This window comes from Enterococcus sp. DIV0421, assembly GCF_051713745.1.
Taxonomy (GTDB): Bacteria; Bacillota; Bacilli; order Lactobacillales; family Enterococcaceae; genus Enterococcus_D; species Enterococcus_D casseliflavus.
The window spans coordinates 1-115,343 of the sequence record NZ_JBIOQM010000003.1 but is presented as its reverse complement, the minus strand read 5'-3'; the positions used below and the strand labels follow the sequence as shown (position 1 = coordinate 115,343).

Sequence of the window (115,343 nt, the reverse complement as noted above, 5' to 3'; positions counted from 1 at the left end):
AAATTCTGGCAAGTTGATCGTTATCGCGGATTATCGCAAAATCGGTAAGCAATCCAATTTTACGATTGGCGCAATTGCGGATATCGATCTGCTGATCACCGATCATTACTCTGATCCTAAAGTCATCGATTTGATTGAGCAACAAGGTGTTCAAGTTATTCAGCTCCCTTTTTAATACAAAACTTAAAAACTAAGAAGATATAACTAACTTAAACAATCGTTTTTTTGACCCAATAATCATTTATTTAGATACTATATATAAAAGCAATATACAGATATAAATTGTAAAATAGGTATCTAAGCTCCTATTTACCAAGATTTCTCTTTAGATCTTACGCATAGGAATTACATGATCGGTAATTTTTACCAACAAAAATTATTTTACGTCAATATTTCCGGTTTTAAATCCAGAAGTAGGAAATATAAATTCAGTTAAAACTTTCATTCTTCAAATTAATTACTTTTTCTTTTACTAACTGTCACAATTGTAATATCAATTAATGATCTATTTTTAAGCCCTATAAATCTAAAAGTTGAAATTTTCTTGTTTATGGAGGAGGCTATTCATTTAGTAAAAGGGGCGTGAAATAAGTTATCTGATTAAGCTCTTCCAAAAGATGAGCACTCGAAAATCATGTGATTGTTCGAGGTTCTATAATACTAAATGTCAAATAGCCAAATAAACTCGTCAGACTTGCCAACTGTCTATGATAGGTTTATTTTATGTTGTTTTTACTAATAGCCACTATATTTTTCTCGAGATTCAATAATGATCCTTAGCAGAATAAAAATATTAGGATTAATCAAGTGAATGGTGTTTCTGATCTTTGGGAAATAGCATAAAAAATAGCCTTCTACGAAGAGAGTTTCAAAGTGTTCATAGAAGGCTAGATAAAAGGCTAACATTTATTAGCTAATGACGGGTGTTACAAGTGTAGCCACAAAGGTTATTCGTGGAGTGGACGATTGTTAGCCTTTGCTTTAGATAATAGCTAATATATTTAGATTGTCAATTTTGTTTTGTCATTAAGGCAGTAATTTACCCCCAAAAGCCGGATTGCTCCGGCTGTGAATGATAACATGACCAAAATTATTATATCACAACTGGAGGAATATCGGGAGGGTGACGGTTCGACACCGTCCTCATCAATTGGACTTGCTAGGCACACAGTAAGTTGTCTTACGCAGGCTTTGTGATAGCGAAGTATTCAATAGTCGGGATATATATCGGCAAGTTCGAAAATTTATATAGAATCTTGAAACCCAATTTTTTCTAGTGATGGAATCTATACACAATAATATCTTCTATAGCGTTTAGAAATATTAACTCACGAAAAGAGTTTTTTGCTGGCGTCATTAATAGCATTGATCATAAAATTGATATCGTATGTCATTCGGAAATCTTCCAAAAAAGCCTGTTTAGCTGCCAATTAGAATAACGGATGTAGAGATATGCTCTTTCGCTAATTGCGCATTAAATCTTTTCATTTTGCGTATGAAAAGACTCATATTATCGTTCATCCAGTAACTCTATTTAAAAGTATTTGATAGTCTTCATGGTTTTGTGAGTATCCAAGTAAGACATTAGACTGCAGCAACTTTATCTAATTCGGAAATATTAACATTTACAAAATCGACAAATTCAAGAGCATAGTCATGGACGGCGTTAGTTGTATTATCACTGAATAATGTTTCTTTAATCAAGGCAGAGCGCTATTACGATTCAGAGGCTTACGTCTTTGAATCGTAATTTTTCCTAGAAACATAATGTTATTGTAGTTCTTTCAATTTATTTAAGTATTGATCGGGAGCATAAAATCTTATAGATGGCGTATTATATTTAGTTTTTAAATTCGATTCTAACAAAATCCATATGCAAAGGACCTTCAAAAGTACCAGCATGGTCTTTTCAATTTTGAATATACTCATTAAGTACTTCGTCAGTAGTTTCTTTACTGAGTGGTTCCTCAGACTATTCTATTTCAGCTATAGTTATTGTGATTTGCTTATCATCGCTGCTTTCTTCAGTAAATGAACCATTTACAGCATTATAATAGCGAATTTCTTTCCTGTCACTTTTATCTGTAACTATTGATATTGCAAAGAGTAATACGATTACAATAATCGTTGCAAAACCAAATAACTTAAACAACTCTCTAAACTGGCATATTGTTTTACTCCTGATCTTTTATTTTCCCAATCTAATCATAATAATATAATAATAGATCGTCAAAACTATCGATAAAATAAATAAGTGTATAGGTAGGGGGCTAGTCTCTCGTTCAATACAGTTTTCATCTTAGTCTCAAGTAAATTACATACTACCCTTATATAAAGGTAGTATGTAATTTAAGGTATAGCTAAATTCTATTTAACTTTGATATTAAAGGTTTTCAGATCTTTAATTTATGGTGGGAAATGTATATTATCATATTTTTTATTAAGTACTACTTTAATATATCGTATTAGATAATAAAAAGGTACTACCATAATACGCATTATGGTAGTACCTTTTTAATGTTTATAATTCATTCCCCAATTAGTTCGTAAAATCATTTGAGTTTCCTCTTCTATTTCACTGACTGTACGAATTACAGTTCCATCTACATCTGTTTCTGGAATAGTGGGTTTCTTTTTCCTGAATATATCTATTTCTCTCATAACATTATTAAATAGATCTTGCTTATCTTCTTGGGTTAAATGCTGTTTGATGTATTCATCGAGAGCCTTTCTTAATAATTCGTCTCGAGTTAAATTAGTTTCATATTTTTCAACCATTACTCTTGAAGTGGCATTTAAGATAGGTGATAGTTTTAATGGCATTTGTGCAGAAAAAGATCGATCGAATTTTCTTATCGGAGCCCCTACCCCTTTTGTCTTCTGTGAGATATTTGATTTTTTCTTAGCTTGTTGAACAATTGTTTTAGGCATACTTTCAGAAGAAGCTATTGAAGGTGCTGTTTTGTCTGTGCCGTTAGATTGAGTTATAGTTTGAGGTTTCTTAACATTTTTTCTAGCTGTGGTACCTGCCCTTATTTTGTCTAAACCTTTATTGCTTCTAAAAATACCTAAATCTTTTATGTCAGCCATTTAAGAACCTCCTACTCGTACCAAGATTCATGTTCAAGCAACTCTTCATAAATATTAATAAACAGATGATGACAACGTCTATCCCACTGCTTTAACTTGCCAGCTTTAGTTAGCTCCATCGTTATTCCAGACCCGTCATATCGCTTTAGACGTGCATTTTTAAGTACAACGTTTTTTAATAAATGATCACCATAGATTTGTTGTGCTTGTGCGTACATTTCCTGATCTACTGCGTCGCCACTTTCTAACATAAAAGGAATCACACCAGCGACCTTTAATGAAGTATCAAAGCCTTCAACAAAGAAATCCATATATTCTAAATATTGCATGGCATTTCGCATGGATTTAACCTGTGTTTGAAGAACAACAATCGCATAATCTGCTAAATACATTGCAGATTTACTATAAATCGAAATAGATGGAGGAACGTCTAGATATACAATATCAAATTCTTCAAGTAACGGGCCTAATCTTTTTTGCATATAAATGAGTTTATCTGCAGAATCGGAGAATTGATCTTTGATCCAATCATCATAAAGTTCAAAACTCATATCTGCGGGTAAGATGTACAAATTATTTACTACCTTATATATAGCATCTTTAGGATTGACTCGAGTATCATTATCTACTACCTTATTCCAGTCAACTTCCTCTTCTGTTTCAAGATTTAAATCAATAGGTTCTCTTCCAATGAGTACATCGGTTATTGTATTTTCATAATCAATAGGTTCTCCGTCTCCCCCACCCTGTTCCTTAGGAAAGTTCATATGAGTTAAGCTCATTACGTCAGAGGTATTCCCTTGCATATCTAGGTCGACAATCAGAGTTCTTTGATTTTTTGCAACAGCAGCTTCGAAACCTAACATTTGCGCGCATGTACTCTTCCCTACCCCTCCTTTAAAATTTCCAATAACAAATTTCTTTGACAAGTTATATCACTCCTTGAATTTACTACTACTTTTTTAACAATAGTAACATACTACCATAAGTATTACTATCAAAATTTAATTATATACTACTTAAAAAATCCTAGAAATTTACGCTTGTGACCGTATAAAATAGTTACTACTATATAAAAACTTATTTAAGTACTACTTTAAAAATGATAGTACTTAAATGTATAAAAAGCAAACTTTATTAGTTACTACTATTTGTTAAGATGCTAGTTGTAATTAGATAGAACTTACGTAGAAACACTAAAAACGTATTTTAGGCTTTCCTGTTTATTTAAGTAAACAGAGGATTGAGTCAAAATCAGTTTTTTGAAGTAGTATTAAAAAAAACTGATTTGCTTTGATCGAAATTACAATTAGTTAGGTAGTAATTAAAAGTTTAATAAGGTAGTAGATAAAGTTAGATTATGGTAGTATGTGTTTTTTTTTTTGATAAATAATAGGTAGTATATAATTGAAGTATTAGGTAGTATCCATTCGGGATAAAGGTAGTATATAACAATACATTTAGGTAGTAAACAATACATATTAATAGAGGTAGTAATCAATTAGGGATAGCAACAAATAAAGGGTAGTAATTAATATGATAAAGGTAGTATGTAAATTTAGTATTAGGATTATTGAGCAGCAAACTGTTTTTTTATCTAAATATATACTACCTAAATTATAATATATTATTTACTACTTTTAAACACTTTGATTATAAGGTAGTATTTATTTGTATTTTAAGGTAGTACATAATATAGGAATTAAGACAAAAGAGTAGTATTTAAACAATAATTTTGGTAGTACATATTATAAGAAATATTTTAATAAATGTAGTAGTTATTATTTAATTAGGGTAGTAAAAAATATAAAAAAAATATATTTAAGGTAGTACGTAATGGCTTTTGAGGAAAATAGTGCTTGAATTAAGAGGTGTTTTCGGATATTCTTAGTATGAAAATTAAAACAAAAAAAGAGAGACGGAAAAATAAGTGAATTGGACCTCACCTATTCTTCTGAATCACATACAACACTATGTGTTCTCGCTCGTCTCAGGATTATGTAAGTGGCTGGTTACCACTTATGTGATTTAAATAAATCTATTCGGACTGGTAATCCGAACTTATAGACTTATTTTACCATTTTTTGACGGGCAACTCAACATAAATAAGCTTATTTTGTCATGCAATTTAAAAGAATTTTTGACTTTCTAGGCATTGAGAGAACACAAATCGAACAATTATTTGTGTTCTCTTTTTGTTTGGGGAGGATAAGCAGGCATGACAGTAAGGCTAGATACAGTTTATTCAACAATCTTACAGAACGGTATTCGTAAATTTAAATATAAAAATAGCCGCCTTAAGCCGGTCTCTTTTAGCGAGCAGGCAGGGAAAGGGGCTATTTTTGCTTACCGTTCGAAAGAACACATGATTGAAGGGATCGGACTAGTAATTACTTCTGAAGAGGGCATTATTGAAAATAATAATCGCTTTAGCCACTGGACACCTAACGTTTTTCGCTATGGGACATATGTCGATGAAGGAAGAATGTTCACGAAAGGCCATTCTGAGGACAATTTACGTCAGATCAATACGTTTTTTGTTGATTTTGACACATTAGATCCAAATTTTGATTACGGAGAAATCATTTTGGCCAGTAATGAGCTTGGTTTTATGCCAACTATGGTATTGCGGACGAATCATGGATACCAAGCATTTTATGTATTAGATAAACCTGCCTATGTGACAAAGAAATCCAACTTCAAAGTGATCAACGTGGCTAAAATGATTTCCAATAATCTGCGAAATAAATTAGCGAATGACTATGAATTTCCAGTTGATGTTAATGCAAACCATTTTGGAATTACTCGTATACCTACAGAAGAGAGTGTTTTATTCTTTGAGCCAGAGTACCGTTATAGTTTCAAAGAGTGGATCAATTGGTCGATGCGTGTAGATGCTGACAAGAGTTCTGAGAGTAAGAATATCTTTGTCTTACCGTCAAATCAGGAATTCCGTCAAGTCGATGAGCCGTGGTTCCAGCTGTTATTTAAGAGTCAAAAAATTCAAGGAGAGAAGGGGATTTATGGCCGAAATAATGTCATATTTACCCTATCTTTGGCCTACTTTTCTTCAGGATATGAGATCGAAGAGTGTGAATTAGCTATCCTTGAGTTCAATGATCGATTAACAAGTCCATTAACTGATCGAGAGCTGACCAGAATTATTCGATCGGCTTATTCAGGAAAGTACCAAGCTGCTCATAGAGAAAAAATTGTTGTATTGTGCCAAGAGTGGGTGGATGCCAACCTTTCTGAAGAGCAGTTATTCAACAAAAAACGTGGCTGGTGGAAATTCAAGAAAGAAAGAGCTGTCCGCAAGTATTCACATAGTCATGAATGGGCAGAAGATCTATTGTCTTTTTTGAATGAACAATCCTATGAAGAAAAACCATACGTTCTTTCTACAAAAAAAGAATTAACTGAAATCTTAAAGATCCCAAAACGTTCCCTGGACAAAGTACTGAAGCGGTTAAAAGACGAGAACAAAATTCATTTTCGTATCCGTGCTGGTCGTAATGGAGGTATTATGTTAGCTTCGATGCATGGATTAATGCGCTCCGTTATCCGGCTAAAAAAAGAGAGCCAGGAGGCTTATTTCTTTGCGATTTCAGAAGCTTTTGGAAGAGAATCCACGTTTATCCAGACAGCACTGAAACGCTTGCTAGAACCTAATAAAATTGGAGTTCAAACAGATTTATTCATGATCGATACAGGTTGAAATTAAAAGGTGCAAATTGCCTTTTACATTATATCTATGATACTTCTTCTGTTTTTCAGTGTTTTTTTTAACTACATGACTTCTTCCCTTGGTTGCCAGCTTTTAAGAAGAGCGGTATTATTATTGCATATGTGATAATAATTTGAAATGAGGTCTACCATCTATGTCAGTAAATACTTTTGTTTATCCCTATCCTGTCAGTGTTTTTGTGATTCGGCAGTTAGGAATAACTGTAGAGGAATTTTGTGAGTTACATAATTACAAGCAAAGTACTGTTGCTACTTGGTCTTATCGGAATCGTCCTGTCGGGTTATTGCCTTGTGATTTTCTGTATTGTTTAAGTTTGTCTTCTGGATGGTCAATGGATAAGGTGTATGAACAGTTATTATTTCTGGAAGAAGAGTTTCAAAAGAGTATGATGCCTAAAAAGAAAAAGGAACAGATCGATTAGTAAATTAAGAGATAGCTTATTAGTAAGTGGTTTTGGATGGCTATTGTTTGGTGTTGTTGCATGAAAAATTTCTTTACATGTGGAATCATTTTTGGAATAATTTGTTGTGTAGTTTTCAAAATGCAATTAATTAAAAATTTAAGTAGAAAGAGAAAGGATGAGAATTATGGTAAATAAAAAAGTTTGTTTAGTTTTTGCAATATTAATATTTTTATTTACTGGATGTACTGTAAATAATGGTAACGATGTAGGAAGTAATAATGCGAAAATGATTGCATTTTCAGATGCAGGAGTTACAGAAAATGATGTTACAAGGTTGTATGTGAATAGGAGTGAAGATGATGGAAGAGTTGTCTATGAAGTAGATTTTACTGTTTTTTCTACAGGGGTTGAGTACGATTATGAAATCTCAGCAGTAGATGGTAGTATTCTTGAAGTAAATAAGGAAGTCTCTGAAGGAGTTATGGATACAAAGTTGTATCAAAATCAGAGTGCGGTAGAGGTATCACAGAATCAAGATAAGAGTAAGATAGAAGTATCGCAGGATAAAAAACAAAATCAGAGTAAAATGAATGAACCAAAGATTTCAGAAGATAAAGCAGTTCAATTTGTATTAGGAAAAGTTCCGGGTTCAACGGTACAAAATATAAGAATAAAGTTAGATTTAGATGATGGAATTCAGAAATATGAAGGAAATCTTATTTTTGATGGAAGAGAATATGATTTTGAAATTGATGCTAATACTGGGACGTTTATAGAATGGCAAAAAGAGTGGATTGATTAGAAATAACAGTTTTGTTTACAATTATTATTTGAATGATTGTTGGTTATTAACATGTTGGTTTTATTAATGAGTAATTATTGGGTGGTTGATCTTTTGGTCAACTACTTTTTTGATGGGCTGTTTTTTCTTTTATATCTTGTTTATTTATTATTTGGGCAGCTAAACCAGAAGATATTTTTATCGTTGCTTTTTGTATTTTATCTATTTTGATATTTCGATGATATTGTCTAGAATGTGTGTACTTTCACAAAAATCATTTTTAGTGACATATGTGTCTCTTATTTTTCTATCATTTCTTCCATATCATTTTGTTTATATAAATAAAATGATATGGAAGGATGGATTCTTAATGGAAATAGGGACAGCCATAAAATTATTGAGGAAAACAAATAATATTCCACAACGAAATTTGTATCATAATTTTTGTAGCAGAAAACAAATTTCTCGTATAGAAAACAATAAATCAACACCTTCTCTTGAAATGTTAATACATATTTGTTGTGTTTTGAACACAAGTGTAGATAGTATTATAGATTTAGCAAAAATGATTGAAAATAATGAATTTAATACTTGCAATGAAAAACAAATAATAATTAATGTTTAAATCGTATAATCTATGTATAAATGGATAAAAAGGGGGCAGACATAAGGGATTAACTAAAAAATGAACTTAGAAGGCATGTTCGAAGGTTCCGATAGGAACTCAGCACTTTTTATCTAATGTTACGTCTTGATCGGAATTGCGAAAGGAATGATTATATTTATGAAAAATATAGAGAACTATATTTTAAATTTGGGTTATCGATGTGTATTATTTCGCAGAATGGATGCTTTTGGGAAGATAGTAGGGGATAATTATTTGATTACGGAATCTGGTTTGTTAGGGGTGAAGTTATGTCATGAAGGTACTCGAGCTATCTATGTACAGACAGGAAGAAAAACTAGTTTGAAAAAAATCGAGAAAAAAATTCGGCTTGTTTTTGATCATAACGGAGTACTTATTGCAAGAAGAGCAAGTCCTGTTTCACCGTTACGATTGACTGGTAAAGGAATGGGAAAATTAGTTGAAAAAAATCCTTGTTGATTTAAAAGAGGATGAATCGGATACAATCAACATTTTGTATTTGCCTGAAAATCCTCTGAGGATTGTTAAAGTAATAAAGGATCTGCTGGAAAATTTGATGATTTGAAGTGGAACTCGATGTGGTCCAACATTGATTGAGTCGATCTTCAGGAAGAGGTATCTTTCAATTGGTCTCTTTCAAAGGATTTAGTGGGGGAATGTAGCGACTGAATAAAACAGTCGTGTAACAACATTTATTCTTAACGATGCCGAAGAGCAAATATGTTCCGGGAGTTATCAGCGTAGCTTATAGGGCTTCTGGGCTATACAGTCGTTCTTGTGTAAGGAACAAAAAACTGTCTGCTACATACATGTAGATACTTGCCATGACCTTGATATCAAGCGAGCATTTACCGTTTTCTACTAGGGTTAGAGCTTCCGGACGCCATAAAGCTTGCGAAACATTTTTTGGTAAATACAAAATGTTGATTTGTCGGTAAAGTTCAAACAAAATAGAGGGGAGAAAGGAAAAATTCAAATGAAAATTTTTGAAATGGATGATCTGTAATTTGCGCTTGTAGGAGCAGAAAACAAAGAGAGTCACTTAAAGTAACAGGAGTGATTCAAACACAAAAAGACTGTCGTGGAAGAACAAACGACAGTCACTGAGCTAGAGGTTTAGGGTTACTGGAGATTTATCCAACTGAGGTATCCACACTTGATGGCGAAATGAACTAACTAGCTCGTGTGTATTATACAACAGAATTTCACTAAATAAAATTAGGTCTTGCTTATTTTCGATATTTCTAATTAAAATAAAAACAAAAAAGCAAGGAAAGTGTATGAAGAATGAGGAAAAAAAGCCGTCGATTTAAGCGAATGATACGATTGAGAATTTCTATTATTTTAGAAAGTTTGAAAGAAAATGATGAACTGACGGTTGAACAAGAAAAAGAGCTAACTTATTTAGGAAAGTTACTAGAAGGTAAGCTAGAGACTGCGAAACAGGAGAGACCGAGTAAATCACCCTTTGTATTTGATTTAGCTACTCTGACTGTGAATGAATATTATTGTTTGCGAGAATCAGGATATACAGAGGATCAGATAAAAGAAATGTGTATTGAAACCAATGAATGTAGTTTTTTTGAATGGAAACAAAAGAATGGATTGGTAGAAGATAACGATCAAAAAGTAAAAGAGAACTATTGAATATATGATAGCGCTTTAATAAAATGGGAGTAACAAGAGATTGAGTGATTTCCTTGTTACTAAAAAGTTATTCGATAGTATAGGCAAAATAGTTATTGTTTTTTTGAGCTAAGCCAAAAGTATCGCCTATTTCCAACGATTTAGAGGTATAGCTTATCTCTGGAATCTCAAATAAGTTTTTCTTTTTGTCGGTTACTTTAATCGGTAATTTGATTTCTTCGCCGGATTCGAGAGAAAGAACCGCTGTATTATTATTTTGAAATAGCACGGTTGTAATTTGAGCTTTACCTAAAATTTGTATGTCAGCACCTTGGAGGTCTTTTAACGTATTTAGTAATGGATAATTAGAGATTGTACCTACACTACTAGAAGTTGTCATGGTTATGGATTTACTTGTTTCTGTTTTTCTAGACAAGGAAAAAGCAATGATAAGTACAGATATCAGTACGACACTGAGTGATAAGATTATGAGGGATTTTTTCTTCATAATAGTCATTCTCCATAATAAAATTGTTTTTTCGATAAAGAAGCAGAAACGACTTATTGTTGTTTCTGCTTTTTCGCTTGTAGCTGTTTGGCATATGCATCTATATCACTTTTAAGATATAAGCGAACCATTCCAGGACCAGAACCTTCTCCAATTTCAACGAAGGGCTTAATTCGACCTTGTTTAATTGTTTGAGAAAATGCTGCAAAACTTTGACCGGTAATTTCGGCGGCTTGTTTTCTAGTAATTAAATTGGATGTAACCCAGCTTTGATAGTGATTTAAATTGCTATTTTCCATAACGCGACCTCCTATTTATTGGATTCTAAGATAAGTATACCAAAAATAATATTTTTTTCAAAACATCTATTGACATAGGATCCTATAACTGGCACCCTATGTTTGTAAATAAAATAATAATAAAAAGAAGGAAAGAATTGAAAATGAAATTAAATGTATTGAGAGTGTTAGCAGTAGCAATTGTTGGGGTTGGCGTCGTCAACCCGTTAACTGCAAGTGCGGCAGAATGGACACCACGTACAGTGGAACAAATCAAAGCTGACATTGCGAAAGCCAAAGACAATAAATATACGATTGTTTGGGGTGATACATTAAGCGGTATTAGCCAAACGACGAACTTGACAGTGCGAAAACTAGCAGATCTGAACAAGATTGCGAATGTGGATCTGATCTATGCAGGTAACACATTGGTATTCGAAGGCAAAGTAGCGACAGTTCAAAACAAACAAGGTGAGACAATTGCTCAAACAGTAATTCAGCCGGAGGATAAGAATGATGCTAGTAAACCAGTAGGTAAGCAAGAACCTGCCAAATCAACAACAGATAAAACCAAAACGGCTACGCCTGGACAAAATGAGCAAGGAACAACTGCGACTAGCGAAAAAACGGATAAAAGCAGTCAAGAGACAAATACTACTGTTAGTGGAACAAACGGTAGTCAAAGCGGGACAACAGCTTCTTAAGGAGTAGAAACACCAGCTCAACCAAGTAAGCCAGCTACGCCAAGTCAACCAACGCAACCAAGTAAACCAACAGAAAAACCAAGTACACCAGTTCAACCGACGACACCGACACAACCAACTACGGGTGGGGAACAAGGTGGATCGACAACAGTTCCTGTCACTGATCCTTCACCAGTAACGGATCAAGAACCAATGCCAGGAACTCTTGGTAATAGCGGGAAAATATTTAACTCTGAGGCTGAAGCAGAAGCATACGGTGAAGCAGAAGCAACAAATCCAGATAGCAAATGGTATGGATACGAATGGCAATGGTTTGATTTAGTAAATAAAAATTACGAACCTATTGGTAAATGGACGGTGAACTTTAATCAATAATAAATATATGGAAAAGATATCAGTAAATGTGCTGATATCTTTTTTGTTTGGAGGAACACATGATGAAACAATTCCCACGGGCAAGATCTCCAGATCAACCAAAATAAAACCAACCATTCACGTCGTTATCGCTTTTCGGTAACGGCGTTTTATTATAGAAAAATTGTAAGAAAGGATGAATTCTTGTGTCACAAAGAACGAGAAAGAAATGGTTAAAAGCAGCTGCGCTTCTGGCATTTTCGCACTTCTGCTTTTTGATCGGGACATTTCAAGTACAAGCAGAAGAAACGATATCCAGTCAACCAGCAGTAGAAACAACGGTACCAGCTCCCATTGAAGCAGTTGAAGTTCAACCGGTAGAAACAGCAGTTCCAGCTGTAGAAAGTCCAGCTGAGCCTGTGTCAGAGACCAATGCACCGACAACCAACTCAAAAGCAGCCCTTGATCGAATGATTGGGGAAGCGCAAAATCCAGGAGACAGTCCAGCTGTCACGCAACCGGTAGAACCAGAAACAGACATTTCACCGGAACTTTCAGAAGAAAGTACGTCAAGTAGTACACCTTCTTCTGAACCAGCAGAAACAACAGATACTCCAGAGACAAAACCGGTAGAAGGTAACCCAACACCTGAGGTACCTGCCTCACCAGAATCTTCTGTAGAAAAAGCAACGGATACACCCGCTACTGATACGGAAAAGCCAGCGGAAAAACCGGTAGACACTAAGGATACGGAAGAGACGACAGAAGAAACTGTAGTTGCTACTGACACGAAAGAAACGACGTTATCTGAGAAAAAAGTAGAAGAAACGCTTGTGGTTACTCAACCTCGTTCTGCTCGTGTTCGCCGTGCTGCAATTTCTACACGTGCCGCAAATACGGCAAATGTAAAAATGACAGAAGTTGCTCCACAACCGACAGAAGGTATCTATTGGGCAGAGATGCATTTGCCAAATGGAACGCCATTTGCTTATGATAAAATTGATCTTTTTGAAGTTGATGGGAAAATTGCCTTTTGTATTGAACCTGGGGTAGAAGGTTCTTCAGGTTCATTTACAGAATCTGCATTAGATACGTATTTAAAAAATGCAGATGTTCGAAAAAAAATTGAGTTAATTGCATATTTTGGCTGGGAAGATAGTAAAGATAAGTCACTTTATCGTCGAATTGCAACACAACTATTTATTCATGAACAGTTGAACTCAACTCCGTTGATGGTTAATAAGGTGTTGAATTATGAGGCATTTAAAAACGAGATAAATCAGAAAATAGCGACATTTAATAAAAAAGTATCTTTTGCTGGAAAAACCGAAACTGTTAAAGTTGGTGAAACAATCATTGTTCCAGATACGAATAATTCTTTAGGAAATATCAAAGATATAACTTTTCCTAAAGGTATTAACGCAAAAATTCAAGGAAGCAATTTAGTCATTACTGTAACGAATGATGCGCCTGAAAAAGCAACTATTACGCTTCATAAAACAAAATTGAATAGAACTTCACTAGTTTATAAACAGCCAGGAAAACAAACTATTTCAGTTTTAGGGGATCCTACTGGGGGACAAGTGATCCTCAATCTAAGTGTCATAAAACAAGGCAACCTTGAAATATTGAAAATTGATGCAGACACAAAAGAACCTTTAGCCAATGCAGAAATCAAAGTCACAATTGCTGGTAAAGATCAAACCGTGAAAACGAATGATCAAGGGATTGCGACGATCAAGAATATCACGCATGGCACAAAAGGGACCGTTGTTGAGATCAAAGCGCCAACCGGCTATATTTTGAACAAAACAAGCAAAGATTTTACGATCGAAGCGAATAAAACAGTGAGAGTCAATCTTGAAAACAAAGCGCAAAAAGGGACCATTACGATCGATAAATCAGGGGTAGGATTCAATAAAACTATGCCAAATGATCAATATACATTGGCTGGAAATGTTTTTGAAGTGTACGCTGGACCAACGATTACAGGTGATCTTGTAGACACAATTACGACGAATGATGCAGGAAAAGCCCAAACAAAGGCATTACCTTTAGGCACGTATACAATTAAAGAAACAGCTGCCTCAAATGGATATGTGCTAAACACTGCTACATGGACAGTAGACATTGTTTATGCAGGCCAAGATGTTGAAGTTACAAATGTAGATCAAAAAATTCAAAACCAAGAACAAAAAGGGATTGCGCGCATTTTCAAACAAGATGAAGAAACTGGAAACAACGCACAAGGTGCTGCGACCTTAGAAGGCGCAGTTTATGGATTGTACCAAGCAGATGGCACAAAAATCAAATCTGTTACATTAAAAAATATCAATGGCAAAGTTCAAGCAGAAGTCGGCGACTTAAACCTAAGTTCTTATTTCTGGATCGAGGAAAAAGCGCCAGCTGGCTACAACTTGAACACAAACAAACTTATTTTCGATCTTGTTTACGCCGGTCAAGGAGTAGAAACAGTCACTGTGGAAACAACGGCAAAAGATCAAGTGATCAAAGGAACGATTGAAGGAGTTAAAGTTGGCAATAAAGACTTTGTGGACACGAAAGATCCTGACAATAAGCCAAAACTTTCAGGCATTGAAATTTCATTGACCTCGAAAACAACCGGTAAAGTCGTTAAAGCAGTCTTGACTGACAAAGACGGTTACTTTACCTTCGGTAAAAACGCCGTTGTCTTTGATACCTATATTGTTTCTGAAACAATAGGTAAGGAAGGATACAAATTGTTTGAACCGTTCGAAGTAACGATTTCTGAACAAGGTCAAACCTTCCGTTATGTGTTAGAAGACCAAATCATTGAGCAACAAGTCAAAATTGTTAAAGTCGATCAAGAAACAGGCAAAGTGATTCCACTTGCTAATACGGAGTTCAAGATCTTTGACACTTTAGCGAATGAGTATGTCACCTTTGCCATTCCAAATGATACCGAAGTAACGGATATTTTCCGTACTAATGATAAAGGTTATCTCGTTACGAATGGTACGTTTACGTATGGAATTAGTCGGTACCGTATCGAAGAAATCAACGCACCGAAAAATTATGTCTTAAACAAAACACCGTTGGTGTTCTCGATTACAGACGATACCGAACCGATCAAAGTGATCAATTTTGCGAACCGTCAAGCACGTAAGAATGTGAAATTGTTCAAGTATGAAGAATGGAATAACAAACAAACGCCACTTACAGGTGTGACGTTTACGTTGTATAACGACGAAGGAAAAGCAGTCGGTGAATATACGACGGATACAAACGGTGAAATTCTTGTAAAAGGTTTGTTAGCTGGGGAGTATTATTTCTTAGAAAAAGCGCCATTAGAAAGCTTCCAACCAAATACAGACAAACAAGCATTTACCGTCACATTCAAACAAAATGCGCCAGATGATGGCGAAACCTTATTCGTTTCTGTACGCAACTATTTGATTCCACCAACACTTGAAACACAAGCGTCGAATAAAGAAGACGGAGAAAAAGTGGTGGATCCGTTAGAAACGATCGTCATTAAAGACAGTGTTTCTTATACGAACTTGTTTGTCGGCAAAGAATACACCATTTCAGGTGTCTTGATGAACAAGGCAACGAATGAACCGATCCTGCAAGATGGTAAAGAAATCAGAAAAACGTTGACCTTTATTGCAGACAAAGCAAGTGGCACAAAAGACCTGGAATTTACAGTTAATGCCAGCGTCTTAAAAGGTCAAACGATCGTTGTCTTTGAAAAACTTTTCCGTGACGGTATTGAAGTTGCAGCACACGAAGATATTACCGATGAAAATCAAAGTGTTCGGGTAAACAATCCAACGGTTCATACCACAGCTGTATTTGAAGATGGCTTGACGGTCGCAGACCCAACAGGGCTGTTCACCTTAAACGATACCGTTGAAGTTAAAGAGATCCTTCCAGGAAAAGCTTACTTGGTCAAAGGAATCTTAATGGACAAAGCAACCGGTGAAGCCTTACTAGTTCATGGAAATCCAGTAGAAATCAGTGTGGACTTTATTGCCAAAGCAGAAAATGAAACGGTGATCGTGCCATTTACCTTTGATTTAACGGACTTAAATGGTCGTGAAATCGTTGTGTTTGAAAGTCTTTTCAGAAATGACGAAGAGCTGGCAAACCACAAAGACATCGATGACCAAGGGCAAACCGTACGTATCACAAATCCAGCAATCGGCACCAAAGCAACAGACAAAGAAACAGGATTACAAGTGATTGATCCATTGGCAGTTGTCACGATTACGGATGCAGTTGCCTATCATGATTTGATTGTAGGAAAGACGTATACAGTCAATGGAATCTTGATGGACAAAGCAATCGAACAACCAGTCTTAGTGGACGACAAAGAAATCACAAGTACGTTAACCTTTGTGGCAGAAACAACGGACGGTACAGTAAATCTAGACTTTGTGTTGGACGCTCGTGCATTACGTGGAAAAGAAGTCGTGGTCTTTGAAGACCTCTTCAGAGAAGGCGTATTATTAGCCTCTCATGCGGATATTACGGATGAAGGGCAAACGGTACGGGTAACGAATCCAGCAATCAGCACCCAAGCAACAGATAAAGAAACGGGACTTCAAGTGATTGATCCATTGGCAGTTGTCACGATTACGGATGCAGTTGCCTATCATGATCTGATTGTCGGTAGAACGTATACAGTCAATGGGGTATTAATGGATAAAGCAACCGAACAACCAGTCTTAGTGGACGACGAAGAAGTCACAAGTACGTTAACCTTTGTGGCAGAAAGTACCGACGGTACAGTCAACTTAGACTTTATCTTTGACGCACGTGCATTACGTGGAAAAGAAGTCGTGGTCTTTGAAGACCTCTTCAGAGAAGGCGTATTATTAGCCTCTCATGCGGATATTACGGATGAAGGGCAAACGGTACGGGTAACGAATCCAGGTGTTCGTACCACCGCTACACACAAAACAACTGGCTTAAAAGAAGTTAATCCGTTAACGAAAGTCACCATTACAGACGCCGTGAAATACAACGATTTGATCATTGGTCGCACGTATACAGTTAATGGAATCTTGATGGATAAAGCAACCGAACAACCAGTGTTAGTAGACGACAAAGAAGTCACAGGTACGTTAACGTTTGTAGCAGAAAGTACCGACGGTACAGTTAATTTAGACTTTGTGTTGGACGCTCGTGCGTTGCGAGGCAAAGAAGTGGTTGTCTTTGAAAATCTCTTCAGAGACGAAGTATTATTAGCCTCTCACGCAGACATTACCGACAAAGACCAAACCATCAAAATCGTTAATCCAACCATTACGACCAAAGCCACGAATGAAAATGGTGGAAAAGAGATCTTCGCTTTGCCAAATCAAAAAGTGCTTGAATGGGTCAAAGTAGATGGTCTAGCAATTGGTCAACTTTACAAGTTGATTGTTCAAGGCTATTTAACACCAGACGGCACGCCATTTGAAGGTACCCATGCCGAAAAAATCTTTACGGCAGACAAAGAAACCATGGAATTCTTGTTTGAATTCTTAGTTGATGGTCGGAACCTTGCCGGAAAAGGCTTGAGTTTTGCGGAATGGCTTCAAGCCAAAACAGAAGATGAGGAAGAAACATTTGAAGAAGTGGCGAAACACAATGTGGATCTAACAAATGAAGATCAAACGGTTCAAATTGTGGAAGCACCAAAACCACCACAACCAGTGAAAGCAGCTTCTGTAGTACCAACGTTGCCAAAAACAGGGTCTGAAGATAGCAATGTATTGATGATTATTGGCATGATCTTTGTCCTTGCGGCAGGATTGATAGGTTATGACTTATACAAGGTCAAAGACTAAAAAAAGACGAACAAGCGGTTAGACAACTAGCCGCTTGTTTTTAGACAATTTCGAATGATCAAGCAAGAGTAAGAGAGTTGGTTATTAGACTACTCACAACATTTTAAAAACCGGAAGGGGGAAAGCTCCTTATCGCTTACTCTTCAGTAACAGGCAGCACAACAATGGTTTGTGCTGCCTGTTTTCCAATAAAAATAAGCAAGGAAAAGAATTTCCTTACTTATTGTGCGGCTAATGCTTTTTGACCTAGTACATCCAATAATTCAACTGAAGCTCTTGCAGCAGAAGTGACGGAAAATTGAATGAGTAAATCAACGATTTTTTCAACGGTAGCTGCTTCGTCTAGCGTAAACTCTTTGTCTGGAAACAATGAAATCAAGCATTCCACTAAAGCATCACGCATAGCATCATGTTCAGCACCATTGTTTCGCTCAATCGCTTTTTTTACAATCTGATTCAGTTCATCTTGTGTCAATGAAATCTGCATGTTACCCCTCCTTTTTTATGCAAATTATAACAAAGAAAAAAAGTTTGTGGAGGTGAATCGGAATATTTTCTTGTTGTATCTGTCATATGGCAGAGGAATCATTTTATAACAATAAAAATGGGGTGAAAAAATGAAGCCTGTTAGTCGAGAAAAACAAAAGGATCGGTCGAAGATCAAAATTCTTCGACAGCTTTGTCAAAAACAGCCAGAATTAATGATTTATGAACTTGCGGAATTAATTGAAGCACCAATTGAAAAAACGTTTATATGGATCAAGCTATATGATTTACCCTATCACTGGAAATGTCAGAGATGGATTAACTATTCGAAAATAATATAACCTCTCGAATGAAAGTGAGGGGATTATTTTAGGGAGGATTAAGTGAGAGAAATGTTTCAAAGTGATCGTATTCTACACCTATCACTGGGATTAGATGTTTTACTAAATTATAACAAAGAAGGAACCAAAATTAAGACGATTCAATTATCAAAAAGTCGTCTTGGCGAGCTGATTCGTAATCAGACTGTAACTCGTACCAGTATTATGAAAATTCAAAAAATAGGACTGATTATCGGATGCAATACGAATATTGTGATTAATGTGGAAGACTTGATTGGGTTTCAAGATAAAACACCAGTTATTCTCAATATTGATAGTGATCAAACAGAACAAACGTATGAAGGAAAAGATATTTTTCAAATGTCACACTTTGAGTTCATTGTGTCAAATGAACAAGATCTGCGACCTTCACAACTTAAGCAACTTTATTATATAAACAAAAAATTTCAGGACTATCTTCAAGAACAAGAGGATGCTAAAAAAGCAAAAAAACGAAAAGCAGCGATTCGAAGAAGTGTGATCGCAAATCAAAAATAATATGATTGGGAGGATTATATGAGTGAGGGAAAAGAGACGGAGTCTCGCATAACAACAAATACAAAGAAGAAAATAGCCATTGCAGTTGCTTTAGGGGTCGTTTTATTTAGCGGGGGCTTAGGCATTCACCTCTTACATTCGCCTGAAAAGAACGAGCCTAAAGAAATAGAATATACTACTATAAGTTCAGAAAAAAGTTTAGAAAATCCATCGATAAGGAATGCTGACAAGGCTACGAAGCGATCGAAAACAAAAGTAGTTGAAAAAAATCAAGTAGATAGGAAAAAAGAAAGTAAGAGTAAGGAAAACAATTCGCAATCGATACTGTTTGACTCGATTTTTTCACGTATAGATGAATCAAATGAGGAACCTAATCAAACGAAAGAAGCATTGACTCAAAAACAGCCATTACTTACTTTACCCGAATTAAAAGAAATCGCTAAAGTAACAGAAGAAAAAGAGAAACAAAAAGAGTTACTAAAAAGCAAACAGAAGGAGAATGCTGAATTGGTTTTGGTAGGAAAAGAGGGGGAAGAAACAGAGAAAGATGAGGGAGTAGAGCCTACACCTTTATCTACACCAACACCTATTCTTGATCCTAGTCTGGAACCAGAGCCAACGCCTATCTTGCCAGTTGAATCAAAACCAAAAATTGTTGTGAGCCAATCCTATTTCGAATTGAACGAAGGCGATTCTTTTGATGTAAGTAACTACTATTCTGTCTTTGATTCTATGGATCAATCACCAAGTGTGTGGATTGAGAATAATACGTTAAGTGTTGGAACCAACACCATGACTATTCATGTGGTAAATAAATTTGGTTATTCAGATACAGAAACAATTACCGTACAAGTAAATGGTAGACCAAAAATTCAATCTGTTTCTAACACCATAGAAGTCTCGATTCACGAATCTATTGACATGGGAAAATACTTTTCAGCCACAGATCCAGAAGATGGGAATCTACAAGAGAAGATTGAATTTTTATCAACCGTCAATACTGGAATCGAAGGAGAATACTTGGTAACGGCAACGGTCAAAGATAGTAGAGGAGTCGAAGCAGAACCTACAACCATTCGATTTTTTGTCAAAAATGAAGCGCCTGTCATTCAAGGTGAGTCTTCCTATACGGTATCAATCGACGAATCATTCTCAATTCTAAACCTGTTATCTGTTACAGATAAAGAAGATGACAGAGATGGTTATCCGATTAACCTGACAGAAGAAAATATTTTAGAGAACGATTTAGATTTAACGAAAGAAGGTATTTACACTATCAAAATCGGAAATGTAGCTGATCGTGATGGCAAAAAGGCAGAAGATAAGGGGATCACGGTGAATGTTGTTAATGAGGCCCCTGTCGTTATGGCAAGCAATCAAACACTTAAAATTGGTGATTCATTTGACCCACAAGCCTTTTTAAATAGTATTTCAGCTTCTGATAAGGAAGACACGAAAAATCAGCTGACACCAACTATATCGGTCGATGAGGAAACCCTGTATTCAATTCGTACAGATATACCAGGTGTATATAAAATCGCAGTAACTGCTATAGACAGTCAAGGAAAAGCAACAACCGTTTTTGCGACTATTACTGTTGTAGAAGATGATTCTGCCACAATCGAATCCCCAGAAACCAAAGAGAATGAGCTGGATATCCCTAGTGTAGAAGCTCAAAGTGATCAAATAGCTCCTGAAGAACCCCTTGCTGAGAAAAAAGAGCATTCTCCGTTATTGCCTACTGAAAATCACATAGATTCTGTGGAAGAAGTGCCTGAAGAATCAGAGGAAACGTCACTAGAAGAAAAGCAAGGGGATAGTGCTGGAGGTTCTGAACTTGAGAGTGGTGATCAAGTAAATGTACAGAATCCAAGTTTGTGAATTTCTCATAGGTAAATGGTGAGAAGGTTCGCTATCATTCTTGTAGTTATTCTCTATCGATGGGAAAGGAGAGATAGTCTTGAATGAAAAAGAACTTGCGATAAAAAGGCTTCTCATTTCAATTTTAGAAGCAATTTTTGAACCTTCAGATGTGTATCAAGGCTTTATTGTTAGAGTGGTTCCAAAAGAGCTAAAAAGAGAAGGACAGTACAAGCATTTTGAACGAACGATTCAATTGAATAATCTGACACGCTCACCGCTTGAACTTTGCTTGACTTGTTTACGGTGTCTTGCCATGCATGTCGATACAGTGAATAGCGAATTCTTTTATGAATCAGAAGGTGTGTACCCGATTTTACAGAAGCTGCTAGAAGCCTCATTAGAATTGGGGATTTTTTCTATTCGAGAAATCGACGAACTAGAACAAAGAGGAAAAATCGATGATATAGTAGCAAATTGCGGAAATTCCGCAGTATGGACATTGAAGTATCCTCTCCTGCCAGTTGCGTATGACGTCTATGTCTCAAATGGCTATGCCATTAAGGGCGATCTTAGAAGATGGTCATATGATTACCAAAAGGAAGGCAAAGTATGGCATAAATCTTTTTCAAGCCAAGAGGAAGCTATACAGGAAAAGGAGAGACTTTGGGAAACAGCTGCTGAAATCAAGGTAGAAGTGGCAACGAAGTTAGAGCGAACTTTTGATTTTGCGTACTATGTAGCTGTAAAACCGGCTCTCGAATTAAATGATCTTTTTCAAGAACATGGCTATGCGTATGAGGCATATGGCGTAAAGAAACACTATGTAAAAAAAGTACCGACAAAGAAATTCTTTCAAGAAAGAGAGTTTTTAATGCTCTATGAAGTGCCGTTTACGATCAAATTACCAAAATAAGGAAGGAGAAGTGGCATGGCTACGAAAAAAGAACGATCGGAAATCAAGAAAAAAACAATAAAACTCATGTCTTTAGAAGGCATTGATTATGAGGAGTGGCTGCATGAACAACATGTAAAGTTCGTGGACGAGCAAGGAGAAAAAATTCTTGATCGATTAATGGACGAAAAACTGCAACAAACGAAAAAAAGTGACGTAGGTCAACCAACACAAACTATCCATGGAGGAGAAGAAAAATGACAAAAAAGAGAACAGGTTATCAATGGTTAGGATTAGCTTTTGTCCTTTGGGCAATGGCCTTTTTATTTTTCACAGTTGATTTGACTGCCTTTGCGGATGTTCAAACGACATTGAAAGATATTGAAACTGGCGCAGGTTCACAATTCAAAGCAATCGCAAATATCGCAATCGGGATCGTTGTCATTCTTTTTGGTGGGGCTCAATTTTTAGGAGCAGAAATCAAGTCATGGGCGAAAAAATTATTGATTGGTGCGATTGTAGGTGCTATCGTAATTGTCAATTTTGACTGGATCAGAGACACTTTCTGGGGCTGGATCGGAGGATAACCAATGGTAGAAGTGGAGATTCTTGACGCACAAATCAAGGGCTTTACACTTCCTCTTGTTCCTGTAGAATGGGAAGTATTTTTGGAGGTAACAGAAGCAATGAATCCTTCAGAAATGCTTTCTTTTCAGCTTCTGGAAGTGGGTGGAGCGCCTTTTTATCAAGGAAAATTTGAAAAACAGTCAAGCCTTGAGTCTTTCGAAGCGGATCTAAAGAAAAAACTAAAACTTTTGGTGAAAAAGAAGGGAATCACAAAAGAGGAAGCGCAACAGATTCTTGAACTGACTGGATTTATTGACAAGAAGCCTTCATTATCCACAAAGCAAAAGGACGAAGTTGCTTTCGCTAAAATCTCTAAATCAAGTAGAAAAGGGAATATTTCATTAAATCAACGGTCAAAGTTTTTGGATAAGACGTTTCTAACGTACATACTTGTTGGAATTGCCCTGTTCTTTTTAATAGGAGCTGGTATTTATTTTTTTAAAGACCGACTTTTTTCAGGAGAAGAGGGGTCAACACCTTCCATTGCTTCGAGTGTTGAAATAATAGAAATTACCTTAGATAACTATATGGAAATCGCAGAAAACGATTCGACTAGACAAGAGGAAGTTGTGAATTTTTTAGTTGAACAAGAAGCATTTGACCAGTTGGAAGCATTTCAAGAAGCTTATCCGACTGAGATTGGTAGGTTTGAAGTAGCATTTGATCAAAAAGATTGGCAGACGGTGATAGAGGCGGATATTTCTACACTAAACAATGCGCGGAAAATGATGATGGCAATCGCATTGATTCAATTAGGTCAATTGGATGAGGCAAGGCTAATTAGTGAAAGCCTGGAAGATCCACGTTTGTTTATGCAGCTAGCTGTTGGATATTTACGGCAGAAAAACGTGGAGGAAGCAAAGAAGATCCAGGACCAATTAAACGATGATCAGTTGGCAGAAATGATTGATACAACGGAGATCTATCTTCAAATGATCACTCACTATGCCAAAGAAAAAGACTCAAAAAACCAAGAATTGTGGGAAAGAAAACTCGGGCAAATTGGTAAGGAATATTTTCCAAAGCAGTAGTGATTTGTTTAAGATATTCTATGATAAAATTGAGGTGATAAGATATCCTACTATTAGGAGGATTTTTATTATTGATAAGTATACTCGTAAAAATAGTTGAATTACTTAAGACTAGTAAAGTCGGTATAGTATTTCTATTTGTTTCAGGTTCTACCATAGCAATAACAGTTACGATTTTTGGTATAGGTAAAATTCTATATCATATCGCTGATAGACCAGTATTATTATTGACAGAAGTAATCTATCTTGTTTATGAATTGTTGGGAGCGTCTTATCCACTTGAATATGATCCATATATTTCATTAATTGTTTCTCTTTTTATTATGTTGATAGGGTATGTGTTTTTAGTCTTAATGACTGAAAAAAAGGAGAAAAACGCTATTTCCTTTTTAAAGAAAGTCATATATATGTTAATTTATCAGAAATGAAACAGTTCTATATTTTTATTTCTTTAACAATAGTGGATTTGAGTCAATATCTTGGACACATTTTAGTAGAGACGGTTACGCCATTTTTTCTTTTGCTAACTCTTCAAACTCCTGAGGGGTTAGATAGTGAATCGAGCTGTGAATTCGATTCCGGTTATAAAATCCTTCAATGTAACTAAATAGTGCTCGATTCGCTTCTTCGAAGTCTGAGTAAGTCGTCGTGTATACTTCTTCTTTTTTCAATGATGCATGGAAGGACTCAATTCCTGCATTATCATAGGGTGTTCCTTTGCGACTATAGGAATGTCTTATTTTATTGTTTTCAAGCCAACTTTCCACTTCGATTGCTGTATATTGACTACCTAAATCGGTGTGTAGAATCATTCCTTCTGGAATGTGGTACCGTTGTTTCGCTTGATTGAGTGTTTGTAACACACAATCGACAGTCATTCGCTTAAAAAATGTATAGCTAATAATCTTTTTCGTGTGTAAATCCATAATTGAAGATAAGTAACACCAACCATTTTTCTTAGTTGGAATGTAGGTGATATCAGCTACCCATTTTTCACAGATAGTTTTAGTAGAAAAGTCCTGATTTAAGATGTTCTCTTTTAAAACAACCGGCTGAACAGACCGTTGAGGTCTGTATTTCTTAACCACAATTGACCTTAGATTTAATTGTTTCATCAATTTTTGAACATGCTTAAGAGATACTGAAATTCCTTCTTTTAGCAACACTTGATGGATTTTTGTTGCACCATATCTCTGTTTATGATCAAAAAAGATCGTTGAAATCTTCTTTTTCAATTGGTTATTTCTGACTTCTGTAGCTGTTAACGATTTATTTTTATAAAAATAGTAGACGCTTCTAGGAATTTCTAATAACCGACACAACAAAGAAACAGTGTAATCCTTACACCATTTTTCAATGAATCGGACAAGTGACTTCAGGTCTTTCGAGAGAATATGGCTGCGGCTTTTTTTAATATTTCAAGTTCCTCTTTCAAACGAGCATTTTCTTTTCTCAAATCAGCCGCTTCTTTTCCGGTTAGTCCTGTGGACGGATCAGGTAAGTATAAATTCTTCCACTTATAAATCGTCGCTTCAGCTAAGCCATATTCTTTCGCCAACCCTCGAACAGAACGTCCAGTTTGATTTAGTTCAACAATCATCTGTTTAAAATTTTCTTCATATCGGGTCATAAAATCCATCCTCTCGTAGATAAGTTTAATTTATTTCTGTCTCTACGAAAAGATGTCTAAGATTTGATACTAACACTATAGGCTTGACGTACTTCTCTTTGTACTACTATTCATTTCCTCTATCTTTTGACCCAGAGAGGATACAAATCTTTTTATGGTTAGGAATAGTTTTGGGAATATTATGGATACTATTGGCTGTGCAACAATATATATTTATCTCTGAATTTTTATTTTGTTATAACAGTTTAGCTGCTATAAGAAACAAACATTTTTGTAATCGACTGTGTAACTCACTAGAGAATGATGGAGAATTCAAATTGTCTGAAGCGGGTGTAAATACTGATTTTAGAGATTGTGTTGAGAAAAATCTTATAAAAATAGTCAATGATGACTCACTATCGAATCTGAAGTCTAATAGTAAAATCTATATTCATTTTATAAAACCATTTGATCAAATTTGTAAAGATAGAGAAAACATCTTATCTGATGGTCTCTTTTTAGATTATTACTTTGAGTAGGGATCAGATAGTAATAAGTTTATATGTAAAAATCTAATATTGATGATTAAAGACAGATGAACAATTTCATTTGTCTTTTTTTGTTTGAAGAATGAACGAGAGAGGAGGTTAATATGGGAAAGAAAAATAAACAGAAAGAAATAAGCAAAGACCACAAAAAGAATTACGAAAAAGAAAAGAAGAATAGCTTGCGCTTTTTAGCCAATCGTAAATTTCTTACTTATTTTTCTGTGATCGCATTTTTGGTGCTAATGACATTAGGAAATTGGCTTTTCCATCAGTGTGTGGCTTTTTTTAGTCAGTCACTCTTTGAGTTCACAGTGAAGCGATCGCATGTTTCGTATGGTCAAACGATATTCTATTACCCAATATTGCGCTATCCCTTTTTCTATTTCTTATTATTTATAGGAATAGTTACTTTCATTGGTTACTTTGATTATAAGCTGTACACATCTTTTCGACCATTGGAAGACGATTTAACACAAGGAACCATGCATTTTACCCCAGAAGAAGATATGGAAAAAGAATATGAGAAAGTTCCTGTTCATATTTTTTCTGAAGATGAAGATTTTTATGATGGAAAGCCAGGGTATCCGGTAGGTCGTAAACCGCAAACGACAGAAGAGAAAGAAAAAGGCATATTTTACTATTATGTAGATACGTCCGATTCGAACTCGGCGACCCTTGCCGGTACAAGGCAAGGGAAAGGCATTTTCTTTGTTGATCCTTTCATAGATATATTAACTAGAGCCCGCTTAATTGCCAATCGGGCTTCTTTTGTCATGACTGCGACCAAAGGAGACGAGCCGAGAAAGTGGTACAAAACACTGAAACGACGAGGATACAACGTTCGAATCTGTAATACTGTAAATCAATATTTCTCAGACCCAATCCCAACTTTAGCCGTCTTCAATAATTATTATCGGCACTACAAACGATTGAAGAAGAAGGCAGACAAAGCGAAACAAGAAGAGGATAAAGCGAGTCGCATGAAGTACAACGTATTGGCAGAACAACAATTAGCCAATGCAGAAAAAGCAATCAACCAAGCTGCATTCCTTTATTTCAAAGAAGTAAATGAAGGAAAAGACGGTGGTTTTTGGACGAAAGCTTGTCGCAACTTGTTTATTTCTACTGGTCTTGCTTTAGCGGATCAAGAGTTTGAACAAAATGAAAAAATGAAGGTGAATCCATACACCATTTATACGGTAGTCAATGACATGATGTCTAAACATATCAAAGAAGGCAGCCATGATTTTTTGAATCAGTTCGCAAAGGATAAAAAAGACCTACAGCGCTTGTTAGCTGAATATGAAGAGAAATCATACTTGGATGTCTTTTTTAGCGAAATGCCAAGAAGTCACCCCGCAAAGCGCTATTTTGATGCAATCAAAGCCTCTGCTCCCGCACAAGTTACCCTGGGAAATATCGTGACTCATTTTGATGGAGATCTCCAACAATTTCTCATGAGTGCTAATGCAAAAATGACTGCTTATGATGATGGATTTGATCTGGAATCAATTGGTTTTGATCGTGAACGTCCGACTGCAGTTTTTGTCGTTTTATCCGACGCAGATTCTTCTAATAATGCGGTAGGGGTCAATTATATTGATCAAATTTATCAAGTGTTACTCAATCGTTGCAATTTAGAAGACGATTCGGCTTGTTACCGAGCAGTTCACTTTATTTACGAAGAAGGCGGAAATCTAGGTGTGGCAATTTCTGATTTAGCTCGCAAGTGGACTTCAGGGGCGAGTCGGAAATTATTTCAGCATTTGGTCTTACAAGATACGGAACAATTAACGTCGTTATACGATGAGCAGACCAAAGAAATCATTTTAGGGAATACAGCGAATCTCGTGTATATCCGGACTGGTTCCAAGACAACCAATGAATATATCTCTGGACGTTTAGGAACCCGCTCAAATTATTCGAAAACACGGCACAAAGATCCAACATCGATCAGCTCTACTGAAACAGAAAGTTCGGAACGAATCGATCTATTAGCTAGTTTTGAATTGGAGAGAATGAGAGCCGGTGAATCTGTCGTTCTTCGAATCAATAAGCATAAAGATTTAAACGGAAATCCAATCTATCAGTATCCCATTCTAAATTCTCAGGAAAATGATTCAAATATGATTCCTTTTTATGAATACCGGAAGTTGGATAAAGTCTCTTGGGAGGAAATACCTGTAAATAACCAATTTGTAGAAATGGAACTAGAAGAGCTGGATTGGTCACTCATGCCACAACAGGAAAAAGCAACTCAACCAGCTGTGATACAAAAAGAGGTGCCACCTATTGAAACGTACAGGAAACCTATTCCTAAAAAGGAGGGGACGCAATTGTCTTTATTGTCACTGGAAGAATTGATCCAGTTAGAAAAAAACAGTGGGAAGGAAGAACGGCGGAAAAAAGAAGAAAAAGCAAAAGTTTTAGAACAGCTATATTCAGTCGAAGAAAGGAAGCAATCGGTTCAAACGTATTACTCAAAGGAACAAGTGGAAGAAATACAGAAAATAATGGCTCGCTTCTTTGTTGGCCAAAAAGAAGTGTTACAAGAACTAAAACAAATACTTGAAAATGGCCAGGTACAGTCTTTATGTACGTTCTTGTTATCGACTAGTGAAGAACGCATGATCAACCGGTATATCCAACAATTTCGAGAATGGAAGGAGGCAGTCTATGAGTGACAAAGAAATTTTAGAAAAGCTACTCGAATTTGCGCCATTCTTGAGTATTCAAAGTATGATCAAAGATATTGGTCGTTCGATACTTTATTGGATCACTAGTGTGTTGATGTGGATTGTTGAAAAAGTAGGTGGGGTACTGACGGAAATGGTTAGTGTCTTAGGCTTTTACAACGCTACGGATATGACTGGAAAAGGGGGAATCCTGGATACTTTTAGTGCGTTTCAAAAATTTGGAATTGGGATCACACTTTTAATTATCGGCGCTGTGCTGTTTCTTGGGAAAACAGAAGAAACAAGAGCGGTTCCGATAAATGCTTTATTGATGGTAGTTATCGTTATGTTACTTCCTTCAATCATGTCAGATGGAATGAAGATCGTCAATTCTACTGTCGATGCAGTTAGCAGCGAACAAGCCGAGTTCGGTTTTGACAGCTTTAAAAAGAATGTGACTGATGTTTATGTTTTAGCAGACAATGGTTGGACTACAACGGAACCAAAAAATAAAAATTACTTAGAAGACCGCGATTTTTTTGATATTAATGAGAAAATCACCGATGCTGAAGAGATTGATAATGGCGAACCATTATTGTATGAAGTGGTAAATAGCAAATCCGGTAGTGGGAAAGAGCTTCAAAAGTTTGATTCTGATGGAGGAGGAATCACTGATTGGCTTATGAAGAAATTATTTGTGAAGGGATACTATCGGTGGTCTGTAAACTGGTTACCATTGATCGCCACTCTGGCATGTCTTGCATTTTCTTTAGTCATTTCTTTGGTTCGGTGTGGAAGGTTAGGAATTGAACTTGGCTTTAATTATATTTGGGCGAATATTGTTGCTTACTTCAGTATTCGAAACATTAAATTCCTCAAAACTGCTGTTTTGGAGCTTTTTTCAGGATTTGTCCTGATCCTTTCTATTTTCGGCATGTATGCAGTGTTTATTGCTTATAATTCCTGGTTGGGGATACAACAGTTATCCGTATTAGCGCAGATATTTGGGATTATCGGTGGTGCATGGTTTATCTATGATGGTCCTTCGATTATCCAAAAAACACTCGGTATTGATGCTGGACTATCTACAGCTGGAAGTTTCATTATGGGGATTGGTGCATTGAAAGCCGTGAAGAAAGCAGGTGAAATGACTGGTAAAACAGTTAATGGTGCCGCAAACACGGCCGGTTTTGTGAAAGGATTATCTGAAGGAATGCCTTCAAAAGAGGAACCAAAAAATGATGAAAAAGCTGGTCTAAATTCCAAAATGGCGAAGAATACCAACGAGGATCTTCCGGAAGAAGAAAACAAGAATGGCAGTAACAACCAACAACCGGATGTGCAAAATCAAGAAGATTCGAATGAAAATTCCGAAGAACTCGATCAACCTCAAGAGAATGAGCCAGGTACAAGTGAAGCAGAAACAGAGCAAGAAACAAACGAAGATCAATTATCACAAACGCCGGAAAATCAATCAGTTGAACTTCAAGAAGAGCCAGAAGCTCGTATTGAAGAAAATCTTGAACTGTCTGAAAATGATACGAACTTGGAACAAACTGAGCCGTATGCGAATGATTACGAAAATAATATGGAGGATGATCACAATAACAATAGTATAGATGACTTTGAAGGGGAATCCAGCGGTTCACCACATGTTGAAGAACAAACACCACTAACAGATCAACCAGAAAGCAACAATGATCAATCAAATCTATCGACAACTGATAATGAAGTGCCAATTAATGAGTCAACTGCGACCAGTTTAAATTCAGGTGATGTTGAATCTAAAAAGATAGGGAATGAGAAGGATTCAGCTGTGAAAAATAATTCTATGACTAAGAATATCCACGGAAACCATGTGGAAAATAAAAAGCCGGAAAATGATAAAGATGAAGAATTACCGAATCCATTTGTTAAAAAAGTGAATCAAATGATCCATACGCCAAATTACCAAAAGAATACGAAAAATAAGGTCGGGAACATGGTTGATGGGTACAATCGCAACAAAGAATTTGGCCAGGAAGTCAATGAATGGTTAAATCAACGCAGAAATAAACGAGAAGAGGAACATCCTGAATCAGTTGCCCCTTATCTAGAAAGAAAAAGAGCTAAAAATAAGAATAAATCGGGGTAGGTGAAAACAGTATGCACGATATTCAAAACGAGATATTTACGGAAACGAAATTTTGGGGCGCTATTTTATTAAAAGATAGCGTAGCAGGTTTTTTAATCTTTAATCTTGCGAGAAATGTCCAGGATGCGACTTATGGCCCATTACAAGGCGTTTCTTTTTGGTTTGTCATTTTGATGGGCTTTTTTTGGTTATGTCCGAGTGTGAGTAATGCGAAACTGAGGAATTACCAACGACTATTTATTACTTTAACAAATAATCGATCGACCTACCATGCGATCGATCGAATGGATTTTGAGGTACAAGAACGAATCGACATGGTTATGGGAACTGTAGAAGAAATGGAAAAAGAAGACGAAATGCTTTCCTTAGAAGAACTTGAAACTGAGCGGTTGGATAACGTGTAATTTAGGGAAGTGTTTGTGGTATAATAACAGAACAGTAAAGTTTGTGACGGTGGCTATCTTTTGGAAGGTGGTGGTGCTTATGGAAGTAAGTGTTCACTCTTTAGAAAGGAGAAGCCTTTTGTCTGTAGCTGAAGCATTAGGATTAATGATTAGTTTCGGTTCTTTAATCGCAACAATCATTTTCGGTATCCTAACTGCAGTGAAAAATGACAAGAAAAAATAACCGTCTACTTTAGCGAGTCAGCGGTTATTTTTTAGATATAACTAATGTCGCCACCGTCTTAAGCGGTGCTGTAGGGGAGTTGTTCACGCAACTCCTTTTTACATAGTTATCATACCATAATCTAGCTTTTCATTCAAATCATGGTGATTTATAGACGTTTCATTGACTACTTGTTGATGAAGCGTCTTTTTTTACAAAATAGAGGCACAAATGAAGGAAAGGATTCATTCAAAAACGTTACGAAAGGAATTTGATGAACATGAAACGACCATCTTATTTTTGATTTGTATCGAAGAATCAAAAATAAGATGGTCGTACGGATAAATGAATGGGGTGTATTAATTGAGTGAAAGTATAAAAAGTTTGGTTCAGTCAAAAGGTTTCTGGAAAATTCAATTTTTAAATGCTTTATGGTTGGAAAGATATTATTTCCGTGCTTGTTATAAAGTAATCGCTAGTATGGTTTTGATTAGTTTTTTCTTTGAAGGAGTGGCGTTGACGTCGAATCAGAAACATTTGTTTCTTGAACTAGTTTTCAATTTGTTTTTTATGATGATGGGTCTGATGCTTATTTTTAAAAGTATTGAATTTATCACAAAACGTACGACTGACATTAAAAGTTTTATAGTAGTGGTACTAAGATTTTCTATTTTCATGATGATTTTTGTACAAATCAGTGGATTGGAGGTTGAAACTTATGATTCTATGTTACAAGCATTTCAACAAAATAATTTTGATTACTTGATCGATCACTATGGTCGATATATTTGCTTTGCGTGTTTGTATTTAGTTTCATATAAGTTTTATTATGAACGCCTCTTTGTGAGTGCTATAGATGTCAATTCGTTTAAGGGGAATCACTTATCTTGGAATGCTCGTGACTGGCTAGTTTGTTTTGTTTCTCCTAACTATATAAGATTAGAAAAAGAGGGAAGGATGGAAGTACAGTTTTGTTTGGATTATTCTTGGATTCGAGTGAATCATTCTCACTCTTTAGAAACTATTGAACAGTGTGGACCAGAAAAATGAGGAGATGAAGAACCCATTTATGGTATAATAACAGAGCAGTAAAGTTTAATGACGGTGGCTATCTTTTGGAAGGTGGTGGTGCTTATGGAAGTAAGTGCTCACTCTTTAGAAAGGAGAAGCCTTTTGTCTGTAGCTGAAGCATTAGGATTAATGATTAGTTTCGGTTCTTTAATCGCAACAATCATTTTTGGTATCCTAACTGCAGTGAAAAATGACAAAAAGAAATAGCCGTCACTTTAGCGAGCCGACTAGCTATTTCTTTTTGATATAGTTATACTCGCCACCGTTCTTTAAGCGGTGCTGTAGGGGAGTTGTTAGCGCAACTCCTCTTTACATAGTCATAGTAACACAATTGTCCCTATGATTCAAATAGATAAGATAGTAGGCGTTTCATTGACTGATAGTTGATGGAACGCCTTTTTTTGTAACTAATGGAGGTGCTAAGGAAGAAAATGATTGATTCAGAAGCGTTATTAAAAGAATTAGGCAAACAAGAAACAACCTCTAAAGTAGTGAAAGATCCCTTACTTGAGGAAAAACCGAAGAAAGTCCGTCGATTAAAACAAGAAAAAACTGTTTTATCCCTGATTCCCTACCGGAGAATCATATCAGAGGATTGTTTTGCGATGGAAAAAGAAGTCACAAATTTTTACCGAATCGAAGATGCTTCCGCACGTGATGGAAGTGAACAACAGCGTCAAGAGGCGTTGCACGATTACCTGGTATTCTTGCGTACCATTCACAAGAATCTTAAATTGATCTTCACCAGCTTTCCGGTCGATATGTCGGAAAACATTGATTATGCACGTAGGCGCTTTAAGATGCGAAAAGGAAATAAAAATGTACAAGCAGAACAGGCAATCACCCTTAGTCAGTTGGAATATTTAGATAATAATAAGCCAATCAACACGGTTTACTTACAAATATTCGCTACAGATAAAGACGAATTAAAAGATGTTGAACGAGAAATCATGAGTGTTTCTACGGCGAATTTCCGACCTGTCAAAATGTCATTAACTCAAAAAATCAAGTTGCTTGTACGCTTGTATAATCCTTTATCAACGATTCCAATTGGCATTCCTTACCAGGATACAGATGAAACGGGAAGAAGACCGGATGTTCAAAAAATCGTTGATAAAAAAGGATACGATCCACTATTTATCGGTCAAATTCAACCACTTGGGGGATTAAGACCATACTCTCCAACGGAATTACAAATCGGTAATGGGTTCATTCGTGTATTGAATCTACTCGTTTATCGGCCGAAAAATAATCCGAACTTTTGGGGGCAACACATTTTTAATATGAAAAACGCAGTTACGACATTAGATATGCGATCGATCGACGTGACGAATCCTTTGGTAGAGAAAAATCTGAATAATTCCTTAGAAGAATACGAAGATCAAGTCGTCACGTCAAAATCCAGAATATCGAAGAAAAAGGCGAAGAACGAATACTACAAATTAGATCAAACGGTTGAACAGATTCTTGAAGGACAAGAGGTGCTAAAAGAAATTCATGTCCGATATATCCTCAGTGCAGAATCAATAGAGAAACTGAATGAAAAGGAAAAAGAAGTGCATAGGCAATTAGGGAAACGCCAATTTCAGGCGTCTTGCTTCTTAGACGAACAAGAACGCCAATTTAAAGCTTCCTTTGTTTCATTTGCGCAAGGTAGAAAACTCATTCGAAGAAAAGGCAAAGAGATCAAAGGGTCTGCGCTTGCCGGCAGTTATCCGTTCCATTTCACGAATCATATCGATCCAGACGCTCCTTATTCTGGTTATCCGCTTTATGGATCCGGAATTATTTGTCTTTCACCTACCCATAAGGATCATCAGAGAAAATCCTATAGCATGATGATCATTGGGAGTCAGGGGTTTGGGAAAACGACGGTTTCCAAGAAACTAGCGAAACAATTTGTGGAATATGGCAATAATCATTTTGGTTTTTATATGTCTGATGAAACCAAGCGTTTGACGGAATACCTGGGGGGAATCCATTTAGATGGCGCAGAAGCGCGGTTAAATCCTTGTCAGATTTACGCTTCAGATGTGGACGCAAAAACAAAGAAAACGAAAGAACAACAGTCCTATTTGACCAATCTAACGAAAATGCGCTTGATTTTTGCCTTGAACAACGAAATAAAGAGTGATGATCCAGTGATGGTGGAGGCGAAAAAGTTATTTCCCAAAGCCTATGCCAAGTATATGGAAGATCACAACCTTGATTTATCAAAAATTACTCAATATGATCCCGAACAGTATCCAATCTATTCGGATATTTTAGCTTTTGCGAAGAAAGAACAAGCAAGTGAAGTGGAAGAATTCCGAAAAAAAAGCTTGTATCAATTGGTATCGCAACTGGAATCTTTTATTGATAACGCAGGAAATATCTTTAATCAACGATCAGAATTTGATTTTAGTTACCGGCAGTTAGTGACGTTTGATATGCAAAACTTGATCAAATCGGATCGAGCCACTTACAATGCGCAGTATTACAACCTCTATACTGCCGCTTTCAGTGAAGCGGTACGTGTAGGACAGCGAGAAAAGTATCTCTTTGACCGGAAACAAAAACGAGTAGATGAGTTGATCTACACGAATATTACTTCTGATGAGTTCCATAATCCAATTCGAACGGAAAATTTGACGCTATTAAATGAATTAGACCGCTATAACCGTGAAGCGCGTAAATTATTGATTGGGCAAACATTTATCTTGCATGATATTGCGGATGCTTTTCCGGATTATACGGACGGAAAGATGGGGGAAATCTCTAAAGCGGTGATGAATCTGTTCAAATTGACTACTTATCGGTTTTTATTGCAACAAGATAGTTCTTCAGAAGAATTAATGAAAAAAGTCTTTGGGAAGCAATTAAGCAATTATGAATTAGCAGAGATTTTTAGGTTCGAAGAACGGGATATTCTGTTAAATATTAAGGGATCTACGAATATTAAGTTTCGCTACGACCTAACCGAACATGAGAAAGCAATCTTTGATGGAGGTCTATAATGAAGAACAAAAATGAGAAGAAAGCACTGAAGAAAGAGAAGCGAGCTAGACATTGGCAGAAGACGAAAAAGCTGACAAGACGGATCATCATTGGTAAACCAGGCGAAAAGATCCAAACAACGAAGACAAAGACCCTGTATCTCATTGTGGTCTTTGTCTTTTTTCTTTATCTGTTATTGCAGCTGTTCGTTTAAGTAGGATTGGAGTGATCTAAGTGAGCCAAATAAAAGTTTTTACGGAAAAGCAATTGAATTATGCACGTAAGACTAATATGCTCTCTTATATGCTTGAACGAGGAGAACCGTTTAGGCAAGTGTCCTCAAAATTCGTCGAACATAGGGAACATGATAGTTTACGAGCCAATATAAAGACCGGTGTACTTAACTGGTATTCACAAAATCTAACGTCTTGGAATAATGCCATTGAATTCTCAATGGCTTTTTTTAATGAATCCTTTGAAACAACTGTAGAAGATCTTTTACAGTTTCAACGGACACAGCGTGTAATGGCTCGGTCGACAAATCGATCGGTCACCAATAAAAACGTCTTAGAAAACAAACTAGAGCCATTTACGCTTACCCATTTATCAACTATAGGAAATTATGATACGAATGTGCTTAGCCAAAAAGGCCGTGAGTATTTACGGTCCCGTTACCTGTCGGATGAAACAATCGGCTATTTAGAAAAGTTAAATCTCGTTTCTACTGATAACAAAAATAACCTATTATTCAAGCATATTGATATAGGAATCGGAAAAACTGGAAACATTGTAGGGTGTGATATACAAGGAACGTATGCACGGTCTCTTGATAAACGAGTTTCACTCAATGATAAAGGAAAATTGAAATTAGACCGTAAATATTTTAAAGGCATGGGCGAAAACTCCATGAGCAAGCGTGGCTTTTTGTTTGGCGTGAACGTAGCCTATAGCGTTCCGTTGACTTTATTCGTGACAGAAGGTCCCATCGAATCCGCTTCATTGATGGAATTACAAAAAGAATCTTTGCCTATCAATACTTGGTTTTTATCTCTTTCTGGTTTGAAAGAAGATACATTTTGGGAAGTAAAAGCTCTATTACAAGAGCTGACTAAAGCACCAAAAGTAGAAAGTATTCTTGCCGTAAATAACGATGAAAAAGGCCAAGAATTTGTTCAAAATGTTCACGAAACCTATCAAGACGAAAAAGAGTACCAGTTCGCCCACACACTCAAATTACTTCTTCCTGAATTGGAAAATGGGGATTGGAATGAACAATTAGAGCTTTTCAAAACTGGTGTCTTAAATAGTCGTTCTGAAAAGTTAAAAGAAAAACGAGAAGCAGAAAAACTGGTTCAGTCGATGCAGCTATCGTACACGGAAAGGGTTTAATCATGAGAGGACTAAAGATCAAACTCCTAGTGGTTGTGCTTCTTTCTGTGTTTACTTTCTCAGCAGTAGCGATGGTTATAGAAGAAACACAAAACATGTTAGCTGGAATTTTAGGTATCGAACAGACGAGTCAGACCGTTGAAATCAGCGGAAATAAGGCACTCTCAGCGGAGGTCTTAGCGTTAAAATCAATCGTTGAAAAAGAAGCGCAAGCAGCCGAAATTCCCTCGGAAGTGCCCTTTCTACTTGCGATCATGATGGTGGAATCAGGCGGTAGGGGGAGTGATCCGATGCAATCAAGTGAATCAGGAGGACTGCCGCCAAATAGTATTTCAAGTGTTGAATGGTCGATTCGTCAAGGAGTAAAGCACTATAAGACCACCTTGGAATTGGCGAAAAGATATGGACTTGAAAATGATAAGAAAGCAATCGTTCAAGCGTATAATTTTGGATCTAGTTACGTTTCTTGGTTAGGCAATAGTAAGAAAAAACATTCTGTTGATGAAGCGGAAACCTATTCAAGGACGGTGGTCGCACCAAGCCAACGTGCCAATGGGTATCCCAATGCCGGTCAAAAGTATTCATACGTCAATGAAGTATCAAAAGCAGATGGGCGAACGTATCTTTATCGGGATTCAGGGAACTTCTTTTATGCGGAACTTGTTTACCAGTACATTGATAATACAGAAAGCAGGCAATCTTCGAATGGTACCTATGTTTTGCCAGTGGATAATCCAGTGATTTCGAGTGGATTTGGTTGGCGATCGGATCCTTTTGGAGGCGGAACAGCCTTTCACAGAGGGCTGGATTTTGCGAATCCTTTTGGTTCAAATATCAAAGCGATTGCGGCTGGAAAAGTAATCACAGCCGGTCCACATTATAGTTGGGGGAACCATATAGTTATCCAACATGAGAATGGTCAAGTGAGCCTTTATGCGCATTTAAACAAAATTTTGGCAACAGTTGGACAGACTGTCAAACAAGGGCAAACAATCGGACAGCTTGGTAGTACAGGCAACTCAACTGGACCGCATTTACATTTGGAAATTGCAAAATCAAGTGATTTATCGCAGTCAAATTTGATCGATCCGGCCGTAGCTTTGGGATTGAAATAACAGGAGAGGAAGTGTATGAATGGAACGAAAAAAGAGTGTTATTTTGGTTATTTTAGTAAGCGTAATGAGTTTTATTGCAGGTAGTTTGATTGCATTACATTATCTTCAACCGGCTTTAAAAGATAAAGCAAATCAAGCGTTAGTATCTGAACAAAAAGCAAATCAGGAAACGATAAATTCTTATGAAAAAGAAAATAAATTGTTGCAAGAAGAACTTGATTCACAGGAAGTGAATCTTCCGAAAGACACACGATCGGAAGTAGAATTCAAGAATATTGAGAAAGTAGCTAAGGCTTTTACAGATGGTTTCTATACAAATAATTCAGATAATATTCAAGAGAAAATAGATCAGATTCAAGAGTATCTTACGCCAAAAGCCAAAGGGAAAATCGTTCCCTATTGGGTAGAAAGTAACGACAAACTGACGGTTGAACAAAGCAAAATCAGTGAAAAATATTACGTAAATTTAGAAAATGTATTAGGCGAAGCAACTGTGACGGGCTTCTTATATGTGTCGACAAGTTATGAAGGAGACAAGCCCTTTACCGTTCGTTACCTGATACAAATGGATCTGAAAAAGAATGAAAATAATGTCTGGCAAGTGAATGAACTCCGAGAAACAGTCACCACGAATGATGTGCCGGAACGATTCTATGACTAGAGGAGGACGGCACAAATGAAGAAAATGAACGAACTGATTGAACGGATTGAAACCTTCAGAGAGGACTTCCAAAAAGGGCACTTTCAGAAGTCAAAAGTGAAACAAAAACGTGCGAAATTGTCACCCATTATTTATCGAGGAATGTTTCTACTTACGATCGTAGGAACTCTTTTTTTCTTCAGTTCACGTCTTCTTTTTGAAGACGATCGTCCAATTATAGATAGTGGTATCGGAGGAAAAAGCAGCCAAACTATCGGCAATGATACAGTTCAAATCTATCAACGGACGTATAATCCGAAAACAAATTACATGGAAGTGATTTTCTTAACAAGTCGAAATGAGACGAGTGTGAATCGAGCGTATCAAGCATTTGTTGGGTCTGTGAAAGAAGGCAATAAAGGGACTGCTTTAGCGTCCAAATTAGAACCCCTGTATGACAATTATTATCTTTTAACTATTCCAGAAGTTCCTCAAAAGTGGACAACACTTTTGATCGATTTTGGTTATTCAGAAAAAGAGATCAATGTGAATCCTACCTACAATCAAGAAGGAGAAATGGTGTTTGAAGATACGGAAGAAGTGAACCAAACAGTTTTTTACATTGATTATCGCAAAGTGAAAAATAGTTCTCAACTTAAGAAGAAAAAGTTGAATGATTATGTGATCGAGTTGACCGAAAAAGACATTGAAAAGGCAATCGAAGAGCGGAAAAACTTGCAGGATAGTATTCAAAAAATTGAGATAGAAATCGAGAAAACGAAATCAAAAATCTTAGAAAATGAAACGTCAATGGAGTATCTTACGGCAGGGGAAAAAGAAGAGATAGAGAACGCAAATAAGCAGTTAAGTAGTCAAATTGATAGCTATTCCAACGCAATTGAAGAAGCGCAAAAACAAATTGAGGTGATCGAAGAACGTCGTCAAAAATTGATCGATCGAAACCAGTCTGCGCAAGTGGAAACTAAGAATAAATAACAAAAAAGCATGGGGCGAAAATAGGGCGATGATAGGGCGAAAATGGGGCGAATGGGGCGACAACAGGGCGAAAAAAAGAAAAAAATTCGGAGAAAAATGAAAAATCAGGGCGAAAATAGGGCGAATTCAGGGTGACAACAGGGCGAAAACAGGGTGAAAATGGGGCGAAAAAGTGCAAAAGTGCATTGCACAGAAAAGCCTTGCACTGCAAGGCATTACACCTTGTGTGTAATCCATTTTCCCTTATGCTCTTACACTAGACAGAGGCGAATAAGCTAATGTTAAGACCTAGAGGGGAAAATCGGGCCTCAGCTGGGTATAAAAAAACAAGGGGGAGACAATGATGAGCCGAACAAAACCATTACAAATTCGTGATGTAGATGAAGAAATCCATCAAAGATTAGTTAAAATAGCAAAGAAAAAAGGATACAAAAGTCGTGATGAGATGTTGCGAGAAGTGTTAACGCAACTTGCTTATGATGAGTTCCAGTTGGATAGTGAAATCCGGTATCGACAATTCATAGAAAAGCAAAAACAATTCATGGAATGGTTAGCTATAACTGTCGTTGAAAAATCCTATTCGGAAATAGAAAAAGAGCCGTTCACAGAATAAAGATAGGAGAGCAGAGGTATGAAACAAGAAAATTTAGAACAAGAAAACCTGACTAGTGATCCAAGTAAGGACAAACTAGAGGAAGAAAAATGGAGAAAGAAAAACTATTGGGTAAAAGAATCCACGATCGAACGAATTAAGCATTGGAAAAGGATTCGAAAAGATAAGCTTGAAGGGGATACTTTAGAAGCATTGTTGGATTTTTATGAGAAGAATCAGTCGGCAGAACAAAAAATATTTGAAGAGTTAATGGCTCTTTACAAGCAGCAATTGGCTATTTTGCGTGAAGCGGAAATGAATAGTAAAGTAAATCAACAATTACTCAACACCATGATCTGGTTTCATGAAATTGAGAGCTTCCAGCCAACTGATTCTGTGCCACTTATTGAAGCGAAAAAGTATCTACAAGAATTACAAGAAAGTCAAATCAAAACAGCGCACCACCGGAAAAAATATAGTCAGGTTGGTGATGAGTAATGGCTCGCCAAACAGCTGGCATCATTTATTCAGCTGCATTCGTTATTTCCAGCGCACAGGCATTCAAAGAATTCATTGATTATATGAATCGAAGTGCAGCTGTTCGTAACGAGAACTTTGATAAATACAACGCATTTTCAGCACAAAATCAAGCGGATAGTTACAACAGTATTGAAGGTGGAAATGAAACGATGTTCTCTACCTATAACGATTATATGTCGAATCCAGAAAAGACAAGCTCGTCTTTTACTCGCCATTATGATCAAGCACCACTCGAAGTGATGAATCACCTAAAGGATTACTTTACGCAAGCGCAGGAAAATCAATCGCCGCTTTGGCAGATGGTTTTTAGTTTCAAAAATGAGTGGTTGGTAAAACATGGTTTGATGAACGAAAAAACGAATCGAGTGGATACTGTTTCACTGATCGATGCAGCAAGAAAAGCTGTCACTGATTTAGAAAAAAAAGAAGGGTTAGAAGGCGAGTGGTCGGGTGCCATTCACTACAATACGAAACATATCCATGTCCATATTGGTTATGTAGAAAAAGAACCAACGAGGGAGTGGGGATATTATGAACACCCAACTGATCCAGAGAAAACTGGTTGGCAGTATATGGCCAAATTCAAACAGTCCGCCATAAAAAGTACACGTCGCACGTTTGTAAATACGCTTCTCAAAAATGAATCGCAATTGAAAGAATTGAGTCAATCAATACGGCAACAAGTTGCGTTGGCTAAAGAGAATCGTAGTGAGTTTTTGGCAGGTCGATACGAAATGTTAGCGACCGATTTACTGGAAGCATTGCCTGATAACAAATACTTTTGGAAATATGGATTTGCCCAAAGGCATGGCTTTAAAGAACCGCTCGATCGGATGGTCAATTTGTTCTTAAACACTGACGGAAAAGAAACGATGGAAAAAGTGATTCGTCTTTTAAAACCAATTTCTGACGAATACGAATCAGCGTATGGAAATCCAAGAAACGCACCGACGTATTACGAGAATCAGTTGTATGGAAAAAATGGTTTATACGCTCAGATTGGAAACCAAATTTTGCATGAGATAAGAACATTTGCCAAGAGCCAACAAATGCAAAAAGCAGTGGGAAATATGACTGCAGAAGAATTTGATGCCCTTCAAAAAGAACAAGCGGTTTTACCAATCGATTTAGGATCTTCAACAGAACAAGATTATATTTCTCCGGAAATGGAAGATGTCTTTCACCTGTTAAGTGAGATCCCGCCACCTGTGGAAGAAGATGAAATTGAGCAATCGGTCATTGAAAAATCACCTGAAGTTAAGAGCGATTCGATTCCTACTGAACGGTCGAACCAACTCGCTGAAGCATTCGAATTGATGAAACAGCACTTTGACAAGCGAGACGAATCTTTAGACCAGCGTCAAATGGGGATACAGTATAAGCTGAATCAGGAGAACGCCAATCGGGAGGATACGATCGAGCGAAGAGCGATGTACATTCATGCGGTGGATACTGAAACGGATTTTGTTCACTATGAACCAACAAGTATTCAAAAACATAAAACGTTGGATGAAGAATTCGTGTCAGCAAAAGAACAAAAATCTTCGGAGAGCGAGGAAGGTAACGAGCAACACAATCTTGATCGCTTTTCAAAAAAGAACCGTACGATGATCCTGAGTCAAAACCCTGGGGCTACGTTTGTTTATGGTCCCCAACAATGGAAACTAAATGGCCGTAAGGTGCGTGAAGACGAGATCGATCAACCGTTGATTATCATTGCGCCGTACAAAATTGAGGACACAGTCGTCTTTGAAGAAATTTCCGTTTACGATATTAGTCAAACAGAAGCCTATCAACCAACAGCTGCAGAACTCGAAGAGCTGCTAAAAAAAGAAACCGCAAATGGGAAAAGCATGGCTCCAAGAAGTGTTTCTCGATTCCAAGATCGTCGCAAAGAAATGGAAATGCGAAAGATGGTTCAATCATTACGGAGATCTTGCGAAAACAGTCTGCAGCATTATCTAAATGAACGAGCATATCGTGAACTGCAGTATGAGAGTCAATCAAATATTTAACAAAAACAATGAGAAAGAAAAGACGGTTTGGCGGAAGTGCCTGACCGTTTTTTAGGAGGAAAATTATGGTTCAGACAGATACTGGAGATCAAGGATTAGATGTTAGAAAAGAACAAGAAAAGATTGTCGCTTATTTTGAAAAAGATCCTACTGTAAATCTTTGGGTAACTCCTGATGAAAACGGACAACTATATGTTGTGTGTGAATCGGAAGATGATTTTTCAAAGACTTACTTGTATGAAGATGTCGAAAATTTTATTGATGCGAACCCTGAAAAAAATGGTTCTTCGTTTCAGCTATTTGAATGGATTGACCATTCAGTTTCTGAATTTGAAGTATCGGAAGATATCGATCATGGAGATGAGGAAATGATTATCGAAGAAAAACAAATGATTGATAAAAGTAAAAAGAAGCGGAAAGAAAAAGCACAAGGATTTGAAATGACTTAGGTAATTTTTGATTCAATAATAACATGTTGTATACGATTAAACTTATGTTATAATATAAATATAAGTCTAATTGTATATAAGAGGCGGTTGAATTGAAAAAAGTTGTTTATGAGTTACTTGAGCAATATAATGGGACACTGGCTATGAAGGATGCAAAAAAAGCAGGCGTTTCACCGGTTACTATTAAGCGAATGGTTGATCGTGGAGAGTTAGACAGAGAATATCCTGGTTTTTTTACTTTGCCTGGTCAATTTGCAGACGAACTCCTCATTGCACAAAAGAAATATGAACGTGGGATTATCTCTCACATTACTGCTTTAGATCTATATGATTTAACTGATATGATCCCTAGAAAGATTGACATGACTGTTCCATATGGATATCATGTTTCCGAAAAAGGATTGAAGGAATTTGCAGTTGATTTACACTTTACGAAACCTGAATACTATAGTATCGGAAGAACAGAAGTCAAAAGTCGCTATGGAAATACACTTGTTGCATATGATGTTGAGCGAACGTTATGTGATATTTGGAATCCTTGGTATATCGTTGAAGACGAAATTAGGATTAAGGCGATTAAAGCTTATATGAAATCCGATAAAAGAGATCTTAGAAAGCTTAATGAATACAGAAATATTCTTCCAGTAGAAAAGGAAATGCGCTCATATATTATGGCGTTACACTAAAAGTCCAATATATGTCTGTCAGAGTGACAATGAATAGAACTGACGTATAAATGGTTTTATACGAATTACTACAATTGAAGAGGTGAAAAAAATGAACTATGGTTTCTATGATGAATATTCAATAGCACGAAATCAATTCCATAATCGAAAATTTCCAATGGAATATCTAGATGATATTCTTGTTCGTCTTGCTTATCATTCAAGCGCAATTGAAGGCAATACGATTTCATTACCACAAACCGTTTCGATCATACTTCATAATACTGTTCCTGAACGCACGTCTCTCAGAGAACTTTATGAAATTGAAAATCATAGAGGAGCGTTTGCTCTTATGCTAGAAAAAGTGCAAGACAAACAACCACTCTCTATATCTCTAGTAAAGGATATACACGAGCGATTGATGGATAAACTAATCGTGGATCGAGGACAATTTAAATCCTATGAAAATGCAATCCTAGGGGCGGATTTTGATACGGCTTCTCCACAAGAAACTCCAGTATTGATGCAGCAATTAGTTGATAATCAAAATTATCGCCTAGAAATTGCTGATACCGATGTCGAAAAAATTGAAGCAATAATGGATACTCACATTCAATTTGAAAGAATTCACCCGTTTAGCGATGGTAACGGGAGGACTGGTCGATTAGTTATGAACTATTCCTTGTTAAATGAAGGCTTTCCACCTGTAATTATTCAAACAGAAGATAAAGCCGAATATTTGGAATTGTTGTCAGAACAAAATGTAAAAGGTCTGACTCGATATGCAATGGAACAAATGGTAACAGAAGAAAAAAGACAAGCAAAGTTTATTTCAAAAGAAAAAAGTCAGAGTCAAGAATTAGATTTTTAAAGGATCAGCATAGCTGGTTCTTTTTTTTACAAATAAAAACTATTGTATATCTTTGGATATACGAGTATAATAGCGCATGAGGTGAACAGCAATCATGAAAGCAGTCAAAACTAGAATCATTGGAAACTCGCTCGTCATTTCTCTGCCCAAAGAATTACAAATAAAAGAAAATCAATACTTTTATTGCCACCAAAAAGAAAATGGCATTATTGAGCTTGTTCCAAAGATTGAAAATCCATTAAAGCAGATAAGCGATGAAAAGTAACTGGAGCCAACGCAACATTCTATCAGATACCGAGGGACAAATGTATCTGGTTCTTAGTGCAGATGCCTTTTATGACACATATGAGCGATTGATCGTCTGCAAAGTGACGGACGCTGCGACTGAAGCACCGTTAGAGGTCAAAATTAGCTTAGAGCCTTCAAAACATTCGATGATCGTTGATTGTTCTGAGTTTTTTACGATCAATCCTTCCGCAGATCTGTACACGCTGTCCGGCACATGCGATGAAGGGGAGTTTCTTCTAGTTGCTCAAACCTTCTTAGCCATTTTTGACTTTCCTTTTTTTGATTGAGTTTATCCATGCGCCACACTAACTTTCAGGAGGCGCACATGGACGAGAAAAAACAATCTACCTTACGAATGCTTTTTAAGCAATCATTTGCTGAAACTGTAGAAACGACACAATCTTTTCAACAGTACTTGGAACAAATAAAGTTCCTCCATAAATACGATGTAAATGACCAACTATTTATTCATGGTCAAAATCCCGAGGCTCGCTATTTAGCAGATTTCGATACATGGAAAAAAATCGGTCGTCAAGTCAAACGTGGAAGCAAGGCAATCATGACGCTTGGGTTTTCCAATAATCAAATGATGGCTTCTTATTACTTTGATGTGAATCAGACCGTTGGGAAAGTGCTAGATTTTCCGGATTACAGTTTGGAAGAACACACGTGGCCAGATTTTATCACACAAGAAAGACAGGATATGATCGACTCTTTTACAGCAGACTTGGAAGATCCTGTTCATAGAAGATTGGCTTTAGAGATAGGTTTAGCAATGGTTCAAAGTAAAGCCTTGATTCAGCCAATTCCTGAATTTAAAGAACTGGCACAACTGCAAAATTTTCGGACGTTTGTGGAAGTGATGACCAAAGCAAACGAGATCAACCGATTTTTAAGTAAAGATATTTTGATTTATAAAACTGAGAGGAGCAAGGAAGATGAAATTGACGTATCAAGAGAACCAGAACGGACAGCTGATCCCGCAAATGGAGTATCCAGAAAACCAACCGCTCGGTCGTTTTGGCTCAATCGCCGTGGAAAAACTGAAGGAAGAACAGCCAACAGAGTATCAGATGAAACTGATGCAAGGGGAGCTAATGACTTACGGCCACGCTATCGACAAGAAGGTGTGGGAGCGAGTAGCAGCACTAGCGGAACAGATGGAGCAACAGAATCCGTTAACCTTAGAGGAGCAGCAGAATCTGGAGACAGCCACCAAGATTCGCAACAACTATCGGGAACAAGCGATCGAACTAGCGATGAGCGAACTTCTGTAAAACAAAATGATCTGGAAACTGGTTTAGAAGAGACAGCGTCTTCTGAACCTTTTTTTGTGTCTGCAGATGAGCAAAAAGACAGTAGTACCTCTTTAGAAGCAGATCTATTTCCTGAATCATTGATTACCCGTCTTTTAAAGGACGGGACTGGAACTGTTGATGGAAAGTTCCGTGTTTCTCTAGCTTTTTCTCAGACAAAAGACATGATACAGCGTGTTCGTTTTTTGAAAAAAGAATTTGGCTGGTATGGCAAAACTCTGGATCTCCCTGGAGCAACTTTTTCGTCCATGAATTCACGGCCAGACCGAGGTATTCGAATCACTAAGATAGTTGACGGTAAAGAATATGAGAAAGACTACAAATGGATTGATATTGCAGGAAGAATTGATTTCCTTATTGGTAGGAATGACTATTTGACTGCAGAAGAAAAAGAGCGAGTAAATGAAGTATTCCAAAAAACGAACGAACTTTCTCAGCCGATTGATGTAAGTGACCCAAAAGATGAAGCCACTGAATCACTGGATAAGGTAGAAGAAATCACTCTCTTTGATATGGATGATTTTGAAGCCACTGAAGAACCGCTCCAAGACAGTGGGTACGGCTCTGAGGTCGCTTTTGTTCCAATGCCAAAAGTTGAGAAGCCTTCTGTATCCATCGAAAAACAAGAAAGTCACAACGTGACAACCAAAGGCAGCAATCACTTTTCATTTCCGTTGGAATCGCTAGATGCCTTTTATCCAAAAGCAACTAAAGACAAGATACAGGCCAACATTGATGCGATTGTTTTAGTCAGAAAGCTCGAATCTGAAAACAGAATGGCTACGGCAGAAGAACAAAAGGTTCTGGCGAAGTACGTTGGATGGGGCGGATTGGCAAGTATCTTCGATACACGTGATGATCAATTAAAAAATGAGCGCCAACAGCTGAAAAAATTGTTGACTGAAGAGGAATACCGTCAAGCACGTGAAAGTGTGTTAACGGCTTACTACACAGATCCACGGCTAATAGAAGTGATCTATGAGAAGTTACAGACTATGGGATTCCAGGGAGGAAATGTTTTAGATCCTTCGATGGGAACTGGAAACTTCTTTTCTGCTATGCCTGAATCATTAAGAACTCAGTCCAATCTATACGGGGTTGAATTAGATCCATTGACTGGAGCGATCGCAAAACACTTACACCAAGATGCAACCATTGAGGTGACTGGTTTTGAAAATACCCCTCTAAATAAAAATGGCTTTGATCTCGTAATCAGTAACATTCCTTTTGACAGCATACAAATCGAAGATCCTAACTACGACCATAGCTATGCCATTCACGATTACTTTATCAAAAAAGCATTGGATAGTGTAAAAGAAGGCGGGATTGTAGCTGTTATCACGTCCACTTCAACTTTAGATAAGCAGAGTGAAAATGTTCGGCGTGAGTATGCAAAAACAGGTGAATTGCTTGGCGCCGTTCGTTTACCAAGCAATGCTTTTAAAAAAATAGCAGGTACCGATGTTGTTACTGACCTTATTTTCTTTCAAAAGAATTCGGAAATCGAGCGCTCATATACACCCAGCTGGGTGTTTGTCGGCATGCATAGAGATGTACCAGGAAAACCTTTTAACAATTATTTTGTGAAAAATACGGACATGATTCTTGGCGAACTTTCACTTAAGAATTTTCGTGGGAAAACCCTCGATGTGAAAGCAAATCCTGAAGCGAATTTGATTGATGATCTAAGGTCTGCGATTGAAAAGATACCAGGAACGTTCGAGCTTACGCCTTCGGCTGAAGAAATCTCTCTCGTAGAACAAAGAACAGACAATGAAGTTTCAGTTTCCGAGATCCCGAATTTCAATTATGGCCAAAGCCAAGGGAAAATCTACTTCAACAACAATGGCTATTTTGAAGCATTTGAAGGATCAGAAAAAGCCGAAAAACAACTTTCCCAATTGATCAAAATCAAAGAAGAGCTATTACAAGTGATTTATGTTCAACGACAAGAAGATTACAGTGTGGAAGAATTTCAGCTTGCACTGGCAAAACTGAATCAGGCGTATGATACCTTTGTATCTGATTTTGGTCCGATTGCGCAAAACTCGAAAGTGTTTCAACGTGACGAATACCTTCCATTACTTAAATCAATTGAAATTGTGCATAAGGACGGCTCTGTTGAAAAAGGGGATGTCTTTTTTAAGGCAACTATCCGGAGAAAAGAACCAATTACAACAGTCGATTCTGCGATCGAAGCATTACAGCTGTCATTAGGTCGGCGTTTAAAAGTAGATTTAGACTTTATGGCGGATGTTTATGGAAAAGACAAAGGAACCATAGTCAAAGAACTCGAAGGTCAGATATTCATTGATCCATTGAAGTATAAAGGGGATCAATTTGATGATGTTTGGGAAGTAAGAGAAGAATATCTAAGCGGTGATGTCAAACAAAAGCTAGTAGAAGCTCAGTACTTCAATGAAACCTATCCAGGACTATTTGAAAAAAATGTGTCCTCTTTAGAGGACGTGCAGCCTGAGCCATTGAAAGCTGGGGAGATCGATTATTCGGTTGGAAGTACCTGGATACCTAAAGAAACGTATGAACAGTTTATGTTTGAAACGTTTGAAACACCGCCGTGGATGGTTCGGGAACATTACGTCCAATTGGATTATGATCCAACCGCTTCTCGCTACTTTATTTCTGGAAAAAGTACACATAAAGGACCGATCGTCAGTAACCGCTACGGAACGGCACGTGCGAATGCGTATCTCATTTTTGAAAATAGTTTAAATCTCCAAAAAATCGAAATCCGTGATCGAGTGGAAGACGGCGATGGAAAATCACACTATGTATTAAATCCTAAAGAAACGCAATATGCTCGTTCAAAACAAGAAGAACTGCAAGAGATCTTCAAGAATTGGGTCATGAATCATTCTCAAGTCCTTGAAGAGCTGCAAGGAATTTACGAAGAGCGATTCAATCGATTAGTACCGAGAACCTATGATGGTAGCTACCTAGAGTTTGAAGGGCTGAATGAACAAATTGAATTGCGACCGCACCAAAAGAATATGGTTGCCAGAATTATTCAAAACGGACGTGGGTTGATGGCTCATGTGGTAGGCGCTGGCAAGACGTTAACGATGATTTCTGCAGGAATGATGATGAAGACTCATGGTTTGATCAAGAAAGCGATGTATGTCGTGCCTAACCACCTGACAGGCGATTTTGGTACCGAACTTTTGCGGTTCTATCCGTCCAAAAAAGTGCTAGTTACAACCAAGAAAGACTTTGAGAAAGCCAATCGGCAACAATTCGTTTCTCGAATCGCTGTCGGCGACTATGATGCCGTGATTATTGGCCATTCTCAGTTTGAAAAAATTGCCTTATCTCCAGAACGCCAACGAAATATGTTAAAAGCAGAAATCAATCAGGTATCTGAAGCAATTGCTGCTTATCAAATGGAGAATGATGTTGATTCCTGGTCGATCAAACAGATGGTTAGTTTTGAGAAAAGGCTCAATGAACGGTTAGCCAAACTGAATAAACAAGACAAGAAAGATGATTTGATTTACTTCGAGGACTTGGGCGTCGATTTTCTGTTTGTAGATGAAGCTCATTTGTATAAAAACCTCTATTCCTACACCAAGTTATCTAATGTAGCAGGGGTCAATGCGTCTAACAGTCTAAGATCCAGTGATATGGAAATGAAAGTGAAGTATATGCTTGAAGAAAATCAGGGTCGTGGTGTTGTTTTTGCGACAGGAACGCCAATCTCTAACTCGATGTCGGAAATGTATACCATGCAAAAATACTTACAACCAGATGTATTAAAAGACTTTGGTGTTTACCATTTTGACGCTTGGGCTTCCACGTTTGGCGAAATCGTCTCTTCACTGGAAATCACGCCTGAAGGAAGTGGCTATCAGATGAAGAATCGTTTTTCTAAATTCCACAATCTTCCGGAACTGATGAGTATGTTTAACTTAATTGCGGACATTCAAACCAAAGACATGCTTAATCTTCCTGTACCAGCAGTCAAAGGAGGGAAAGCACAGATCATTGTCACAGATCCAATTACCTATCAAAAAGATAAGATGGATCAGTTGGCTATGCGTGCGGAAAAAATCAGGAATCGTGAAGTGTCTCCGGAAGCAGACAATATGCTGAAAATCACGAACGAAGCGAAGTTAATGGCACTAGATCCACGCCTGTTAGATGACTACGATGAATCAAAATATGATCCACAAGAATTGAAACAGACCAAAATTGCACGTGCAGCTGAAAAGGTATTTACCATTTGGTTAGAGACAAAAGAACAACGATCGACACAACTTATTTTCTCTGATTCCGGAACGCCAAAACCTGGGAAATTCAATGTTTACGATGAAATAAAGCGTCAGCTGATTGAAAAAAATATACCTGAAAACGAAGTGGCGTTCATTCATGATGCAAAAACCGAAGCGCAACGTGATGCTTTATTTGAGAAAGTCCGAGAAGGTGAAGTCCGTATTCTGATTGGAAGTACCGGAAAAGTTGGGACCGGTACGAATATTCAGGACAAATTGATTGCGGCACACCACGTGGACTGTCCTTGGCGTCCTTCAGATATTGAGCAAAGAGATGGCCGGATTGTTCGACAGGGGAATGAGAACAAAGAGATTCAGATTTATCGTTATGTGGCTAAAGGAACGTTTGATAGTTTCTTGTGGCAGATTCAGGAACAAAAGCTAACGTATATCTCTCAAGTAATGACTGGTAAGGCAATTACTCGAACCGTAGACGAGATGTCTGAAACGGTTCTAGACGCTTCTGAGATCAAAGCCGTTGCGACAGGTAATCCGCTGCTAGCAGACAAAATGCGGTTGGATAATGAGATCACGAAATTAAGAATGTTACAATCTTCGTATTTGAATGAGCGAGAGCTATTGAAACGTTCGATCGATCAAATCTATCCGTCAATGATCAAAAGCGGGGAGCAGCATATGGCCACGCTACAAGAAGACATTCAGCGGTATAAAGACAATGATCCTGACGAGTTTTCAATCGTGATTGATGGCAAAGAATACACAGAAAGATCAAAAGCAGGAGAAGTCTTTGAAAGTGCCACGTTCCTTTATATGCGCTCTCCAGATTTCGTGGAAATCGGTGAATACAAGGGGTTTTCGTTTTCTGTGCGAAAAAGCGAATTAAGCTATGGAAGTTTGCAAGTACGTCTACATGGTAAAGGGCATTACGATTTACTCGTAGATCCTAGCACCCAAATTGGGAGCATTCGTCGGATAGAGAACAAAATCAATCAACTGCCCGAAATGTTACAAGAAGCAGCTGAGGAAGTCCAAGAAACAAAAGAAAAGATGGAAAGTGCTAAAGAACAAATCAAGCAACCATTTATTCACGCTCAAGAATTACAAGAGAAAGTCTTACGCCAACAAGAGATTCAGTCTGAAATAGAAGCCTCTTTGGCAAAGGAAAAAGAACATTCTACCGTAATGGAGAAAGAGGATGGTTTTGAAATAGACACACCATAATTCAATAATTTGATAAAAAAATGCAAAATATCGATTGACACCTCACGCTTAACCGTGTATTATAATAGTATAAACACGGTTAAGCGTGAGGTGTTTAAAGGAGGTATTTTATCGAAATAAAACAAAGAAAAAGCACATAATCTGTTCGAGCAGATTATGTGCAAATCATAGTAACAGCGTTCCGAAAAAACAGTGCTACTACTTCAAATATATCATAAAAACGAGCGATGGGGAATACGTTTCGCCTATGCTCTTGATGGAGGAATAGCATAATGTACGCAGAAAAAGAAAAGATTGAATGGTTACTGTTTGAAAGCGGGATGACGATTAAAGAGGTTCATAAATTAACTGAATTACCAAGGCAAACAGTATCAGATTTGATGAAAAGAAAATCGTCAATTGATGAAATGCGATTCAAAAATGCTGCAAAACTGACAACCCTAGCAGTAGATTTACTTAATCAAGAGAAGAAAGGAAGTACTCTTACCTGATAATTCAACCAATTTTGAATGATATTCAGAAGTAAGAGTAACTATCCTACATAATCTAAGGAGGAACTCTTAATGAATGTCATTTTAAACGAAAAGGTATATGACTTAAAATTTGATCAATACGCAGACAATAACAATGTCGCGATCATGTTAGTCAAACCCAAAAGAGGTAGGATGCGTGAGGAAGAATTAGTTACTACGGCAACCGTAAACACAGATATGGCAATCAGACAAGATTTTGTAGCAATCAAAGGTTGGTCTGAAAATACTGGCGTTGAACAAGCCTTGATTGATGCAGATGTCATTTGCCCAGAAAGACTTGGAGCGATCCGATGTGGTATGGCTGTCGCTTATGTTTATGAACTAACTCCTAAAGCAAAAGAAGCCAAAAAGAATCAACAGTAGAGAAGGGTTTATGGCACAGGAAAACGATTGATCCTGTGCCATATCTCTACATTCACTATGTAAGATCAATAAGGAGAATGCATATGGTAATCGCAAAATGATAGAAAAATTTATTAATTGAGCAGTCAGCAATCCACCGGATTCAAAGAAAAACTGCCCTCTTAGTTTCCGCTAAGAGAGCAGCAAATTATTATGTCTTGTAGAGTATACATGGTTATAAGATCTTTAACAATAAGAAGGTGTTATGACGGTAAGATTTGTCGTTGACTTTTCGTACTATGAGTTATAAAAATTAATATATTCAATATCCTGGGTGAAAGCCAAAACGAAGGAAAATGCAATCGACAAGTTAATTAGCAAATATGACTATATTCATATTCAGAATATTAGAGAATTACTTAATTAAACAAGATAGCATACAGAGAAATAACGGAATTCAAAATGGATTTTTGTCAATTTTTTTTAAAAATTAGAAAACGCTATCTCATTAATGGTAAACTAAACTAGGAAAAAGGAATTATTGTGATGGATGAAAAAGCAAAACAAAAAATAGTAAAATTACTTGCTTTAGCAAATGATGCTAACGATGAAGAATCGATGTCTGCTTTAGCAAAAGCCCAAGAATTGATGCTTCAGTACAATATTGACGAATCGGAAGTATTTAGTTACAAGAAAGAGCAAAAAGCCGAAGCAGTAATCGATGTAGTTATTTATCGAGGACGTCCGCAAAAATGGTTTTACCGATTGGCGTCAATAATTGCTAAGAATTTTCGGGTTCGCTACTATTATGTATCCGGCGCACCGATTGAACTCCATTTTGTTGGAATCGAATCAGATGTTCAAGTTGCACAGATCACATTTGAATACGCCCGTGGAAGTGCCAGCTTCTGTGCAAGACAGTTTTTGCAATTACCGGAAATTCGTCGCAAGTACAAGCGGAAATGGCAGCTAAAGCAAGATTATCTTGAAGGGTATTTGCGGGGGGTATCGGAGACTTTCAGAAAGCAGGTGCTAACAAAAGGTTACGCACTTGCTTTACAAGTGCCAGAAGTAGTCCAGACTGCAGTCAAAGAAATAGGACTTGTTCCTGGGAAAGACATGTCGCATAACGTGAAAGATCGGGAAGCATTTTACTCTGGATATGAAGAGGGAGTACGCTTTACTGATAAAGATAAATTAAGTGTTTAGGATCTCAATGAAAGGAGCGGTTGACTTGTCACAAGAAAGAAAATGTTACGGTGGTCAATGGAAAGTACCGATCACACCTTACAACAAACGCTTATATTGGCCACCAAGTTGGATTGAATGTAACTGTGGTGAACTCGCAAAACAAGTCAGAGAAAGAAAAGGAGATCATTTGTATGCGAATGGGCGTTACTTATGTAACTCATGTCACCGAGAATATGAAATGGTCTATGGGAGAAATCAGTTTATTTTGGTGAATGAGAATGAAGCCTGAAGGGAATCTTATTTTTTTTGAGAATAAGCGAAAGAAACAATGGACAGTCATTGTCTTGAGTCGCTTTTCAAAAGAGCTTATTGGATTTTTGAGTGTGACTGCTGCTACTGAAAATTTATGCTTTACTCAAAAGAAGGAAGAGTTGGGACTATTTACAGAAGCTGAAGCAAATGAAATTCTTGACTCAATTAATGCGTTGAAAGATGAAGAAGATGTGATCCACAAAACAAATGAAAAAACCGGTACTGCAGACTGGATATCCGGAAAGTATTTTGATTTTAAGAAAACAAAAGTTCATTAAGTATATATGTGGTGGAGGTTGTCGAGCAGAAGAATATTATGTGTCTAAGAACAAACAGAGTTATTCGCAATGCGACCTTCAAAAAGGGAATTTAACTTATTTTTTGGAGAATATAAATGAATAAAAAAATTGTATCTTTTTTATGTTTAAATGTCCTTGTTCTATTTTCTACGACCCTGTTTCAATTAAATATACTATGGGAAATTTTTAGCCAACAAGAAGAATTAAAAAATTTAGTCATGATTATTGGTTCTTCATTTATTTTACAAGCTGGAATGTCTCTGGTTGTGGGAATAATTGTAGATTCTTATTCGAAGAAAAAAGTCTTTTTTTTCAGTATTTTTGGATTTATAATAACTGTTGCTGCAAGCTATTTTATTAATATGGATATTCAATGGGCAGTGTTTTACTTAATTTTTACTGCAGTAAATACATTATTTTTAAGATGCTTAGTTTCTGGAGCAGCTGAAATGTTGACAACAGATGAATTCATGAAATACGACGGTATTACAGGATTGTTTAATCAAATACTTATCATTATAAGTAATGTGATTTCAGGTATATTGATTAAGTTTGTAAGTGTAGAGGCAATCTATTTTACTATTATTTTCTTGTTAATTTTAGCTTTGTTTCTAATTTTTTTCTTACCCGTTAAAGATATACAAGGAAATGAGAGTATCAAGGACAATGAGGAAATAAAAGAAAAGATTGAAGGCTCCCTGTTGTTGTTTATTAAGAAAAATATTTTTAAAGATAAGAAAATTGTAGTGTTTATTTGTTTGCTTTTCTTATTAAACTTGGATTATGGATATATACCTAATATCTTACCTTATTATATGTTTAAGTATACGAGTCAAACTTCACCTATTTTCTTATCATTGCTAAAATCTTCTGTTAATTTAGGAGAGATAGTAGCTTCATTTTTTGTTATCCATTATAGAAAAAAAGTATCAAAAATGACAAAAATAGGATTACTAGGATCGGCTATCTGTTTTATGTTACTTCCTTTCAGTAATCAAATGATTTTAGTGAATTTTTTTGTTTTATCGTTCTATGGCTTTTTTGATACACTTACACAACCATTGTTCAGTTATTTTGTTAGTTCAATTGAGCATAAGAATCGTGGGAAAATTCTGGGTATCGTTGATTGTGTTGTTTATTTGGCTGCCCCAATTGGAATGTCATTAGGTAATTTTATTAGTCAATATGGTATGTTGATACTGAGCCTTTCGATAAGTATAGTATTCTTTTGTTCGTATATTTTACTTGTAAAGACGAAGACATATAAAAGTATTGATTTAGCAGGAGATTTGTGATGAATCTTATTCAGGAAAAGTTTTTACAGAATGAGTTAGTTTGGTTGAAATCTCTTTCATGTGAGATTCATTCGATTGAAAATTATATCATTGTTAAAAGTGATTTTTCTCAATCTGAAGATTTCAATTTTATTTTCCCTCGAAAGGTAGTTCAAGAAAAAGACTTATACATGATAATGGATCAATATAAAATAAAGTATCTAAAAATAGCTACCCCTACATTGATTGATTTAAAATTAACTTCAGCAATGACCTGTTTAAAAACGTATGATTTGAATTTTAATGCGAATGCTTCATTATCAAATTTTCGCAAACTTTGTAGTAAGAAAAAAGGAATAAGACTTTCAGCAAATATTCCATGGAAATACAATGATCTACCTAATCGTATATTTTCATCAAATGTAGTTCCATTCACCATTTGTTTCAATCAATATGAAGTTGGACAAGTTTGTTTAGTAATTCTTAAAAGCAATATTGGTATATATGATTTACAGATATATAAAGAATTTCAAAATCAAGGCTTTGGAAATGAATTTTTGGAGGAGCTACTTCTTGTTAAGAATGAATTAGAGATTGGGAATATTTTTATTCAGACCTGGAATCAGAATATAATTGCAAAACAACTATATTCTTCTAAAGGGTTCAATGTAATAGGAAAATATCAATATTATACTTACACAGAAGAGTGTTAATACTGATTGCATTATATTGAAAGAGTGTTCAGAAAATGACTAATTTCTGGACATTCATTTTAGATGCCATAATTGGTGTCATTTTTATTTTTAAATGGCAATTTATTTCCTAATTATATGGCACAATTTGTGAATTGCTAAAAAAATTTCCGAGTGATTATTTACTATCTTTCACAGGTAATTCTTTACAAATCTAAGATATAGTGTATATTTTTAATCAAATTAATTCATTAAAAGTAATAAGGAGGACTGTGAGCTATGAAGAAGCCCAAAAGATTGCAACCTGGAGATACCATTGCAACGATTTCATTATCAAGCGGTTTAGGTGGAGATAGTAATATACTATGGCGCTATAATCAAGGAAAAAAACAATTAACGCATTTGGGATTTAATGTAATTGAATTGACTCATTCTTTGAGTGGATCAGATTTCATCTATTCGCATCCAGAGGCTAGAGCACAAGATTTACATGATGCTTTGCTCAATCCCGAAATCAAGGGAATTATATCAATAATAGGTGGGGAAGATAGTTATCGTATCTTTGAATATTTGGATTTAAATATTATAAAAAACAATCCTAAAGTATTTATTGGCTATTCAGATTCAACAAGTATCCATCAGATGTTTCAGTTAGCAGGAGTAGTTTCATTCTACGGTACATGTGTCCTGGTTGATTTTGCCGAAAATGGTGGCATTTTTAATTTTACAAGATCTTGTTTTGAAGACGTTTTAATGAAAGAATACTCTACCTACACTTATCCATGGCGCACAAAATGGACAAGTGATGTAATTCCTTGGGATTTTGAGAATAAAGAAAAACAAAGGGTGTCTTATCAAGATATAGGCCCAATTGTTTTACAAGGATCTGGCACAATCAAAGGACGAATGCTTGGTGGATGCCTTGAAGTGTTGGCGATGTTAAGAGGAACAGACTTATATCCTTCTAGAGACTTGTTTAAAGATGGTATTTTATTACTTGAAACTTCAGAAGAATATCCCGCACCTGAAATTGTTGAGCGAGAATTGCGCACAATGGGAGTAATGGGGAACTTATCATTACTTAACGGGATTTTAGTCGGAAAACCACAAGATAACCGATATTTTAAAGAGTATCAAACATCAATAAAAAAGATTATGAAAGAATTTAATCTGGAAAGATTACCCATTTTATATAATTGTAATTTTGGACATACAGAACCAAAATGGACGCTTCCTCTAGGGGGATATGCGCAGCTCGATTTAAATAAAAAGATAATAACCTTGTTAGAAAGTCCAGTATCCTAATTGTTAATAAAATCTATTAAAGTATAGTAACTTATAAGATGTCGATATGGAGTGTTCAGAAAATCTTGCCTTTCTGGACACTTCATTTTTTGATGTAATTTCTAGGAAATCTCCCTTCAGATGTGTTCATAAACCCATAACAAAATCTATGTTCATTTATTGCCCCGATATAAAGTTATGGTACAATGATTTTAAGACTAAGGGGGGATTTTTTTGAAAGTTGGATATGCACGTGTTTCAACTGGTTTACAAAATTTAGATTTGCAAGAAGATAGTCTGAAAAATTTTGGTTGCGAAAAATTATTTACTGATTATATGAGTGGAGCAAAAAATAATCGACCTGGTTTAGAAATGGCAATCGATTTTGTACGAGAAGGAGATACGATTGTCGTTTGGCGTTTGGACCGATTGGGTCGGAATATGGAAGATCTGATTTCTATTGTCAATCGATTGAATGAACGTGGTGTAAGTTTCCATAGCCTTCAGGAAAATATTACAATGGATAAATCTAGTTCAACTGGCCAGCTGATGTTTCATTTGTTTGCGGCTTTTGCAGAATTTGAGCGCAATCTAATTCTAGAACGATCGGCTGCTGGGAGAGAAGCTGCTCGAGCAAGAGGTCGTTTTGGTGGTCGTCCTGAGAAATTGGATGCCCAAGATTTAGAACTGTTAAAAACATTAGTTGACAGTGGTACCCCCATTAAAGCAATTGCCGAACGTTGGAAGATTTCAAGAACGACTATTTATCGCTATTTAGAAAAAATGGAGGATAAAAATGGAAAGACAAACGCTAGCTAGTTTTTCTGACCACCAAAGAGAAGAAGCTCTGAAAAAATATACGATTATTGAACCTTACCTTAAGAAGCAACAAGGAATAAAAGAAATATCCTTAGAAAATGAAATACCAATTCGAACACTTTATCGTTGGGTAGATAACTTTGAAAAAAATGGACTAGTCGGCCTAATTAGAAAAGTACGATCTGATTTTGGACAACTAAGAATATCAGAAGAGGTTTCTCAAATAGCACAAAAATTCGTTTTAAAGCACAAAAAAATTAGTACGAAAACTTTATATAGAAAAATTGTTCTTTATTGTAGTGAACATAAAATAGATCCCCCTAGCTACGCTCAAATTTATAGATTTAGAAAAAGCATGCCGAAAAGCTTAATTAAATTGGCCTATGATGGCGATAAAGCTTACAAAGAAAGCTATGATTTAATTACAATAAGAGAAGCAAGTAGACAAAATCTGGCAAGCAGATCATACTTTGCTAGATATTCATTTACTTGATGAAAAAGGAACTATTAATCGTCCTTGGTTAACCATCATATTAGATGAATACAGTCGTGCTGTTGCTGGCTATTATTTAAGTTTTACTCCTCCTTGCGCAATAAATACTGCTTTAACCTTACACCAAGCCATTTGGTCGAAAAAGGATCCCTTATGGCCGATTTGTGGGATCCCAGAAAAGTTTTATACGGATCACGGAAGTGATTTTACTTCCAAATTTATGGAGCAAGTTGCAATCGATTTAAGAATCAACCTTATTTTTTCAACCGTTGGAGTTCCTCGAGGAAGAGGGAAAATTGAACGCTTTTTTCAAACAATTAACCAAATGTTCTTAGAAAACTTACCCGGCTATATAGGAAATATAGATGGTGAAGGGTTATTAACAATTCATGACTTTAAAGAGAAACTACATTGTTTTCTGATTAAGGAGTACAACCAAACGCTCCACTCCTCTATTAAAAAAGCACCCGCAAAAAAGTGGAATGATCATCTATTTTTACCTAATATGCCTCAGAGTTTAGAAGAACTCGATTTATTGTTATTAGCGATTCCAAAATCTAGAAAAGTCCATCAGATGGTATTCATTTTCAAGGATTTCGCTACACAAATCCTAACTTGGCTGCTTTTGTAGGAGAATCCGTTTTAATTCGTTATACCCCAAATGATTTAGCTGAAATCAGAGTTTTTTACAAAAACCAATTTCTTTGCACAGCGATTTCTCCAGATCTTTCAACTTATGAAATTAGTATGCCCGATCTTATTACTGCTAGAAATAAACGGAAAAGATTATTAAAACAAAAATTGAATGCTCCGAGTACCATAGATTTCTTAATTGAAGAGAAAAAGACGGAAGAAAGTATTAAACCTCCTAAAAAATCAACTTTAAAGAGGTATTATAATGAATAAACAGTTTATCGAAACAAAAGAATATAAACGATTCGCAGAATTTTGTGACGCATGCATCAAATACAAATATATTGGGATTTGTTATGGAGCGCCAGGTGTCGGGAAAACGCTCTCTTCCAGATATTATTGTCATTGGGACACTATAGAACCACAGATTGTCTTTCGCCGTGGAGTTGACATTGGAAAAGATGCGACAGATGAAATACTAACGGCCAACAAACTATTTTATACAGCTCCAGCAGAAAAGATGACTCGTGTCAGCTCAGATATACATACACTAGCAACTAGAACCAATTTAGTTAGAACAATGCATTTAGTTCATAAATACAATCAAAAAGAAACCTATGCTTCAAATTCTTATGAAGGAATTGATCTCATTATTATTGATGAAATTGATCGCTTAAAATTACAACACTTAGAACAATTGAGAGATATTTATGACAAGAATGACTTAGCATTGGTTCTTGTTGGTATGCCTGGTATTGAAAAAAGATTGTCTCGTTATCCGCAATTATACTCGCGCATAGGATTTGCCCATGAATTTGATAATCTTAGTAAAGACGAAACACACCATATTTTGGAATATAAATGGGCAGATTTAGGGATAGAGATAAAATTAGAGGACTTTTCTGACTATGAAGCAATCACAACAATCATTAAGATTACGAAAGGGAATTTTCGGCTTATTCATCGTTTATTTGCGCAAATTGATCGTATTTTGAGAATCAATCAACTAGATCAAATTACTGTGGAAGTAGTTGAAGCAGCGAGAGATAGTTTAGTAATCGGAATATAAAAAAACTCTCCTAATGTGGAGAGCATCTGCCATATATCGATTAAAATTTTTGCCATTTAAAAATGACATTATATTTATGTCTAATTAGGGTACACTTTAAACATTCATTTGTACTTTGAATTATAAAAGCTAAATAGTTTATAATAGAAGAAAAAGAATGGAGTGTCGATTTCCTAGATTGAAAAGAAAAGATAAGATAAGTACTATAGACTATTACATTTGACAGCTGAGGCAGGATGGTTGAATTGCCCAGAAATTGTAAAGGAAATTCAAGCGATTGGGTCAACTATTTCTGATGGAAGAGCGTTTTTCATTACCTAGTAATTTTTGTATACAATCATATACAAAAGTGTGCAAATTTCTGGTTGTGTGTTACAATATACTAAATAAAGGGAGGGATTATCATGGCAACTATTCGAGTCGATGATGAATTAAAGAATGATGCAGACAAGATGTTCGATGAAGTTGGAATGAACACATCTACTGCAGTAAAAATATTTCTAACTAAGTTTGTTAAAACTGGTAAATTTCCGTTCGACATTGAAACAGTTTCATATCAACCTACGAAGGAAACTTTGCAAGCTTTTAAAGAAACTAAAGAAATAATTGAAAAAAGTGACTTGTCTAACCAAGAAGATTTAAACGATTATTTTACTAGAATGAAAAAAGAAGCATTTGAGGAAGAGCATGCTGAATTATAGGACGACGAAACAGTTTGATAAAGATGTTAAAAAGTTAATTAAGCAAGGTAAACCAATAAAGAAATTACAAGTCGCTATGGAATTACTTATTAATGAAGAAGAACTAGGTACTGAGTACAAACTTCACCCGTTAGAACCAAAAAATCTCGTTCCTAAACGCTGGGATATACATATAGGTGGTCGAAATAGTGACTGGGTGCTTATCTTTTACTATTATGATAATACAATCATTTTTGAACGTACTGGTAGCCATTCGGACCTATTTAAATAGTTTTTGTTCAAATTTTTTTCATAATTGTTTGCTATGCTATACTTAGATCTGCGTAATTAGACTTGCGCTGCCCGTTATTGAAGTTTCAGGCAGCGCTCTTTTTGGGGGATCGATAATGGAAGAAGAAAAAATATTTGCAAAGCGCTGGCAATTGGCTTCAAGTGAACAAAGAGCAAGATACAGTAATTTGATGTTCTCCTACCCCACCGTTGATTGGACCTACAAAGAAAAGAAGTATTTGCTTTGGTTGTGCCAATTAGATATAGATATCTTTGAGACGTTTGAAGTAATCTTAGATAAAATGGCTCTATAATTTATGGCTCTTTGTCAATAAGGACTGATGAGTTGTGCAAAATCAAATCTGGGTCAGAATGAACCACATTCTGGCTCAGATTTTTTGTTATCTTACATTGATTAATTGATTGATCAAAAAGATTCTAATTCTCATGTTCTCAAATGATTTAAATCCGTAGGATACTCGTTTCATTGTCTTTATGTGGGTATTCTTCGCTTCTATTTTTCCATTGGAATAAGGATAGATCATTGCGTTGATGATGCCTTCTTCATAGGTCAGAAGGTTTTGAAGCTTCTCCCGAAAGCCGTCATCTAACGTTTCGGGAAGTTCTGCCAATATGGAGAAAAATAAGTCAGGGTCTTTGTCTCGAAAGGCTTCAACTAATTCATGAAAAAAGGGATACGCCTCCTTCGGGGGCGTAGAAAACTCAAGCAATCGATCAATCATCATTGCTTCAGTAAGAAATGGGTATTTTGGTGCTCGGAAACTTTTCCATGTTTTGTATTCATAATGGTTGATGTTTGCACGATTTTTTAGCAAAAAGCGCCAGTTCTTTTTCAGTTTTTCTGCCTGGCTTTTCTGTCCGGCTTTACGAAGTTCATTCATTTCACGGATACGCAACTCATTGAACGCTTGATTCATGTGTTTGACAATATGAAACCGATCAATCACTACTTTCGCATTTGGCAGAACACGTTTGGTGAGCTGGAAGTAGGCGGCGTTCATGTCTGTCACCAAGAATTCTACTTCTTCCGGATTGGTACAACCTAAGAAATAGCTTGTTAATCGAGGTAATTTACGCGTAGGCAAAACATCTATTAATTTTCCTGTTTCGCCATCTGCGCAAATAAAGCTCATTTTATCTTCTATGGAAGCATGCGAACGAAATTCATCAACCATCAATACTCTGGGGAGAATCTTCTTAGATTGCTTTGGTAAATAGCTTTTAAACTTTTTCAATGTACGAATAACGGTGGTCAAAGATACCTGACAGCTTTTCGCAATAAAAGATAAAGATACTTTTTCAGTCAGTAAAGAAGCAATTTTATATCTAACATGATTTGCGATTGAATGTCTGGGTTGGACAAAATAACTTTGAGCAGTCCAATGGGTTCGGCAGTTTTTACAGGTATAGCGCTGCTTTTTTAGGCGCATAACCAAAGGCATATGATTGTATTGTTCAAAACGGACAATCGTTTCCTTCTTCCCATTTTTCACTATAATTGCTTTCCCGTTTCCATCTACCACAGTAGAACCACAACTTCTACAAGCACGAGGAGTAGGCGAGAGAACAGCATCGACGACCAACGTCTTTTTCTTCTGAAGGGTCTCGTAAGAGACCTCTGTAATCATCAAATCTTTCTCTATTATTCTCAGCATTTTTTTGATAGAATTATTCATATAGCATATCGTCCTCCCAGTTGTTTATTTTGTGGTGATTTAATCATACTAGAGAACGATATGTTTTTTAATACCTAAAGTAAAAAGCCCTAGAAGGGCTCACCACTCGCTAGCCCCTTAAAAGGGGCTTTTTAAATGACCACCAACCGCTCACAGCCCTATCTCTCTTTAACTATTTAAATGGATCTACATACTCTTGTTTACTTATACTATCTCTTATTCGATCATCTGCTTCTTGTTCTCGAATATATTTTTCAATTGTTTTTTGATTTAACCCACCCGTACTCACGTAGTATCCTTTGGACCAAAAGCTTTTATTCCCATACTTATATTTCAAATTCACATGTTTTTCATGGATTAAGGTTGCACTTCGTCCTTTTAAGTAGCCCATAAAACTAGAAATACTAATCTTTGGTGGTATTCTTACTAACATATGAATATGGTCAGGCATGGCATGAGTTTCAATGATTTCAACATCTTTCATCTCACACAATTTTCTTACTATCTGACCAATACTTACTCTTAACTTTCCATAAATCACTTTTCGTCGATACTTCGGGGTGAAGACTATGTGATACTTACAATTCCATTTGGTATGTGCTAAACTTTTATCGTCGTTAGACATAAAAAAACTCCTTTCGATCTGATATGCGGTTGGTAGCCACTATTAGTATATCGAAAGACAAACTATATTAAGTCAAGCACAAAATGAAAAGTTTGAATAACGTAGTTTTGACATTATTTGAAGGCATGACAAAGAACCCTTAGGCAAAGGGGATTTTTGAAAAGATCAGTTAACAATCATTTTCTGCTCCTCATAAGGCTTATTATCTTTCAGTAGTTGATAAATGATTCGTACCAGTTTTCGAACAACATGACTGATTGCGACATTGTAGTGTTTTCCTTCTGCTAGTTTTTTCTGGAAATAGACACGCATAGACAGAGACCAAATAGACATGAGTCTGGCGGCTTCATGCAATGCCCAGCGAAGCTGAGAGGAACCTCGTTTGACCATTCGACCAGTTTCAGTCTGATTCATTCCAGACGTAGAGATGGAAGGTTCTGCGCCTGCATAGGCAAGCAATTGATTCGGCGATCGGAAATTATTAATATCTCGAATTTCGGCGAGAATGACACTCCCTAATTTAAAACCAATGCCAGGAATCGTTAAAATAGGTGAATCGATTTCACTCATTAATCGAGCAACTTCCTTCTCGGCTTTGTCTCTCATAGTTGTAAGGTACTGAATGGCATCAATAGTTTGAAGGAGTTCAAATTCTAACGCTGGCGACTCTTGACCAATAGAGGTTTGCGCGAGTGCTTTGAGCTTGACGGCCTGTTCTTTTCCAAAGTGACCTTTTGAGTGCGTTGAAATGAGATTGGTCAACTTCGTTAAGTGTGCATTTCCTAATTTTCTAGCAGAGGGGTATTCTTTTAAGATTGCGTACACATAGGATTGGTACTTTGCGGAAGAAGAACCCAAAGAAGGTGCTAATTCTGGAAAGAGAATATCTAAAATGCGTGTGTAGTTCACTTTTTTTCGAGTACAGTCCTCTCTTAATCTAGCTGTGTGTCTGGTTAAATATTTCAGCTCAATCATTGAGGGGTTCGCACTAAATGATTGTTTATCAAGATCTGCTCGTAATTTACGAGCGATCGTCATGGCGTCTTTTTTATCGGTTTTGGTTTTTCGTAAGCTTTGATTTTTGGCAAATTCTTTAATTAAGTATGGATTATAGCTATAAGTTGGGTACCCTTGCGTCCGAAGGAAGCGTAAGATATTAAAGCAATAATGACCGGTATCTTCTAAGGCGATTTGAATCTCTTCGCCGGTTGTTTTCTGCAAATTGGCAAGCGTCATTTGAAGCTTCGTAAAGCCTTCACGATTATTTTCAATCTGAAGATGACGGATAAAAACCGTTCCTTCAGTATCAATGATCGCTAAGTCATGTTTGTGCTTGGCAATATCTATTCCAACGTACAACATAAGGACCACTCCTGACAGATAAAATTTACGCTATGCTCCACTTACTCTTTGCCTATGTAACCTTGTGATCAATCAAGCGTCACGAACAGATGTCATGCGCTAACAAACTTATTAACAATGTGACAAAGAGCTGTGGCCAGAGCCTTTCGACAACAGTATTCCAAAGGAATCTGGTGGAGGTTATACTAGTCCATAGCGTCTAGCTCAATTATAGACAAAATAACAGCTAGTTAAAACGGAATAGCTGATTAATTGAGTATCTTAAATATACAAGGAGTTTTTTATCGCTAAAGCTATTTCGTCCACGCGTAGAAACGCGCGGTTTTTTTGTTTCGTACGCTACGCGAACGAAACTGACTAAAGTCAATAAATGAAAATGGGACTGAAGAATCAATTCTGATTCATCAGTCCCATAAATTATAGAGCCAGAAAGAGCGTATGAAGGAGATTAGTCATTTTCGTGAAGGACCAGCTGTAGCGCAACAAATGCAGCAACAATTGAGTATTAACCGATAAACGTATGAACACAAATGTGTTTACGCGCGTTTGTGTTCATGTTATAATTAAATCAGAAATGAAGGGAGTGGCAGAATGTGGCAACTATAACTGTACGTGTTTCAGATGAAGAAAAGATGTTTCTAGATCATATGGCCAATTTTGAAGGAAAAAGCTTATCTGACTTAATGAAAACAAAGACGCTAGAATCTTTAGAAGATGCATATGATGCTTCAATCGGAGATCATGCCTATGAAGAATACCTGAAAGATAAAAAATCTAATCCATTATCTAAGTTATTAGAAGAATATGGATTGGTGGATTAGTGATGACGTATTCTTTAGAAACGACGACTCGCTTTGACAAACAACTAAAAAAATTGGATCGCTTTGAAGCAATCACCATTTTAAAATGGTTATCGAAGAATATTGATGGCACAAGTGATCCAAGGAAAACAGGAAAAGCTTTAGTCGGTAATCATGCTGGAAAATGGCGCTATCGAATTGGGAACTATCGCGTTATCGTCAAAATAGATGAAGATCAAATGCTCATATTAGCATTGGAAGTTGGTCACCGGAGAGGAATATATTCGAAATAAGATGCCTACAAATGATTTACAAGGATCTTTAGATAGAAACGAGGATCTAGACACAAATTATTCGCCTTTTGATGAGGATTTGCCTTTCTAGCTTAACTTAGAAGAGTGTGGTATACTAAAAACGAAAAGAGGAGTTGCGCTAACAACTCCTCTTAGGGATAGCACCGTTTAAGTCGGTGGCATAGTTGAATCAGTTACAAAGAATAACCGTTAAATTGGCCAAAGTTTATGATACGGTTATTTCTTACGATTAGTCAATAGTTAAAAGAAACTTTTTCCTTAGGTGGAACTAGTTTCTTTTTTATTTACTTTCTCATAAAAAAGAGCATAACAAATAACTTTTCACCCTTATATTAAAAATTTTAATGCGTTATGGCCTTCTCATAGTCATACAGGACATCTTGTTTAATTGCATGAAAGATTCTTTTGAGTGGGAAATCCATTTCTGAAGTATACACGCTTGTTCATCATATAAAACCATATAACTTTTCTCCAGTTTCATTTGATTTTGAAAGGAAGAATTAAATTGACAATCTATTTTAGATTATCAATTTAGAAATAGGAACTTCTCTAGGTTCTAGGACATTTTTTTGTTTTGAGATAAAAAGCCAAACAAAGACGAATCTGTTGATGTGTTATATATGTAATATAAATCTATTTGAAGGGGAGTTTGTGTTGTGCAATAGCTTTTTACAAAAAAATGCAGCCGAAAGTGCAGAGTTTTGCTGCAACTAGTTTTTTCCTTCAATATGATTTAGATAATGAATTTTTCAACCTGAAACTTTCGCCTTTAAAGCTGATAATGTGAGCGTGATGGATTAGCCGATCAACGAGAGCAGCTGTTAAGCGAGAATCCATAAACACTCGATTCCATTGACTGAATTCTAAATTAGAGGTAATAATAATGCTCTTTTGCTCATACCAATCTGAAATCAGTTGAAAGAGCAGTTCAGCTCCTTCTTTCGTCAATGGTAAGTACCCCATTTCATCAAGAATAATTAATTCTGTTGTTTCGAATCGCTTCTTGAAACTGGCTAGCTGTTGTTTTTTTAAGGCACTCTCTAATTGTTCAACGAGATTGTTTACTCGGAAAAATTTGGTTGAAACACCTTCACTACAGGCTTTTCTCCCTAATGCGATCGCTAGATGCGTTTTCCCTGTACCAGGAGAGCCAACACAAACAATGTTTTCTTGCCTTTTTAGAAAATCAAGAGAGACAAGGGTCGCCTTATCTAGATGGGCTGGTAGAAAAATATCTTCGTGCCATTCATAGTTCTTTAGCGATTTTGGTACAGGAAATTTGGCTAATTTTTCCATCCGTTCTAATTTGATCTGCTGTCTGGTCTCAAGCTCTAAACGGAATAAATCGGTAATAAATTGTTCTGGAGCTTCGAAAGAAGCTCTTGGTAAGTTCGTGATGATATGGCTTAATCGAAGCTTTTTGCAATAATCTTCTAGCGTCTGTCCAGTCATTTTTGCACGCCTCCTGATTTTGTTAATGCATCATAGTTTGACCAATTCACATCAAAGTCAGAGGGGGCATCTTCTTGAACAACTAATTCGTAAAATTGTTCATTAATTTGTTGGATATCATAGGTCGCTAATAAACTTAGTAATTGTTTTATCTGGAATGGCAACAGTTTTTTTGACAAATTTTATAAGGTGCAGAACTTCCTTCCGTATGCTATTCCGATTGTCCTTGACAATGAGCCTCCTCGGATGTGACGATCTTCGGCAGGAGCTAACAGTTAAAGTTAGACTGCCTCGCTAGCGTTAGCACATCCGAGCTCATTATCAAGGATTCGCTGCGCCAATCTCTGGTTACGGTAACCAACCGGTGTCTCGTAGCCAAGTGTACCGTGCAACCGAAGGTGGTTCCACCAATTGACATAGTCAAATAACTCCAAATCCAATTGTTGTAAGGTTTCAAATGTGTATTGATAGACAAATTCTACTTTCAACGACTTATAAGTTGATTCAGCTACGGCATTATCAAAAGGACAGCCTTTATGACTCAATGATCGATTGATGTCAAAAGTTGTTAATAATTCATCAATAGCTTGGTTATCAAACTCTTTTCCACGATCAGTATGAAAAATCTCAACCTCTGTCAGAGGTTGTTTGATACGGCTAAATGCTTTTTTTACTAGAATGGCATCTTTATGTTCTCCACAAGAATAGCCGAGAATTTCTCGATTGAACAGATCCAAAATGAAACAGATATAATTCCATTTTTTCCCGACTCGTACATAAGTCAAGTCTGTTACGATCGCTTCTAATGGGTTGTCTCTTAAGAATTTACGATTCAATACGTTTGTCGTTTTGGCTTCATTGCAAGTAGAATGATGTACTTTAAAATAAGCAACAGTATAGCTCGATTTTAATCCTCTATTTTTCATGATTCTACTAATTTTTCGTCGGCTGATCCGAATGCCTCGTTTTGATAAGGCTTTTTTTATTTTTCTTGAGCCGTAGGCCTTTCGGCTGCGGATAAATTCTTCAGCGACTACTTCTTCAAGTTCTGATTCGTCTTTCTTTGGTTTTGATTGATAATAATAGGACTGACGTGATAGACCTAATATTCTGCACATCGCTGATATAGGGTAAAGATGCTTATTCGCATCGATTACTTGTCTCTTCGTCCGAATATCAGCGCTGCTTGCTTTAAAATATCATTTTCCATTTCTAATTGCTGGTTTCTTTTACGTAGTTCTAACAATTCTTTTTGTTCAGGCGTAAGATTATCTTTTCCTTTGAATGAACCACTCGTTTTAGATTGCTTTACCCATTTGTCAAATGCTGAAGCCGTTAGTTCATATTCTCGAATGATTTCTACACGTGGCTTTCCAGCTAAGTAAAGATTGACGATTTGTTGCTTGAATTCTTGTGAAAAAGTTCTTCGTGTTCTCTTAGACATAAAAATTCCTCCTGGTATGTTTTCTTCTAGTCTACACACCTTAATTTTTCTGTCTAGTTAATTGTAGCCTATCCATATCCGTCTGTATTTAAGGTGATTATTATCAATTGCTAGATAATTTTGAAGGCGTGCAGGCAAGTACTTCCAATACCTCGAATAACTAACGACATTCAATTTATTACTCCATTGTTTCAAGATATCACTCCATGGGATCAATCGTTTTTTGTTCATATAGGGGCGATATTCGTTCATTAAGAGGTCTCCATGAGGCGTAAGAACTTTAAATTTATTCCAAGTCAAAACAACGGTCAATTGAGAATATCCATATGCTTTAGGAATATGAATAACCGTTTGATCCAATTTCATTTCGTGATAACGATTTAGTTTAGCTTCTACTTCTTTAAAAATTGGGTAATCCTCTTGGGGAAGAGAATGTAACGCCTTGTTTTCTTTCTTCCACAAATCTTCGATTAATTGATGTTTCGAATAATGCGTCCTTTTTCGATCTGTTTTCAATTGTTCTTCAAGCTGCTTATTTAGGGACTCAAAAGAGTCCATGATTGGCGAAGTCGAGAAGAAATTGTATCGGACATAACCCACTTTATTTTCGACATGTCCTTTTTCATGCCCACTACGTGGGTTACAGACTTGAACATCACAACCATAATGAATGGTGAAACGTAAGAATTCATCGGTTAGTTGTGCTTCTTCAAATTTTGATTTTGTTTTTTTCACCGCTGGAGTTAAGTTATCTATTCTGATCTTTTTTGGAACACCGCCGCATTGATCAAATAGTTGCTTTAATGCTTCCAGGAAACACTCTTGGTTTTGAGCTGGCATGGCACTTGCGAACGTCGCATTACTATAGGGAAATGACATGATAAGAAGTTGTATGTCTTTCATGTGATCTTCGTGCATGACTTCCATTGTTCCAAAATCGACCTGTGCTTCTCCGATCGGATGATCAAGGCGATCGACAGCTTTGTAATTCGTTTCGTCGTACCGCTGTTTTTTCCATTGAGAAATATAGACGCAAACTGTTCGATAGGAGCCAGGGAAACCCAAAGGTTTCAATTGTTCATAGATAGCTTTGGCAGTTCTACGGAGTTTTCTACGTAAGCGTAGGTCTTCTTCTAGCCAACTACCGATAATTTCTCCCCAGCCATCATCCATCATGGATTTATTTTTTCGAGTAGGATCCGTAATGAATAGCTGATCACTGTCGGCGTATTTTTTCGCTGTTCGCCAATTGATATTCATTGCTTTTCTTATCTGATCAATTGACTGATCACGATTATTTCTCAAATGTTTTATCGTTTTAATATCATCCAAAGTTAACAACCTTTCTGTACCTCCATCACTAAGTCACTAAAACTTATGATGGAAGGAAACTAGTTCGCAGTCAAACTGCTGCATAGTTGTGTACTTTCGGCTGCATTAGTGTGTAGTTAAATTCTGCCACAAACAGGAGTTTTATCATGAAAGAATTTTAAAAACTAAACGAACAAGAAATGAAACAATTAATTGGAGGATATAGCTCAAAAGATTGTCTATAATATATCGGTAAAGGAATAGGGACTATTAATAAAAAAGAAATACTATATCAAGGAGAAATGTTAAAATTAATTGGCGGAAAAATTAGCTGGTGAAGCGTCGGTGATTCCTGTGCTGGCGGTTTTATAATTGGTGGGGCTCTTGGTGGAGGTTGTCTGATGGGAGCCATAGGAAGTAGTTGGGATCAATGGTAAAAGCATTGATTTTCTTTGCTTTAATCTCTTTAATTGTCTTAGGTAACTATCTAAAAAAGAAAGATTTGCCTTCGAAAAAGAAATTGATTGTAACAATTGTCACAGCAATCTTTCTGATTATCTATGATTTTTTCTGGGACATTTTCACTTGATAGATAATGTCATTTATGTTTTGAGGACAGAATAAATAAATTCATTTGCATTATGGTTTTATCTTGAGACATTCTGTGATGCAGATTTTTATTATATTTAGTTAATAATTCAAATTAATGGGAAAAATTTAGAGATAATATGAAGTAACCTCTCCTAGATTGTCAAGTCAAGTAGTTAAACACATAATAATTTCTGGAAACAAAATTATTAATAGGTTATTACCCCATAACAATAAGAAAGTCAACGTGGAAAATATAATCTATATCGGAATGGACAGCATAAGGAAATGTTTAAAAATATAGGAAAGTAACTTCCGAAAATCTTTGAGAATGGAGCGAGAAAAATAATAAAAAAGATACTACTGTTAGCAATGAAGTATTGAAAAATTCTTTGTCGTTTATTAAAATTGAGATAATATATCATAATCAAACCAATTAAAATAGTGAAGTACTTTTCTTGGGATATTTGTCTGAGGTGACGAACATATATAGTAAGGGTGGGAGAAAGAAACTCGAAAAATAAATAATTGAAAAAAAGATTAAAAATTTTTTAAATGCAAGATTTTTTTAATATAAAATTTATACTATCTCTTGTAAGTCTATTTTTAAAGTAAATCCTACATAGCAATTATAATATCTTAAGCTAAAATATTGGAGGAAATGTAGTGAAAAAAACAAGTAAATTATTATCTGCTCTTCTTTTATTAGGTCAAGTTGTTGGCTATACTCCTGCTGTCTTCGCAGATGAAAACCAACCAACTGTAACAGCAAAACAATCAACGACCTTAAATACAGAAGATTCTACAATTGTGGAAGAAACAACAGCTGATTCTTCAGTTGTTGTACAATTTGATCAACAACGGGGTGAATCAACAGATCAACCAACTGATTCTACAACAGACAGTTTACAACCAATGGATCCGAAACTAGAGACAAGCACTCCTGATACGACAGATTCTAGTCAACCAGAAAATAATACACAAGAACCAACCAAGCCTTCTGAAACGGAAACTGCGGAACACCCAACAACGAAACCTAGTGAAACGGGCAATCAAGGGGTGTTACACTCAACGAAGCCGACGGAAGTAATTCCATCACAACAAGTTAAGGCGCAACATTTGACAACAGAACAACAGAATCAACCAGAAGTACAAACACAGAAAACCATGGAGGAAGAGTCAAAAGCGCATCATCAAGCACCGACAGCACCGATTCAAGAATTAGTGCCTTTTAGCAAACAAGATAGCGAAGTAAACATTCACTTTGAAAAAGATGAATCAGTAGAAAGCTTTATTCGTAAGATTGGGGAATCTGCTCGTAAAATTGGACAAGAAAAGGATTTGTATGCTTCTGTTATGATTGCACAAGCGATTTTAGAATCGGCAAGTGGTCAGAGTCAGTTAGCTAAAGCACCGAATTATAATTTGTTTGGCATTAAAGGCACACACAAAGGAAAAGGCGTCTCTTTTTCGACACAAGAAGATTTAGGAGATGGTACGCTTTACACTACTCAAGCAACTTTTCGGCGGTATGAGAACTATGAAGATAGCTTAAATGACTATGCGCAACTGTTGAAAGAGGGCTTAACAGGAAATAGTCATTTCTACGAAGGTGTTTGGAAAACGAATGCGAAAACCTATCAAGAAGCAACAAAATTTTTGACTGGACGCTATGCGACCGATACTAGCTACTATAAAAAATTGAATAGTTTAATCGAAACCTATGATCTAACTACGTATGACAAAGAAGTAACAGGGCCACAATTAAGTAAAGAAGGGTATATTGCACCAGTCAAAAACTATACGATTTCTAGTGTGTTTGGTATTCGTGGTGACGAATTTCACCGTGGAATTGATTTAGCAGCTGCACAAGGCGAACCGATTGTTGCAAGTAAAGCAGGGACTGTCATTAAAGCAGAGTTTCATCCTTCTTGGGGGAATTATGTAGCCATTGAGCATGAAGATGGTATAACAGCGTTATATGCCCACCAACAAGAATATCAAGTCAACGTTGGTGACAAAGTAGAACAAGGTCAAATCATTGGCTATGTTGGCTCAACAGGAAATAGTACGGGTCCACATTTGCATTTTGAACTTTGTTTAGACAATACACTCTCTCAATCACAATTGTTTGATCCAGAAACAGTCTTATTCTAAGGAATAAGGTTCTTTGTCAATAAGGACTGATGAGTTGTGCAAAATCAAATCTGGGTCAGAATGAACCACATTCTGGCTCAGATTTTTTTGTTATTGACTTTAGTCAGTTTCGTTCGCGTAGCGTACGAAACAAAAAAACCGCGCGTTTCTATGCGTGGACGAAATAGCTTTAGCGATAAAAAACTTCTACGGTTTGACAGATCAAATCCAGACCAAGAAATTGAAGAAAAAATGTTTGAAATTCGCAAAGAGCATAAAGAGTATGGCTGTCTTCGACTAAAAAAAGAATTAGAGAATCAAGGGATTCATGTCAATAAAAAGAAGATTCAACGTCTGATAAAAAACTAGGTATCGAAGTAAAGACTTACACTCGAAAATCTCGACGGTACAATTCTTATCGTGGAAAGGTTGGTACTGTCACCCAAAAATTACAACTGATACCACAGAGTTTAAGTATTATGAAGTAGGCACCACAGGTATCATTCGTCAAAAAAAACTGTATTTAGATCTTTCTATAGATCTCTACAATAGTGAAATTCTATCTTATCGGATTTCTGAAAAACCAAACGCACTAGCCATAATGGAAGGATTAGAAGAAGCAATCCAGATAACAAATGATTGCCCTTTTCGTAGAACCTTCCATTCAGATCAAGGATGGGCCTATCAAATGAATGCGTATAAAAATAAATCGAAGCAGCATAAAATCTTCCAGAGTATGTCTCGTAAAGGGAATTGTTTAGATAACTCACCTAAGGAAAACTTCTTTGGTTTATTAAAGCAAGAGATTTTTCATGGGGAAGTTTATCGGAGTTTAGATGAATTGTAAATAAAAATTGACCAATATATCTAGTATTACAACCATAAACGCATCAAAAAGAAATTAAATTGGCGAAGTCCGGTTCAGTTTCGAGAAGCTGTAAAAACAGCTGTCTAACAGTTAATTTTATCGTACAAAAAAGGAGTGAATTTCTCCACTCCATACAAGTTTAACTTTTTTTGGTCATTACGGTAAACTGTTGTTTTATTTCCCATAAAATTTTCTCATATTTTCTGTATAAGAAATAGTTAACCATGTATTTTGAACCAATACTCATCTTGTTTACATAGATAACCAGTTAGTATCAGAAAGCGAATAGATTTTAAGAATAAAATTCCCCACAAGACTGATTATTTTCTATCAATTCATTTTTTATATTTAAGTTGTTGATTTGAGTTTCTTCTGTAAAAACTACAATAACAGAAGGATCTTTTTTTGCCCTCACTATTTGCTCAAAATCAACTTCAGCAATTAAATCTCCATTTTTTACTGTATCGTTCTCTTTAACAAAAATTGAGAAAGGTTCTCCGTTTAGTTTAACTGTATCAATTCCAATATGAATCAAATAATTTATCCCAGATTCTGTTTTCAAACTAATTGCATGTTTCGTTGGAAATATTGAAACTACTTGACCAGTAAATGGAGCAGTAATTTTTTTATTATTAGGTATAATGGCAAATCCATCTCCTAATAACTTTTGTGAAAATACAGGATCTTTTACTTCTGTAATGGGAATAACTTGCCCTGAACATGGAGCATAAATTACCTCTTTTTTCTTTTTTAAAAATTGAAACATCCAAAATACCTCCTAATTATCTTGTTCTAATATTTGATTAATTTCTTGGCTAAATAAATCTGCTTTTCCACCAAAAACTGCTCGAATACCTCCATTTGTATGCTCTAACATACCATGAATAGCTACTTTACATTTTTTAATAAAAAATGTAAAAACAAAGAAATATATAAGTGCTCCCACAATGCCGAAAGGTGTTAATTTCATCCCAATCTGGACCTTCTTGTTGCTTGCTTTCTTCAGTATGGATACTTAAAGACGTTCCTATAAAACCAATTCCTGCTGCATAAGCATTTTTCTCTTCTTCAAAAGTAGAAATATCTGCTGTTGGATAGATTCTAAATTTATATGCTTTTAGTTGCTCTATAAAGCTTACCTGTTTTCTATTTATGATTATTTCCTTGATTTTGAATATACTTCTTAAGCACATCAATTGGGGCTCCATCAGTTGTCAAAAGGTCAAAAATTTTTGACCAGAACATTTCTTTCCAAAGAAATTGTTTGACTCTTGGATAATCGCGCTTTATCAAACGTGAACTGGCACTTTTATAGGCATTGATAAATTTTGTCAACTCTGTTTTTGGTTGAGCTTTGAACATGGTCTTTATCATGATTCCACTTAACTAAAGTGATGTGATACGATTCTGAGATTCTTTCAAAAGTCGCTTTAGCGTAGTTAGATATTTCATTATCAATTACTTGTCTACGATATTTCGTTATTAAAACAAGGTGGTAATAAAGAAGAAATACTGAATGGTTATTTGTATCTAATTCCATGTTATATCAACTCATTTTTTGTATAGACCGATTGTAACATAGGACAAAAGAAAAAGGCAATACGCTTAGTTGGCGGTCTTCGAGTTACCGACGGTAACCCTCATGCCGAACGGCATTCATCATCTACCTATAGAGGATGAGCGATTTCTGCCTAGTTATATTAAAGTTTTCATGGATACTATATGTAGCGTTTTTACATTGTTTTTTTATTAAGATAACGAAGTGATTTTACTAAGGTGATGTAGTTACTTATATCAACATATTTTGTAATAAGAATTTTAATGTTTGTAGTGCAGGTGTTGCTACATTCAATACAATTATTATAGTGGTTTGGATATTCTGTAGCTATTCTTTGGATTTGAGTCAATATCTTGGACACATTTTAGTAGAGACGGTTACGCCATTTTTTCTTTTGCTAACTCTTCAAACTCCTGAGGGGTTAGATAGTGAATCGAGCTGTGAATTCGATTCCGGTTATAAAATCCTTCAATGTAACTAAATAGTGCTCGATTCGCTTCTTCGAAGTCTGAGTAAGTCGTCGTGTATACTTCTTCTTTTTTCAATGATGCATGGAAGGACTCAATTCCTGCATTATCATAGGGTGTTCCTTTGCGACTATAGGAATGTCTTATTTTATTGTTTTCAAGCCAACTTTCCACTTCGATTGCTGTATATTGACTACCTAAATCGGTGTGTAGAATCATTCCTTCTGGAATGTGGTACCGTTGTTTCGCTTGATTGAGTGTTTGTAACACACAATCGACAGTCATTCGCTTAAAAAATGTATAGCTAATAATCTTTTTCGTGTGTAAATCCATAATTGAAGATAAGTAACACCAACCATTTTTCTTAGTTGGAATGTAGGTGATATCAGCTACCCATTTTTCACAGATAGTTTTAGTAGAAAAGTCCTGATTTAAGATGTTCTCTTTTAAAACAACCGGCTGAACAGACCGTTGAGGTCTGTATTTCTTAACCACAATTGACCTTAGATTTAATTGTTTCATCAATTTTTGAACATGCTTAAGAGATACTGAAATTCCTTCTTTTAGCAACACTTGATGGATTTTTGTTGCACCATATCTCTGTTTATGATCAAAAAAGATCGTTGAAATCTTCTTTTTCAATTGGTTATTTCTGACTTCTGTAGCTGTTAACGATTTATTTTTATAAAAATAGTAGACGCTTCTAGGAATTTCTAATAACCGACACAACAAAGAAACAGTGTAATCCTTACACCATTTTTCAATGAATCGGACAAGTGACTTCAGGTCTTTCGAGAGAATATGGCTGCGGCTTTTTTTAATATTTCAAGTTCCTCTTTCAAACGAGCATTTTCTTTTCTCAAATCAGCCGCTTCTTTTCCGGTTAGTCCTGTGGACGGATCAGGTAAGTATAAATTCTTCCACTTATAAATCGTCGCTTCAGCTAAGCCATATTCTTTCGCCAACCCTCGAACAGAACGTCCAGTTTGATTTAGTTCAACAATCATCTGTTTAAAATTTTCTTCATATCGGGTCATAAAATCCATCCTCTCGTAGATAAGTTTAATTTATTTCTGTCTCTACGAAAAGATGTCTAAGATTTGATACTAACACTACTTCATATATTCGGTTTTAATTTATTAACAATAAGTATATTTAGTGTGTTATATATCCATTCTTTTTCTGATTTCTTTATTAAAAAGACCCGCACATTATAATATTAAATGTGTAGTGCCCCCAAAAAAGTTGGACCAAAAAATTTGATTTTTTTGGAGAGGCGCTTCAATGATTTGATAACAATGAATATTTTTTGGAGGAATGGTTATGCGTCGAATTAATTTTTCTATTATTTTACTATGTGTATTGTTTTTTAGTTCTCCTTACACTGTGTATGCTCACTATGATCGTGCATATTGGAACGAAGAAGAAGCGACAACAAAGTTTACAGAGCAATATCAAGATTGGATGAAGACAATTTCTGATGATTGTTTATTAAGTAATATTTCTATTCCAGGAACTCATGATACAATGGCTCATTCAAGAAGTTTATTATTTGTAGATAATACAAGGACTCAATCTATGAATTTGGAACAACAATTGTTATCGGGAATTCGATACTTGGATATACGTTTAAAATATGAGGAGAGAGGACTATTTTCTATTTATCATGGACCAATATACTTAGGTTATGATTTTGATGATGTATTATCTACAGTAAAAAAATTCCTTTCTTCTAATCCCAGTGAGACTGTTTTGATGAGGGTGAAGCAGGAAAATTCTAATGCTTCGGATCCTGAAATGTGGAAGCTATTTGATCAGTATGATAATAAGTACAAAGGGCTTTTTTGGAATTATAGTTTTAGTAGGATAGATAATCCTAAACTGGGGGATGTAAGAGGGAAAGTCGTGATATTATCAGATATATGGGGATTAAAGCAAGGGATGCCTTATTCTATGTTACCTAAACAAGATAAATACCATTTGTCTACAAATTGGGATTTATATTCGAAGTGGCAATATATTCGAGAAGAGATAGATTTGGCAAATACTTTGGAGGATAATCTGATTCATTTAAATTATTTAAGTGGATCAGGAGGAGTCTTTCCATATTTTGTGGCTAGTGGACATATAAATCCTGGTACACGTAGTGATAGACTATCTACAGGTTTAACTGAACCTACTTTTAAAAATAAATATCCAGATTTTCCGAGGACTGCTCGATTAGGAGTTTTTGCGACAATTAGTTTTGAAGGAACAAATGTATTAACAGCAGATTATTTATATAATAATGCTATATCTAGATCAGGGATTATAGTAGCTGACTTTCCAGGGGAACGGTTAATAGATGCAGTTATACAATGTAATTATCGAAAATAAAAATGAAACATAGAGAAATATCCATCCCTAATAAGCACAATGTTATGTGTTTATTAGGGTAATTTGTGTTTTTTTTTGAAATAAAGGTAAAAAATGAGAATAAATAATAGATATATTTATATTATGTCTAATTAATCAATGGAATGGTTACATGTTAAAAAGTATTTTTTTGACTATTTTCTTGAGTTTCGTTTTATTACATCGTGTATACAGTTATTGCTGTCATTAAAAATTTATACATGATAATTTGCGTTCTAACTGATAGTAATCTCTTATTTCACTATATCTTGAAATAAGAGATTATGTTGGAATAATAAAAAATGAGTACTATTCTAATTGAATAAGTATAGGAGGTGGACGAAATAAAAAATCAAAGATTCATCCTTGTTAAAGTCTAATATAAATATTATATTCTCGATTTATCTAGAGAGAAACTGTGTTTTGGATATTGAATTAATATGATAAGAGGACAGAGTGCATGTGTTATTTTAAATAATTAAATGAGGTGTTTGCCAATATATCAATGATATTTTTATTGTTATTGTAATACATAATTATAGGAGGATAAAATGCTCGATAAGTATTTATATAATTTTATAGGAACTTCAAGAAAGTTAATTATTACTGTTGTTTTCCTAATGATGATTAGAGTCCTAATGCTAGGATTAATTGCTGTAGCTTTTGCAGCTTTTGTATTAGGGGAAGAAAAAGCTTTTCTTTCTTTAAGCGTGATAGGGAGTTTTGTGATTGGGTTTAAAGTAAGAGCTCTTGCTATTAAAGGAATCACAAAATTTCAAGCAAAAATTATTAGTCAGGTAAAATCTAATATAAGGAAAGTGATGCTGGAGAAAAGTTTGAGTATTGGAGCAGCATATAAAAATAATTTTTCAACTTCGGATTTGATAAATATGGGAGTAGATACAATTGAACAATTAGAGAATTATTATGGTAGATTTGTTACTGAGTATTATGGTGTTTACGGGACTAGTTTTGTAACTTTTTGTATTTTATTTTTTTTAAATTGGAGAGTTGCACTACTATTTTTAATGCTATTTCCAATTATACCGTTATTTTTAAAATTTTTATTAGAGATGGTTACGACTAAACAAACTAAATATTGGGGGAAATATCAAGATGTAAGTCAATTGTTCTTAGATTCTCTTCAAGGCATTAAAACTTTGAAAATATTTTGTGCTGATAAGAAAAGGCAAAAAGAAATTGAACGACTTTCAGAGGACTTTCGGAAAGAAACTATGAGTATATTAGCCATGCAATTAAATTCAATTACAATAATTGAATGGATTGCTTATGGTAGTACTATATTTGTTATATGCTTTGCTGGAAAAGAGTATATAAGTGGTAATTTAAATGAATTTGGTCTGATTGTTACTCTAATAATAATGTTAGAGGGATTTAAACCAATGATAACTTTAACTAGCACATTTCATGTTGCAATGACTGGGGTGGCAGCTGGGAAAAAAATAATAGATTTATTACAAATTCCTGATACCAAATCAGAAAAAGTTTGTTCTAATTTTTTGGATATCTTAGTAATAAAGGATCTCAGTTTTAATTATAAAAATCAGAAAAAGGTTCTTGATGAAATCAACTTAGAAATAAATCTTGAAAAAGGATTTATTGCGTTTGTCGGAGAATCTGGATGCGGGAAAACAACCCTTATGAATTTGATATTGGGAGTTACAAACAATTATACTGGACAAATCATGTTTGTAAATAAAGACAAATCTTGTTTGAAAAATAAACGTTTGGAAACAGTTATTACTAGGATAGGGCATAACTCACATTTTTTTGAAGGAACAGTCAGAGATAATTTGTTAGTAGCTTCACCATATGTTTCTGATGAATATATAGTTGATTTATTAAAAAAAGTGAGATTGTTTGATGAACTTAAGTTTAGAGGAGGATTAGATTGTTTGCTCACATCTGGAGGGAGCAATCTATCTGGAGGTCAAAGACAGAGACTGGCGTTAGTAAGAGCTATTATAAAAGATAGTCCTATGTATATATTTGATGAAGCAACTTCAAATATTGACGCAGAGAGTGAAGAAATTATTTTTAACATAATTAAGGAGTTATCTAAGTCAAGAGCAGTGTTTGTTATCTCTCATCGATTAAAAAATATTGTGGAAGCGGATATGATTGTTCATTTGAACTCAGGAAAAATTCTAGGAAAAGGAACTCATTCAGAACTCATGAAGATTGATGATATCTACAAAAAAATGGTTGATTTACAATTCAAAATAGAAGCGTTTAGCAGGGGGATACTGTAGTGTTTGGATCAGCAAAAGTTTTATTTAAACTAATATACTTAGTTAGACCACTCAGCAAAGAAATGTGTATTGCCATATTATCAGGAACGTTATCGTTTTTAGTTTTTACAGGAATGGTATATACGTCAAGTCACTTGATTATTAGTGTTATTTTGTTTAATAAATTCGATGTTTATTTTTTGTATGGTTTGTTATTGTTAATTTTTTTTCGGGGATTATTTAAATATTTGGAACAATACATGAATCATTTAATTGCTTTTAAAATTTTGGCATTTATAAGAGCACAGCTTTTTAAAAAGATTAGACAACTAGGACCTGCTAAATTGAGTCAAATTAATAAAGGAAATATTATGTCGATGATTGGTGGAGATATTGAGTTGCTAGAAGTTTTTTTTGCACATACGATTTCCCCAATCATGATTGCATTATTCACCTCTGTTGTTTATATAAGTTTTTTTTATAGTGTTAATCAGGGATTAGCGATATTGTTAGGAAGTTCATATCTTTTTTTAGGAATTATACTGCCAATTATCTTTTCAAAATGCTCACAAAAAGCAGCGCTTAATATGAGGAATGGGGTAGGATCTCTTAACGCTGCTTTTTTGGATATTTTAAGAGGGATTGATGAAATTGTACAATTTTCTTATTCATCAAAAGCATTAAGTAAAGCTGAAAGTATCAATAAACGAATTTGTGATAATCAAAGAAAGTTAGTCAATCAATTATCAATGCTACTTTGTTTGATAGATTTATTTACAATTTCATTCAGTTTTTTTGTTGTTCTATATACAAATAAAATAGGCTTAAATCCATTAGTATTTGGATTAACATCATATTATTCTTTTCAAAGCATTATTCCCATTACACTTCTTGGCAATGGTCTTTCACAAACGATAGCTAGTGCAGAAAGAGTTGTTAGTATTCTAAATGAAGAACCAATTGTTAAAGAAGTTCGTAATGGTTTAGAGCCATCAATGTTTCCTATAATTCAATTTAAAAACGTATCATTTGGATATGATAAAGAGAGTAAGATTATAGAAAATATTGATTTCAAAGTAGATATGGGTGAAATTGTTGGTATAGAAGGAAAAAGTGGTGTGGGCAAATCGACATTGTTAAATTTATTGATGAGATTCTGGGACGTTGACAATGGAAAAATAATGATAGATGGGAATGATATCACTTCTTTAAATACTGAGTATCTTTGGGAGAATATTAGTTATATGACTCAAGAAACAGATCTGTTTGAAGGAAGTATTATAGATAATTTATTAATTGCAAGGCCGCAAGCAACTGAATCCGAGATAAAAATAGCTTGTGAAAAAGCTTCAATACTAGATTTAATTTTAGATCTTCCAGAGGGATTCAATACTCAAATAAAAGAATTAGGAACAAATTTTTCTGGGGGAGAGAGACAGCGCTTAGGATTAGCACGTTGTTTTTTGAAAGATGCACCTATATTATTATTGGATGAACCAACGAGTAATTTAGATGTGCTAAATGAGAATATTATTTTAACTGCTATTTTAACTCATATGAAAAACAAGACTATTTTATTGTTGAGTCATCGTACACTACCGCTTAGTATTTGTGATAGGATTATCAAAATTGAGTGAGTATTTTTTGTTTAGGTAAATATTAATTACAAAATCATAATAAAATTATTTGGACAAAATATATTTTACGAGGACTGAAGCGTTATGCAACATCAAATCTGGGCCAGAATGAATTACATTCTGGCTCTTTGACATTTAGTGTTGGTAGAGAGATATACAATTGAAAATTTAGTCATAACCAGTTAGGCAGAGTGCTTAACTGGTTTTTATTTGGAAGATCAAGCCTTGAATGAGATAAGTCTTTGCTCGAAAGTTGTGGAAATTTCGATAGCCGTAGGCTACTCGATCACTTTTATCTTGTTGTTTGTTCTTTCTAATATACCATTACTATAGCTGGTTTTTAACATAACTAGGCAGAAGTCGCCCATCCTCTATAGGTGGGTGATAAATGCCGTTCGGTATGAGGGTTACCGTCGGTAACTTGAAGACCGAAAACTAAGGCGTATTGTCTTTTTATTTTGTCCTATGTTACAATCAGTCTATACAAGAAATGAGTTGATGTAACATGGAATTAGATACAAATAACCATTCAGTATTTCTTCTTTATTACCACCTTGTTTTAGTAACGAAATATCGTAGACAAGTAATTGATAATGAAATATCTAACTACGCTAAAGCGACTTTTGAAAGAATCTCAGAATCGTATCACATCACTTTAGTTGAGTGGAATCATGATAAAGACCACGTTCATATTATGTTCAAAGCTCAACCAAAAACAGAGTTGACAAAATTTATTAATGCCTATAAAAGTGCCAGCTCACGTTTGATAAAGCGTGATTATCCAAGAGTCAAACAATTTCTTTGGAAAGAAATGTTCTGGTCAAAAAGTTTTTGCCTTCTGACAACTGGTGGAGCACCAATTGATGTGATTAGGAAGTATATTCAAAATCAAGGAAATAATCATAAATAGAAAGCGAGTAAGCTTTATGGAGTGACTAAAAGCATATAAATTTAGAATCTATCCAACAGAAGAGCAAGAATCCTTTTTTGTTAAGTCTTTTGGCTGTGTACGTAAGTTTTACAATCTAATGCTTAATGACCGAATGAATGTTTATGAAGAAACTAGAAAAGATTACTCTAAAAAAATGAGTTTTCCAACGTCTGCAAAATATAAGTAAGATTTTCCGTTCTTGAAAGAAGTGGATAGTCTGGCTTTAGCGAATGGACAACTCAATCTGGATAAGGCGTATAAGAATTTCTTTCGCAATAAATCCGTCGGATTTCCTCGTTTCAAAAGCAAGAAAAATCCAGTTCAAAGTTATACACCCAACAAGCAAAATGAAAAAGAAACTTTAATGTGAACAATGTAAGTTGTCAAGACGTTCCTTATTAGCTAAACAAAAAGATATCAATCTGTGTGAAGCTAGAAATTATCAAAAACAAAAACGTAAAGTAGCAAAATTGCATGATAAAAGTAATGAATCAACGTACTGATTTTCTGAATAAGTTGAGCACAGAAATTATTAAAAATCACGATAATATCTGTATTGAAGACTTAAACACAAAAAGTATATTGCGTAATCATAAACTAGCAAAAAGTATTTCGGATGTTTCTTGATCTAGTTTTGTGACTAAATTACAATACGAAGCTGACTGGTACGGTTGGAAGATCATCAAAGTGGATAAGTGCTTTCCTTCTAGTCAAATCTGTTCGAATTGTGGACGTAAAGACACCAAGAAATCTCTTGAAATTCAAGAATGGACTGGTTCTATTTGCCATACTTATCATGACTGAGATATCAATGCATGGTATCAATATCCTGACCGAAGGTCTAAGGCTACTTTCTATGGGATTGGCTTAAATCAAATAAACAAGAACCGTAGGAACTACGGGGATTGGTAAATAAGAGACACCCCTGTTAGTAAAGAAATATGCTATCAAGTATGCTCTTTTCCCAAGAAGTTCCCACTTCAAGCGTAAGAACCCGTTAGGTTTAGCTTAAGTGGTGAGTAGTTCACTTTCATCGTTTTATGTTATAGTGCGTATAGTTATTATAATTGCTATAGAAAATAATTAGTCCAAGTTATTTTTTGAATCAATAAGTTTTTGTCAGATAAAGCTCATGGTTGAGTTTTAAATAACTAAAGTTATTTAAAACTGTTGATGAGATTTGATTACTTTTCATACAAATAACAAAAATTAATATTTGTTTTTTCACAACGATTCGTTATCAAAATACTTAACAAAAAAAGTATATGTTGATTTTTAGTTAAGTAGGATAGTTGGTAAAGTAATACGTATATATTTAAGAGATTTAGCATCTTTATTTGTGATTAAAATCACATGATGTAAGCTTTTATAGTTTAAGGGAGTAGTGTGGAGAATAACATTAAAATTTTTAGCCTGTTTATTTTTAACATACGTAATACTTATCTATTAAATTTTAATTGGTAGAGAAATTTTAAATTATTGGGTAATGATTGTACGTAAGATATTAATTTAAAAGAATAACTAAAAATGAAGGGAAAAATTAATGAGAAGATATGCTTATATAAGAGTTTCCACTAAAGATCAAAATATTGATAGACAAGTTTTAGCTATGGAAAGTGTGGGATTAGAAAGAGAACAAATGATGATTGACTATCAAACGGGAAGCGATTTTAAACGAAAAAATTATAGGAAATTAGTAAAAAAATTAAGGAAAGGAGATGAATTATACATTAAGTCAATTGATCGTTTAGGAAGAAATTATGAGGAGATTTTAGAGGAATGGAGATATTTAACGATTATAAAAGAAGTCGATATCATTGTTTTGGATTTCCCTATGTTAGATACTAGGCAAAAGGTAAAGGGGATTACAGGAGAATTTATTGCAGATTTAGTATTACAGGTTTTATCATATGTTGCTCAAGTAGAAAGAGAAAACATTAGCCAGAGACAAAAAGAAGGCATTCAGGCAGCTAAAATGAGAGGGATACAGTTTGGTCGACCTAAAAAGGAATATCCCTCTGATTTTGAATTAGTCTCAGGGTTATGGAGAGAAGGGCATATCAGTTTAAGAGATGGTGCAAAACGATTAGGAGTTAGTCATACGACCTTTTCTAGATGGATAAAAAATCAAAAATAATACTTAATTCTTTGGGATTTTTTATTGCATTTCTGTAGAGCATCTATTTTTTTTTTGAAATTGAAGTGGTGTTAAACCAGTATGTTTTTTGAATATTTTTGAAAAATGTGAGGTGTCATGATAATGTAATTCTTTTACAACTTTGGAAGGGGGCATTTGACTCAATAGTAGACATTTGGCAACCAATATTTTTTGCTGCTGGATGTAACTTCCAATTGTAATTCCTACCTCTTTTTTAAAACGGCGACGTAAGTGAGTATTTGAAACATAAAAGTGGTTTTCAATATCTGATAGAATTGTTGCGTCATAAATATGAAACCCAATATATTGGATGACTTGATGGATGAATGTTGAATATGATTTTACATGGATCTCTTGTAGAGATTCAGTAAAATGTATGATAGCACTATCTCTTGTTGTCAAGATATCTAAGAGAGTTTCTTGTTCCTCAATTTCTTTTACATAAAAATTGCGTAAAGCTAAACTATCCATAACATCTCCTCCCATTTGTATAACAAACCAAGATAATTTTTCCATCAGTAAGATACAGTAATTTTTTTCTTCTCTTATAGAGGAGGTATTGGGAATAGGGAGTATTCCTAATGGAATTTCTTGAACAAGTTGTTGTAAAGCGTAGGGATCTCCTGTTGACATGAGTTTCATCAACCTATGTTCCAGACAAAAGTTTTTTTTGTAAGAATCCAGCGTTTCTTTTGTTAAAGGTTTTTCAAAGTGAATTTTATTATTTATTATTTTACCTTGTAAAAATCTAGTGTAGTAATTTTCTAGATTCAAAGAAAACAGATCATCGATGATGGCCAATAAATTCCTCAAATGATCAGAGGAGTATACAGGAATGTTCTGAACATAATGTTTTTCGGATTTATCGACGATTTTTAAAATATTTTGTTTTTGCAAATGATGAATAGGTCCAATTGAAACAAAGCAATCTTCAAGTGGGAAAACTAACCAAATTTCTTGAAAATTACCGCATTGTATTGTAAGCGGTTTCTCTTCGTCTAATGGTGGAAGAGCTCGAGTGAATGGTTGTTTTCTTAAGCCCTTTATTGATAGTTCGTTAAAATTGTAGTCATAAACTGTCACATATAAATCAATAATAGAACTTAGTTTTTTTATTTTTTTTCGATTGTCTAGTGATATCCCCATATATATTTCACCCTTTTTTTAGTTATTTAATTTGATAATATAAATGTTCGTAATACTTTGTCAAGCGGAAATTTAAAATTTGTTTTTATATAAACCCTTTTCAAATGTTGATATGACGCTTTTTGCGTCTTTTTATTATGGGGGGTAATATTTGTCCTAAATATAATGTGCTTGTAACGAAAACTACACCTTTTGTTACAATGCAAATGTAATAAAAGCTAAGTATTCATTTGTTTTGAGTACGCTATATTTACAATCAATTTTCAACCAGTCAAACAAAATAACACCTGTAACAAAAGGTGTACGTTTTGTTACAGGTGTTATTTTGTTTGATTGTAGAAAGGAGTTTGATTTTATAGAGTTTGTTATAGACGTTGGTAATTAACTAGAAAAAGATGAGGAGGATTGTCGATTGGAATTATACAGAAATATAATTAAAGCTAAAAAGTTAAAGTCGGACACTCAAAGACCTAAATGGGGAATGAAGAAGTTATCAATAGGCTTGGTTTCTTGTTTGTTAGGTATAAGTTTTTTGACAAGTGATCCAGCAACAGTGGATGCTTATAGTAATTGGCTGGATGTACGTCAAGGTGCATTTAGTGATTCGGAGCAAGAAGTAAGGGATAATTCTGGAACTAAGCAAGGTGGTTCAGCATGGGTTTCTCAAAAACATCGAGAAGTTGATGGGAAACATTATATTGATTATACTGTCCAATTTAATAATAGAAGTGAGCATTGGAGTTATCCATGGTTATATTTTTATATACCGTCACATGCTACAGTGGTAGAGAACAAAGTTGAACGCTATGAACGAGATCAGTACGATAGTGCGGTTTTTGAAGTAGAAGACACACTTTATCTAGAAAATAGATTGACTGATCAATGGGCAGGGAATAAAAGCCGAGAATATTGGACAGGAACAGACTTAAAAAATCACTTTGATCGAGAAGTTAGATATTGGAATGATGAACAACTCAATAGATGGTTTGACGATAATAAATTTAGCGGCGTCATTACAAGTCAAGAAAGAGCCTCTTCAAATGCATTTCAATGGAAGTTAACTGTAGAAGTCGAAGATGGCTATGATTGGCGGGAACTACCAGCTCTAGCAGTGATTCAAAATGGTAATGGAAGCTATGTACGAGCTTGGGGGATTGGGCCAAAGGATTCGGATTTTGATGGCTATGCGGACTATAAAGAAAACGAAGTCGGCACAAAAATTAATGATCCTGATGACCATCCTAAAGAAGCCGACGAAAAAGAACCAGCATTGAAAGACCAAACTCCAGTAGAAACAACAGTAGGAGAAGCATTCAATGATGATGACATCTTAGGCAAAGTGGAAGTTCCGGAAGGAGCAACTGCAACTGTGAAAGAGAAACCAAGCGCTGATACAGAAGGCGAAGGGGAAGCAACAGTTGAAGTAACTTACCCAGATGGAAGCAAAGACGAAATCAAAGTTCCAACGAAGGTAAATCCTAAGGAAGACACAACAAAACCAACGGTTAATAGTGTCACATATCATATCCCAGTTGGAAAGAATGTCAAAATTACAAAAGAATCTAATATTAAGGTTGATGTTACAGATGAATCAGGGATTCAATCTTATGACAGAGTAGCTAATGTTAATGTTCTTAATGGTGGTAAAGAAAACTATACATCATTATCAAGATTTGGTTTAGTACTCGATTCGTCAGAAGGTTATTTGACAAGCAGTGACAAAGGTACTGTTCAACAAGATTCAGGCGAAATTCAAACAGTTTTAGGACATTATGGAATGCTTGTAGAAGCCACTGATAAAGCTGGAAATCATATTACTTGGCAAGATTATCCAGGTGATGCAAATAACAAATTTAATATCATTACTACTTTAGCAGAATCTCAAGAAGGAACTCATGTTTACGGAGATACTTTCGAAAAAGATGAGATCTATGAGTTAGTTACAGTAAAAACCGATAATGGACAAAGTATCCCAGAAGGATATGTTCAAAGCAAGGAACTTGTGACTAAGGATGGCGAGACTACAGACGAGATTCCATCAATGGGTGAAGATAATGTTGTTTATGTTAAATTGACCTATTTAAATACCAAGGATAGTACAAGTACAATGACGGAAATTGTACCTGTTACATTATCCTATGGTCCAATTACTGATCAGATTACCCCTGTAGATCCAACAGTAGTGACTGTTTCTAATCCAACTGAGTTAACAGAATTAGAAAAACAAGCAGTTGCTGAAGCTGTAAAAAATGCAAATCCAACTTTTCCTGAAAAAACAGAAGTTGAGGTGTCTTTAGATGGTGTTGTAACTGTGAGGTATCCAGATAATTCCATCGATACTATCTCAGCTGATAAAACAATCAAAAAAGAACAAAGAGCAATTCGACATGAAGTGGTTACTAAGGTTCTGTATGATTTAAAATATAGAACAGAGGAAGAATTAGCAGAAGATAAGAAGATTGATGAGTTGTTTGAATCAGATGGCATTAAATATTTGTATCAAGCTGCTGATTTATTCACTGGAGATGTTCTAAATATTTGGAATGAACATGCAGACAAGAGTCAGAAGGATGGAAGTTATCAAAAAGCTGTAGAAGGTCAATATTCTGAAGTGAAAGCTGTACTCGGAAAATTACCGACTAAAGTCGAAGTTGAAAACGGGAAATACATTTTACTTACGGATGTTCCTGCAATGGCAAAAGATGCTAAGGAAAATGAGATAGAATATCGCTATCTATATGTATTTGTTCCAAAACAATCATTTATAAAAGAACCAACATTGAAAGATCAAACTCCAGTAGAAACAACAGTAGGAGAAGCATTCAATGATGATGACATCTTAGGCAAAGTGGAAGTTCCGGAAGGAGCAACTGCAACTGTGAAAGAAAAACCAAGCGCTGATACAGAAGGCGAAGGGGAAGCAACAGTTGAAGTAACTTACCCAGATGGAAGCAAAGATGAAATCAAAGTTCCAACGAAGGTAAATCCTAAGGAAGCAACACCAACAGAAGCCGACGAAAAAGAACCAACATTGAAAGATCAAACTCCAGTAGAAACAACAGTAGGAGAAGCATTCAATGATGATGACATCTTAGGCAAAGTGGAAGTTCCGGAAGGAGCAACTGCAACTGTGAAAGAAAAACCAAGCGCTGATACAGAAGGCGAAGGGGAAGCAACAGTTGAAGTAACTTACCCAGATGGAAGCAAAGATGAAATCAAAGTTCCAACGAAGGTAAATCCTAAGGAAGCAACACCAACAGAAGCCGACGAAAAAGAACCAACATTGAAAGATCAAACTCCAGTAGAAACAACAGTAGGAGAAGCATTCAATGATGATGACATCTTAGGCAAAGTGGAAGTTCCGGAAGGAGCAACTGCAACTGTGAAAGAAAAACCAAGCGCTGATACAGAAGGCGAAGGGGAAGCAACAGTTGAAGTAACTTACCCAGATGGAAGCAAAGATGAAATCAAAGTTCCAACGAAGGTAAATCCTAAGGAAGCAACACCAACAGAAGCCGACGAAAAAGAACCAACATTGAAAGATCAAACTCCAGTAGAAACAACAGTAGGAGAAGCATTCAATGATGATGACATCTTAGGCAAAGTGGAAGTTCCGGAAGGAGCAACTGCAACTGTGAAAGAAAAACCAAGCGCTGATACAGAAGGCGAAGGGGAAGCAACAGTTGAAGTAACTTACCCAGATGGAAGCAAAGATGAAATCAAAGTTCCAACGAAGGTAAATCCTAAGGAAGCAACACCAACAGAAGCCGACGAAAAAGAACCAACATTGAAAGATCAAACTCCAGTAGAAACAACAGTAGGAGAAGCATTCAATGATGATGACATCTTAGGCAAAGTGGAAGTTCCGGAAGGAGCAACTGCAACTGTGAAAGAAAAACCAAGCGCTGATACAGAAGGCGAAGGGGAAGCAACAGTTGAAGTAACTTACCCAGATGGAAGCAAAGATGAAATCAAAGTTCCAACGAAGGTAAATCCTAAGGAAGCAACACCAACAGAAGCCGACGAAAAAGAACCAACATTGAAAGATCAAACTCCAGTAGAAACAACAGTAGGAGAAGCATTCAATGATGATGACATCTTAGGCAAAGTGGAAGTTCCGGAAGGAGCAACTGCAACTGTGAAAGAAAAACCAAGCGCTGATACAGAAGGCGAAGGGGAAGCAACAGTTGAAGTAACTTACCCAGATGGAAGCAAAGATGAAATCAAAGTTCCAACGAAGGTAAATCCTAAGGAAGCAACACCAACAGAAGCCGACGAAAAAGAACCAACATTGAAAGATCAAACTCCAGTAGAAACAACAGTAGGAGAAGCATTCAATGATGATGACATCTTAGGCAAAGTGGAAGTTCCGGAAGGAGCAACTGCAACTGTGAAAGAAAAACCAAGCGCTGATACAGAAGGCGAAGGGGAAGCAACAGTTGAAGTAACTTACCCAGATGGAAGCAAAGATGAAATCAAAGTTCCAACGAAGGTAAATCCTAAGGAAGCAACACCAACAGAAGCCGACGAAAAAGAACCAACATTGAAAGATCAAACTCCAGTAGAAACAACAGTAGGAGAAGCATTCAATGATGATGACATCTTAGGCAAAGTGGAAGTTCCGGAAGGAGCAACTGCAACTGTGAAAGAAAAACCAAGCGCTGATACAGAAGGCGAAGGGGAAGCAACAGTTGAAGTAACTTACCCAGATGGAAGCAAAGATGAAATCAAAGTTCCAACGAAGGTAAATCCTAAGGAAGCAACACCAACAGAAGCCGACGAAAAAGAACCAACATTGAAAGATCAAACTCCAGTAGAAACAACAGTAGGAGAAGCATTCAATGATGATGACATCTTAGGCAAAGTGGAAGTTCCGGAAGGAGCAACTGCAACTGTGAAAGAAAAACCAAGCGCTGATACAGAAGGCGAAGGGGAAGCAACAGTTGAAGTAACTTACCCAGATGGAAGCAAAGATGAAATCAAAGTTCCAACGAAGGTAAATCCTAAGGAAGCAACACCAACAGAAGCCGACGAAAAAGAACCAACATTGAAAGATCAAACTCCAGTAGAAACAACAGTAGGAGAAGCATTCAATGATGATGACATCTTAGGCAAAGTGGAAGTTCCGGAAGGAGCAACTGCAACTGTGAAAGAAAAACCAAGCGCTGATACAGAAGGCGAAGGGGAAGCAACAGTTGAAGTAACTTACCCAGATGGAAGCAAAGATGAAATCAAAGTTCCAACGAAGGTAAATCCTAAGGAAGCAACACCAACAGAAGCCGACGAAAAAGAACCAACATTGAAAGATCAAACTCCAGTAGAAACAACAGTAGGAGAAGCATTCAATGATGATGACATCTTAGGCAAAGTGGAAGTTCCGGAAGGAGCAACTGCAACTGTGAAAGAAAAACCAAGCGCTGATACAGAAGGCGAAGGGGAAGCAACAGTTGAAGTAACTTACCCAGATGGAAGCAAAGATGAAATCAAAGTTCCAACGAAGGTAAATCCTAAGGAAGCAACACCAACAGAAGCCGACGAAAAAGAACCAACATTGAAAGATCAAACTCCAGTAGAAACAACAGTAGGAGAAGCATTCAATGATGATGACATCTTAGGCAAAGTGGAAGTTCCGGAAGGAGCAACTGCAACTGTGAAAGAAAAACCAAGCGCTGATACAGAAGGCGAAGGGGAAGCAACAGTTGAAGTAACTTACCCAGATGGAAGCAAAGATGAAATCAAAGTTCCAACGAAGGTAAATCCTAAGGAAGCAACACCAACAGAAGCCGACGAAAAAGAACCAACATTGAAAGATCAAACTCCAGTAGAAACAACAGTAGGAGAAGCATTCAATGATGATGACATCTTAGGCAAAGTGGAAGTTCCGGAAGGAGCAACTGCAACTGTGAAAGAAAAACCAAGCGCTGATACAGAAGGCGAAGGGGAAGCAACAGTTGAAGTAACTTACCCAGATGGAAGCAAAGATGAAATCAAAGTTCCAACGAAGGTAAATCCTAAGGAAGCAACACCAACAGAAGCCGACGAAAAAGAACCAACATTGAAAGATCAAACTCCAGTAGAAACAACAGTAGGAGAAGCATTCAATGATGATGACATCTTAGGCAAAGTGGAAGTTCCGGAAGGAGCAACTGCAACTGTGAAAGAAAAACCAAGCGCTGATACAGAAGGCGAAGGGGAAGCAACAGTTGAAGTAACTTACCCAGATGGAAGCAAAGATGAAATCAAAGTTCCAACGAAGGTAAATCCTAAGGAAGCAACACCAGATACCGATGGTGATGGCTTAAGCGATGAGGAAGAAGCAAAACTTGGCACAGATCCAGCGAAAGCAGACAGTGACGGGGACGGCTACTCAGATGCAGAAGAAGTGAAAGCAGGAACCAATCCAACGGATCCAGAATCACATCCATCACAACCAGTTGCAGGTGATACCGATGGTGATGGCTTAAGCGATGAGGAAGAAGCAAAACTTGGCACAGATCCAGCGAAAGCAGACAGTGACGGGGACGGCTACTCAGATGCAGAAGAAGTGAAAGCAGGAACCAATCCAACGGATCCAGAATCACATCCATCACAACCAGTTGCAGGTGATACCGATGGTGATGGCTTAAGCGATGAGGAAGAAGCAAAACTTGGCACAGATCCAGCGAAAGCAGACAGTGACGGGGACGGCTACTCAGATGCAGAAGAAGTGAAAGCAGGAACCAATCCAACGGATCCAGAATCACATCCATCACAACCAGTTGCAGGTGATACCGATGGTGATGGCTTAAGCGATGAGGAAGAAGCAAAACTTGGCACAGATCCAGCGAAAGCAGACAGTGACGGGGACGGCTACTCAGATGCAGAAGAAGTGAAAGCAGGAACCAATCCAACGGATCCAGAATCACATCCATCACAACCAGTTGCAGGTGATACCGATGGTGATGGCTTAAGCGATGAGGAAGAAGCAAAACTTGGCACAGATCCAGCGAAAGCAGACAGTGACGGGGACGGCTACTCAGATGCAGAAGAAGTGAAAGCAGGAACCAATCCAACGGATCCAGAATCACATCCATCACAACCAGTTGCAGGTGATACCGATGGTGATGGCTTAAGCGATGAGGAAGAAGCAAAACTTGGCACAGATCCAGCGAAAGCAGACAGTGACGGGGACGGCTACTCAGATGCAGAAGAAGTGAAAGCAGGAACCAATCCAACGGATCCAGAATCACATCCATCACAACCAGTTGCAGGTGATACCGATGGTGATGGCTTAAGCGATGAGGAAGAAGCAAAACTTGGCACAGATCCAGCGAAAGCAGACAGTGACGGGGACGGCTACTCAGATGCAGAAGAAGTGAAAGCAGGAACCAATCCAACGGATCCAGAATCACATCCATCACAACCAGTTGCAGGTGATACCGATGGTGATGGCTTAAGCGATGAGGAAGAAGCAAAACTTGGCACAGATCCAGCGAAAGCAGACAGTGACGGGGACGGCTACTCAGATGCAGAAGAAGTGAAAGCAGGAACCAATCCAACGGATCCAGAATCACATCCATCACAACCAGTTGCAGGTGATACCGATGGTGATGGCTTAAGCGATGAGGAAGAAGCAAAACTTGGCACAGATCCAGCGAAAGCAGACAGTGACGGGGACGGCTACTCAGATGCAGAAGAAGTGAAAGCAGGAACCAATCCAACGGATCCAGAATCACATCCATCACAACCAGTTGCAGGTGATACCGATGGTGATGGCTTAAGCGATGAGGAAGAAGCAAAACTTGGCACAGATCCAGCGAAAGCAGACAGTGACGGGGACGGCTACTCAGATGCAGAAGAAGTGAAAGCAGGAACCAATCCAACGGATCCAGAATCACATCCATCACAACCAGTTGCAGGTGATACCGATGGTGATGGCTTAAGCGATGAGGAAGAAGCAAAACTTGGCACAGATCCAGCGAAAGCAGACAGTGACGGGGACGGCTACTCAGATGCAGAAGAAGTGAAAGCAGGAACCAATCCAACGGATCCAGAATCACATCCATCACAACCAGTTGCAGGTGATACCGATGGTGATGGCTTAAGCGATGAGGAAGAAGCAAAACTTGGCACAGATCCAGCGAAAGCAGACAGTGACGGGGACGGCTACTCAGATGCAGAAGAAGTGAAAGCAGGAACCAATCCAACGGATCCAGAATCACATCCATCACAACCAGTTGCAGGTGATACCGATGGTGATGGCTTAAGCGATGAGGAAGAAGCAAAACTTGGCACAGATCCAGCGAAAGCAGACAGTGACGGGGACGGCTACTCAGATGCAGAAGAAGTGAAAGCAGGAACCAATCCAACGGATCCAGAATCACATCCATCACAACCAGTTGCAGGTGATACCGATGGTGATGGCTTAAGCGATGAGGAAGAAGCAAAACTTGGCACAGATCCAGCGAAAGCAGACAGTGACGGGGACGGCTACTCAGATGCAGAAGAAGTGAAAGCAGGAACCAATCCAACGGATCCAGAATCACATCCATCACAACCAGTTGCAGGTGATACCGATGGTGATGGCTTAAGCGATGAGGAAGAAGCAAAACTTGGCACAGATCCAGCGAAAGCAGACAGTGACGGGGACGGCTACTCAGATGCAGAAGAAGTGAAAGCAGGAACCAATCCAACGGATCCAGAATCACATCCATCACAACCAGTTGCAGGTGATACCGATGGTGATGGCTTAAGCGATGAGGAAGAAGCAAAACTTGGCACAGATCCAGCGAAAGCAGACAGTGACGGGGACGGCTACTCAGATGCAGAAGAAGTGAAAGCAGGAACCAATCCAACGGATCCAGAATCACATCCATCACAACCAGTTGCAGGTGATACCGATGGTGATGGCTTAAGCGATGAGGAAGAAGCAAAACTTGGCACAGATCCAGCGAAAGCAGACAGTGACGGGGACGGCTACTCAGATGCAGAAGAAGTGAAAGCAGGAACCAATCCAACGGATCCAGAATCACATCCATCACAACCAGTTGCAGGTGATACCGATGGTGATGGCTTAAGCGATGAGGAAGAAGCAAAACTTGGCACAGATCCAGCGAAAGCAGACAGTGACGGGGACGGCTACTCAGATGCAGAAGAAGTGAAAGCAGGAACCAATCCAACGGATCCAGAATCACATCCATCACAACCAGTTGCAGGTGATACCGATGGTGATGGCTTAAGCGATGAGGAAGAAGCAAAACTTGGCACAGATCCAGCGAAAGCAGACAGTGACGGGGACGGCTACTCAGATGCAGAAGAAGTGAAAGCAGGAACCAATCCAACGGATCCAGAATCACATCCATCACAACCAGTTGCAGGTGATACCGATGGTGATGGCTTAAGCGATGAGGAAGAAGCAAAACTTGGCACAGATCCAGCGAAAGCAGACAGTGACGGGGACGGCTACTCAGATGCAGAAGAAGTGAAAGCAGGAACCAATCCAACGGATCCAGAATCACATCCATCACAACCAGTTGCAGGTGATACCGATGGTGATGGCTTAAGCGATGAGGAAGAAGCAAAACTTGGCACAGATCCAGCGAAAGCAGACAGTGACGGGGACGGCTACTCAGATGCAGAAGAAGTGAAAGCAGGAACCAATCCAACGGATCCAGAATCACATCCATCACAACCAGTTGCAGGTGATACCGATGGTGATGGCTTAAGCGATGAGGAAGAAGCAAAACTTGGCACAGATCCAGCGAAAGCAGACAGTGACGGGGACGGCTACTCAGATGCAGAAGAAGTGAAAGCAGGAACCAATCCAACGGATCCAGAATCACATCCATCACAACCAGTTGCAGGTGATACCGATGGTGATGGCTTAAGCGATGAGGAAGAAGCAAAACTTGGCACAGATCCAGCGAAAGCAGACAGTGACGGGGACGGCTACTCAGATGCAGAAGAAGTGAAAGCAGGAACCAATCCAACGGATCCAGAATCACATCCATCACAACCAGTTGCAGGTGATACCGATGGTGATGGCTTAAGCGATGAGGAAGAAGCAAAACTTGGCACAGATCCAGCGAAAGCAGACAGTGACGGGGACGGCTACTCAGATGCAGAAGAAGTGAAAGCAGGAACCAATCCAACGGATCCAGAATCACATCCATCACAACCAGTTGCAGGTGATACCGATGGTGATGGCTTAAGCGATGAGGAAGAAGCAAAACTTGGCACAGATCCAGCGAAAGCAGACAGTGACGGGGACGGCTACTCAGATGCAGAAGAAGTGAAAGCAGGAACCAATCCAACGGATCCAGAATCACATCCATCACAACCAGTTGCAGGTGATACCGATGGTGATGGCTTAAGCGATGAGGAAGAAGCAAAACTTGGCACAGATCCAGCGAAAGCAGACAGTGACGGGGACGGCTACTCAGATGCAGAAGAAGTGAAAGCAGGAACCAATCCAACGGATCCAGAATCACATCCATCACAACCAGTTGCAGGTGATACCGATGGTGATGGCTTAAGCGATGAGGAAGAAGCAAAACTTGGCACAGATCCAGCGAAAGCAGACAGTGACGGGGACGGCTACTCAGATGCAGAAGAAGTGAAAGCAGGAACCAATCCAACGGATCCAGAATCACATCCATCACAACCAGTTGCAGGTGATACCGATGGTGATGGCTTAAGCGATGAGGAAGAAGCAAAACTTGGCACAGATCCAGCGAAAGCAGACAGTGACGGGGACGGCTACTCAGATGCAGAAGAAGTGAAAGCAGGAACCAATCCAACGGATCCAGAATCACATCCATCACAACCAGTTGCAGGTGATACCGATGGGTTAGTAAATAAAAGATTTCCTGCTACAGGAGAGGTATCGAATAATACAGAGACAGCTTTAGGGTTATTAACACTATCAGGAAGTGGACTTCTTGCTTTGGGTATATTCAAAAAACGTAAAGATGAAGAATGTTAGATGAGTTGTAAGTTGTTTGTTAGGAATTGGGGGAGAAGTCCTCTCCCTCAATTACCTTGAGATTTTTATGATTGACGCTACTCAACTAATGAATGTTTTTGTCAAAATATTTGTATTACTAAAGGAGTTGTATAACATGAGTTTAAAGAAAAAGTTATTAGCAGCCACAGCGGTGGCTACACTATTATTAACACAAGCAGTACCGGCTTTTGCAGCAGAAAATAATAATATTACTCGAAGTGGAAATCTGTCTATTGAGAAAGTATTGACTTTAGATGGGAATACAAATTTTGCTCCTGAAGAAATTTTTGAGTTTAGTATTAAACCATCAGATGTACAAATTGGAGAAAAAATTGATAATTTGATTGTAAAAAAAGGTCTTGATTTGAACAATACAGGCAATATTTCTAGTACATTTGCCAATACAGATAAGCCTATGGATGGAGAAAAAACAGTAAAGAAGACAGCAGAATACAATTTTGGTGATAAGGCTAATGTAACTTATCCAAGTAGTGATCCAGCAATCTATCGTTATGAAGTATCTGAAAATGCAGGTTCAAATGGTCCGGCTGTTACTTATGATAGTACAAAATATATTTTAGATGTTTATGTAAATGAAAAAGCAGAGGTAGTAGCGTTGGTTGCATACGAGTTAGGTGATAATGGTGAGCCTAAAGCGGAAAAAGTACCTTTGAGATTTGATAACAGATATGACACAGAAACCTTAGCTATTGATAAGAAAGTTGAGGGTGTATCCGGTGAAGTTGATAAAGATTTCCAATTCACATTAACTGTAGAAGAAAGTAATACTCTTAAAACCGGTACATCTATCACTGCAACTAAGACAGATAAAGATCAACAAGCAAGTACAGACGCAGTTGTAGTTGGTACAGCAAAACAATTCAATTTAAAAAATGGTGAAAAATTTGTACTTGCTGATCTTCCTGTAGGAACAAAATATACTATAACTGAAACAGATGTAGAGGGTTATACAAAATCATTGTCTCATACAGTGAGTGAAGAACAAAAAGATGTAGAGGGTGGATTTGTAATTAAAGATGGAGCTAATACAGTAACATTTACAAACACAAACAACACGATCACCCCAACAGGACTGATCATAACGGTAGCGCCATATGCAGCAGGTTTAGCTTTAGTCGCAGGTCTTGGCGTTCTTCTTGTTGCTAAAAAAAGAAAAATAACTGAATAAAAATTTTGCCATTATGGAATTAGAAGCTACAGGTGTAAAAGCGTGTGGCTTCTATCAAGTTAAAGGAGGTGGCAAAAATATATGGGAATTGGCCAAACTAATCATAGAAAAAGATGGAAGTTGATAGTATTTGCGTTTTTATTCCTATTTTCTCTTTTGTACAGTGGAGTAAGTCATGTGTATGCTCAAGAAGTGGATGCCTTGGTGAATATCGAAGTACAAACAAAGCTTACGGTAAGTGATGGAGAGAATAAGGAACAGATACCAACGATTCCATTTAGTTTTGAATTGACAAGCGAAGATCCGAATGCTCCTTTGCCTCAGGCAAAACAGGTAAGTATAAACGGTGAGGGAAAAGTAAACTTTTCTATCCTTTTTGACAAAGCAGGTATATTTGATTATCAAATTCATCAAATTACACAAGAAGAAAAAGACTGGACACTTGATCATAAAATCTATGATGTAACTGTTCAGGTAAAGGCTGATGGACAGGGAAACCTTATCCCTGCTGTGGTTGGTAATGCTCAGGGCAGTACGGAAAAAGCAGGAAACTTTGTATTTAATAATCACTATACAAAGAAAGCAGAAATCCCAAACCCAAGTATTTCGGAAAATCTAGGTAAACTGAACTATAAAAAGTCGGGTACTATGCCAAAAACAGGGGATATGACAAACTCAACGTTATATGCATATATAGGTTTAGGTATTTTATCAGTAGCTCTGTTATTACTGATATATAAGCGCAAAAGAAAAGAAACCGTATGAACATTAGAGAAAGTATAGGTGAAGATGGAAAAAGAAGCTGTAAAAAAGAAACAGTCGAATTTATTGGGCTATTTCCTCATGAAACTTACGATTTTTTCTGTTGTTATCATATCCATGTTTGTGTTTGTATTTGGTGTTCATTTCAATAAAGGCGAAGCCATGTACCCAAAGGTGCGTGATGGAGATGTCTTGATTTATTATCGCTTAACCAATGATTTTCAGCTTGGAGATGTCATACTCTACAAGAGCGGGGATCAAGAGGCAGTCGGAAGGATCGTGGCAAAAGAAGACGATACGATTGAACTAAACGGTGACGGGCAGCTTCTTGTCAATGGAAATATCCAGCAGGAAGAGATCTTCTTTCTAACGCAGGCAATGCCTGGAGGCATTACTTATCCATATAAAGTAGAGAAAAATAGTTGTTTTATTCTATGTGATAATAGAGAGCATGCCAGCGACAGTCGATTTATCGGTGCTGTATCAAAAGATGACATCAAAGGAAAGGTTGTTAATCTTTTCAGAAGGCGAGGCATCTGATGGACAGCATGGGAAACAAAATCATAAAAATAGCGAATAAAGGTTTAAATGCTGTGATTGCTCTTGTTGTCTTTATCGTTCTAACCTACAGTCTGCTTGGACTGTGGGATATTTATATGATCTACAAGGGGGCAAATAACAGCGACATCATTTCAAGTTTTAAGCCGAAAGGAACAGTAGATGACGAACTGTCATTTGCCGAGTTGCAAAAAATCAATCCAGATGTATGTGCATGGCTCACGATCGCTGAGACGAAGATCGACTATCCGGTAGTACAGGGTAAGAACAATATGGAATATATCAATAAGGCGGTAGACGGGAGTTTTTCCTTATCAGGCAGTATCTTCCTAGATTACAGGAACAAACGTGATTTTAAGGATGATTATAGTCTTGTTTATGGACATCACATGGAAGGGGAGATGATGTTTGGAAGTCTGGTATCTTTCTTAGAAGAAGAGTTCTTTAATCATCATCTGAAAGGAATCCTCTATCAATCCGATGGGACAAAGACGATAGAAATCTTTGCCTGTGTGGAAAGTGATGCCTATGATATGGTCTTGTTTCAACCGATTGGAAGCGATCAATCTTCCAAACAAACATTATTAAATAGAATAAAGGAAAAAGCAGTGCAGTATCGAAATATTTCGTTACAAGAAAATGAGGATATTATCGGACTGTCGACCTGTTACAATACGAAAACAAATGGAAGAATTCTTGTGTTTGGAAGAGTAGTAGAAAGTTAGTAATACAAGAACACTTGAGAAAGAGGAAGGAGGAAACGTTTGATGAATCAAAAGAGAAAGTACAGTATTTTTCTTATTCTCTTAGCTATGATTATACCTCTTTTTGCAAATTTTGTACCTCAAAAACATGTATATGCAGAAGAAACACTAGACATTAATCAATTCTACGGAACAAGTATGGAAACGACTGCGAAAATTCAAAATGATCAAGGTCAAGAGTACAAGTTGATGGATCCTCTTTATATCCAATATCCAAATCAAACGGAGCAGCTTCGAGTTGCCTATTGTATCGAAAAAACGAAAGCATTTCCTTTGATAAACGAGCAGATTAACTATGAAGGCAACAGATATGATGTCGAGCAGGATCCTACTGAAGAATTTAATAAAGTTGGTGCTCAAAGTTTAGATACTCCTAGAGACAATTATGTAACCGCTACTCAAGGCATCAGAAATGCTTTATATAGAGGGTATCCGATTGATGCAGATAATTTGCAGGATACGTATCAATTATCGGATCATGAGTTTTGGCATATTACCCAAATGGCGATTCATTACTGGTCGGATACTGAATACAATCAACATAACGATCCTTTTACTGCCCATTCACCTTATGAATATGGCATATATAACGATTTGAGAAAAGCAAAAGGACTACCTAGTTTATCTGAACCTTATAACCATTTAATTGGTAAGGGGACAGGCAATATGTCAACTGCTCCTAATGATATGCAGTTACTATTATTTATTCCTCAAGATGGAGCAAGAAATCAGCAAGGACATGAGTATCAACGTATGATATCAGCTGACTTTAAAGAAAGAGAAATTCAATTCAAAAAGGTTGATGAAGATGGCAAAGCAATCCCTAATGTGGAGTTTACGATACAAAGGCAGCCGGATTTTTTGACTACTCTACCACAATTATTCAATAAAAGTTATTTTGATGAATATCGTTTCACAACAGGTGATAATGGTACGATCAAAACCGTAGTTAAAGGTAATAAATATGATGAAGATGGTAATTCTTTAGGAGTTATTTTTGGCAATTATGTCTTGACAGAGGTAAATACGCCAAGCGGCTACCAAGGTCTGACAGGGCCCATTACTTTTACCGTTATACAAAATCGAACAGGGCAGCCGGAAATCAAAATAGACGATCAAACACATCCTGATCGGAACAAGATAAAGTTTGAAACCAATTATGATCAGCAAGGAAACTATCAAAGAACAACAAAGGGCTTTACCATTCAGGTAACAAACGAAAAGAAAGGTTTTGAATTTAAGTTTAAGAAGACAGACGCTAAGTCAGCTCCTCTTGGGGATGCGACCTTTGACATTCTAAGAAAAGATGATCAAACACAAGTTACGAGCTTTACATCAGATGAGAAAGGTGCCTATCAATCCGTCATACTTCCTGAGGGGAGTTATATCCTTAAGGAAAGCAAGACACCTGATACCTATCAGACGATGCCGGAGTTAGAGTTTAGTGTAAGTAACCAAGGTGTTTTAACTTTTACTGACCAAGAATTGTCTAAGAAATATGTGACAACACAAAGCGGCCCTGAGAAAAAATATGATATTAAAAATATACCGAAGATTGATGAACCACAAGCAACCATCAAGACACAGGTGGAAGTGAATGGTAAAAAGTCGGAACAAGGAAAGCCTGTTACTGTAAAGACAGACGGTAAAGATACTGTTATTAGTTTTACCGATCATCTAACCTATGAGGGACTTGTTGCCGGTGAAGAATATACGATAACCGCGTATCTGTATGAAAAACATCCGGACGGTTTGGTAGTGGATAACTCTAATAATTTTAATGAAATTGGTAAGAAACTTATCCCCATAACGATTAGGGCAGAAGAGGGAAGGAATACAATTGATGTAAACTTTCCGAGAGTAACCGTAAAACCGGGAGTAAAGTATGTTGTAATGGCAAAAATTCGATCAAATAGCGATATAGAGTTTGTTGATGGAACTAGAATACACACAATTAATCATGATAATCCGGATGACAATTTACAGACCTTCTACGGAGCAGTTAAAAATCCGGGGTCTAGTATTTCAACAGTCGTGGAAGTAGATGGTAAAAAGTCTACAGAAACGCAGCCTTTGCAATTGGATATTACATCGGATAAGACAAGGGTCAATGTAACCGATCATTTGACATACGAAAACCTGATTGCAGGAAAAACGTATGTTGCCACTGCCTATCTATGGGAAATAAAGGAAGATGATTCAAAAGTAGATCCGACTAAAAATATCCCCCTTAATAGATTTGTCAGTCAGGAATTCATAGCCAAAGAAAGTGGCGGAATGGAAGACTTGGTATTCCAAAACTTAGAACTTTCTGCCGGTTCAACCTATGTTGTAACACAAACGCTTACTTCCAAAGAGGATATTCCTCTAGAAGCAGGATTTGGACCGCATAAGGTAGAACATAATTTGAATTTGCAAGATAAGGCACAGACCTTTACGATTAAGCAAGTGCCAAAGCAGACCTTAACTGTTGAAAAGAAGGTAACAGGGTTTAGTGGAGATAAGACCAAAGAATTTACCTTTAACCTAACGGTAAATCCTGACCAATACCTGAAGGATGGCGATAAGCTAACTGCTACACTTCATAAAAAGTATGGAGAGACTACAACCAAAACAAACCAAGAAATAACCGTAGGCACAAAATATCAATTCAAGCTAAAAGATGGGGAATATCTTGATGTGCAAGGACTGTATGAAAACTCGACCTACACCTTAAATGAAGCGGAGTTTGGACAAGAAGGTTACAAAACAACCGTTACGGTAAATGATAAACTAAAAGATAATGCACAAACAAATACCACCTACATGATTGTGAAAGGTGACAATAAAGTAGTATTCACCAACCATAACGGTAAAATCGTACCGACGGGAATTTTGCTCAATAGTGCCCCTTATCTGGCAGGTGCGGCATTTGTAGCACTTTTAGGAATCATCTTACGATTATCAAGGAGAAGAAAGAAACTAAAGTAGTATATGAAAAAGTAAATGGATAATTGTTTTGATCGTAATGAGAGAAACAAGATTCTTCGGCATTTAGCGTTGGTGTAGAAAATACAGATGAAAATTTAGGATTATCTTAGTTGGAGGACTTTCTATGATAAAGGCATAGGAGTCCTCCATTAGTAGAATAAGCAAATGAAGTTATAGGTTTTGTTGCAGTGCTTTTGTGAAGGTGACAATAAGAACGGGATAATGAGTGAATATGTTAGACAGGAGTTGGAGTAACGGTTTTGGAAATGATCTAACTACTGATAATTTTACAGCAGATAGTGCAGGATTGAGCCAGTTTCCCCTTGAAAATATGATGTTGACAAACCAGAGGAACCGGTTGTGATAGTGAATCCAGAATATTTGGCAGAACAAGATCAACGGTAAGTGGAATTAAGAGAAAAAGAAGTTGTCCTAGTAATCTATTCAGACAATTTACAGATACTTTACTGGGAACCGATGTGGTGAAAAAAGTGGAATAACTCTCGATAATCCATATTTCTTCATTCAACTTAAGTACCAGTGACACAGAGATGTATTTATATTATTTAAAGAGAATGAGTTAGGAATGGATCCAAACAAAGTCAGCCAACTACTAATAACTGGTGATATGACAAGTCCATTAGGATTACTCGGCGTCTGTATTTTATTGATGGAGGAATGTATGAGTAAGAAAACATATTGGTTTATAAGTATATGCGGTGTGATGACAATCGCTTGTTTACATGGTCAGACTATTTATGCGCAGGAAAATACCAATAGTCCATTGACCGAAGAAACTGCTGTTTTGATTTCCGAAGGTAAGATTCGTCTAGAAGACGGAAGAGTAGATTCTCTTTTATATAAGGGGAATATTTTGTCTCCCGATCAGGATGATGATGGGGACGGGTTATTAAATGCTGAGGAAATCTACACATATTTCAAAGATGGAAGGCAGTACTATGGTTATTGCAGTCATCCATTGGTGTTTGATACGGATGGTGATGGACTTTCGGATCAGGAGGATCCGCAGGCTTTAGAATGGACTATCAGCACAAGAGATATGGTCTTATTTATGGAATTGACTTATCGGGATGATGATTATATCCAGAAAGTATTAGATTCTGCTCAGGAGTTGACAGAGTTGTATGAGAATCGCTCAGAATATGCAATGATGCATAAGGAACTGTCCCGCTTTTGGCAAGTGAAAGAGACCTATCATCATGATAATGGTTTTGATGCGGTTCTTTATGAAACTGCCAGTATCTACCCTTACCTAAAGGATCATACAGTTCAAGTGTTGGGGATTAGAGGTACAAAAGGAATTGATGATGCAGATGATGATCTTGCGATTTTCTTTGGAACCGATCCTGAGCAGGCTAATGATATTGTTACGTTAATAAACGAATATTCCAAGGAGCCAAGTATTACAAATCTGTATGTGACAGGTCATTCCCTGGGTGGGTATCTGGCACAACGAGGATTGATTGAAGCAAGAAAAAAAGGGTATGATGGGTATAAACAATCCTACACCTTTAATGCACCAAAAATCACAGGGAATGCGTTTAACAATTGGTTGTATGAGCTGGCGGATGAAGGGGATGAATTGACCAGACAGGGAGAAGCTGTTCATTATATTGTGGATAATGATGGAACTGTTCACATGGTAGGAACTTTTGAAGGCGCTATCAGTGTTGGGAGATCTTCTAATGGTCATGGATCCAGAACGTACTTTGAAGAGCTGGTTAATGACTTGCCGGGCTTTTCTGTTGGAAAACGTAAAGGCATGAATGGTACAGGCTATGAAGAGGAAGTCCTGAAACGTTTGACTTTTAATGAAATAGTCACCGACAGTCAGGTGTATACAGAGATCACTGTACAGCCAGAGAAAGTGACAGTAGGAAATCCAGTGGATTTGACAGATAATCTCAGTCATGTACCAAAGGATGGAAAACGGAAAGATATAACGGATTATTCTTCCATAGATCTCACTAAGGCTGGGAACTATACAGGAAAAGTCCGTGTTACTTTTTCTGATATGAGCGAAAAAGAGTTTGATGTGCCGATTTTCGTTACTGAGAAAGCGGAGCGTGTTCCTAGAGAGATCTATGTACGAAACGGTGGCATAGCCGATTTAAGTGGAGATGGTTCAAAAGAAGTGCCTTATGGCAGCCTTTTATATGCTCTTGAACAGGCAAACGATGGTGATACCATCATCTTAACAGAAGATATTGCGTTAAATGGGACAAAAGACCTTGTGATAGAAAAAGAGGTTACTGTTGATGGTAAAAATTATGGGATTTATTTAAGGGGGCAAAATGTTGTTTTAGAAAGTGATGCTGTCTTTAAAGATCTTGGTTTGAAATTTTTGACTGATGGGGCAATTGATCTGGAAGAGTTGAAGATTGGAAAAATTATCGTTAATGATTATACATTGACCATGGATCATGTAAACACTTTAGTAGGAAAGAACCAAAATGATGATCGACCAATGTTGGTTGCAGGAAGTATAGATAATACAAAATTTAAAGGCGATGGAGCAAAAATCAAGATAATCCATTCCACTTCCGAAACTCGATTTAAGAGTATTGTTTTAGGAAATCTGTCTGGAGAAAAACAGACGGTTACAGAATTGGAAATCGATGGTTTCGCAAGCTCTGATTTTGGGATCATGGCTTCCAGTTTTGACAAAGAACCAATCCGTAATGATGTGACCGTTCGATTGGATGGCGGAAAGATCACACAGCTTGTGCAGGGAAATCAGGCTTCGGCAGTTCATGTGACTGTCGGTAAGAATCAAAGTATCTATGGGGCTCGTTTTGACCAGATCACTGATCTGTTGTTAGAAGAAGGCGCAACGTTAACGTTAGCTGATGATCCGCAAAATCTGGGTAAGGTGATCGTAAAAACAGGTGCTAGTCTGAATTTACAGGATTCGCCGGAGACAAAAGTAACAAGTATCGAGACAGAGGGAACGATCACCATCGATCCGAATCAGAATCAGCTGATCGTGACGGATGGAATTACAGGGAAAGGACATTTTCGTATTCAGGCATGGGGAGGCATTCCGGATTTGGAGAAAGAGATCATTCATTTTCCAAATGGAGAACTAAGTGATATCCATGCGGATATTTGGAATCCGCTTTATGAACTGCATAAGCAGACGACAGGTTATCGTTTAGTGGAAACACCGGAACCTTCAACGGAAACGAAACAGTATACACCGAAACTACCGTCGGAAAAACTGGAAGTAGACAATCCAGACAATCTTTCACAGGAGGAAGAAGCCGCACTGATCGAAGCCGTACGTGAAACCAACTGGGGCTATTTACCGGATACTGTGGATTATTGGATTGAGCCGCAGGAAGGATTGATTGTACTTTATGAGGATCATTCGGAAGATATTCTTTTATTGAATCAACTGGTCACTCGAAAAAAAGAAGTGCCGGATCTTCCGGAAGAACCGATCAGCTCCGGAATCGTGATTGAGGAAATCCCAAGTATCCCAGCAGAGAATATTTTAGTAGAGGAAGTCTATCAAGGAGATCCGGTCACTTTAGAGGATAACATTCAAGGATTACCGGAAGGAAGTGCAGTAGAAGTAGTGGAAGCAATCACTAGTGAAAGTGCAGGAAGATTTGAAGCGAAGGTGAAAGTAACCTTTAAGAATGGATCCAGTCGAATGGTAACAGTGCCGGTAATAGTGAAGGAACGGATCAGTGCTAGCGTATTGGAGGAAATCCCAAGTATCCCAGCAGAGAATATTTTAGCAGAGGAAGTCTATCAAGGAGATCCGGTCGCTTTAGAGGATAACATTCAAGGATTACCGGAAGGAAGTGCAGTAGAAGTAGTGGAAGCAATCACTAGTGAAAGTGCAGGAAGATTTGAAGCGAAGGTGAAAGTAACCTTTAAGAATGGATCCAGTCGAATGGTAACAGTGCCGGTAATAGTGAAGGAACGGATCAGTGCTAGCGTATTGGAGGAAATCCCAAGTATCCCAGCAGAGAATATTTTAGCAGAGGAAGTCTATCAAGGAGATCCGGTCGCTTTAGAGGATAACATTCAAGGATTACCGGAAGGAAGTGCAGTAGAAGTAGTGGAAGCAATCACTAGTGAAAGTGCAGGAAGATTTGAAGCGAAGGTGAAAGTAACCTTTAAGAATGGATCCAGTCGAATGGTAACAGTGCCGGTAATAGTGAAGGAACGGATCAGTGCTAGCGTATTGGAGGAAATCCCAAGTATCCCAGCAGAGAATATTTTAGTAGAGGAAGTCTATCAAGGAGATCCGGTCACTTTAGAGGATAACATTCAAGGATTACCGGAAGGAAGTGCAGTAGAAGTAGTGGAAGCAATCACTAGTGAAAGTGCAGGAAGATTTGAAGCGAAGGTGAAAGTAACCTTTAAGAATGGATCCAGTCGAATGGTAACAGTGCCGGTAATAGTGAAGGAACGGATCAGTGCTAGCGTATTGGAGGAAATCCCAAGTATCCCAGCAGAGAATATTTTAGCAGAGGAAGTCTATCAAGGAGATCCGGTCGCTTTAGAGGATAACATTCAAGGATTACCGGAAGGAAGTGCAGTAGAAGTAGTGGAAGCAATCACTAGTGAAAGTGCAGGAAGATTTGAAGCGAAGGTGAAAGTAACCTTTAAGAATGGATCCAGTCGAATGGTAACAGTGCCGGTAATAGTGAAGGAACGGATCAGTGCTAGCGTATTGGAGGAAATCCCAAGTATCCCAGCAGAGAATATTTTAGCAGAGGAAGTCTATCAAGGAGATCCGGTCGCTTTAGAGGATAACATTCAAGGATTACCGGAAGGAAGTGCAGTAGAAGTAGTGGAAGCAATCACTAGTGAAAGTGCAGGAAGATTTGAAGCGAAGGTGAAAGTAACCTTTAAGAATGGATCCAGTCGAATGGTAACAGTGCCGGTAATAGTGAAGGAACGGATCAGTGCTAGCGTATTGGAGGAAATCCCAAGTATCCCAGCAGAGAATATTTTAGCAGAGGAAGTCTATCAAGGAGATCCGGTCGCTTTAGAGGATAACATTCAAGGATTACCGGAAGGAAGTGCAGTAGAAGTAGTGGAAGCAATCACTAGTGAAAGTGCAGGAAGATTTGAAGCGAAGGTGAAAGTAACCTTTAAGAATGGATCCAGTCGAATGGTAACAGTGCCGGTAATAGTGAAGGAACGGATCAGTGCTAGCGTATTGGAGGAAATCCCAAGTATCCCAGCAGAGAATATTTTAGCAGAGGAAGTCTATCAAGGAGATCCGGTCGCTTTAGAGGATAACATTCAAGGATTACCGGAAGGAAGTGCAGTAGAAGTAGTGGAAGCAATCACTAGTGAAAGTGCAGGAAGATTTGAAGCGAAGGTGAAAGTAACCTTTAAGAATGGATCCAGTCGAATGGTAACAGTGCCGGTAATAGTGAAGGAACGGATCAGTGCTAGCGTATTGGAGGAAATCCCAAGTATCCCAGCAGAGAATATTTTAGCAGAGGAAGTCTATCAAGGAGATCCGGTCGCTTTAGAGGATAACATTCAAGGATTACCGGAAGGAAGTGCAGTAGAAGTAGTGGAAGCAATCACTAGTGAAAGTGCAGGAAGATTTGAAGCGAAGGTGAAAGTAACCTTTAAGAATGGATCCAGTCGAATGGTAACAGTGCCGGTAATAGTGAAGGAACGGATCAGTGCTAGCGTATTGGAGGAAATCCCAAGTATCCCAGCAGAGAATATTTTAGTAGAGGAAGTCTATCAAGGAGATCCGGTCACTTTAGAGGATAACATTCAAGGATTACCGGAAGGAAGTGCAGTAGAAGTAGTGGAAGCAATCACTAGTGAAAGTGCAGGAAGATTTGAAGCGAAGGTGAAAGTAACCTTTAAGAATGGATCCAGTCGAATGGTAACAGTGCCGGTAATAGTGAAGGAACGGATCAGTGCTAGCGTATTGGAGGAAATCCCAAGTATCCCAGCAGAGAATATTTTAGCAGAGGAAGTCTATCAAGGAGATCCGGTCGCTTTAGAGGATAACATTCAAGGATTACCGGAAGGAAGTGCAGTAGAAGTAGTGGAAGCAATCACTAGTGAAAGTGCAGGAAGATTTGAAGCGAAGGTGAAAGTAACCTTTAAGAATGGATCCAGTCGAATGGTAACAGTGCCGGTAATAGTGAAGGAACGGATCAGTGCTAGCGTATTGGAGGAAATCCCAAGTATCCCAGCAGAGAATATTTTAGCAGAGGAAGTCTATCAAGGAGATCCGGTCGCTTTAGAGGATAACATTCAAGGATTACCGGAAGGAAGTGCAGTAGAAGTAGTGGAAGCAATCACTAGTGAAAGTGCAGGAAGATTTGAAGCGAAGGTGAAAGTAACCTTTAAGAATGGATCCAGTCGAATGGTAACAGTGCCGGTAATAGTGAAGGAACGGATCAGTGCTAGCGTATTGGAGGAAATCCCAAGTATCCCAGCAGAGAATATTTTAGCAGAGGAAGTCTATCAAGGAGATCCGGTCGCTTTAGAGGATAACATTCAAGGATTACCGGAAGGAAGTGCAGTAGAAGTAGTGGAAGCAATCACTAGTGAAAGTGCAGGAAGATTTGAAGCGAAGGTGAAAGTAACCTTTAAGAATGGATCCAGTCGAATGGTAACAGTGCCGGTAATAGTGAAGGAACGGATCAGTGCTAGCGTATTGGAGGAAATCCCAAGTATCCCAGCAGAGAATATTTTAGCAGAGGAAGTCTATCAAGGAGATCCGGTCGCTTTAGAGGATAACATTCAAGGATTACCGGAAGGAAGTGCAGTAGAAGTAGTGGAAGCAATCACTAGTGAAAGTGCAGGAAGATTTGAAGCGAAGGTGAAAGTAACCTTTAAGAATGGATCCAGTCGAATGGTAACAGTGCCGGTAATAGTGAAGGAACGGATCAGTGCTAGCGTATTGGAGGAAATCCCAAGTATCCCAGCAGAGAATATTTTAGTAGAGGAAGTCTATCAAGGAGATCCGGTCACTTTAGAGGATAACATTCAAGGATTACCGGAAGGAAGTGCAGTAGAAGTAGTGGAAGCAATCACTAGTGAAAGTGCAGGAAGATTTGAAGCGAAGGTGAAAGTAACCTTTAAGAATGGATCCAGTCGAATGGTAACAGTGCCGGTAATAGTGAAGGAACGGATCAGTGCTAGCGTATTGGAGGAAATCCCAAGTATCCCAGCAGAGAATATTTTAGCAGAGGAAGTCTATCAAGGAGATCCGGTCGCTTTAGAGGATAACATTCAAGGATTACCGGAAGGAAGTGCAGTAGAAGTAGTGGAAGCAATCACTAGTGAAAGTGCAGGAAGATTTGAAGCGAAGGTGAAAGTAACCTTTAAGAATGGATCCAGTCGAATGGTAACAGTGCCGGTAATAGTGAAGGAACGGATCAGTGCTAGCGTATTGGAGGAAATCCCAAGTATCCCAGCAGAGAATATTTTAGCAGAAAGGATGAATCAGAAAGAACCTACTGATAAGAAAAAAGAGATTCCTTCTGATAAAACTACAGAAGAGCGATTCCATGGAGAGCCTAAGTATGAAAAGAATCTTGCAATGTTAGGTGATGAAAGAAAACTACCTGAAACAGGAGATGTGTCTAATCTGTTTTCACTTTTAGAAGGAATTTTCCTTAGTTGTATAGCCGGTATCTTATTAAAATGGAATCATCGAAAGAAAATGTATGAAGATTGATGTTTTTCTATTTTTATAATTTGGAAGAAAGAAGTGCTTAGAAATAACGGCTTTTTGTCAATAAGGACTGATGAGTTGTGTAAAATCAAATGTGGGTCAGAATGAACCACATTCTGACCCAGAAATTATAGAGCCAAAATATACAGCAGTTATTAGAACAATCAATGAAGTTGTAAAAATCAAAATACGCATAAAGAGGATGTTATCTTAGAAAGATATTTATAAAATGTCAATGAAAATATCAAATTCACCTTATAAATATGGAGGTGTAAAGGTCATACAAATTCCATTTAAATTTGAATATTTTTATCTACTATAGAGGTTACCCTGGTCAATCAATAAATACTTTGTATCGACTACTGAAAAAAGAAAATCTTTTGATTAGCAATATATTTTCTTTTTTCAATTTATTCATATTAGCGCTCATAATAGATCTACAATCTAGTGAGTTATTTGAATATTGATTTTATCAACTTAAGTATATAGAATTAATTTGAAGACAATAAATCATCCTTCTCGAAAGCAGAAAAGCAATGAACAAAACAAGTAGTGAACTACTCACCACTTAGCTAAACCTAACGGTTCTTAACGCTTGAAGTGGGATCTTCTTGGGAATAGAGCGTACTTGCAAGTGTATTTCTTTACCTACAGCGGTGTCTCTTATTTACCAAGCTATCCCCGTAGTTCCTACGGTTCTTGATTATTCCTAAGCTAATGCTTGTATTCGTAGACCTTCGGTCAAAATATTTATACTAGCGTTGATGTCTCGATCGTGGTGCGTATGGCAAATAGGACAAATCCATTCTCGAATTTTGAGTGACTTCTTGCCGTCTCTGTGTCCACATTTTGAACAAATTTGACTAGATGGAGACCATTTATCTATCTTGATGATTTTCCGCCCGTACCAGTCAGCTTTATATTGTAATTTAGTCACAAAACTAGACCAAGAAACATCCGAAATACTTTTTGCTAGTTTATGATTACGCAACATACCTTTTGTGTTTAAGTTTTCAATACAGATAATATCGTGATTTTTGATAATTTCCGTACTCAACTTATTCAGAAAATCAGTACGTTGACTCATTACTTTTTCATGCAATCGTGCTACTTTACGTTTTTGTTTTTGATAATTTCTAGCTTCAAACAGATTGATACCTTCAGTAACCTTCATACCGAACGACATTCATCACCCACCTATAGAGGATGGGCGACTTCTGCCTGATTATGTAAAAAAACTAGATAGCTCGGATATTATTTCTTACTAAAAAATATATATTATTTAGGAGAGGGATAGAATATGGTAGCAGTATTCAATATTATTAGTCACATTGAATCGAATATCTCTAATATGAGTGATATGGAGGAAAGTGTTGCTAGGTTTTTCATATCAGAAGTGCATAAAGAGTCTGATTTGTCTGCTGAACATGTTTGTGAGATTGTCCATTGTTCTCTATCAGCATTGACACGATTTTCTAAAAAATGTGGATTTAAAGGTTATCGAGAGTTTATTTTTGAGTATCGTAATAGTCAAAAACAGCTAAATGAGAGAGTTAAGCATTTCAAAAATGATATTACTCCAAATATTTTTAAGGATTATGAAGATATTATTGAAAAAACTCAGTCGTTGATAGATGAAGAACAGTTAGAAAGAGTATCTAGTATGTTAGTGAATGCTTCGAGAATTTATTTATATGGTGCTGGTTTTTCTGGATTGGTTGCTAAAGAAGTTAAAATTCGTTTTGTTCGTTTAGGCTTGGTTACTGAGGTTATTCATGATTTGGATAATTTGGTCTGGACTAGTGGAATCATTGATTCCTCATGTCTAGTTATTGGTTTTTCGTTGTCAGGAGAATCAAGAATAGTAGTAAATGCTTTACAAAATGCCTCAAGAATAGGAGCAAGAAGTATTCTTTTAACAAGTAATTTAGAAGGAAGTAGTCATGTTGAAGAAGTTATTAAAGTAGCTTCGATAAGAAATCTTGATCAAGGAACTCGCATCTCTCCTCAGCTACCGATTTTGTTTATGATTGATATTATTTATGGGTATTTTTTGTCAGCTGATAAATCACATAGGCTTGAAATTTTTAACAGGACAGTTGTAAATCATGACGATAATGATAAAGTATTGAAAATGTTTCAGACAAAAGACTAAGAATTATTTTTTTATTTATTTTTTTATTTAATGTTTTATTTTAGAAATCAATTAGCAGTTTGTAGAAATTACTAGAGTTAATTAGATGATAAAATGTAAATATAGTGATACTAAAAAAATAGCATCTTAGGAGTGGAGGAATCCACTTCTTTTGGCTTTTTAACAGCTCTAGAAGGACTCACCACTCGTTAGTTCCTTAAAAGGTGCTTTTTAAATGACCACCAACCGCTCACATCCCTCTCTCTTTAACTATTTAAATGGATCTATGTACTCTTGTTTACTTAAACTCTTTCTTATTCGATCATCTGTTTCTTGTTCTCGAATATATTTTTCAATTGTTTTTTGATTTTACTCAACTGTACTCATGTAGTATCCCTTTAGATCAAAAGTTTTTATTCCCATACTTATATTTCAAATTCGTATGTTTTTCATGGATTAAGGTTGTACTTCGTCCTTTTAAGTAGCCCATAAAACTAGAAATACTAATCTTTGCGGTATTCTTACTAACAGTTGAATATGGTCAGGCATGGCATGCACTTCAATGATTTCAACGTCTTTCATCTCACACAATTTTGTTGCTATCTGCCCAATACTTACTTTTAATTTTTCATCGATACTTCGGGGGGAAGACTAGGTGAACCTCACAAATCCATCTTGTATGTGCTAAACTTTTATCGCTAAAGCTATTTTGTCCACGTGTAGAAACGCACGTTTTTTTTGTTTCGTACGCTACGCGAACGAAACTGACTAAAGTCAATAATTTAAAGGACTGAAGAATTAATTCTGATTCATCAGTCCTTTAAATTATAGAGCCTTTCTTTTTTATAATGCTAATTTACCAATTTGTGTGATTGTGTTGCTTATAATGTTGTAATAATTGATGTGTTCGAGATTTTTTCGATGTTTTTCATGAGAAATATCGCGTATTAATAAATTACTCTTCAGTAAAGATATTTTTGATTTGATCTTATCGCAATAAAACTATTTTCATCGTTTGATAAATAAGTTGTTTTTGAATAAAAGTAAAAACGATTTCCGTAAAATCGCTTTTTTTTTATTATTTTTTATAGGAAAATAAAATTGCAAACGATTACAGAAAGTAGAGTGGTAATATGGTTGTAAAATCAAAAAAAGAAAAATTTAAGTTGTTGATTAAAGATGGTATTGTTGTTTCTTGCCAGGCATTACCTGGAGAGCCACTTTATACGGAAGAAGGCGGTATTGTTCCACGGTTAGCTTTGGCTGCTGAACAAGCAGGTGCTGTTGGTATTCGTGCTAATTCAATTCGGGATATCCGGGAGATAAAAATGGTTACTAATCTTCCAATTATTGGAATTATTAAGAGGGAGTATCCGCCTCAAGAACCATTTATAACAGCAACTATGAAAGAGATAGATGAGCTTGTTGAAGAAGGAGTTGATGTTGTTGCACTAGATTGTACGAATAGAGAAAGATTTGATGGATTGAAAATTTCGGAATTTATTAGAAAGATAAAGGCTAAATATCC

The 115,343-nt window shown here is 36.7% G+C and carries 88 protein-coding genes and 9 pseudogenes (1 of these 97 running past the window's edge); 74 read left to right on the top strand and 23 right to left on the bottom strand.

The features are described from left to right. Positions 1-175: the final stretch of a DeoR/GlpR family DNA-binding transcription regulator gene (locus IGI96_RS18535; protein ID WP_438785553.1), read on the top strand. It extends 593 nt beyond the left edge of the window; only the last 175 of its 768 coding nucleotides appear in the window; its start codon lies beyond the left edge, outside the window; it ends in the stop codon at positions 173-175. A gap of 1,797 nt (positions 176-1,972) precedes the next feature. Here IGI96_RS18535 and IGI96_RS18530 read toward each other — a convergent pair. The 3 genes from IGI96_RS18530 to IGI96_RS18520 all read right to left on the bottom strand — a co-directional run bounded on the left by IGI96_RS18530 (position 1,973) and on the right by IGI96_RS18520 (position 4,019). Then, the gene (locus tag IGI96_RS18530; protein ID WP_438785552.1) at positions 1,973-2,152 is read right to left on the bottom strand and encodes a hypothetical protein; all 180 of its coding nucleotides are present in this window, start codon (positions 2,150-2,152) and stop codon (positions 1,973-1,975) included. Between the two features lie 362 nt (positions 2,153-2,514). Next, the gene (locus tag IGI96_RS18525; RefSeq protein WP_438785551.1) at positions 2,515-3,090 is read right to left on the bottom strand and encodes a hypothetical protein; all 576 of its coding nucleotides are present in this window, start codon (positions 3,088-3,090) and stop codon (positions 2,515-2,517) included. Between the two features lie 11 nt (positions 3,091-3,101). Then, positions 3,102-4,019, bottom strand: coding sequence for a ParA family protein (locus tag IGI96_RS18520; RefSeq protein WP_438785550.1), 918 nt, complete (start codon positions 4,017-4,019; stop codon positions 3,102-3,104). 1,289 nt (positions 4,020-5,308) lie between these two features. On the opposite strand from IGI96_RS18520, the gene IGI96_RS18515 reads away from it, so the two are divergent. The 6 genes from IGI96_RS18515 (at position 5,309) to IGI96_RS18490 (ending at position 10,315) form a co-directional block, all read left to right on the top strand. After that, entirely contained in the window at positions 5,309-6,808 is a 1,500-nt protein-coding gene (locus IGI96_RS18515; protein ID WP_438785549.1) for a primase C-terminal domain-containing protein, read from the top strand. A 163-nt stretch (positions 6,809-6,971) separates the two neighbouring features. Next, complete coding sequence (locus IGI96_RS18510; RefSeq protein WP_438785548.1) at positions 6,972-7,259, top strand: type III secretion system protein PrgN; 288 nt, start codon at positions 6,972-6,974, stop codon at positions 7,257-7,259. Between the two features lie 166 nt (positions 7,260-7,425). Then, entirely contained in the window at positions 7,426-8,043 is a 618-nt protein-coding gene (locus tag IGI96_RS18505; RefSeq protein ID WP_438785547.1) for a PepSY domain-containing protein, read from the top strand. Positions 8,044-8,392: 349 nt separating this feature from the next. Further along, the gene (locus IGI96_RS18500; protein WP_438785546.1) at positions 8,393-8,647 is read left to right on the top strand and encodes a helix-turn-helix domain-containing protein; all 255 of its coding nucleotides are present in this window, start codon (positions 8,393-8,395) and stop codon (positions 8,645-8,647) included. 159 nt (positions 8,648-8,806) lie between these two features. Next, the gene (locus IGI96_RS18495) at positions 8,807-9,127 is read left to right on the top strand and encodes a hypothetical protein (protein WP_438785545.1); all 321 of its coding nucleotides are present in this window, start codon (positions 8,807-8,809) and stop codon (positions 9,125-9,127) included. 867 nt (positions 9,128-9,994) lie between these two features. Further along, positions 9,995-10,315 carry a hypothetical protein gene (locus IGI96_RS18490; RefSeq protein ID WP_438785544.1) on the top strand — a complete coding sequence of 107 codons (321 nt, stop codon included), beginning with the start codon at positions 9,995-9,997 and terminating at the stop codon, positions 10,313-10,315. A gap of 67 nt (positions 10,316-10,382) precedes the next feature. On the opposite strand, the gene IGI96_RS18485 is transcribed toward IGI96_RS18490, so the two are convergent. Both IGI96_RS18485 and IGI96_RS18480 read right to left on the bottom strand, forming a co-directional pair. Beyond that, positions 10,383-10,802, bottom strand: coding sequence for a hypothetical protein (locus tag IGI96_RS18485; protein WP_438785543.1), 420 nt, complete (start codon positions 10,800-10,802; stop codon positions 10,383-10,385). Positions 10,803-10,855: 53 nt separating this feature from the next. Beyond that, on the bottom strand, positions 10,856-11,101 hold the full coding sequence (locus tag IGI96_RS18480; protein WP_438785542.1) for a hypothetical protein: 246 nt from the start codon (positions 11,099-11,101) through the stop codon (positions 10,856-10,858). Positions 11,102-11,238: 137 nt separating this feature from the next. On the opposite strand from IGI96_RS18480, the gene IGI96_RS18475 reads away from it, so the two are divergent. The 3 genes from IGI96_RS18475 (at position 11,239) to IGI96_RS18465 (ending at position 17,957) form a co-directional block, all read left to right on the top strand. Continuing rightward, positions 11,239-11,784, top strand: a complete 546-nt coding sequence (locus tag IGI96_RS18475; protein WP_438785541.1) for a LysM peptidoglycan-binding domain-containing protein — start codon at positions 11,239-11,241, stop codon at positions 11,782-11,784. Positions 11,785-11,976: 192 nt separating this feature from the next. Further along, a complete protein-coding gene (locus IGI96_RS18470; RefSeq protein ID WP_438785540.1) occupies positions 11,977-12,159 on the top strand; it encodes a hypothetical protein in 183 nt (60 codons plus the stop codon). Positions 12,160-12,344: 185 nt separating this feature from the next. Further along, positions 12,345-17,957 carry a VaFE repeat-containing surface-anchored protein gene (locus IGI96_RS18465; protein ID WP_438785539.1) on the top strand — a complete coding sequence of 1,871 codons (5,613 nt, stop codon included), beginning with the start codon at positions 12,345-12,347 and terminating at the stop codon, positions 17,955-17,957. Between the two features lie 220 nt (positions 17,958-18,177). Here the strand turns inward: IGI96_RS18465 and IGI96_RS18460 are convergent, their stop codons facing one another. Then, positions 18,178-18,444, bottom strand: a complete 267-nt coding sequence (locus IGI96_RS18460; RefSeq protein ID WP_438785244.1) for a hypothetical protein — start codon at positions 18,442-18,444, stop codon at positions 18,178-18,180. Between the two features lie 382 nt (positions 18,445-18,826). Between IGI96_RS18460 and IGI96_RS18455 the strand changes: the two genes are divergently transcribed. From IGI96_RS18455 to IGI96_RS18425, 7 genes are all read left to right on the top strand, one after another. After that, a complete protein-coding gene (locus IGI96_RS18455; RefSeq protein WP_438785538.1) occupies positions 18,827-19,321 on the top strand; it encodes a hypothetical protein in 495 nt (164 codons plus the stop codon). A gap of 18 nt (positions 19,322-19,339) precedes the next feature. Further along, positions 19,340-21,202 carry a hypothetical protein gene (locus IGI96_RS18450; protein WP_438785537.1) on the top strand — a complete coding sequence of 621 codons (1,863 nt, stop codon included), beginning with the start codon at positions 19,340-19,342 and terminating at the stop codon, positions 21,200-21,202. A gap of 79 nt (positions 21,203-21,281) precedes the next feature. After that, positions 21,282-22,097, top strand: coding sequence for a hypothetical protein (locus tag IGI96_RS18445; RefSeq protein WP_438785536.1), 816 nt, complete (start codon positions 21,282-21,284; stop codon positions 22,095-22,097). Positions 22,098-22,112: 15 nt separating this feature from the next. Beyond that, positions 22,113-22,337 carry a hypothetical protein gene (locus IGI96_RS18440; protein WP_438785535.1) on the top strand — a complete coding sequence of 75 codons (225 nt, stop codon included), beginning with the start codon at positions 22,113-22,115 and terminating at the stop codon, positions 22,335-22,337. Next, complete coding sequence (locus IGI96_RS18435) at positions 22,334-22,663, top strand: hypothetical protein (protein WP_077454684.1); 330 nt, start codon at positions 22,334-22,336, stop codon at positions 22,661-22,663. Before IGI96_RS18440 ends, IGI96_RS18435 begins: the two co-directional genes overlap by 4 nt. Before the next feature lie 3 nt (positions 22,664-22,666). Beyond that, positions 22,667-23,734 carry a hypothetical protein gene (locus tag IGI96_RS18430; protein ID WP_438785534.1) on the top strand — a complete coding sequence of 356 codons (1,068 nt, stop codon included), beginning with the start codon at positions 22,667-22,669 and terminating at the stop codon, positions 23,732-23,734. 71 nt (positions 23,735-23,805) lie between these two features. After that, the gene (locus tag IGI96_RS18425) at positions 23,806-24,162 is read left to right on the top strand and encodes a hypothetical protein (RefSeq protein WP_438785533.1); all 357 of its coding nucleotides are present in this window, start codon (positions 23,806-23,808) and stop codon (positions 24,160-24,162) included. 75 nt (positions 24,163-24,237) lie between these two features. Here IGI96_RS18425 and IGI96_RS18420 read toward each other — a convergent pair. After that, a protein-coding gene (locus IGI96_RS18420; RefSeq protein WP_438785358.1) for an IS3 family transposase occupies positions 24,238-25,364 on the bottom strand; the annotation gives its coding sequence in 2 pieces (ribosomal slippage) (positions 24,238-25,136 and positions 25,136-25,364; 1,128 coding nt in all). Positions 25,365-25,681: 317 nt separating this feature from the next. Here IGI96_RS18420 and IGI96_RS18415 point away from each other — a divergent pair. The 38 genes from IGI96_RS18415 to IGI96_RS18230 all read left to right on the top strand — a co-directional run bounded on the left by IGI96_RS18415 (position 25,682) and on the right by IGI96_RS18230 (position 61,926). Beyond that, on the top strand, positions 25,682-25,882 hold the full coding sequence (locus IGI96_RS18415) for a hypothetical protein (protein WP_438785532.1): 201 nt from the start codon (positions 25,682-25,684) through the stop codon (positions 25,880-25,882). Positions 25,883-25,995: 113 nt separating this feature from the next. After that, positions 25,996-28,575: a type IV secretory system conjugative DNA transfer family protein gene (locus IGI96_RS18410; RefSeq protein ID WP_438785531.1), complete on the top strand. Its 2,580-nt coding sequence runs from the start codon at positions 25,996-25,998 to the stop codon at positions 28,573-28,575. Next, positions 28,568-30,700, top strand: a complete 2,133-nt coding sequence (locus IGI96_RS18405) for a pLS20_p028 family conjugation system transmembrane protein (RefSeq protein ID WP_438785530.1) — start codon at positions 28,568-28,570, stop codon at positions 30,698-30,700. Before IGI96_RS18410 ends, IGI96_RS18405 begins: the two co-directional genes overlap by 8 nt. Before the next feature lie 11 nt (positions 30,701-30,711). Beyond that, entirely contained in the window at positions 30,712-31,104 is a 393-nt protein-coding gene (locus IGI96_RS18400) for a DUF5592 family protein (RefSeq protein ID WP_085811484.1), read from the top strand. Positions 31,105-31,183: 79 nt separating this feature from the next. Then, positions 31,184-31,327, top strand: coding sequence for a putative holin-like toxin (locus IGI96_RS18395; RefSeq protein ID WP_220482000.1), 144 nt, complete (start codon positions 31,184-31,186; stop codon positions 31,325-31,327). 342 nt (positions 31,328-31,669) lie between these two features. Continuing rightward, positions 31,670-32,356: a hypothetical protein gene (locus IGI96_RS18390; RefSeq protein WP_438785529.1), complete on the top strand. Its 687-nt coding sequence runs from the start codon at positions 31,670-31,672 to the stop codon at positions 32,354-32,356. An 84-nt stretch (positions 32,357-32,440) separates the two neighbouring features. Next, positions 32,441-32,584 carry a putative holin-like toxin gene (locus IGI96_RS18385; protein ID WP_257601721.1) on the top strand — a complete coding sequence of 48 codons (144 nt, stop codon included), beginning with the start codon at positions 32,441-32,443 and terminating at the stop codon, positions 32,582-32,584. A gap of 224 nt (positions 32,585-32,808) precedes the next feature. Continuing rightward, entirely contained in the window at positions 32,809-35,373 is a 2,565-nt protein-coding gene (locus IGI96_RS18380; RefSeq protein WP_438785528.1) for a trse protein, read from the top strand. After that, positions 35,373-35,567, top strand: a complete 195-nt coding sequence (locus IGI96_RS18375; protein ID WP_438785527.1) for a hypothetical protein — start codon at positions 35,373-35,375, stop codon at positions 35,565-35,567. The genes IGI96_RS18380 and IGI96_RS18375 overlap by 1 nt, the downstream gene beginning before the upstream one ends. A gap of 20 nt (positions 35,568-35,587) precedes the next feature. Further along, positions 35,588-36,742 carry a toprim domain-containing protein gene (locus tag IGI96_RS18370; protein WP_438785526.1) on the top strand — a complete coding sequence of 385 codons (1,155 nt, stop codon included), beginning with the start codon at positions 35,588-35,590 and terminating at the stop codon, positions 36,740-36,742. Between the two features lie 2 nt (positions 36,743-36,744). Continuing rightward, positions 36,745-37,857 carry a lysozyme family protein gene (locus IGI96_RS18365; RefSeq protein WP_438785525.1) on the top strand — a complete coding sequence of 371 codons (1,113 nt, stop codon included), beginning with the start codon at positions 36,745-36,747 and terminating at the stop codon, positions 37,855-37,857. 19 nt (positions 37,858-37,876) lie between these two features. After that, positions 37,877-38,518, top strand: a complete 642-nt coding sequence (locus tag IGI96_RS18360; RefSeq protein ID WP_438785524.1) for a hypothetical protein — start codon at positions 37,877-37,879, stop codon at positions 38,516-38,518. Positions 38,519-38,533: 15 nt separating this feature from the next. After that, on the top strand, positions 38,534-39,493 hold the full coding sequence (locus IGI96_RS18355; protein ID WP_438785523.1) for a hypothetical protein: 960 nt from the start codon (positions 38,534-38,536) through the stop codon (positions 39,491-39,493). 343 nt (positions 39,494-39,836) lie between these two features. Continuing rightward, positions 39,837-40,106 carry a hypothetical protein gene (locus IGI96_RS18350; RefSeq protein ID WP_438785522.1) on the top strand — a complete coding sequence of 90 codons (270 nt, stop codon included), beginning with the start codon at positions 39,837-39,839 and terminating at the stop codon, positions 40,104-40,106. Between the two features lie 18 nt (positions 40,107-40,124). Continuing rightward, complete coding sequence (locus tag IGI96_RS18345; protein ID WP_438785521.1) at positions 40,125-40,583, top strand: hypothetical protein; 459 nt, start codon at positions 40,125-40,127, stop codon at positions 40,581-40,583. After that, positions 40,583-42,640 (top strand): MobP2 family relaxase, encoded by a 2,058-nt coding sequence (gene mobP2 / locus IGI96_RS18340; protein WP_438785520.1) that lies wholly within the window; start codon positions 40,583-40,585, stop codon positions 42,638-42,640. Before IGI96_RS18345 ends, mobP2 begins: the two co-directional genes overlap by 1 nt. Before the next feature lie 65 nt (positions 42,641-42,705). After that, the gene (locus IGI96_RS18335; protein ID WP_438785519.1) at positions 42,706-43,089 is read left to right on the top strand and encodes a hypothetical protein; all 384 of its coding nucleotides are present in this window, start codon (positions 42,706-42,708) and stop codon (positions 43,087-43,089) included. Between the two features lie 92 nt (positions 43,090-43,181). After that, complete coding sequence (locus IGI96_RS18330; protein WP_438785518.1) at positions 43,182-43,775, top strand: type IV toxin-antitoxin system AbiEi family antitoxin domain-containing protein; 594 nt, start codon at positions 43,182-43,184, stop codon at positions 43,773-43,775. 91 nt (positions 43,776-43,866) lie between these two features. Then, positions 43,867-44,625 carry a Fic family protein gene (locus IGI96_RS18325; RefSeq protein WP_438785517.1) on the top strand — a complete coding sequence of 253 codons (759 nt, stop codon included), beginning with the start codon at positions 43,867-43,869 and terminating at the stop codon, positions 44,623-44,625. A gap of 94 nt (positions 44,626-44,719) precedes the next feature. Further along, on the top strand, positions 44,720-44,890 hold the full coding sequence (mazE, locus tag IGI96_RS18320) for a type II toxin-antitoxin system PemI/MazE family antitoxin (RefSeq protein WP_138314768.1): 171 nt from the start codon (positions 44,720-44,722) through the stop codon (positions 44,888-44,890). Next, positions 44,880-45,200 carry a type II toxin-antitoxin system PemK/MazF family toxin gene (locus IGI96_RS18315; RefSeq protein WP_438785516.1) on the top strand — a complete coding sequence of 107 codons (321 nt, stop codon included), beginning with the start codon at positions 44,880-44,882 and terminating at the stop codon, positions 45,198-45,200. The genes mazE and IGI96_RS18315 overlap by 11 nt, the downstream gene beginning before the upstream one ends. Positions 45,201-45,238: 38 nt before the next feature. Then, positions 45,239-51,700, top strand: a complete 6,462-nt coding sequence (locus IGI96_RS18310; RefSeq protein ID WP_438785515.1) for an SNF2-related protein — start codon at positions 45,239-45,241, stop codon at positions 51,698-51,700. A gap of 272 nt (positions 51,701-51,972) precedes the next feature. Beyond that, entirely contained in the window at positions 51,973-52,191 is a 219-nt protein-coding gene (locus IGI96_RS18305) for a hypothetical protein (RefSeq protein WP_008381278.1), read from the top strand. 72 nt (positions 52,192-52,263) lie between these two features. After that, positions 52,264-52,596 (top strand): hypothetical protein, encoded by a 333-nt coding sequence (locus IGI96_RS18300; protein ID WP_438785514.1) that lies wholly within the window; start codon positions 52,264-52,266, stop codon positions 52,594-52,596. Between the two features lie 525 nt (positions 52,597-53,121). Continuing rightward, a complete protein-coding gene (locus tag IGI96_RS18295) occupies positions 53,122-53,784 on the top strand; it encodes a DUF2786 domain-containing protein (protein ID WP_438785513.1) in 663 nt (220 codons plus the stop codon). Between the two features lie 25 nt (positions 53,785-53,809). Then, positions 53,810-54,055, top strand: coding sequence for a hypothetical protein (locus IGI96_RS18290; RefSeq protein WP_438785512.1), 246 nt, complete (start codon positions 53,810-53,812; stop codon positions 54,053-54,055). Beyond that, entirely contained in the window at positions 54,045-54,356 is a 312-nt protein-coding gene (locus IGI96_RS18285) for a hypothetical protein (RefSeq protein WP_438785511.1), read from the top strand. Before IGI96_RS18290 ends, IGI96_RS18285 begins: the two co-directional genes overlap by 11 nt. Before the next feature lie 116 nt (positions 54,357-54,472). Continuing rightward, positions 54,473-55,672 carry an MFS transporter gene (locus tag IGI96_RS18280; protein ID WP_438785510.1) on the top strand — a complete coding sequence of 400 codons (1,200 nt, stop codon included), beginning with the start codon at positions 54,473-54,475 and terminating at the stop codon, positions 55,670-55,672. Next, complete coding sequence (locus IGI96_RS18275) at positions 55,672-56,364, top strand: hypothetical protein (protein WP_438785509.1); 693 nt, start codon at positions 55,672-55,674, stop codon at positions 56,362-56,364. The genes IGI96_RS18280 and IGI96_RS18275 overlap by 1 nt, the downstream gene beginning before the upstream one ends. Before the next feature lie 258 nt (positions 56,365-56,622). Further along, on the top strand, positions 56,623-57,648 hold the full coding sequence (locus tag IGI96_RS18270) for a S66 family peptidase (protein WP_438785508.1): 1,026 nt from the start codon (positions 56,623-56,625) through the stop codon (positions 57,646-57,648). Between the two features lie 213 nt (positions 57,649-57,861). Next, positions 57,862-58,446, top strand: coding sequence for a recombinase family protein (locus IGI96_RS18265; RefSeq protein ID WP_438785507.1), 585 nt, complete (start codon positions 57,862-57,864; stop codon positions 58,444-58,446). Further along, positions 58,424-58,939: a helix-turn-helix domain containing protein gene (locus IGI96_RS18260; protein WP_438785506.1), complete on the top strand. Its 516-nt coding sequence runs from the start codon at positions 58,424-58,426 to the stop codon at positions 58,937-58,939. Before IGI96_RS18265 ends, IGI96_RS18260 begins: the two co-directional genes overlap by 23 nt. Further along, positions 58,917-59,570 carry a hypothetical protein gene (locus IGI96_RS18255; protein ID WP_438785505.1) on the top strand — a complete coding sequence of 218 codons (654 nt, stop codon included), beginning with the start codon at positions 58,917-58,919 and terminating at the stop codon, positions 59,568-59,570. The genes IGI96_RS18260 and IGI96_RS18255 overlap by 23 nt, the downstream gene beginning before the upstream one ends. Then, on the top strand, positions 59,555-59,845 hold the full coding sequence (locus IGI96_RS18250) for a Mu transposase C-terminal domain-containing protein (RefSeq protein ID WP_438785504.1): 291 nt from the start codon (positions 59,555-59,557) through the stop codon (positions 59,843-59,845). The genes IGI96_RS18255 and IGI96_RS18250 overlap by 16 nt, the downstream gene beginning before the upstream one ends. Continuing rightward, positions 59,838-60,641 carry an AAA family ATPase gene (locus IGI96_RS18245; RefSeq protein ID WP_379902907.1) on the top strand — a complete coding sequence of 268 codons (804 nt, stop codon included), beginning with the start codon at positions 59,838-59,840 and terminating at the stop codon, positions 60,639-60,641. Before IGI96_RS18250 ends, IGI96_RS18245 begins: the two co-directional genes overlap by 8 nt. Positions 60,642-61,045: 404 nt before the next feature. Next, complete coding sequence (locus tag IGI96_RS18240) at positions 61,046-61,342, top strand: type II toxin-antitoxin system RelB/DinJ family antitoxin (RefSeq protein ID WP_438785503.1); 297 nt, start codon at positions 61,046-61,048, stop codon at positions 61,340-61,342. Beyond that, positions 61,329-61,613, top strand: coding sequence for a type II toxin-antitoxin system RelE/ParE family toxin (locus IGI96_RS18235; RefSeq protein WP_438785502.1), 285 nt, complete (start codon positions 61,329-61,331; stop codon positions 61,611-61,613). The genes IGI96_RS18240 and IGI96_RS18235 overlap by 14 nt, the downstream gene beginning before the upstream one ends. 115 nt (positions 61,614-61,728) lie before the next feature. Continuing rightward, complete coding sequence (locus IGI96_RS18230; RefSeq protein WP_438785501.1) at positions 61,729-61,926, top strand: hypothetical protein; 198 nt, start codon at positions 61,729-61,731, stop codon at positions 61,924-61,926. Positions 61,927-62,013: 87 nt separating this feature from the next. On the opposite strand, the gene IGI96_RS18225 is transcribed toward IGI96_RS18230, so the two are convergent. The 3 genes from IGI96_RS18225 to IGI96_RS18215 all read right to left on the bottom strand — a co-directional run bounded on the left by IGI96_RS18225 (position 62,014) and on the right by IGI96_RS18215 (position 65,296). Then, complete coding sequence (locus IGI96_RS18225) at positions 62,014-63,309, bottom strand: ISL3 family transposase (protein WP_438785500.1); 1,296 nt, start codon at positions 63,307-63,309, stop codon at positions 62,014-62,016. Between the two features lie 172 nt (positions 63,310-63,481). After that, positions 63,482-63,934, bottom strand: a complete 453-nt coding sequence (gene tnpA, locus IGI96_RS18220) for an IS200/IS605 family transposase (protein WP_438785499.1) — start codon at positions 63,932-63,934, stop codon at positions 63,482-63,484. A 165-nt stretch (positions 63,935-64,099) separates the two neighbouring features. Next, positions 64,100-65,296 (bottom strand): IS110 family transposase, encoded by a 1,197-nt coding sequence (locus IGI96_RS18215; RefSeq protein ID WP_438785498.1) that lies wholly within the window; start codon positions 65,294-65,296, stop codon positions 64,100-64,102. Between the two features lie 593 nt (positions 65,297-65,889). Here IGI96_RS18215 and relB point away from each other — a divergent pair. Both relB and IGI96_RS18205 read left to right on the top strand, forming a co-directional pair. Next, positions 65,890-66,117: a type II toxin-antitoxin system RelB family antitoxin gene (gene relB, locus IGI96_RS18210; protein WP_438785497.1), complete on the top strand. Its 228-nt coding sequence runs from the start codon at positions 65,890-65,892 to the stop codon at positions 66,115-66,117. Positions 66,118-66,119: 2 nt separating this feature from the next. After that, the gene (locus tag IGI96_RS18205; protein WP_438785496.1) at positions 66,120-66,389 is read left to right on the top strand and encodes a type II toxin-antitoxin system RelE family toxin; all 270 of its coding nucleotides are present in this window, start codon (positions 66,120-66,122) and stop codon (positions 66,387-66,389) included. 744 nt (positions 66,390-67,133) lie between these two features. Here IGI96_RS18205 and istB read toward each other — a convergent pair. From istB to istA, 4 genes and pseudogenes are all read right to left on the bottom strand, one after another. Beyond that, on the bottom strand, positions 67,134-67,862 hold the full coding sequence (gene istB / locus IGI96_RS18200) for an IS21-like element helper ATPase IstB (RefSeq protein ID WP_195958049.1): 729 nt from the start codon (positions 67,860-67,862) through the stop codon (positions 67,134-67,136). Continuing rightward, positions 67,859-68,017 (bottom strand): annotated as a pseudogene (locus IGI96_RS18195) (IS21 family transposase); the annotation flags it as partial. The pseudogene IGI96_RS18195 and the gene istB, both read right to left, overlap by 4 nt. 126 nt (positions 68,018-68,143) lie before the next feature. Further along, positions 68,144-69,306, bottom strand: a protein-coding gene (locus IGI96_RS18190) for an IS3 family transposase (RefSeq protein WP_438785398.1) whose coding sequence is annotated in 2 segments (ribosomal slippage) — positions 68,144-69,030 and positions 69,030-69,306 — 1,164 coding nt in all. Because the reading frame shifts where the segments join, the coding sequence is not laid out codon by codon here. Positions 69,307-69,363: 57 nt separating this feature from the next. Then, a complete protein-coding gene (gene istA, locus IGI96_RS18185) occupies positions 69,364-70,638 on the bottom strand; it encodes an IS21 family transposase (RefSeq protein WP_438785635.1) in 1,275 nt (424 codons plus the stop codon). A 1,233-nt stretch (positions 70,639-71,871) separates the two neighbouring features. Here istA and IGI96_RS18180 point away from each other — a divergent pair. Further along, complete coding sequence (locus IGI96_RS18180; protein WP_438785495.1) at positions 71,872-73,362, top strand: peptidoglycan DD-metalloendopeptidase family protein; 1,491 nt, start codon at positions 71,872-71,874, stop codon at positions 73,360-73,362. Positions 73,363-73,551: 189 nt separating this feature from the next. After that, positions 73,552-74,296, top strand: a pseudogene (locus tag IGI96_RS18175) (IS3 family transposase); the annotation flags it as partial. Positions 74,297-74,501: 205 nt separating this feature from the next. Here IGI96_RS18175 and IGI96_RS18170 read toward each other — a convergent pair. From IGI96_RS18170 to IGI96_RS18150, 5 genes and pseudogenes are all read right to left on the bottom strand, one after another. Then, positions 74,502-74,975, bottom strand: coding sequence for a PTS sugar transporter subunit IIA (locus tag IGI96_RS18170; RefSeq protein ID WP_438785494.1), 474 nt, complete (start codon positions 74,973-74,975; stop codon positions 74,502-74,504). Between the two features lie 12 nt (positions 74,976-74,987). Next, positions 74,988-75,179: pseudogene (locus tag IGI96_RS18165) on the bottom strand (hypothetical protein); the annotation flags it as partial. Beyond that, positions 75,112-75,402, bottom strand: a complete 291-nt coding sequence (locus IGI96_RS18160; RefSeq protein ID WP_438785493.1) for a hypothetical protein — start codon at positions 75,400-75,402, stop codon at positions 75,112-75,114. The pseudogene IGI96_RS18165 and the gene IGI96_RS18160, both read right to left, overlap by 68 nt. Then, a pseudogene (gene tnpA, locus IGI96_RS18155) lies at positions 75,356-75,749 on the bottom strand (IS200/IS605 family transposase). The gene IGI96_RS18160 and the pseudogene tnpA (IGI96_RS18155) overlap by 47 nt, the downstream one beginning before the upstream one ends. A gap of 395 nt (positions 75,750-76,144) precedes the next feature. Continuing rightward, positions 76,145-77,271, bottom strand: a protein-coding gene (locus IGI96_RS18150; RefSeq protein WP_438785358.1) for an IS3 family transposase whose coding sequence is annotated in 2 segments (ribosomal slippage) — positions 76,145-77,043 and positions 77,043-77,271 — 1,128 coding nt in all. Because the reading frame shifts where the segments join, the coding sequence is not laid out codon by codon here. A 286-nt stretch (positions 77,272-77,557) separates the two neighbouring features. Between IGI96_RS18150 and IGI96_RS18145 the strand changes: the two genes are divergently transcribed. The 3 genes from IGI96_RS18145 (at position 77,558) to IGI96_RS18135 (ending at position 82,517) form a co-directional block, all read left to right on the top strand. After that, positions 77,558-78,610, top strand: coding sequence for a phosphatidylinositol-specific phospholipase C (locus tag IGI96_RS18145; RefSeq protein WP_438785492.1), 1,053 nt, complete (start codon positions 77,558-77,560; stop codon positions 78,608-78,610). A 569-nt stretch (positions 78,611-79,179) separates the two neighbouring features. After that, positions 79,180-80,901, top strand: coding sequence for an ABC transporter ATP-binding protein/permease (locus IGI96_RS18140; protein ID WP_438785491.1), 1,722 nt, complete (start codon positions 79,180-79,182; stop codon positions 80,899-80,901). Beyond that, positions 80,901-82,517, top strand: coding sequence for an amino acid ABC transporter ATP-binding/permease protein (locus tag IGI96_RS18135; protein ID WP_438785490.1), 1,617 nt, complete (start codon positions 80,901-80,903; stop codon positions 82,515-82,517). The genes IGI96_RS18140 and IGI96_RS18135 overlap by 1 nt, the downstream gene beginning before the upstream one ends. Positions 82,518-82,712: 195 nt before the next feature. On the opposite strand, the pseudogene IGI96_RS18130 reads toward IGI96_RS18135, so the two are convergent. After that, a pseudogene (locus tag IGI96_RS18130) lies at positions 82,713-82,858 on the bottom strand (transposase); the annotation flags it as partial. A 164-nt stretch (positions 82,859-83,022) separates the two neighbouring features. Between IGI96_RS18130 and tnpA (IGI96_RS18125) the strand changes: the two are divergent. From tnpA (IGI96_RS18125) to IGI96_RS18115, 3 genes and pseudogenes are all read left to right on the top strand, one after another. Then, on the top strand, positions 83,023-83,427 hold the full coding sequence (gene tnpA / locus IGI96_RS18125; RefSeq protein ID WP_438785489.1) for an IS200/IS605 family transposase: 405 nt from the start codon (positions 83,023-83,025) through the stop codon (positions 83,425-83,427). Positions 83,428-83,473: 46 nt separating this feature from the next. After that, a pseudogene (locus tag IGI96_RS18120) lies at positions 83,474-84,319 on the top strand (RNA-guided endonuclease TnpB family protein). 672 nt (positions 84,320-84,991) lie between these two features. Next, on the top strand, positions 84,992-85,585 hold the full coding sequence (locus IGI96_RS18115) for a recombinase family protein (RefSeq protein WP_438785488.1): 594 nt from the start codon (positions 84,992-84,994) through the stop codon (positions 85,583-85,585). Positions 85,586-85,606: 21 nt separating this feature from the next. On the opposite strand, the gene IGI96_RS18110 is transcribed toward IGI96_RS18115, so the two are convergent. Next, positions 85,607-86,752 carry a YSIRK-targeted surface antigen transcriptional regulator gene (locus IGI96_RS18110; protein WP_438785487.1) on the bottom strand — a complete coding sequence of 382 codons (1,146 nt, stop codon included), beginning with the start codon at positions 86,750-86,752 and terminating at the stop codon, positions 85,607-85,609. Positions 86,753-87,233: 481 nt separating this feature from the next. Here IGI96_RS18110 and IGI96_RS18105 point away from each other — a divergent pair, with 481 nt between their 5' ends. The 7 genes from IGI96_RS18105 to IGI96_RS18075 all read left to right on the top strand — a co-directional run bounded on the left by IGI96_RS18105 (position 87,234) and on the right by IGI96_RS18075 (position 111,684). Then, complete coding sequence (locus IGI96_RS18105; RefSeq protein ID WP_438785486.1) at positions 87,234-97,715, top strand: Rib/alpha-like domain-containing protein; 10,482 nt, start codon at positions 87,234-87,236, stop codon at positions 97,713-97,715. Positions 97,716-97,851: 136 nt separating this feature from the next. After that, positions 97,852-98,925, top strand: coding sequence for a DUF7601 domain-containing protein (locus IGI96_RS18100; protein ID WP_438785485.1), 1,074 nt, complete (start codon positions 97,852-97,854; stop codon positions 98,923-98,925). Positions 98,926-99,006: 81 nt separating this feature from the next. Beyond that, complete coding sequence (locus IGI96_RS18095; protein ID WP_438785484.1) at positions 99,007-99,690, top strand: Spy0128 family protein; 684 nt, start codon at positions 99,007-99,009, stop codon at positions 99,688-99,690. Between the two features lie 24 nt (positions 99,691-99,714). Further along, the gene (gene lepB / locus IGI96_RS18090; RefSeq protein ID WP_438785634.1) at positions 99,715-100,227 is read left to right on the top strand and encodes a signal peptidase I; all 513 of its coding nucleotides are present in this window, start codon (positions 99,715-99,717) and stop codon (positions 100,225-100,227) included. After that, complete coding sequence (gene srtB, locus IGI96_RS18085; RefSeq protein WP_438785483.1) at positions 100,227-100,970, top strand: class B sortase; 744 nt, start codon at positions 100,227-100,229, stop codon at positions 100,968-100,970. The genes lepB and srtB overlap by 1 nt, the downstream gene beginning before the upstream one ends. 42 nt (positions 100,971-101,012) lie before the next feature. Further along, positions 101,013-103,979 (top strand): SpaA isopeptide-forming pilin-related protein, encoded by a 2,967-nt coding sequence (locus IGI96_RS18080; protein WP_438785482.1) that lies wholly within the window; start codon positions 101,013-101,015, stop codon positions 103,977-103,979. 682 nt (positions 103,980-104,661) lie between these two features. Then, entirely contained in the window at positions 104,662-111,684 is a 7,023-nt protein-coding gene (locus IGI96_RS18075) for a Rib/alpha-like domain-containing protein (protein WP_438785481.1), read from the top strand. Positions 111,685-112,390: 706 nt separating this feature from the next. On the opposite strand, the pseudogene IGI96_RS18070 reads toward IGI96_RS18075, so the two are convergent. Next, positions 112,391-112,843: pseudogene (locus tag IGI96_RS18070) on the bottom strand (RNA-guided endonuclease TnpB family protein); the annotation flags it as partial. 138 nt (positions 112,844-112,981) lie between these two features. On the opposite strand from IGI96_RS18070, the gene IGI96_RS18065 reads away from it, so the two are divergent. Then, positions 112,982-113,836 carry a MurR/RpiR family transcriptional regulator gene (locus IGI96_RS18065; protein WP_438785480.1) on the top strand — a complete coding sequence of 285 codons (855 nt, stop codon included), beginning with the start codon at positions 112,982-112,984 and terminating at the stop codon, positions 113,834-113,836. 249 nt (positions 113,837-114,085) lie between these two features. On the opposite strand, the pseudogene tnpA (IGI96_RS18060) reads toward IGI96_RS18065, so the two are convergent. Further along, a pseudogene (gene tnpA / locus IGI96_RS18060) lies at positions 114,086-114,485 on the bottom strand (IS200/IS605 family transposase). Positions 114,486-114,948: 463 nt separating this feature from the next. Here tnpA (IGI96_RS18060) and IGI96_RS18055 point away from each other — a divergent pair. Further along, positions 114,949-115,343 (top strand): annotated as a pseudogene (locus tag IGI96_RS18055) (N-acetylmannosamine-6-phosphate 2-epimerase); the annotation flags it as partial.

Bases quoted from the DNA above. Each gene is read 5' to 3' on its own strand.
- IGI96_RS18430 (WP_438785534.1), top strand. From the start codon at position 22,667: ATGGTAGAAGTGGAGATTCTTGACGCACAAATCAAGGGCTTTACACTT.
- IGI96_RS18380 (WP_438785528.1), top strand. From the start codon at position 32,809: ATGATTGATTCAGAAGCGTTATTAAAAGAATTAGGCAAACAAGAAACA.
- IGI96_RS18095 (WP_438785484.1), top strand. From the start codon at position 99,007: ATGGGAATTGGCCAAACTAATCATAGAAAAAGATGGAAGTTGATAGTA.
- IGI96_RS18350 (WP_438785522.1), top strand. From the start codon at position 39,837: ATGAGCCGAACAAAACCATTACAAATTCGTGATGTAGATGAAGAAATC.
- tnpA (WP_438785489.1), top strand. From the start codon at position 83,023: ATGGAATTAGATACAAATAACCATTCAGTATTTCTTCTTTATTACCAC.
- IGI96_RS18205 (WP_438785496.1), top strand. From the start codon at position 66,120: ATGACGTATTCTTTAGAAACGACGACTCGCTTTGACAAACAACTAAAA.
- IGI96_RS18515 (WP_438785549.1), top strand. From the start codon at position 5,309: ATGACAGTAAGGCTAGATACAGTTTATTCAACAATCTTACAGAACGGT.
- IGI96_RS18410 (WP_438785531.1), top strand. From the start codon at position 25,996: ATGGGAAAGAAAAATAAACAGAAAGAAATAAGCAAAGACCACAAAAAG.
- IGI96_RS18115 (WP_438785488.1), top strand. From the start codon at position 84,992: ATGAGAAGATATGCTTATATAAGAGTTTCCACTAAAGATCAAAATATT.
- IGI96_RS18385 (WP_257601721.1), top strand. From the start codon at position 32,441: ATGGAAGTAAGTGCTCACTCTTTAGAAAGGAGAAGCCTTTTGTCTGTA.
- IGI96_RS18440 (WP_438785535.1), top strand. From the start codon at position 22,113: ATGGCTACGAAAAAAGAACGATCGGAAATCAAGAAAAAAACAATAAAA.
- IGI96_RS18305 (WP_008381278.1), top strand. From the start codon at position 51,973: ATGTACGCAGAAAAAGAAAAGATTGAATGGTTACTGTTTGAAAGCGGG.
- IGI96_RS18260 (WP_438785506.1), top strand. From the start codon at position 58,424: ATGGAAAGACAAACGCTAGCTAGTTTTTCTGACCACCAAAGAGAAGAA.
- IGI96_RS18325 (WP_438785517.1), top strand. From the start codon at position 43,867: ATGAACTATGGTTTCTATGATGAATATTCAATAGCACGAAATCAATTC.
- IGI96_RS18435 (WP_077454684.1), top strand. From the start codon at position 22,334: ATGACAAAAAAGAGAACAGGTTATCAATGGTTAGGATTAGCTTTTGTC.
- IGI96_RS18285 (WP_438785511.1), top strand. From the start codon at position 54,045: ATGAAGCCTGAAGGGAATCTTATTTTTTTTGAGAATAAGCGAAAGAAA.
- IGI96_RS18335 (WP_438785519.1), top strand. From the start codon at position 42,706: ATGGTTCAGACAGATACTGGAGATCAAGGATTAGATGTTAGAAAAGAA.
- IGI96_RS18310 (WP_438785515.1), top strand. From the start codon at position 45,239: ATGGACGAGAAAAAACAATCTACCTTACGAATGCTTTTTAAGCAATCA.
- IGI96_RS18215 (WP_438785498.1), bottom strand. From the start codon at position 65,296: ATGTTGTACGTTGGAATAGATATTGCCAAGCACAAACATGACTTAGCG.
- IGI96_RS18275 (WP_438785509.1), top strand. From the start codon at position 55,672: ATGAATCTTATTCAGGAAAAGTTTTTACAGAATGAGTTAGTTTGGTTG.
- istB (WP_195958049.1), bottom strand. From the start codon at position 67,862: ATGACTGGACAGACGCTAGAAGATTATTGCAAAAAGCTTCGATTAAGC.
- IGI96_RS18345 (WP_438785521.1), top strand. From the start codon at position 40,125: ATGAAACAAGAAAATTTAGAACAAGAAAACCTGACTAGTGATCCAAGT.
- IGI96_RS18100 (WP_438785485.1), top strand. From the start codon at position 97,852: ATGAGTTTAAAGAAAAAGTTATTAGCAGCCACAGCGGTGGCTACACTA.
- IGI96_RS18375 (WP_438785527.1), top strand. From the start codon at position 35,373: ATGAAGAACAAAAATGAGAAGAAAGCACTGAAGAAAGAGAAGCGAGCT.
- IGI96_RS18140 (WP_438785491.1), top strand. From the start codon at position 79,180: ATGCTCGATAAGTATTTATATAATTTTATAGGAACTTCAAGAAAGTTA.
- IGI96_RS18355 (WP_438785523.1), top strand. From the start codon at position 38,534: ATGAAGAAAATGAACGAACTGATTGAACGGATTGAAACCTTCAGAGAG.
- IGI96_RS18365 (WP_438785525.1), top strand. From the start codon at position 36,745: ATGAGAGGACTAAAGATCAAACTCCTAGTGGTTGTGCTTCTTTCTGTG.
- IGI96_RS18270 (WP_438785508.1), top strand. From the start codon at position 56,623: ATGAAGAAGCCCAAAAGATTGCAACCTGGAGATACCATTGCAACGATT.
- IGI96_RS18500 (WP_438785546.1), top strand. From the start codon at position 8,393: ATGGAAATAGGGACAGCCATAAAATTATTGAGGAAAACAAATAATATT.
- IGI96_RS18300 (WP_438785514.1), top strand. From the start codon at position 52,264: ATGAATGTCATTTTAAACGAAAAGGTATATGACTTAAAATTTGATCAA.
- IGI96_RS18480 (WP_438785542.1), bottom strand. From the start codon at position 11,101: ATGGAAAATAGCAATTTAAATCACTATCAAAGCTGGGTTACATCCAAT.
- tnpA (WP_438785499.1), bottom strand. From the start codon at position 63,934: ATGTCTAACGACGATAAAAGTTTAGCACATACCAAATGGAATTGTAAG.
- IGI96_RS18525 (WP_438785551.1), bottom strand. From the start codon at position 3,090: ATGGCTGACATAAAAGATTTAGGTATTTTTAGAAGCAATAAAGGTTTA.
- IGI96_RS18075 (WP_438785481.1), top strand. From the start codon at position 104,662: ATGAGTAAGAAAACATATTGGTTTATAAGTATATGCGGTGTGATGACA.
- IGI96_RS18105 (WP_438785486.1), top strand. From the start codon at position 87,234: ATGAAGAAGTTATCAATAGGCTTGGTTTCTTGTTTGTTAGGTATAAGT.
- IGI96_RS18405 (WP_438785530.1), top strand. From the start codon at position 28,568: ATGAGTGACAAAGAAATTTTAGAAAAGCTACTCGAATTTGCGCCATTC.
- IGI96_RS18240 (WP_438785503.1), top strand. From the start codon at position 61,046: ATGGCAACTATTCGAGTCGATGATGAATTAAAGAATGATGCAGACAAG.
- IGI96_RS18470 (WP_438785540.1), top strand. From the start codon at position 11,977: ATGCCAGGAACTCTTGGTAATAGCGGGAAAATATTTAACTCTGAGGCT.
- IGI96_RS18280 (WP_438785510.1), top strand. From the start codon at position 54,473: ATGAATAAAAAAATTGTATCTTTTTTATGTTTAAATGTCCTTGTTCTA.
- IGI96_RS18235 (WP_438785502.1), top strand. From the start codon at position 61,329: ATGCTGAATTATAGGACGACGAAACAGTTTGATAAAGATGTTAAAAAG.
- IGI96_RS18495 (WP_438785545.1), top strand. From the start codon at position 8,807: ATGAAAAATATAGAGAACTATATTTTAAATTTGGGTTATCGATGTGTA.
- IGI96_RS18225 (WP_438785500.1), bottom strand. From the start codon at position 63,309: ATGAATAATTCTATCAAAAAAATGCTGAGAATAATAGAGAAAGATTTG.
- IGI96_RS18160 (WP_438785493.1), bottom strand. From the start codon at position 75,402: ATGTGCTTAAGAAGTATATTCAAAATCAAGGAAATAATCATAAATAGA.
- IGI96_RS18230 (WP_438785501.1), top strand. From the start codon at position 61,729: ATGGAAGAAGAAAAAATATTTGCAAAGCGCTGGCAATTGGCTTCAAGT.
- mobP2 (WP_438785520.1), top strand. From the start codon at position 40,583: ATGGCTCGCCAAACAGCTGGCATCATTTATTCAGCTGCATTCGTTATT.
- IGI96_RS18460 (WP_438785244.1), bottom strand. From the start codon at position 18,444: ATGCAGATTTCATTGACACAAGATGAACTGAATCAGATTGTAAAAAAA.
- IGI96_RS18400 (WP_085811484.1), top strand. From the start codon at position 30,712: ATGCACGATATTCAAAACGAGATATTTACGGAAACGAAATTTTGGGGC.
- lepB (WP_438785634.1), top strand. From the start codon at position 99,715: ATGGAAAAAGAAGCTGTAAAAAAGAAACAGTCGAATTTATTGGGCTAT.
- IGI96_RS18450 (WP_438785537.1), top strand. From the start codon at position 19,340: ATGAGTGAGGGAAAAGAGACGGAGTCTCGCATAACAACAAATACAAAG.
- IGI96_RS18245 (WP_379902907.1), top strand. From the start codon at position 59,838: ATGAATAAACAGTTTATCGAAACAAAAGAATATAAACGATTCGCAGAA.
- IGI96_RS18510 (WP_438785548.1), top strand. From the start codon at position 6,972: ATGTCAGTAAATACTTTTGTTTATCCCTATCCTGTCAGTGTTTTTGTG.
- IGI96_RS18065 (WP_438785480.1), top strand. From the start codon at position 112,982: ATGGTAGCAGTATTCAATATTATTAGTCACATTGAATCGAATATCTCT.
- IGI96_RS18170 (WP_438785494.1), bottom strand. From the start codon at position 74,975: ATGTTTCAATTTTTAAAAAAGAAAAAAGAGGTAATTTATGCTCCATGT.
- IGI96_RS18145 (WP_438785492.1), top strand. From the start codon at position 77,558: ATGCGTCGAATTAATTTTTCTATTATTTTACTATGTGTATTGTTTTTT.
- IGI96_RS18315 (WP_438785516.1), top strand. From the start codon at position 44,880: ATGAAAAGTAACTGGAGCCAACGCAACATTCTATCAGATACCGAGGGA.
- IGI96_RS18110 (WP_438785487.1), bottom strand. From the start codon at position 86,752: ATGGGGATATCACTAGACAATCGAAAAAAAATAAAAAAACTAAGTTCT.
- IGI96_RS18080 (WP_438785482.1), top strand. From the start codon at position 101,013: ATGAATCAAAAGAGAAAGTACAGTATTTTTCTTATTCTCTTAGCTATG.
- IGI96_RS18295 (WP_438785513.1), top strand. From the start codon at position 53,122: ATGGATGAAAAAGCAAAACAAAAAATAGTAAAATTACTTGCTTTAGCA.
- mazE (WP_138314768.1), top strand. From the start codon at position 44,720: ATGAAAGCAGTCAAAACTAGAATCATTGGAAACTCGCTCGTCATTTCT.
- IGI96_RS18395 (WP_220482000.1), top strand. From the start codon at position 31,184: ATGGAAGTAAGTGTTCACTCTTTAGAAAGGAGAAGCCTTTTGTCTGTA.
- srtB (WP_438785483.1), top strand. From the start codon at position 100,227: ATGGACAGCATGGGAAACAAAATCATAAAAATAGCGAATAAAGGTTTA.
- IGI96_RS18505 (WP_438785547.1), top strand. From the start codon at position 7,426: ATGGTAAATAAAAAAGTTTGTTTAGTTTTTGCAATATTAATATTTTTA.
- IGI96_RS18485 (WP_438785543.1), bottom strand. From the start codon at position 10,802: ATGAAGAAAAAATCCCTCATAATCTTATCACTCAGTGTCGTACTGATA.
- IGI96_RS18360 (WP_438785524.1), top strand. From the start codon at position 37,877: ATGGAACGAAAAAAGAGTGTTATTTTGGTTATTTTAGTAAGCGTAATG.